Origin of the sequence: Streptomyces albus subsp. albus (assembly GCF_000725885.1) — a bacterium.
In the GTDB taxonomy this organism is placed as follows: domain Bacteria; phylum Actinomycetota; class Actinomycetes; order Streptomycetales; family Streptomycetaceae; genus Streptomyces; species Streptomyces albus.
The window spans coordinates 1-115,343 of record NZ_JODR01000015.1; the positions used below are offsets into that span (position 1 = coordinate 1).

Here is a 115,343-nt window from a genome sequence, read left to right on the forward strand (position 1 = left end):
GGGCTGGGGCGGCCGGCCGGGGGGCGGCGGCGGGAGGGGACGTGCGCGGTCGCCGGGTGCGGGCACGGTCGAGCGCCCGGTGGGCTCCGTCTCCGCTTCCTCGGTGGTCTCCCGGGGCTGGGGCATCGGTGGTGTGGACTCGTCTTCCGGGGTCGGCTCCGCTTCCGGCGCGGCGTCCGCCTCCCCGCCCGTGGCGACGGGCGCACCGGCGGCGGGGCCCGAGGCGGAGGCCGTTCGGGGTGCTGCCGGTCCGGGCCGTTCCGTGCCGGTGGCGTCGTCGGCACCGGTGGCGGGCGGGGTGGCGGGACGTGGGGGGACGCTCGGTCGCGGAGGGACGGCGGGGCGGGGCGGGGTGGCCGGGCGGGCGGGCACGGCCGGCCGCCGGGCCGTTGCGCGCGCTGCCGCCGGCGGTGTGCCGGGGGCCTCGTCCGCGGGGCGGTCGGGGCGCGGCGGCGTGGCGGTTCCGGGGGGATCGGCGGGTGGCTCGGGTATGGGGGCGCGGTCGGCGTCGATGCTCATGTGCCTCCCCCTTCGTGCGCTGCCGGCCCACGCCAACGCCGCGCGGGTCGGGCACATCGTCGGTGTTCGCGGTGAACCGGCGCCGGCCGCCGCCCCGTCAGGGCGTTGCGGCGTCACTCTACGGTGCCGACGGGGAGGGACGGCAACCCGCCCGCACCAGGGTGACAACCCTGCCGAAGTGGGCGAACGCGCCTTCGTGGGGCCGGGATCGCCGGGTGGTGGGGCTGTGCCTGGCGGCGCCGCTCTGGCAAGCTGCGAGGGTGTTCGATACCTTCGCCGATCTCGCCGCCGACCGCGCCCGGTACGACCGCGCCACCGCGCACCTGGACGCGCCGCTCGCCCTGGTCGATCTGGACGCGTTCGACGCCAACGCGGCCGATCTCGTGCGGCGTGCCGGCGGGAAGCCGCTGCGGGTGGCCTCCAAGTCGGTGCGCTGCCGCGCCCTGTTGGAGCGGGTGCTGGCCATGGACGGGTTCAGCGGCGTGATGAGCTACACCCTCGCCGAGTCGCTGTGGCTGGCCCGCTCCGGCATTCCGGACGTCCTGCTGGCGTACCCGTCGGCCGACCGCGCCGGGTACGCGGAGCTGGCGGGTGACGCCAAGCTGGCCGGCGCCGTGACGGTGATGGTGGACGACCCTGCGCAGCTCGCGCTGATCGACGCGTCCCGGGAGGGCGGGCGGGAGGAGATCCGCGTCTGTCTGGAACTGGACACCTCGCTGCGGCTGTTGGGCGGCCGGGTCCGCATCGGGGCGCGCCGTTCCCCGCTGCACTCCCCCGCCGATCTGGCAGAGCTGGCCCGTCTGGTGCAGCGCCGCCCCGGATTCCGGCTGGTGGGTGTGATGGCGTACGAGGCGCATGTGGCGGGTGTGGGTGATGCGGTGCCCGGTGCGGCGCTGCGCTCGCGCGCGGTACGGCTGATGCAGGCGGCGGCCCGGCGGGAGCTGGCCGCCCGCCGGGCGGCGGCGGTGCGGGCCGTGCGCTCGGTCGCACCGGAGCTGGAGTTCGTCAACGGCGGCGGCACCGGCAGCGTCCAGCACACCGCGGCCGAGGAGGCGGTCACCGAGGTCGCCGCCGGGTCGGGGCTGTACGTGCCGCGCCTGTTCGACAACTACACGTCGTTCACCGGCCGTCCGGCGGCGCTGTTCGCCATGCCGGTGGTGCGCCGGCCGGGCGTGGGCGTGGTGACGGTGCTGGGCGGCGGCTACCCGGCGTCCGGGGTGGCCGGCCCGGACCGGCTGCCGCAGCCGTATCTCCCCACGGGGTTGCGCTACGCGCCGCAGGAGGGCCCGGGCGAGGTGCAGACGCCGCTGCTGGGCCAGCCCGCCGACGATCTGCTGATCGGGGACAAGGTGTGGTTCCGGCACGCCAAATCGGGTGAGCTGTGCGAGCGGTTCGACACCCTGCACCTGGTGGCGGGCGACCGCGTCGTGGACGCGGTGCCCACCTACCGGGGCGAGGGCATGACGTTCCTGTGAGGGCCCGGCCCTCACACGGACTTGTGGTCGCCGCTCTCCCGGCCCGGTGCCGTGACGACGATGCCGTCGCGCAGCCGGTCGAGGTCGGTGGTGGGAGGGGCGTCGTCGGCGACGTCCACGCTGCTGAAGAGGGTGAGCAGTTGCCGCTGGTCGTGCGGTGAGCGGAAGACGACCGTCTCCACATGGGCGTCGGGCCCGCTCTTGTTCTCTATGCGCCAGCGGACGCGGTACCCGGGCCCGCCCGCGATCGTCACGTCGCCGGACGCGGTCACCTCGTGCCGGACGATGCCGCCGTAGGACGAGGCGGGGTAGGCGCGTTCGGCGTTGCGGACGGCGAGCAGCTGTGCGATGCGGCGCGGCTCCTGGCCCCGCCAGCCCTTGTCGAGCGGCTGGACGGACGCACCGCCGCGGACGCATTCCGGCCGTTCGGTGACGGGACAGTCGTAGGTGACCTCGCTGTGGACGGAGGCGGCGCCGTCGCCGCCCCGCTCCCAGGCTCCGGGCACGGGCAGGCCGATGCCCAGGGACGGATCCTGGGCCACGTCGCCGGGCGGCGCGGCGGATTCGGACCCGCGGGGTGCCGGGCGGGTGGGCCGGGCGTCCGTGCCGGTGGCGCCGTCGGCACCGCGCAGGACCAGGACGCCGCCCACCGCGAGGGCGGCGGCCAGCACGGCGGCGCCGACCCCGGCGGCCACCAGCGGCCCGCGCCGGACCCTGCCCGGCATGACGGGGGCACCCGGCAGTCCGGCCGCCGCGACGGGGGTGCCCGCGGCCGGGCGGGTGTGGCCCGTCCAGCTGTGGCCGTCCCACCAGCGTTCGTGCGGCGGGGCGCCCGGGGCGGGACCGGGGTCGGGGTACCAGCCGGGAGGAGTCGTCGTGCTCACGACGGCACCCTATGGCAACAGATGTGCGAAGCGCCGGGGCGCCCCGGTTCCGGCCCCCTCGGGTGGCCGGGCGCGCCCGGACGGAACCGGCGGGGCTCCGCCGACCGGCTCGGCCTCGGCAACACCACCGGTCGGCGGTGCCGAGGGGCGTCTGTGGCCGGGACCGCCCGGTGCGGAGGCCGGCTACCTCTCCTGCGGGGCGATCGGCATGGGCGTGCCCCCCGTCGGGGCGGGTGATTCGCTGCTGTCCGGGAGGGACGGTGAGGGCGGCGCGTCCGCCGGTCCCGGCGCGTCGTCGCGGGACAGGAAGTGCGGCAGCACGAGCACGACGGTCGCCAGCACTGCGGCCAGGGCGACCACCAGGGCCTTGCGCAGCCCGGGGCGCATGCCCGTGCGTTTCCCGACCGGCAGGGGAGGTGGCGGCCCGAGTCCGGTGACCTGGCCGGCCCGGGCGCGGAGTGCGGCACGAAGGCGATCCTCGACGGCTGTCACGGTGTCTGCTCCAGTTTTCTGGCCAGCGCGGCAAGCGCCCGGCTCGCTGTGGACTTCACCGCACCACGGGACAGCCCCAGCGTGGCAGCGATGTCCGCTTCCGACATGTTCGACCAGTATCTGAGGACGAGGACCTCCCGCTGTCGCACGGTGAGCAGCCTCAGCGCCCTCAGTACTTCCTGGTGCTCCTCCTTGAGGAAGACCTCTTCTTCCGGCGGCGGCGCGGGGAGGACGCGCGGGGGTATGTACGCGCGCATCGTGCGGCGCCTGCGCAGCACGGACCGGGAGGCGTTGACGACGCTGCGCCGTACGTAGGCCTCGGGGTCGGCGATGCTGTCCAGGCCGCTGCCGTGGCGGCGGTAGAGGGCGGCGAACGCCTCCTGGACGACGTCCTCGGCTGTGGGGACGTCGTCGACGAGGAGCACCGCCAGGCGCACCAGGTCGAGCCTGCGGTGGTGGTACAGCATGACGATGTCGTCCGAGGCCGCGTCGAGAGGCCGGGCCCCGGGTGCGGATCTGCTGCGGCCCTGGGAGACGCGGGACAGCAGCCACCACCATCCGCCGTGGACGAAGGCGCCCCGGCCGGCGGCGGCGCCGACGGTCAGCACCCGGCCCCCACGTGGCCGGAGGGACGCGCCGGTTGCGCCGCGCGCGTGGTACCCGCCCCGATTCCGGGGGCGGGGAGGCTTCCTCCGGCGGGCGGCGGACGTGCGGCGGGACGAGGCCGTGGCGCGCTGTCCCGCGGATCATTTCTGGCATCGGGGCAAACCTGTCGGACGGATTGTGCGGTTCAGGGCTTTCAAGGATGTGCCCTCTCGTGGGGAAAGACGTGCGGGGGCGCCGCAGGTTGCGGGTGTGCCGGGTGCAACCCCGGGCGGAGCCGCACGTCTGTCAGGGCATGCGGGGGAAACACAGCCCGACCTGTGCCGCGGACGCCCTGCCCCGCGAGGTGTCCGCGCACGCGTGAGATCCGAGGAAGACCGTGAGAAAACCACCAGTGGTCGCCGTGGCGGCGTTGGCGTGTCTGGGCGTGGTGACGGGCTGTTCCGGCCCGGCCACCGGGTCGGGCGGCGATACGGCGTCACACGCGGCGTCCCCTTCCGCCCGGGCGGAAGGCGGGGCCACCAGCCGGGCTCCGGCGCCGCCGGACCACGAGCCGGTCCGGTACACACCGAGCTGGACCGACCGGACGGTCCGCACGGCCCGCGGCCACCTCGTCAACACCTGCGTGCCCAAGGCGCTGCGGAACAGGGCGACGACGCTCACGACCAGCGACAAGGTCCATCTGTCCGCCCTCGTCCTGGGGAGCGGGCCGAACGGGGTGCTCCTCGACCACGAGCAGGGGTACAACATCTGCTCGTTCATCGACATCGGGAAGAAGCTGGCGGCCGAGGGCTATCACGTCGTGATCCCCGAGTACCGCAACCACGGCGCCTCGCAGAAGAGCGCGGACAACGAACACATCGACCGGGACGCCCGAGCGGGACTGGCGGAACTGCGGCGCGTGGGCGCCGAACGCGTCTTCGTCGGCGGCGCCTCGTGCGGCGGCACCACCGCCGCCGTCGCCGGCGCCGACACCCCGCTGCCCGTGACGGGTCTGCTGATGATGTCCTCCCCGGCCCGGTGCGGCGGCGTCGATGCCGTGGCGGCCGTGCGGAAGATCAAGGCCCCGACCCTGGTGGTCGCCTCCCCCGGTGACATGAACGGCAACATCGAGAAGGACGCCCGCGAGGTGTACGCGGCGTCCGTCGCGAAGAACAAGAAGCTGGTGATCGACCCCAGCGGTTACCACGGCACGGACATGATCCGGCGCGGCGGTGCCTCCGGGGTGAAGCTGCGCAGCCGGGTGGTGAAGTTCGTCGCCGCCTCCTTCTCCCGGCCTCGCTGACCCTGCGTGCCCGTCCCTCCCCTCGCGCCCCGATCGCGGCGCACCACCTTCCACCGGAGAACATCGTGAAACAGCGTCCGCATGCCCCGGCCCCTTCGAGACCTCTCCGTTTCCGGACCTGCGTGTCCGCACTCGTCCTGGTGGCCGCCACGGTCGGCAGCACGGGGGCCGCGGACGCCGGCCCGGCGACGGTGTCCGGCACCCCGTCCCGCACGGCCGCCCAGCCCACCGCGTCGGTCACCTACGACCTGGGGGACGCGGCCTACCGCCTTCCGGGGACCGGCGAACCGGTCGAACTGGCGGGCTCGGTGCGCTACCCGGCCGACCTGGGCCGTGGCCGTCACCCTCTGGTCGTCCTGATGCACGGATGGCACGAGACCTGCGCCGACCCCCGGGCGGAAGCAGCACGCACGGCTGCGGAGAAGGCGGACGACACGGACGCCTACGAAGCGGCGAGCAAGAAGCTGTTCAGCTGGCCGTGCGCGGCAAAGACCCCCGCACTGCCCAGCTTCCGGGGGTACGACTACCTGAGCCGGCGCCTGGCGAGCCGGGGATTCGTGGTGGTGTCCCTCAGCGCCAACGGCATCAACGCGTCCCCGGTGACGGGCGACGACGGCGCGGCTGTCCGGGCCGGTCTCATCAACCGGCACCTGCGGATGTGGGAGCGGCTCGACCGCACCGGCTCGGGGCCGCTGGCCGGAGCGTTCAAACGGGCGTCGACCGGCAAGCGGGCGAAGGTGCCCTTCGCCCGCCACCTCGACATGCGGAACGTCGGCCTCGTCGGGCATTCGCGGGCCGGAGCCGGGGTCACCTGGGAGGCGGCCGACAGCCACCGCGGTCAGTGGCCCGGCGGGGTCCGCATCAGGGCGGCCGTGGCGGTGGCGCCCGCCTACAACGTGATGACCGAGAACATGGCCGACTACGCGGTGACCCGCATCCCCCTGGCCGTTCTGCGCGGTACCTGTGACGGGCAGGTCGGCACCGAGGCCCTGTCCTTCCCGGCCGAGGCCACGTCCGGCAAGCGGAAGAACCTCCACCGGGTCCGGATCCCCGGGGCGAACCACAACTTCTTCAACACGCAGTGGTCCCCCCGCAGCGGTCAGGTCGCCGCGTTCGACGACGCGGTGAAGGTCCGCAAGAAGCCGGGCTGGTGCACCGACCGCGAGGACGCGCCTGCCGCGCGGCAGCTGACCGAGGCGCAGCAGCACCGCGTCGCCGTCACCACCATCGACGGGTTCCTGCGCCGCGCCCTGCTGAAGGACACTGCCGACAGCGCCAAGGCCGGTCGCGCCGCCAGCCGCCACTGAACCGGGCACCCGCCGGCTGCCGGGGGCTGGGAAGAGCGCGGTCCCCACGCCCCCTGCCGGCGGGCGGACCGGGCCGTGAACCCGACCGACCCGCCGCCCACCGTGGGCGGCGGGTCCGTCATGTCGTCGGGCCCGCGATCCGCGAGGAACGTTTCAGGCCCGGGCCCCGTAGGCGGTGTCCTGCTGGTCGGGGATCACCGAACCGTCGTTGCGGCGGACCGGGCCGTGCGAACCGTCGGGCTCGGTGAAGCCCTCACTGGCGCACGGGTACGGGTCCGTCTTGCGCGGCAGCGGCTCGATGAACATGGGGTTGACCGCCCAGCGTCCGTCGGCGTCGTCGTAGCCGCGGCACATGATCTCCGGCTTGTTGCGGTTGAGTACGAGGTGGGTGCCCGTGGCGTCGCCGACGAACGTCACATCGGTGTCGGCGTCGCCGCCGCCGATCGCGATGCGGTGCCGCCAGTCCTGCCGCTGCCAGGCACGCGGGCCGTCGATGCCGAAGATCCGCTCGTTGACGGCGCAGCGCTTGCCCTCGATGTAGGGGATGTCCTCACCCATGGTGATGCCGGTGCCGCCGCAGCCCACGGTGTAGGGGGTGATCCGGCCGTGCTCGACGACGCTGCGGATGGCGATGGTGTGCTTGCGGTCGATGCCGACGCCGCGGGACCACTCCTCGGTCACCGGCTCGGAGCCGGCCGAGACGATGTAGACGTCGAAGCCGGCCTTCTGCAACGTGGAGACCAGGTCCTTCTGCTGGGCGTAGTAGCGGCTGTAACCCGGCACGGTGTGGGTGCCGACCCGCTGCTTGCTGCCGATGGGAGCGGCCAGCGCCTCGTCGCGGGCGGCGCGGGCGTAGGAGCGCAGCTCGGCCACCGTGTGGCCCGCGAACAGCTGCGGCACCCAGGCGTACTCCGGGACGGTGCGCCGGTGGTTCCACGAGCCGGCGAACGCCTTCTCGCCGCTCATCGTCTCGGCTTCGCCGCGCACCTGGAGGATCTCGTCGGCGCAGGCCTCGTTGGTGGAGGTGGGCAGCGGGTGGCCGACGGGCACGTCGGTGCCGCACGCCTCGGTGAGGGCGCGGTCGGCGGCGGGGGTGAGCCACTTGCTGGTGGCGGCCCAGGACTTCGGCCGGAGGATCTTGTCGTGCTTGAGCGCCCAGGCGATGGTGGCGTCGGTCGAGTCGTTCTTGACGATCGTGTTGTCCCAGTCGAAGGCGGCGACCGGCCGGTGCTTGCCGCCCCGCCAGTGCGGGGAGCACGTGCCGCGCTCGTCGATGGTGCGCTGGAGCTTGGCGCGGTTGTCGCCGTGCCAGGGCAGCTTCGTGGACAGCTGCGGACAGTGGCGGTCCCCGCCGTGGTGGCCGTGGGCCTGGGCGGGGACCGGGGCGAGGCCGGCCGCGAGGGCCGCGGCCATGGTGAGGCCGGTCAGGACGGATCTGCTGCGCATGGGGCGCCCCTCCTGGGTTGTCGACGTTGACCATGTGCACGCTACATCGAAGGGGGCGGTCCGCCGCGGCGGCCCCGCCCCCTCCCCTCGCGGCGCCCTCTCACAGCGGGGTGACGTAGGCCCCCGCGATGCCGCCGTCCACCAGGAACTCGGCGGCGTTGACGAACGAGGCGTCGTCGCTCGCCAGGAAGGCCACCGCCGAGGCGATCTCCTCCGGTTCGGCGAACCGTCCCACGGGCACGTGCACCAGCCGGCGCTGGGCGCGTTCGGGGTCCTTGGCGAACAGTTCCTTGAGCAGGGGCGTGTTCACCGGGCCGGGGCACAGCGCGTTCACCCGGATGCCCTCGCGTGCGAACTGGACGCCCAGTTCGCGGGACATGGCCAGTACGCCGCCCTTGGAGGCGGTGTAGCTGATCTGGGAGGTGGCGGCGCCCATGACGGCCACGAACGAAGCGGTGTTGATGATGGAGCCGCGCCGCTGGGCGCGCATGTAGGGCAGGGCGGCCTTGCAGCACAGGTAGACGGAGGTGAGGTTCACCTGCTGGACGCGCTGCCACGCCTCCAGCCCGGTCTCCAGGATGGAGTCGTCGTCGGGCGGGGAGATGCCGGCGTTGTTGAAGGCGATGTCGACGGAGCCGTAGGTCTCGTGCGCCTGCCGGAAGAGGGCTTCGACCTGGTCGGGGTCGGTGACGTCCGCCCGCACGAACAGGCCGCCGGTCTCCTGGGCCGCGGCCTGACCGCGTGCGGTGTCGATGTCGGCGCACACGACGTGGGCGCCCTCCGAGGCGAGCCGGCGCGCACTGGCCAGCCCGATGCCGCTGCCCGCGCCGGTGACGACGGCCGTCCGCCCGACGAGGCGGCGGCACACGGTGGTCCGGTCGGTCTCGCTCACTGGTCTGCCTCCGTGCCGGGTTCGGTGCTGATGAAGACGTTCTTGGTCTCGGTGAACGCGGCCAGCGCGTCCGGTCCGAGTTCACGGCCGAGGCCGGACTGTTTGTAGCCCCCGAAGGGGGTGTGGTAGCGGACGCTGCTGTGCGAGTTCACCGACAGGTTGCCGGCGGCGACGCCGCGGGCGACCCGCAGTGCGCGGGCGCCGTCGCGGGTCCACACGGATCCGGACAGGCCGTACTCGGTGTCGTTGGCGAGCGCGACGGCCTCGTCCTCGTCCTCGAAGGGGAGGACGACGGCGACGGGGCCGAAGATCTCCTCGACGGCGGTCCGCTCCCCCGGGGTGCCGGCCAGCACCGTGGCCGGGTACCAGTAGCCGGGGCCGTCGGGGACGCTGCCGCGGATGAGGGCGGGCGCGTCCTCGGGGACGTAGCCGCGCACCCGTTCGAGCTGGCGGGCGGAGACGAGCGGTCCCATGTCGGTGGTGCTGTCGGCAGGGTTGCCGACCCGCACGGCCCGCACGGCCGGTTCGAGGAGTTCCAGGAACCGGTCGTGGACCTCGCGCTGGACGAGGATGCGGCTGCGGGCGCAGCAGTCCTGGCCGGTGTTGTCGAGGAAGGAGCCGGGCGCGGCGGCTGCCGCCGCCTCCAGGTCGGCGTCGGCGAAGACGATGTTGGGGCTCTTGCCGCCGAGTTCGAGGGTCACCCGTTTCACGAAGGCCGCGCACCGGGCCATGATGCGCTTCCCGACGGCGGTGGAGCCGGTGAAGACGACCTTGGCGACGCGGGGGTGCTCGACCAGCGCGGTGCCGGTGACCGGGCCCTCGCCGGGCAGCACTTGGAAGAGCCCTTCGGGCAGTCCGGCCTCCAGCGCGAGTTCGGCCAGCCGCAGCGCGGTCAGCGGGGTGGCCTCGGCGGGTTTGAGCAGGACGGCGTTGCCCGCGGCGAGGGCGGGCGCGGTGCCCCAGGCGGCGATGGGCATGGGGAAGTTCCACGGGGCGATGACGGCGACGACGCCCAGCGGTTCGGCGAAGGTGATGTCGACACCGCCGGCGACGGGGATCTGCGTCCCGGTCAGCCTCTCGACGCCGCCGGCCGCGTAGTCGAGGAGGTCGCGGACGTTGCCCGCCTCCCAGCAGGCGTTGCCGAGCGGGTGCCCGGCCTCGCGCACCTCCAGGACGGCCAGTTCCTCGATGTGGCCGTCGACGGCGGACGCGAAGCGGCGCAGGAGCCGGGCGCGGTCGGCGGGGGCGAGCGCGGCCCAGGCTTTCTGGGCGGCGACCGCACGGGTGACGGCGGCGTCCACCTCCTGCGGAGTGGTGACGGGGACGGTGGTGATCAGTTCCTCCGTCGCCGGGTTGACGATCCTCAGTTCGTCCGCCGGTGGCCCGGAGGGTTCGGCGTGGTCGTGCTGCACTGCGTCTGTCCTCACATGCGTTCGAAGGAGCGGTAGCGCTCCCAGTCGGTCACGGCGGTGTCGAAGGCCCGCTGTTCGACGCGGGCCATGTTGAGGTAGTGGTCGACGACCTCGCTGCCGAAGGCGTCGCGGGCCAGGGTGCTGGCGCCCCACAGGCCGGCGGCCTCGCGGAGGGTGGCGGGGACGTGCGGGGCGTCGCCGTCGTAGGCGTTGCCGGTGCAGGGCGGGGGCAGTTCCAGGGCGTTGTCGATGCCGTGCAGCCCGGCCGCGATCATGCCGGCGACGGCCAGGTACGGGTTGACGTCGCCGCCGGGGACGCGGTTCTCCAGCCGGTGTCCGGGGCCGTGGCCGACGACGCGGAGCGCGCAGGTGCGGTTGTCGGGTCCCCAGGCGACCGCGGTGGGGGCGAAGGAGCCGGGCACGAACCGTTTGTAGGAGTTGATGTTCGGCGCGTACAGCAGGGTGAACTCGCGCAGGGCGGCGAGCTGCCCGGCCAGGAAGTGCCGCATCAGGGGGGACATGCCGTACTCCCCCGTCCCGTCGGCGAGGACCGGCTCGCCCGCCTGGTCCCGCAGCGAGAGGTGGATGTGGCAGGAGTTGCCCTCGCGTTCGTCGTACTTGGCCATGAAGGTGAGGGCCCGGCCCTCCTGGGCGGCGATCTCCTTGGCGCCGGTCTTGTAGACGACGTGCTGGTCGCAGGTGGTGAGGGCGTCGGCGTAGCGGAAGGCGATCTCGTGCTGGCCCAGGTTGCACTCGCCCTTGGCGGACTCGACGGTCAGTCCGGCGGCGGCCATCTCGTTCCGTATCCGGCGCAGCAGCGGCTCGACGCGTCCGGTGCCGAGGATGGAGTAGTCGACGTTGTACTGGTTGGCGGGGGTGAGCCCGCGGTAGCCGCTGTCCCAGGCGTGTTCGTAGGTGTCCTGGAAGACCATGAACTCCAGCTCGGTGCCCGCGTACGCCTGCCAGCCGCGCTCGGCGAGCCGGTCGAGCTGGCGTTTGAGGATCTGCCGGGGCGAGGCGACCACCGGGGAGCCGTCGTGCCAGGCGAGGTCGGCGATCAGCAGCGCGGTGCCGGGGTTCCAGGGGACGCGCCGCAAGGTGGCGGTGTCGCCGTGCATGGCGAAGTCCCCGTACCCGCGCTCCCAGGAGGCCATGGCGTAGCCGTCCACGGTGTTGACGTCCACATCGACGGCGAGGAGGTAGTTGCAGCCCTCACTGCCGGCGTCGAGGACGTGGTCGAGGAAGAACGGTGCCGCGAACCGCTTGCCCGTCAGACGGCCCTGCATGTCGGTGAAGGCCAGGACGACGGTGTCGAGCTCGCCGGAGCCGACGAGCCCTCTCAGTTCGTCCACGGTCAGGGGTGGTGTGCGGTCTGCCACGGGTGGGCCTCCTGCTCCTGGGACGGTGCGTCCGCGGAAGCCATAAGGTAGTCACGGAAACCATTGAAACGGAAGAGGGTTCCATGCGTTCCACACCCGAGGACGACAGGCTGTCCACGGTGCTGCGCACGGTGCGCGCGGGCAACGGCTTCGAGGAGGCGCTGGAGCAGATCCTCCAGATCGTGCGGCTCGGCCTGGTCGCCGAGGGCGAACGGCTGCCGGCCGAACGAGAGCTGGCCGAGCGGCTGGGCATCAGCCGCGTCACCCTCCGCGAGGTGCTGAAGGTGCTGGCCGAGGAGGGCGTGGTGGAGAGCAGACGCGGCCGGTACGGCGGCACGTTCGTCCTTGCGCAGCCGCCCGCCGGCGGCACGGCGGGGGCCGCACGCGCCCGGGCCGGCGTGCCGGCCCCCGACCTGGAGGACACCCTCACCTTCCGCGAGGTCCTGGAGGCCGGCGCCGCCGAACTGTGCGCGGCCCGCGGCCTGTCCGAGGACGAGGCGGCGCGGCTGCGGGAGGCGCTGGACGCCACCCGCGACGCGGCGCTGGGCGACTACCGCAGACACGACACGCTCTTCCACCTGACCCTGGTGGAGCTGGCCGGCTCCCCGTCGCTGACCGCGCAGTACGCCGCCGTCCGGGCCCGGCTCAACGAACTGCTGGGGCGCATCCCGCTGCTGGTGCGGAACCTGGAGCACGCACAGCAGCAGCACACGGCCCTGGTGGCCGCCGTCGTGGAGGGCGACGGGGAGGGCGCCCGTGCCATCGCGCGCGAACACTGCGCGGGCACCGCCGCCCTGCTGCGCGGGTTCCTCACTTGATCCCGGGCCCCCACCTGGCCGCGAGGCCCCACCCGACCGCGGGGGCGCGGCACCGTACTGCGGGCATGCGACACCCGGCCGCGGGAGCGCGGCACCCGACCGGCGAGGGCGCGGCACCGTACCGCGCACCTGGGGCACCGTCGCGCACCCCGGGGGGAGGCGCGCGCGACCGGCTCGTTGCCGCACAGGGGTTGCGCCGGACCGCCCCGCACCACAAAGGTATGCCCGCACACCAATGGCTGACGGCGGGAGTGTGGCAGATGACCGAACAGTCCCAGTCCGCGGGCTCCCCCGCGCCCGAGGGCACCCCGGCACACGGGGACACGGCACGCGGAGACACGGCACGCGGGAACACGGCACGTCCCGATCCGGACGCGGCATACCTGGAACGCCGCACCCTGCGACGGGGCAGCGCCGGACCGCTGCTGCTGACCGGACTCGGCGTCGCCTACGTCGTCTCCGGCGACTACTCCGGCTGGAACGCGGGCCTGGCCGAGGGCGGCGTCGGCGGACTGGCCGTCGCCGCCGTCCTGATGGGCCTGATGTACACGTGCATGGTCTTCGCGCTGGCCGAACTCTCCGCCATCCTGCCCACCGCGGGCGGCGGCTACGGATTCGCCCGCCGCGCCCTCGGCCCCTGGGGCGGCTTCCTGACCGGCACCGCCATCCTCATCGAGTACGTCCTCGCCCCGGCCGCCATCGTCTGCTTCATCGGCGACTACGTCGCCTCGCTCGGGCTGTTCGGGCTGGAGTCCGGCTGGCCCGTCTACCTGGTGTGCTTCGCCCTGTTCATCGGCGTCCACCTGTGGGGTGTGGGCGAGGCGCTGCGCTTCTCCCTCGTCGTGACGACCATCGCCGTCGCCGCGCTGCTGGTCTTCGTCGCCGGCGCCCTCAGCGACTTCCACACCAGCGGGCTGACCGACATCCCCCCGGACCACGACGCGGCGGGCGCGAGCCCCTGGCTGCCGTTCGGAGTGCTGGGGATCTGGGCCGCGTTCCCGTTCGGCATGTGGTTCTTCCTCGGCGTCGAGGGCGTCCCGCTGGCCGCCGAGGAGACCCGCGACCCGGCACGCACCCTGCCCAGGGCGATGGCCGGCTCCATGGGCATCCTGCTGCTGCTCGCCGTGCTGACCTTCGTCTCCGCCACCGGCGCCCGCGGTGCCGCCGCCATCCAGGACGTCGGCAACCCGCTGGTGGAAGCCCTCCAGCCGGGCGGTGAGGCCACCACCCTCTCCCGCATCGTCAACTACGCGGGCCTGGCGGGGCTGGTCGCCTCCTTCTTCTCCCTCATCTTCGCCGGCTCCCGGCAGCTGTTCGCCCTCTCCCGCGCCGGCTACCTGCCCCGCTTCCTCTCCCTCACCAGCCGCCGCAAGACCCCCTACCTGGGCCTGCTGCTGCCCGGCGCCGTCGGCTTCGCACTGGCCGCCGGGAGCGGCGACGGCGCCACCATGCTGAACATCGCGGTCTTCGGCGCCACCATCTCCTACGCCCTGATGTCCCTCTCCCACATCGTGCTGCGCAGGCGGGAACCGGGGCTGGAGCGCCCCTATCGCACCCCCGGCGGAGTGCTGACCTCCTCGGTCGCCTTCGTCCTGGCCCTCGCAGCCCTCGTCGCCACCTTCCTGGTGGACGTCCGGGCCGCACTGATAGCCCTCGCCGTCTACGCGGCGGCCCTCGCCTACTTCGCCCTCTACTCCCGCCACCGGCTGGTGGCGGCGGCCCCGGAGGAGGAGTTCGCCGCGCTGGCGAAGGCGGAGGAGGACCTGCGCGACTGAGCCGGCCGAGCGGGCCGGGGAGGCGCCTCGTGTCCGCCGCCCCTCCGGGACCGCTTCCGTGACGCCGCTTCCCCGGGCCGCACGGCAGGTCCGCCCCCGCCCGCGCGCCCGTCCGGTCGGCACCACACAGCCGACCGTCCGATCGCCGGACGGCACGGCCGAGCAGCGACCATCCGCCCACCGGTCCCCGCCCGACCGCCGACCGCCCAACCCGTCCGTCGGACCGCCGGACCACCGCCATCAGCCCCGGCCGGCCGCTGTCCAACGCCCGACCGGTGACCAGCCCGACCGACCGACTACTCCCCGCCCGACCCCCGAACCACCGCCCCGACCAGCCATCCCCCACCCACCCTCACCCCCACCGCACCACCGGCGCCGTTTCCACCGGGGCGGCGCCGCGGGAACAGAACGAGGCACCTGTGAACAACGCACCACTCGTCGGCATCACCACCTACCTGGAACCCTCGGCCCGCTGGGGGGACTGGCACCTGCCCGCGGCCCTGCTCCCCGCCGCCTACCACCGCATGGTCCAGCGGGCGGGCGCCCGTGCCGTCCTCCTGCCCCCGGACGAGGACCCCGAGGCGGCGGCCGGCCTCGTCGGGTGCCTCGACGCGCTGGTCACCGCGGGCGGGCCGGACATCGGCCCCGAGCGCTACGGCGCGGCACGCGACCCGCGCACGGGCCCGGCGTACCCGGAACGGGACACCTGGGAGCTGGCCCTCACCCGGCAGGCCCTGCACCGGCGGGTGCCGCTGCTCGCCGTCTGCCGGGGGATGCAGCTCCTCAACGTCGCGCTGGGCGGCACCCTCGTCCAGCATCTGCCCGCCACCGAAGCCCACCGCGGGGCCACGGGCGTCTTCGGCACCCACGAGGTGTGCCCCGTCCCGGGGACCCTGCTGGCGAAGGTGCTGGACGACGAGGAGACGGTCACGGTGCCCACCTACCACCACCAGGCGGTGGACGTGCTCGGCGAGGGCCTGGTGGCCTCCGCCCACGCGGCCGACGGCACCGTGGAGGCCCTGGAGCTGCCCGACTCCCCCGGCTTCGTCCTCGGCGTCCAGTGGCACCCGGAGGCGGGTGAGGACCTCCGCCTGATGAAGGCCCTGGTGGACGCGGCGGCGGCGCGCTCCCTCAGCGCGTGAGGGCCAGCAGCTGACGGGCGGGCCCGGCCGGCCGTGCCCCGCGCGGCCACACGGCGCGCAGGGCGCGGCTCAGTCCCCGGCCGGTGACGGCGACCTCGACGAGCCGCCGCGCCGCCAGCTCCTCCCCCACCGCCAGTTCGCTGAGCACCGCGGGCCCGGCCCCGCTGACGGCGGCGGCCTTGACGGCGGTGGTGGAGGCCAGCTCCAGCAGCGGGGGCGCCAGACCGCCGTGTGCGGCGAGGGCGGCGTCCAGCACCTGCCGGGTGCCGGAGCCGGGTTCGCGCAGCACCAGCCGGGTGCGGGCGAGTTCGTCCGGCTCCACGGGGGTGCGGCGCCGGGTCCAGGGGTGGCCGGGTGCGGCGACGACCAGCAGCCGGTCGTGGGCGATGACCGTGCCGTCCAGCCCGTCGGGCACGCCCAGCCCTTCCACGAAGCCGAGGTCGGCCTCGCCGTCGAGCAGCATCCGTGCGACGGCGGCGCTGTTGCCGGCCCGCAGCGAGACGGCCGTGTCGGGCCGCTCGGTGCGCAGGGCGATCAGCCAGCCGGGCAGCAGGTATTCGGCGATGGTCATGCTGGCGGCGACGGTGAGCCGCGAGTCCCGCCGGTCGCGGAGTGCGGTGACGCCCGCGTCGAAGGCGTCGGCGGCCTCCACGATGCGCCGCGCCCAGTCGGTGACGAGCGCACCGGCGGAGGTCAGCCGCGAGCCGCGCGGGGAGCGCTCCAGCAGGGTGACGCCCAGCATCCGTTCCATGCCGCGGATGCGTCCGCTGGCGGCGGGCTGGCTGACGCCGGTCTCGCGGGCGGCGCGGCCCAGGCTGCCCAGGCGTGCGACGGCCAGCAGCAGTTCCAGTGCGCCCAGGTCCGGCACGCGGTGCGCCAGTCCGGCGGCGGGGTGCTGCTGGGTCCGGGACGGGGGTGGCCGGTCCGCTTCGCTCATAGGCTCAGGTTATGCCCTCATAGGGTCATGATCCCTGGTCATGGGCCCGGTCCGGGAGGAGCGTGGGGGCATGACCGCTTCCGCTTCCCTCGTTCCGGACGATCCCCGAGCAGCCCGGGCCCGGCCCGCCGCCCTGGCGGGCCCCGGCCGGCTGCGCGCTCTCGGCCCCAATTGGTACGCGTCGGTGATGGGCACCGCCATCGTCGCCGGCGCCGGTGCGGCGCTGCCCGCCCGGCCGCCCCGCCCGGTCCTGGAGGCCGTGTGGACGCTGGCGGCGGTGATACTGGTGGTGCTGCTGGCGGCCCGGGCCGGGCACTGGCTGCGCCACCGCGACCAGGCACGGGCCCATCTGGACGATCCGGCGGTCGTGCCCTTCTACGGCTGTCTGTCCATGGCCCTGCTGGCGGTCGGCGGTACGGCGCTGTCCCTGCGGGTGCCGGCCGCCGTCGGGATCGACACGGTGCTGTGGGCGGCCGGCACGGCGGTGGGGCTGGTGGCCACCGTCGCCGTCCCGTACCTGATGATCACCCGGCACACGCTGGGGCCGGACAGTGCCGGCCCGGTGTGGCTGCTGCCGGTGGTGGCCCCGATGGTGTCGGCCGCGCTCGGCCCGCCGCTGGCCGGGCACCTGCCGGCGGGCGGCGCCCGGCTGACGATGCTGCTGGGCTGTTTCGCGCTGTTCGGGATGAGCCTGCTGGCGACGCTGCTGATCCTGCCGCTGGTCTTCTCCCGCCTCGTCCACCACGGGCCGCTGCCGGTGCCGATGACGCCGCTGATGTGTCTGGTGCTGGGCCCGCTGGGGCAGTCCGTGACCGCCCTGGGCAACCTCGCCGACGCCGCGCCGGGCACCTTCGGTGCCGCCTCCGTGCTGTACGGGGTGCCGGTGATCGGGTTCGCGCTGCTGTGGTTCGCGCTGTCGGCCGCCCTGGTGGTGCGGGCCGTCCGGCACGGCATGGGGTTCTCGATGACGTGGTGGGCCTTCACCTTCCCGGTGGGCACGTGTGTGACGGGCGCCGCCGCGCTGGCCCGGCACACCGACGTGGCGGCGTTCGGCTGGCTGGCGACGGGCCTGTACGCCGTGCTGGTGGCCGCCTGGCTGGCCGCCGCCGTGCGCACCGCGGGCGGGCTGTTCAGCGGAGTGCTGCTGCCAGCGCCTCGCCGATGACGTGCGGCGCCTCCACCAGGGAGGGGCCGTACCAGGTCAGGTGCCGTCCGCTGACGAGGGCGGCGGGTGTGCCGGGGAACGCCTCGGGCCCGTCGTCCGCCGCGAACGGGTACGGCTCGTCGGGCAGCACCACCACATCGGCCAGGCCGGGCGCAGCCAGCCGGTCTGCGGGTATCCGCGGATAGCGTTCGGTGTGCGCGGCGTGGACGTTGCGCACCCCGAGGGCGGCCAGCAGGTCACCCGCGAAGGTGTCCCGGCCCAGCACCATCCAGGGCCTGCGCCAGACGGGTACGACGGCGCGCACGTCCCGGCCGGCGTGGCGGCGCCGGGCCCGCCGCCAGGCTTCCTCGGCCTCGTCGAGCCAGTCGGGGCGGCGCAGTCCGCAGCCTTCCGTCAGCACCCGGCCGAGTTCGGCGAAGCCCTGACCGAGGGAACGGACCTCGGTCACCATCACCCGCAGCCCGGCGGCCCGCAGGGCGTCCAGGTCTTCGGGCCGGTTCTCCTCCTCGTTGGCGAGGACGAGATCGGGGGCGAGCCGGATCACGGCGGCGACGTCGGGGTTCTTGGTGCCGCGCACCCTGGTGACGTCGAGGCCGGGCGGGTGGCTGCACCAGTCGGTGGCGCCGGTCAGCAGACCGGGTGCGGTGACGGCCACCGCCTCGGTGAGGGAGGGCACCAGGGACACGACGGACCGGCATGTCATGACCGCACCTTAGCGGGGTGCGCCACCCGGGTGGCATGCCGCCGCAGAGGCGGCAGTCCGGGACGTCTGTAGCGTTATGTACCGTTTCGGGGGCGGTGGAAACGGTACCCCTCCCTGCATGGTCAGCATCGGTTACTTTCTCTCCTGCGAGGAGTACGGCCCCCAGGAACTCGTCCGCCAGGCCCGGATGGCCGAGGAGGCCGGCTTCCGGCGCCTGTGGATCTCCGACCACTTCCACCCGTGGACCGACGCCCAGGGGCACAGCCCCTTCGTCTGGTCCGTCATCGGAGCGCTCTCCCAGGCCACCTCACTGCCGGTCGGCACCGCCGTCACCTGCCCCACCTTCCGGATGCACCCGCTGGTCGTCGCCCACGCCGCGGCCACCGCCGCCGTGCAGCTCGACGGCCGGTTCACACTCGGCGTGGGCAGCGGCGAAGCCCTCAACGAACATGTGCTCGGCCAGCGCTGGCCGCCGCCGGGCGAGCGGCTGGAGATGCTGGAGGAGGCCGTCCAGCTCATCCGGCGGCTGCACACCGGCAAGCGCACCACCCACCGCGGCACCTACTACCGGGTGGACGACGCGCGCCTCTACACCGTGCCCGAACAGCCGGTGCCGGTCTCGGTGTCCGCGTTCGGCCCCAAGGCCGTCGCGCTCGCCGCCCGCATCGGCGACGCCTTCTGCACCGCCTCGCCCAGCGCCGAACTGGTCAGCCGCTACCGCGAGGCGGGCGGCGGCGACCGGACGGTGCAGGGCGGCATGAAGGTGTGCTGGGCGCCCACCGAGGAGGAGGGGCTGGAGAAGGCGCACTGGCTGTGGGCCACCGAACTGCTGCCGGGCCAGCTGAACGCCACGCTGACCCGGCAGAAGGACTTCGCCGCCGCGGCGTCCCTGATCCCCAGGGAGGCGGTCGGCGAACAGATCGTCTGCGGGCCCGACGCCGAACGGCACCGCGCCCGCCTGCGCCAGTACGCCGACGCCGGCTTCGACGAGGTGTACGTCCATCAGATCGGCGGCCGGCAGGAGGAGTTCTTCCGCGTCTACCAGGACGAGATCCTCCCCTCCTTCCACTCCTGAGCCGCCGCCTCCCGGGGCGCCGGGGGCCGGCCTTCCTCACCTGGGGCGCTTCCCCGTGGTCAGGACGCACAGCGGCCCCGCCCCCACGCTCTCGCGCGGGGACGGGGCCGCTGTGCTCGGGCTGCTCAGAGGGCGGCGGCGCCGGTCACTTGACCGGGGCCAGCTTGTCCTCCATGCCCGGGTGCGAGTCGAGCCACTTGCGGGCGGACTCCTTCTCCTTGCCCTTGCCGCCGTTCTGGATCGCGGCTTCCAGGGAGCCGAGGTCCTTCTCGGACATCTTGAAGTTCTTCAGCCAGCCGTACAGCTCGGGGAAGTCCTTCGCGAAGTCCTTCTTGGCGGCGACGTGGATGCGGTCGCCCTTGCCCCAGGCACCCTTGGGGTCCTTGAGCTTCTTCATCGGGTACTTGCTGTAGACCCAGTGCGGCGACCACGTGGTGGCCACGATCGGCTCCTTCTTCTTCACCGCACCGTCCACGGCCGAGAGCATGGACGAGGTGCTGGAGGAGACGACCTTGTACTCCTTGTCCAGCCCGTAGTCCTTGAGCACCTGCTTGAGGATCTTCATCTCGCCGGCGCTGGACTCGATGCCGGTGATCTTCCCGCCGAACAGGTCGCTCTTGCCCTTGAGGTCCTTGAGCGAGTCGACGCCCTTGACGTAGGACGGCACGGACAGCTCCAGCGACGTGGGGCCGTACCAGGCCGAGACGTCGGTGAGTCTGTCCTTGTACTTGCTCCAGTACTGCTCGTGGGTGGTCGGCAGCCAGGCGTCCGTCTGGAAGTCGACCTTGCCCTGGGCCATGGCCGTGTAGAGCGGGCCCGGGTCCAGCTGCTTGACGTTGGGCTTGTACCCGCGGTCCTCCAGGATGTTCTGCCACAGGTAGGTCGTCGCGATGGCCTCGTCCCAGGGGAAGTAGCCCATGTTGACGGCCTTGCCCGCCTCCTTGCCCTGCTTCTTCTCGCCGCCGGGCACCGGAGCCATCTTGTCGAGCATGCCGGGGTTGGCCTTCAGCCAGTCCTTGACGGCCTGCTGCTCCTGGCCCTTGGGCGCGCCCTGGATCTTGTCCTCCAGCGACGTGAGCTGCTGCTCCGACAGGTGGAAGTTGCTCAGCCAGCTGGCGACCACCGGGTTGTCGTCGGAGAAGCCCTTGCGCGCCACCGAGTAGAGGTTCTCGCCCTTGCCGAACGAGCCCTTCGGGTCCTTCAGCTTGGTCAGGTCGTACGCGTTGTACGCCCAGTGCGGCGACCAGAGCGTGACGACGACCGGCTCCTTCTTCTGGATGGAGCGCTTGAGCTCGGAGAGCATCGAGGAGGTGCTGGAGGAGACGACCTTGTACTCGCCCTCCAGGCCGTAGTCCTTGAGGACCTTCTCCTTGAGGATCTTCATCTCACCGGCGCTCGACTCGATGCCGATGATCTTGCCGTGGAACTTCTTGCCCTGCCCCTTGAGGTCCTCAAGGGAGTGGATGCCCTTGACGTAGGAGGGGACGGTCAGCTCCAGCGACGTGGGACCGTACCAGGCGCCCAGCTTCTCCATCTTGGAGCCGTACTTGTCCCAGTACTGCTGGTGCGTGGTGGGCAGCCAGGCGTCGGTCTGGAAGTCGGTCTCGCCCTGCGCGAGGGAGGTGTAGAGCGGGCCGGCGTCCAGCTGCTTCAGGTCGGGCTTGAAGCCGCGCTGCTCCAGCACCTCCTTCCACAGGTAGGAGGTGGCGATGCCCTCGTCCCACGGGATGTAGCCCATCTTGAGCTGCTTGCCCTTGCCGACGTTCGTACCGCCGGCCGCCTCGGTCTTCGAGCCGGAGCCGGCGATGTTCATACCGCCCGCGACCAGCGCCAGGACGACGACGCCGCACAGCGCGACGGCGGTGCCCGGCTTGTAGCGGGCGAAGCGCATCCGGCCCATCATCGCGGTGGCCTTGGCCGCGGCCCGGCGGCCGAGCGGCGAGACCCGCTGGTTGAGGGCACCGGTCATCCGGTCCAGGTACATGGCCAGGATGACGACGGCGATACCGGACTCGACGCCCAGGCCGATCTGGACCTGGGTGACGGCGGCGTACACCCGCTCGCCCAGCCCCGGGGCACCGGCCATACCGGCGATGACCACCATGGACAGCGCCAGCATGATGACCTGGTTGATACCGGCCATGATCGTCGGCAGCGCCAGCGGGAACTGCACCCGGGTGAGGGTGTGCTTGGGCGAGGTGCCGAACGCCTCGGCGGCCTCCACCAGCTCGCCGTCCACCTGGCGGATGCCCAGCTCGGTCATCCGGACGCCGGGCGGCATCGAGAAGATGATCGTCGCCAGCAGACCGGGGGTCGTGCCGACGGAGAAGAACATGACGCCGGGGATCAGGTAGACGAAGGCCGGCATCGTCTGCATGACGTCGAGCACCGGGCGCACCGCGGCGCTGACGGCCTTCTTGCGCGCCGCCCAGATACCCGTGGGCACCGCGATCACGATGGTGATCACGGCCGCGGCCACGACCAGCGACAGCGTCTGCATCGCCTCGTCCCACAACTGGAACGTGTCGATCAGCGCGAAGCCGACGAAGGCGATGACACCGGCGGCCAGGCCGCGCAGCCAGAACGCGATGACGGCGAAGATACCCGCCAGCAGCAGCGGCTCGCCGCCGCTCAGGACCGCGTTGATCCCGTCGTACAGTCCGGTCAGGACGGTGTTGATGAAGTCGAAGAGCCAGCCGAGGTGCTGCTGCAGCCAGTCGACGGCGTCCTCGACCCAGTTACCGGGGTGGAACTCAGGCACGTGCGGTCACCCCGGCGTCCTTGCCGTTCGCGGCGGCGGCGCTCGCGGCGGCGTCGTCCACCTGGGGCTCCTCGGCCAGCGCGGCCAGCAGCCGCTCGCGGTCGATGACCCCCACGGGCGCACCCGACTCGTCCGTGACGATCATCGCGTCCTCGCTGGTGGAGAACGGCGTGAACAGCTCGGCGATGGGCGTCTCGGCGGTGACGGTCGGCGCCTTGCCCAGCCCGCGGCCCTGCGCGGCGGCAGCCTCGGCCTTGGCGTCGTCCATGATCGAGCCCGCGGTCAGCACGCGGGAGCGGTCGACGTCCTGGATGAAGGAGGCCACGTAGTCGGTGGCCGGGCGCACCAGGATGTCCTCGGCGGTGCCGATCTGGACGATCCGGCCGTCGCGCATCACGGCGATGCGGTCGCCCAGGCGCATGGCCTCGTTCAGGTCGTGGGTGATGAAGACGATCGTCTTCTTCAGTGTCTTCTGGAGCTCCAGCAGCTGGTCCTGCATGTCGCGTCGGATCAGCGGGTCCAGGGCGCTGAACGACTCGTCCATCAGGAGCAGGTCGGCGTCGGTGGCCAGGGCGCGGGCCAGCCCGACGCGCTGCTGCATACCGCCGGACAGCTCGTCGGGCCAGGACTTCTCCCAGCCCTTGAGTCCGGCCAGCTCCAGCGCCTCGGTGGCACGCCGCTCGCGCTCCTCACGCGCGACGCCCTGCACCTCGAGGCCGTAGGCGGCATTCTCCAGCACGCTGCGGTGGGGGAAGAGCGCGAAGTGCTGGAACACCATGCTGATCTTGTGGGCGCGGACCTCGCGCAGCTCCCGGGGACGGAGCGCCGTCAGGTCCTCGCCGTCGAAGAGCACCCGTCCCGAGGTGGGTTCGAGGAGGCCGTTGAGCATCCGCAGCAGCGTGGACTTGCCGGAGCCGGACAGCCCCATGACCACGAATATCTGGCCCTCTTCGACCTCGAAGGAGGCATCGATGACCGCTGCGGTGGTGCCCTGTGCCCGCAGCTCGTCACGGTCCGCACCGGCCTCCAGTCGGGCTACTGCCGCTTCCGCTCTCCTCCCGAACACTTTGTACAGGTGTTCGGCTCTCAGCCTGGACACATTCACCTTCTTGCTTCGACAACAGTTACCGGCATTCCCCCACGCTTCGGTTTGAGCGGTGTGTAAATCGCTGCAAACGGTGCATACCGGAAAGATGCACCCTACACGAAGGCTTTGCCAGGGTGCTCCTGCTCAAAGTTTTCGATTCCAAACCGGCCGTGACGCGCTTCATACCGGCACAAACGGACGCATCGCTTCCGCAGGCGTCACCGCCGCCCACGGCCGCCACGCGCTGTCGGTCCCGTACGGCATCATCGGCCCGTGACCATCACCACAGCGAACACAGCAAACCCGACCGGCGGCGCCGACGGCCCCCGGCTGATGCTCCTGGACACCGCCTCCCTCTACTTCCGGGCCTACTTCGGCGTGCCCGAGAGCGTCCGCGCCCCCGACGGCACCCCCGTCAACGCGGTGCGCGGCCTGCTCGACTTCATCGCCCGGCTGGTCCAGGACCACCGCCCCGACGCCCTGGTGGCCTGCATGGACGCCGACTGGCGCCCCCAGTGGCGGGTCGAGCTGATCCCCTCCTACAAGGCGCACCGCGTCGCCGAGGAGGTCGCCGAGGGGCCCGACCAGGAGGAGACGCCCGACACCCTCGGCCCGCAGGTCCCGGTGATCGAGCAGGTACTCGACGCGCTCGGCGTGGCCCGGCTGGGCGCGGCCGGCTACGAGGCGGACGACGTGATCGGCACGCTCGCCACCCGGTCCGCCGGTCCCGTGGACATCGTCACCGGGGACCGCGACCTGTTCCAGCTCATCGACGACACCCGCGGTGTCCGGGTGCTCTACCCGGTCAAGGGCGTCGGCAGTCTGGACGTGTACGACGGCGCGGCCCTGCGCGCCAAGTACGGGGTGGACGGCGCCGGCTACGCCGACCTGGCCGTGCTGCGCGGCGACCCCAGCGACGGCCTTCCCGGTGTGCGGGGCATCGGGGAGAAGACGGCGGCCAAGCTGCTGGACCAGTACGGCGATCTGGACGGCATCCGCGCCGCCGCCGCGGACCCGGTCTCCCGGCTGACCCCCGCGCAGCGCACCAAGTTCAAGGAGGCCACGGCCTATCTCGAGGTGGCACCGAAGGTGGTGCGGGTCGCCCGGGACGTGCCCCTCCCGGACACCGACCTCACCCTGCCCCGCACCCCGCGGGATCCGGAGGGGCTGGAACAACTGGCCGAACGCTGGGGGCTGGGCGGCTCACTGCGGCGGCTGGTCACCACCCTGGCCCGATGATCTTCGCCGCCCCGGGCCTGGTAACTTAGGCATACCTAAGTTACGGTGCAGACACATCCCGCCCCACGTCCAGGGAGGCCCCGTGCCCGACCGCCCGGCCCGTCCGGCCCGCAAGAAGCCGCAGCTCCACCACGCACGTGTGGTGCGCACCGAACAGCTCACCCCGCACATGGTGCGGATCGTCCTCGGTGGCGGCTCCCTGGCCGGCTTCACCGCCGGTGAACACACCGACCACTACGTCAAACTGCTGTTCCCGGCCCCGGGCGTGGTCTACCCGGAGCCGTTCGACATCGAGCGGATCCGCGCCGAGTTCCCCCGCGACCAGTGGCCGTCCATGCGCACCTACACCGTCCGCGCCTGGGACCCGGCCGCCCGGGAGCTGACCATCGACTTCGTCGTCCACGGCGACGAGGGACTGGCCGGTCCCTGGGCCCGGGACGCGGCCGTCGGGGACGAGGTCCGGTTCCTGGGGCCCGGCGGCGCCTACTCCCCCAGCCCCGACGCGGACTGGCATCTGCTGGCCGGCGACGAGAGCGCACTGCCCGCCATCGCCGCCTCCCTCGCCCGCGTACCGGCCGGGGCGCCGGTACGGGCCTTCATCGAGGTGGCCGGCCCCGAGGAGGAGCAGGAGCTGGCCGCACCGGCCGGCGCCGAGGTGGTCTGGCTGCACCGCGGCGACGCCCCCGTGGGCGAGCGGCTGGTCGCCGCCGTCCGCGGCCTGGAGTTCCCGCCCGGGCGGGTGCACGCCTTCGTCCACGGCGAGGCCCACTTCGTCAAGGAGCTCCGCGGCCACCTGCGCCTCGAGCGGGGCATCACACGCGAGCAGCTCTCCATCTCCGGCTACTGGCGGCTCGGCGCAGACGAGGACGGCTGGCAGGCCTCGAAGCGCGAGTGGAACGCCCAGGTGGAGGCCGAACAGGAGAACCAGCCGGCGGTGGCCTAGCCCTCCAGCGGGGCCGGGCAGTTCCGTGGCCCCGTCACCGGGTTGCACCGTACGGCGCCCCGGGTGCCGGGCAGTTGGGCGACGTAGTCGGAGCCGTACCGCGCCGCCATGCCCGGTACGGGGAAGTCGGTGCTGACCATCTGGGCACCCGAGGACAGCGCGTCCCGCAGCATGCTGGTGTCCCCGCTGCGTGCCTGGTCCAGCGGAACGTCGGCGCGGTCCGCACGAAGTACCCGCGCCGCACCAGGTCCCGGATGACCGCCCTGTTCGCCCCCGTGGGGTCGTTGACCTTCATGAACGCCGCATCGGGCCGCCCCGGCTCGGAGTCGGTGAACAGCACCCGCCCCTGGAGGCTCTCGCGCCCGCCCGCGCGGTACGCGTCCTGGATGTCACGCGCGTCGTTGTCCATGAAGAACATCACCTGTCCGCGGGTGGCGCGCACCGTGGGCCACCCGCGCCGCAGCACGGACTGCTCCAGCGTCCGGGCGCCCCGCCGCACGTCGTCGGGGGTGACCATCTCCCGTTCCCCGAAGACCGCACGGATCTCCTCGTCCAGCGCGTCGAGCAGCGCGGTGTCCCAGGGCGGGCTCTTGGCACCGCCCTGCTCCTCCAGCCGGGGATCGGTCCGCTTGAGCTCCAGCAGGACGGGGACGGCGACGTGCCCGGGCCGGCGGTCGGACCATTCCTTGATCTGCCGCAGACAGCCGCGCAGCGTCGTGCACGACGAGCGGTAGTCGAAGTCGGCCCAGTGCAGCACCTTGAACCCGGGCCTGCGCAGCTCCGGGTCGGTGAGCGGCGGCAGCCCGGCCCGCTCGCGCAGCAGCGGGCCGGCGTACAGCCCGCCGTCGGGATCGGGGAAGACGTCCAGTTCGACACCCCGTACGCGCTGCTGCTCGAACTGTACGGGCAGCGAGGCGTGGCTGTAGAGCAGCGTCTGCCAGTTGGGGTCGTACCGGGACATCAGCTGCTGCTCGGCCGGCGAGGTGGTTTCGCGGTGATAGCTGTTGTGCGTGGCCATGGCCTGAACCTGGGTGAGCCGCAGACCGCCCGCCGGGTCCGCCCCGGGGCCGCCACGGGCACCGTGCGCCTCCCCGCTCCCCGGCCCGGCGGTGGCGGCCGGTGCGGCCGTCGCCACGAGGGCGACGACGGCGGTCACGGCGCAGGCCCAGCGGCGCAGCCGTACCGGCTTTCTGGGGATCGCGGGAGTTCTCGTACGCACAGGGCCCCCTGTCGGGTGAGGTACGGGCGGGACGGGCGATCACACGAGACGCTGCCGGGCCCGTGGGACGGCACGGTGCCCGGCAGTCGACGCACGCTTGAACATCCCGCCGCCGCACGCCTCCGTCAACACCGCCGCCCGGCCATACCGCCCCAGCGGGCAGCGGAAGGCCCCGTCCCCTCGCCGGACGGATCCCGTTTGCGGAGAGGGTGGGGCCGAACGTGCCGACGGCCCGGGCCGTGGCCGTCAGCCGACGCTGGAGTACGCCACGACCCCGCGCAGCATCCCGTCGATGGCCTTCCGCGCGTTCCTGGCCACCGTGCCGGAGCCGGGTGCCGCAGCCGCCAGCTGGCCGAGGACGTCGATGACCTGCTTGCACCAGCGCACGAAGTCACCGGCGGGCATGTCCGCCTCGCGCAGCACCTCATCCAGACCGTGGCCGTCCGCCCAGCGGTACGCGGCCCAGGCGAAGCCCAGATCGGGCTCGCGCTGGCCCACCCCCTCGGCCGCGGTGATGCGGTGGTCCTCCTCCAGGGCGTCGAGCCGGCCCCAGATGCGCACCATCTCGCCGAGCGCGGCACGCGCCCGGCCGCCGGGCATCTTCGGCGGCAGCGCGTCGTCCCCGCTGCGCGACTCGTACACCAGCGCGGAGACACAGGCGGCCAGCTCCTGGGGCGGCAGCCCCTCCCACACGCCCTCACGCAGACACTCGGAGGCCAGCAGGTCCAGCTCGCCGTAGAGCCGGGCCAGCACCCGGCCGTCATCGGTGACGTGGTCGTCCCGTAGATAGCCGAGCTCCGTGAGCACGGCACAGACCCGGTCGAAGGTGCGGGCGATGGTGTTGGTCCGCCCGGCGATACGCCGCTCCAGCTGACGGGTGTCCCGCTTGAGCCGGTGGTAGCGCTCGGCCCACCGGGCGTGGTCCTCCCGCTCGTCGCAGCCGTGGCACGGGTGCTGGCGGATGGCCTTGCGCAGCCGCTCGATCTCGGGGTCGTCGGCCGCCGCCGACCGCTGCCTGCGGTGCCGCTCGGGCACGTAGTGGCCCGCCTTGCTGCGCAGTGCGGAGGCCAGGTCCCGGCGGGACTGGGGGCTGCGCGCGTTGAACGACTTGGGGATGCGCATCCGCTCCAGCGGTTCGACCGGCACCGGGAAGTCGATCGGTCCCAGCCGTTTGACCTGCCGCTGCGCGGTCAGCACCAGCGGACGCGGCCCCTCGTTGCCGGCGCCGCCGTCGTAGCCCCTGCGGTGCGCGGCGCCCCGGCCGCCGGCCACGCCCGGGTCCAGCACCAGTGCCAGCCCGGCGAACTTGCCGGTCGGCACATGGATGATGTCGCCCGGCTTGAGCCTCTCCAGCGCCGCGGCTGCCTGGGCACGCCGCTGGCTGGCGCCCTGCTTGGCCAGCTCCGTCTCCCGGTCCTTGAGCTGCCGGCGCAGCCCCGCGTACTCCTCGAAGTCCCCCAGATGGCAGGTCATGGAGGCGTGGTAGCCGGCCAGCCCCTCCTCGTTCTTCTGCACCTGCCGGGAGATGCCGACCACCGAACGGTCGGCCTGGAACTGCGCGAACGACGTCTCCAAAAGCTCGCGGGAGCGGTGCCGGCCGAACTGGGAGACGAGATTGACCGCCATGTTGTACGACGGTTTGAAGGACGACCGCAGCGGATACGTGCGGGCACCGGCCAGCCCGGCCAGCGCCCCCGGGTCCATTCCGCGCTGCCACAGCACCACGGCGTGGCCCTCGATGTCGATGCCACGCCGCCCCGCGCGCCCCGTCAGCTGCGTGTACTCGCCCGGGGTGATGTCGGCGTGCTGCTCGCCGTTCCACTTGACCAGCTTCTCCAGCACCACGGAGCGGGCCGGCATGTTGATGCCCAGCGCCAGCGTCTCGGTGGCGAAGACGGCCTTGACCAGTCCGCGGACGAACAGCTCCTCGACCACTTCCTTGAAGGTCGGCAGCATGCCCGCGTGGTGCGCGGCGATGCCCCGCTCCAGGCCCTCCAGCCACTCGAAGTAGCCCAGGACGTGCAGATCCTTGTCGGGGATGTCGCGGGTGCGCTCCTCCACGATCTCGCGGACCTTGGCGCGGGCGGCGTTGTCGTTGAGCCGCAGCCCGGAGTAGAGGCACTGCTGGACGGCCGCCTCGCAGCCGGCCCGGCTGAAGATGAAGGTGATGGCGGGGAGCAGCCCCTCCGCGTCGAGCCGGTCGATCACCTCGGGCCGGCTCGGGGTCCAGATCCGGGCGCGCTGCCGGCGCTCCCGCTCCCGGTCGGCCTCCCGCTGCGGCCGGGACCGCCGCCGGTCGCGGGGGAGCCGGCTGTTCTCCATCCGGGCCATCCGCACCAGGTCGGGGTTGACCTCGCGCTTGTCCCCGGACTCCTCGAACAGGTCGTACATGCGCCGGCCGGCCAGCACGTGCTGCCACAGCGGCACCGGACGGTGCTCGGAGACGATCACCTCGGTGTCGCCGCGCACCGCGTCCAGCCAGTCACCGAACTCCTCCGCGTTGGAGACGGTGGCCGACAGCGAGACGAGGGTGACCGAGGCCGGGAGGTGGATGATCACCTCTTCCCAGACGGCGCCGCGGAAGCGGTCCGAGAGGTAGTGGACCTCGTCCATGACGACGTAGCCGAGCCCCAGCAGCGATTTGGAGCCCGCGTAGAGCATGTTCCGCAGCACCTCGGTGGTCATCACGACCACCGGCGCCTCGGAATTGACGCTGTTGTCGCCGGTCAGCAGTCCGACGTTGGCGGAGCCGTAGCGCTTGGCCAGGTCGTTGTACTTCTGATTCGAGAGCGCCTTGATCGGCGTGGTGTAGAAGCACTTGCGGCCCTGCTCCAGGGCCAGGTGGACGGCGAACTCGCCCACGATGGTCTTGCCTGAGCCGGTCGGCGCCGCGACCAGCACTCCCTTTCCTGCTTCGAGGGCTTGGCACGCCTCGATCTGGAAGGCGTCCAGATCGAAGTCGTACATGTCACGGAAGGGGGCCAGAGCGGTGGCCTGCTCCTCGGCGCGCCTGCGGGCCGCCGCGTACCGCTCCGCGGGGGACAGATCCTCGGTCATCGTGAGTACGAGCCTACCGGTCGCCCCTGACACCGCTCACGATCTTTACCGGCCGATGGGGCAGAACCCGTGGTCAACGGCGTACGGTCAGCCGGTGGGCGGGACGGCGCCGGCCGTGCCGGGCCCGTCCGTCAGCAGGCGCACCGCCTCCGGGACGGCCCGTACCGTCAGCGGCAGGGGCCCGAGCGGCTCGCCGTCGGCATAGCCGGTCACGCCGGGCGCGTCAAGTGTCACACTCCGTACCCGGTGGGTGGTGACGGCCGGATGCCCCAGGTGGGTGCCCTTGTAGACCCGGGGGAAGACCCGCAGCAGCTCACGGCGGGAGCACTCCCCCACCACGGTGACGTCGAGCAGCCCGTCGTCCAGGGCCGCCCGGGCGCAGATCCGCATGCCGCCGCCGTAGGAGGGCCCGTTGCCGACGGCGACGAGAGTGGCGGCGACCTCGAACGGCTCCCCCGCGTCCAGCGTGATCGTGTACGGGACGGTGCGCAGCGCGGCCAGTTCGACGAGCAGGGCGAGGTCGTACTTGAGACGTCCGGTGGGCCGGCGCATCCGGTTGCCGCGATCGTTGACCCGCGAGTCGAAACCGGAGGCCAGCACGGAACCGAACCAGCGCTCCCCCACCCGGCCCAGATCGAGCGCCCGCTGGTGTCCGGCCTTGAGCGCCTCGGCCACCAGCCGCCCGGCCGCGCCCGGGTCGCGTACGGGAAGCCCGGTGGCGCGGGCGAAGTCGTTGCCGGTGCCGACGGCGACCACACCGAGCGGTACGGGCGTCCCGGCGACGGCCTGGAGGGCGAGCGAGACCATGCCGTCCCCGCCCACGGCTATCAGCGCCCCGGTACCGCCCCGCACCGCGTGCCGGGCACGGGAGAGGGCGTCGTCCGCGTCGGCTCCGACCACGGTGCGCACGGTGAACCCCGCGTCCCGGAGTGCGCGGGCCGCCGGCTGGGCCGCCGCGGCGCCCCGGCCCCGGCCGGCCGCGGGGTTGACGAAAAGGGTGATCTCGCTGGTCACAGGCGGACGATAGCCGCTCAGGTGACGTCGTCGTAACCGTTCCGGTTGGCGGAACCGCCCTCGTCGGTGCCGTTCCCGGCGCCCGGCTCGGTCACCGACCGCGGCCCGGGCAGCGACTCGGAGGCGCCGACGGTCTCCGGGGTGTGGTCGAGCGGTGCGGCCTCGTCGTCGTCCAGGCCCGCGTACGGATTGGCACGGCCGCGCCGGCGGTCGTTGAACAGGCAGATGGCGACCGCACCGAAGTACAGCAGCACGATGGGCGCCGCCAGCGCGCACATCGTCAGCGGGTCACCGGTGGGGGTGGCGACGGCGGCGAAGACGGTGATGCCGACGACCATCCCGCGCCACCAGCCCAGCAGCCGCTTCCCGGTGAGGATGCCGCCGAAGTTCAGCAGGACCAGCAGCAGCGGAAGCTCGAAGGCCAGCCCGAAGACGATCACCAGGCGGGTGACGATGTCCAGGAAGTCGTCGAGCGGGATGAGGTTGCCCGCGCCCTCGGGGCTGAAGTCCAGCAGGGTCTTGGCGGCCTTGGGCAGCAGCACGTACGCCAGGCAGGCACCGGCCAGGAACAGCGGCACGCCGGCGGCGACGAAGGAGCGCGCGTACCGCTTCTCGTGCTTGTGCAGGCCGGGCGCGAGGAAGCCCCACAGCTGGTAGAGCCACACCGGGGAGGCGATGACGACGCCCGTGGTCAGCGCCACCTTCAGCATGATGGTGAACGGCGCGATCAGGCCGTTGATGGTGATCTCGGCGCAGGTCTCGCCTTCCTTGGCGGCCTCGCCGAAGCCCTTGGTGCAGCCCACCGACTCCCGCACGGGGTGCATCAGGAAGTCGGCGATCTGCTTGTAGTAGATCATCGCCACGACGGTGACGACGAGGACCGCCAGCACCGACTTCATGAGGCGGTTGCGCAACTCCCGCAGATGGTCCGCGAGAGGCATCCGCCCCTCGGGGTCCTTCCGCTGTTTACCCTGCTTACGGGCGGACTTGAGCACCCCTCGTCCTCAGTCTCGAAGTGTCGGATACGGCAGGCGCGGCCCGCGCACGGCCACGGCCGGGCGACGGGCGGCGGACACGGTCGGCGTGTGCCGGACCGCTCAGCTCTGCTTGGGCTGGTCGGCCGGCTCGGAGACGGGACGGGAAGAGGTCACGTCACCGGGGGCGGCCTGGATCGTCTTCGCCGCCGACTGGGCCGTGCCGTTCCGGTCCGGGTCGCCGTCGGAACCGCTCTCCTTCTTCATCTGCTTGGCCTCGCTCTTGAGGATGCGGGCCGACTTACCGAGCGAACGGGCCATGTCCGGGAGCTTCTTGGCGCCGAACAGCAGCAGGATGACTAGGAGGATCAGTACGATCTCCATGGGCCGCAGATTGCCGATCATGTGCCACTACCTTCTCGCCGGGGGCGTGTCCTTGCCTGCCCTTCATCGGACTGGCTGCACCGTGCTGACGTGCCGGGATCGATCGTAACCCTGCGGAGTGAACACCGGGCAATCCCTGTGCATCCGCACGATTGCGCGCTCGGCATCCACCGACACGGCATCTGGCAGCCTACCGCTCCCCCGTCCATGACTGGAGACCGCCCGTACGTCGGCTATGTCTCGTTCGGCCCTTGCGTTCCGCCCTGCCCGTGGAGACGGCCGGAGCGGGCGGCCAGCGGCTGCGCCGCGCGCTCCAGGTTCTGGGCGGCCCGGGTGATCCGCTCCGAGCTGTCACCCACCGCCCGGGAGAACCGGCGCACCTCCAGCCCCACGCGGACGGCGAGCACCCCGAGCACGGCGATGCCGCAGAAGGCGACCGCCAGGAAGAACATCGGCCACAGCATGCACGCCAGCTTAGGCCGTCCCCGCACCCCCGGCGGACCACGCCGCCACCCCGGCACCGCTCCCCGGCCGGGGCGGCCCGGCACGGGCACCCGCACCCGACCGCCGCCCCTCCCGGCCCCTCTCCAGCGGCCCGGGCCACGGCCACGCCGGGCCGCGGCCTGACCGGGGCGCCGGGATACGACCGGAATCAGCCGGAGAAAGACCGGCAGGACAGACAGCGGAGAGCACCGGAGGGACCAACGGCCGGCCGCGGCCCGGTCAGCGAAGCACCACCGGCTCACCCCCAGAGGTACGGATCAGGACCCGGCGACGGAACAGCCCAGGGCCCGGTCAGCGAAGCAGCACCCACCAGCCCGAGGCCCGAACCCGGAAGCGGCCCCGCACCGACAGAGGCCGGTTTCGGCGTCGCCACCGCATCAGCCCGGGGCGGGTTCCGGCGCCGGCTCCGCATCACCCCGGTACCGGTCTCGGCGCCGGCTCCGCATCACCCCGGTACCGGTTCCAGCGTCGGCCCCGCAGCACCCCGGGGGTCAATACCGGGGCCGGTACCGAAGTCGCCACCACATCACCCGCCGTCCGAAGCCGGAGTCGGCACCGCACATCAACCCGCCGTCCCAATCCCGAAGCGGCCCCGCATCAACCCGGGGTCGGTTCCGGGGTCGGGGCCGTGGCCGGCTCGTAGGCGGCCAGGGCGCTGCGGGCCGCTTCCCGGGCGCTCTCGGCCAGGTCGGCCGGGGAGGTGATACGGCCGTCCGGGCCCAGTCGGAGCGCCAGCCGGCGGAGGGAGGCCGGGTCCGGGGTGCGCAGGGTGATCCGCAGACCGCCGTCGGGCAGCTCCTCGGCGCTGTCGTGCGGGTAGTACTCGGCGACCCAGCGCCCACCAGGGCCGACCTCGATGACGACCTGCGGATCGGTCGCCGCGGGCTGCACGAGCCCCGCACTCAGGTCGCGGGGCTCTATCGGCGGAGGGTCGGAGCGCTCGTCCAGCAGTCTGATCTCGGCCACCCGGTCGAGCCGGAAGGTGCGCCGCGCCTCGGAGAGCCGGCACCAGGCCTCGACGTAGGTGTGGCCGACGGCGAACAGCCGGATCGGGTCGACCTCGCGCTCGGTCAGCTCGTCGCGGGCCGGCGAGTAGTACCGGATCCAGAGTCTGCGGCGCTCGGCGATGGCCCGGTCGACGTCGGCGAAGACGCCGCCCTCGGACTCGAAGGTGACCGAGAGCCGGGAGCTGGCGCCGGCGCTCTCTCCGGCGGCGGTCTCCAGCTTGGCGGTGGCCCGCTGGAGCGCGTCCCGGTCGCTCTCGCGCAGGCCGGGCAGGGTGGCCACGGCGCGGGCGGCGACCAGCAGTGCGGTCGCCTCGTCTGCGGCCAGCCGCAGCGGCTGGGCGGTGTCGGCGCCGAGGGCCTCGGCGTTGCGCCACCAGATGCGCTCGCCGTCGGTGTCGATCTCCAGCAGATCGCCGCCGCGGAAGCTGGTGCCGCACATGGGCAGCACGTTCAGATCGGAGATCAGCTCGTCCTCGCTGATCCCGAAGGCACGTGCGACCTCCGCCACACGGGCGCCCGGCCGGTCCTTGAGGTAGGTGACCAGCGAGAGCATCCGTCGGGTCTGGTCGATCGCGTTGACGGCCATGCGGTGCTCCTCCCCTCTAGCCCTCGGCCACGGCACGCAGCCGGTCGATCACGTCGGCGCGCAGCTCGGCGGGCTCCAGCACCACGACATCGGGGCCGAACTCGACCAGCCAGGCGTCGAGTCCGTGCCCGTACGGGATCTCCAACTCGTCCCACCCGTCACCGAGTTCCCGGGTGTGCAGGGCGCGGGCGCGCAGCGGGTAGCCGGCGCCGGCCCGCAGCCGGATGCGGGCGGTGCCGGTGGCCCCCTCCCCGGCCCAGCGTTCCACGGTCTCGCGCACCGTCACCTGATCGGGTACGGGCGCGGTGAAGGCGGCGGCCCGGGAGCGGACCGGACCGGTGATCCGGGACAGCCGGAAGACCCGCTCGGCCTGCCGCTCCCGGTCCCAGCCGGCCAGGTACCAGTGTCCGCGCCAGCACTCCAGGGTCCAGGGCTCGACCTGGCGGCGCTCGGAGTGGGCCGCGTTGGACTTGCGGTAGTCGAAGACGACGGGCCGGCGGTCGCGGCAGGCCAGCATGAGCGGCTCGAACGCGGCCTCGCGGGCCGGGATGTGCGGCTCCAGCGTGCTCAGCTGGCGTTCCCCGCCCTGTTCGGGTACGGCGACGCCGGGCATGCCGCCGGCGGCGTGCAGCTTCTGGAGGGCGCCGCTGGCGGCGGCGGCGAGCCGGGCCTGCTGCCAGACGCGGGCGGCCAGACCGAGCGCGGTGGCCTCGGCGGCGTCCAGGGTGATGGGCGGCAGGCGGTTGCTGTCGCGGCGGGCGACGTAGGCGGTCTCCCCGTCGAGGTTCTCGACGGTGTCGATGACCAGGCCGAGTTCCCGCAGGTCGTCCTTGTCCCGCTCGAACATGCGGCTGAAGGACTCCTCGGAGCCGGTGGCGGCCTCCCCGGGGCCGGAGGCCGTGCCCGAGCCGAAGGCTTCGACGTACGCCTCGATGGAGGCGCGCAGCTCCCGTTTGGTGAGCGGGCGGCGGGCCCCCAGCAGGCACAGCGCGAGATTCATCAGCCGCTCGGCCTTGGCGATCGCCATGGGTTCCCTCGTGCCCTCTCTCCTGCTGTTCCGGTCCCCGACCGTACCGCCGACGCGGCGGGGGACAAAGCCGGGAGCCCCGCCGGCTGCGGGGCTCCCGGCCCGTGTGGTAGCGGCGTCGCTCAGACGGCGACGAGATCGCAGACGAAGATCAGCGTCTCGCCCGGCTGGATACGGCCGCCGCCGGCGCCGCGGTCGCCGTAGGCCAGGTGCGCGGGGATGGTCAGCCGGCGCCGGCCGCCGACCTTCATGCCCTGGACGCCCTTGTCCCAGCCCTCGATGACCTGGCCTGCCCCGAGCTGGAACTGGAGCGGCTTGCCGCGGTTCCAGCTGGCGTCGAACTCCTCACCCGTGGAGAAGGAGACGCCCACGTAGTGGACGGAGACGTTGTCGCCGGCCTTGGCCTCGGGGCCGTCCCCCTCCCACAGGTCCTGGATCTCCAGGTCGGCGGGCGGCTCGCCCTCGGGGAAGTCGACCTCGGGCTTGTCGATGCTCACGAATCTTGCTCCTACGAACGAATCTGCGGGACAACCGCGCCAGTCTCGCACGGGCGCGGTCCGGTCACGGTGGGCGGCCGGACCGCGCCGCGCGGGGTCACTTCACCTCGAGGATGTCCACGGAGAAGACGACGCCGTCCTTGAACTGCTTGCGCTGTTCCTTGGGGAACTCGCTCTGCGGCACCGAGACCACCACGCGGCTGCCCGCCGTGGCGCCCTTGAGGCCCTTGGCCCAGCCGGGGATCTGCGCGACGGGGATCTCCTGCGGCGCACCGCCCTGCGCCCAGGTGTCGTCCAGCTGCTTGGCGCCGTTCCAGGACTTGGCGGTGAAGTGGGCCGAGATGGTGCTGCCGGCGTCCACCGCCTTCTTGCCGTTGCCCTTGATCACCGTCTCGCTGATCAGCTCGTCGGGGGCCTCGTTCTTGCCCTTGGGCATCTCGACGGACGGCGCCTTGCCCTTCTCGACCTTGGTGCTGACCTTCGGCAGCTGCGGGTTCTGCGGCTCGTCCACCGGCTTGCCGTCGATCTTGGTGGGGGCGATCTTCTCCAGGTCGACCACGAAGACCAGGGTGGAGTTGCCGGGGATGGACGGCGGCTGGCCCTTCTCGCCGTACCCCTTGTCGGGCGGTGCGACGATCTCGACACGGCTGCCGATCTTCTTGCCGACCAGCGCCTCGTCCCAGCCCTTGATGACCTTGCCGGTGCCGATCTGGAAGGTGGCGGGGGCCTTCCGCTTCCAACTGCTGTCGAATTCCTTGCCGTTCCACAGCTGGCCCACGTAGTGCGCGCTGACCGCGTCGCCCTTGTGGATCTTCTCGCCCTTGCCCGCCTTGAGGACCTTGGCCTGCAGTTCGGACGGCGGGTCGCCCTCACCCTTGTCGATCTTGGGCTTCTTGCCCCAGGCCCCGCTGACGGCCGGGGGCTTGGCGTCGGACGAACCGTCGTCGCCGCACGCCGCCGCGGAGACGGCGATCAGCGGAACGGTCAGCAGCGCGGCGACGCGGCGCGCGTGCTTCCTCGGCAGGGTCCGGGAGGCTCGGGAGATTCGGGGGTGCGAGCCCCCGGGAAAATGCAACATGTGTCCCACTCGCGGGTTCAGGGGTGATCGTACGGAGCACACAGCCTACGACCCGGCAACGAGACGGCCGCCGCCCACGACACGGCGGCGGCCCTCCGGCGGTCAACGCGGGGCTGACGGGCGGCCGGGAGCCGCCCCGGCCACGCCGTCGCGCCGCACCCCGAGTGAGGCGTCCGTCACATTCCCGCGATGAGTTTCTCCACCCGCTCGTCCACGGACCGGAACGGGTCCTTGCACAGCACGGTGCGCTGCGCCTGGTCGTTCAGCTTCAGGTGCACCCAGTCCACCGTGAAGTCGCGGCGCTGTTCCTGTGCGCGGCGGATGAAGTCGCCGCGCAGCCTGGCCCGCGTCGTCTGCGGGGGCACGGACTTGCCCTCGAAGATCTTGACGTCGTTGCACACCCGGGCCGCCCGGCCGCTGCGCTCCAGCAGGTAGTAGAGGCCGCGGCGGCGGTGGATGTCGTGGTAGGCGAGGTCTATCTGCGCGATCCTCGGGTGCGACATCGTGATGTTGTTCTTGGCCCGGTACCGCTCGATGAGCTGGTACTTCATCACCCAGTCGATCTCGGTGTTGATCTTGTCGAGCTCCTGGTTGCGGACGGCCTCCAGGGCCCTCCCCCACAGCTCCAGCACCTGCTCGACCCGGCCGGTGCGGATGCCGCGCCGGTCGCAGAAGTCCAGTGCCTTGTCGAAGTACTCCTGCTGGACCTCCAGCGCGGAGGCCTCCCGGCCGCTGGCCAGCCGGACCTTCCGCTGGCCGGTGATGTCGTGGCTGACCTCGCGGATGGCCCGGATCGGGTTCTCCAGCGTCAGGTCCCGCATCACCGTGCCGGCCTCGATCATGCGGAGCACCAGATCGGTCGCGCCGACCTTGAGCAGCATCGTCGTCTCCGACATGTTCGAGTCGCCGACGATGACGTGCAGCCGGCGGTAGCGCTCGGCGTCCGCGTGGGGCTCGTCACGGGTGTTGATGATGGGCCGCGAGCGGGTCGTCGCGGAGCTGACGCCCTCCCAGATGTGCTCGGCACGCTGGCTGACGCAGAAGACGGCGCCCCGCGGGGTCTGGAGCACCTTGCCGGCGCCGCACACCAGCTGCCGGGTGACCAGGAAGGGGATGAGGACGTCGGCCAGCCGGGAGAACTCTCCGTGCCGGGCGACCAGATAGTTCTCGTGGCAGCCGTAGGAGTTGCCCGCCGAGTCGGTGTTGTTCTTGAAGAGGTACACGTCGCCGGCGATGCCCTCCTCGTGCAGCCGGCGCTCGGCGTCGACCAGCAGGCCCTCCAGGATGCGCTCGCCGGACTTGTCGTGGGTGACCAGCTCGGTCACGCTGTCGCACTCGGGGGTGGCGTACTCCGGGTGCGAGCCCACGTCCAGATAGAGGCGCGCGCCGTTCCGCAGAAACACGTTGCTGCTGCGGCCCCATGACACAACTCGGCGGAAGAGGTACCGCGCCACCTCGTCGGGGGACAGCCGCCGCTGGCCCCGGAACGTACATGTGACGCCGTACTCGTTCTCCAGCCCGAAGATTCGGCGGTCCATGACTGAACAGTACGCCTACACGAAGGATCTGAAACCGCCTTACGCACCCCCGTTCTGCTCGGTTTGCGCACATGGGGGCCCGGTCACCGGGCCCGGCCCGGCCGCCGGCGCGCCCGCCACCACCCCGGTCCGGGCCCGTGCCGCATCCCGCAGTACGGGCCACGCCGCCAGCATCACCAGGAGCGCGGCCACCCCGCCCGCGCCGGCCACGGCGAACCCGGCGCCGGTGCCGCCGCGCTCGATGACGGTGCCCACCGCCGCCGTACCGGCCGCGGCACCCACCCCGAAGGTGGTCACCAGCCAGGAGAAGGCCTCCGTCACGGTGCCGGCCGGCGCGTGCCGGTCCACCACCACGAAGGCGCAGGCCAGCGAGGGCGCCAGGAACAGCCCTGACAGCCCGCCGAAGGCGACCATCACCGGCACCCCCGGGACCAGGGCCAGCGGCAGGTTGCCGGCCGCGAAGAGGGCCACCAGCGTCAGCAGCCGCCGCTCGTGGCTGCCGGGCCATGAGCGCGCCCCGTAGACGACGCCGCCCACCAGCGCACCGGCGCCCTGGGCGGCCAGCAGATAGGTGGAGACCAGTTTGTCGCCGTGGTCGTCGGCGTAGGAGACGGCGGCCAGCGCGAAGGTGCCCAGCGCGAGCCCGACGAAGAAGAACGCGGCCAGCAGCACCTTCAGCCCGGCGGAGCGCAGGGCGCCCAGCCAGTGCGGTGTCCGCGGCGCCGACCGCCAGTTGCGGGACGGCGGCGAGACGACCACGGACAGCGCCCCCAGCACCCCGAGCGCGTTGACGACCAGCAGCGCCGCCGCCTCGCTCCATCCGGCGACCAGCAGCGTCACCAGCAGCGGCCCGGCGGCGAACATCACCTCCTGGGCGACCGCGTCCAGCGCGTAGGCGGAATGCACCTGTTCCTCGCGTTTGAGGACGCTGGGCCACAGCGCCCGCAGCCCGCCTTCCAGGGGCGGGGTGAACAGGCCGAAGACCAGTACGCAGCCGTAGGCGAGCGGCAGCGGGTCGATGCCCGTGAGGGCGAGGGTGGCGGCCCCCAGCGCGGAGACGACCGAGGCGGGCAGCATCACCCTCGGCTGCCCGTACAGGTCGACGAGGCGGCCCAGCATCGGCTGGCCGACGGCCGTGGCCAGGCCGTAGACCGCCGAGAGGGCTCCGGCCAGTGTCATGCTGCCGCCGGCCGCGCGGATGAACAGCGCGATGGCGATCGGCCCCGTGGCGTTGGGGAGTCTGCCCAGCAGTGTCCCGGCCAGCAGCCGCACCGCGTGTCTGGCCCGCAGCAGTTCGGCGTACCCGGTCGCCATCCGCCCCACCCCCAGCGTCGGTTTTACGTATAACGACGGCGTCATACGTACCATGCGCAGCGAGCCGGGGTGAAGGAGTTTCCGTGCCGGAGAAGAACGCAGCGGGCCACCGGGGTCCGGGCCGCACGCCCACCGGGCACGACGTGGCCGGCGCCGCGGGGGTCTCGCAGGCGACCGTCTCCCTCGTCCTGGGCGGCAAGTGGGAGGGCCGGGTCTCGCCGCGCACCGCGGAGACCGTACGTGCCGCGGCCCGCGCCCTGGGCTACCGCCCCAATCTGGCCGCCCGCACCCTGCGGATGGGCCGCACCCGCACGGCGCTGCTCGTCGTCCCGGCGCTCACGGGGGAGTTCTTCGCCGCCGTCCACCAGGGCGCCGTCGAGGTCGCCACCACGCACGACTTCGGCGTCGTGCTCTACCCCTCGCCCGAGGGCGTCGAGCGGGCTCCCGACCCCTTCGCCTCCGCCCGCACCGCCCTCGACGGCGTCATCGCCTCCTCCATGGCACCCGAGGCGCTCGCCACACTGCGCGGCGCGGGGCTGCCGCTGGTGATGCTCGACAGCGACGAGGGGGCCTGCGACGCGGTCGTCGGTGTGGACGTCGCCGACGGAATGCGGCAGGTGACTGCGCATCTGCTGGCGGCCGGGCACCGGCACGTCGCCCATCTGGCCGCCGAGGTGGACTCCTGGACCTTCGCCGTCCGGGAGAGCGCCCTGCGCGAGGCGCTGCGGGCCCAGGGCGGTGCCGTGGTCCGCACCGGACGCGCGCCGCTCAGTGTGCGGGGCGGCCTGGCGGCGGCCACCCGCCTGCTCACCGCCGAGGGGGACGGCCCCGCACCGACCGCGCTGGTGTGCGACAGCGATCTGCTGGCCGCCGGGGCGCTGAAGGCCGCACGACGGCTGGGGCTGCGCGTGCCGGAGGAGTTGTCGGTGACCGGCTTCGACGATCTGATGCTGGCCACCGCCGTGGAACCGGAGCTGACGACGGTCCGGCTGCCCGCCGAACGGGTGGGCGCCGCGGGCATGCGGGCGCTGCTCGCCGTGCTGGAGGGCGAGCGGGTCGAAACCGCGCGGCTGCCCGTCCACCTGGTGGCACGCGGCTCGACGGGGCCGTGCCCGACCACCCGCTAGTCACTCCGCTCGTCCTCGGACGCCGGGCGGGCCGGCTGCCGGCCCGCCCGGCGTCCGAGGACGCAGGTCACTCCTTCGAGGAGTCCTCGCCCTCCTCGGGCGCCGCCGTCTCCTCCAGGAGCCGGGCCACCTGGGCGGCGGGGACCCGCTTGAACTTGCGCCGCTGGGGCCGCTCCCGGTCCAGTACGGCGACCTCCAGCTGCTCGGCCGTCAGCGTCCGCTCGCTGCCGTTGCTGTCCCGGCTCAGCGCCTCGGCACCCAGCTTCAGGGCCTCGCCCAGCGACATTCCCTCCCGGTGCCGCTGGTCCATGTAGGTGCCGATCTGGTCCGAGTTGCCGCCGACCGCGACCGAGCCGTGCTCGTCCACGATGGAGCCGTCGTGCGGCAGCCGGTAGATCTGGTCCTCCTCGGGGGCGGCGCCCACCTCGGCGACGATCAGCTCCACCTCGTACGGCTTCTCCGCGTTGGAGGAGAAGATGGTGCCCAGCGTCTGGGCGTACACATTGGCGAGGCCCCGCGCGGTGACGTCCTCACGGTCGTAGGTGTAGCCGCGCAGGTCCGCGTAGCGCACACCGCCGATCCGCAGGTTCTCGAACTCGTTGTACTTGCCGACCGCGGCGAAGGCGATGCGGTCGTAGATCTCGCTGACCTTGTGGAGTGCCCGAGAGGGGTTCTCGGCGACGAAGACGATGCCGTCCGCGTACTGCAACACGACCACGCTGCGCCCGCGCGCGATGCCCTTGCGGGCGTACTCGGCGCGGTCGGCCATTGCCTGCTGGGGCGACACATAGAACGGCGTCGACACCGGCTGTCCGTCCCTTCCTGTCTAGGGGGTGTTGTGGCTAGGAAACCGGGGCCTGCGGGCCGTTCGGCAGTTGCAGACGGCCCTCGTGCACCCGCTGGACCAGCCCGGAGAGCTCCTCCTCGGCGAGCCTGCGGTAGCCGTCCTCGGTGATGGCCACGACCATCGGGTAGATACGGCGGACCATGTCGGGGCCGCCGGTGGCCGAGTCGTCGTCGGCCGCGTCGTAGAGCGCCTGGAGGACGACCGTGGCGGCCTGCTCCTCGGTCATGTCGTCCCGGTAGAGCTTCTTGAGCGAGCCGCGGGCGAAGACCGAGCCGGAGCCGACCCCCGCGAAGCCCTGCTCCTCCGAGCGACCGCCGGTCACGTCGTAGGAGAAGATGCGGCCCTTGCGCCGGTCCAGGTCGTAGCCCGCGAAGAGCGGGACCACCGCGAGGCCCTGCATGGCCATGCCCAGGTTGCCGCGGATCATCGTGGACAGCCGGTTGGCCTTGCCCTCCAGGGAGAGGGTCGAGCCCTCCACCTTCTCGAAGTGCTCCAGCTCCAGCTGGAAGAGCTTGACCATCTCCACGGCGATGCCCGCCGTCCCGGCGATGCCCACGGCGGAGTGCTCGTCCGCCGGGAAGACCTTCTCCAGGTCGCGCTGCGCGATGACGTTGCCCATCGTCGCCCTGCGGTCACCGGCGATCACCACACCGCCGGCGAACGTCACGGCCACGATGGTCGTCCCGTGCGGCGCCTGGACGGGGCCCTCGACGGGCGGCAGCGGCCGGCTGCCCGGAAGCTGCTCCGGGGCGTGGGTGGACAGGAAATCCATGAAGGACGACGACCCCGGCGTCAGGAAAGCAGCAGGTAGACGCCCGGTACTACGAGTTTCGGCTTCCACACGTTTCCTTCCGGGTAGGCGGCGGCACGTCCCTCGACGACCGCCCGGTCCTTGAACTGCCCCAGTACGGCGTCGTGACTGGAGTACGGTACGCCCCGGACCCTACCCGCCCCATGATCGATGACCACATACGACCGCGTGCCCGGCCGGGGCCGGGCGGGGCGGGCCGAGGCCGGACGGAACGCCGGGAAGCGCGTGTCCGCCGCTCCCCGGCGTCCGTCACCGCTTCGGTTTCCCCTCGCTCAGGGGCGAGGACTCACTCTCCGCCCTTCTGGACGAAGGAACGCACGAAGTCCTCGGCGTTCTCCTCCAGGACGTCGTCGATCTCGTCGAGCACCGAGTCCACGTCGTCCGAGAGCGCCTCGTGGCGCTCCTTGAGGTCCTCCGAGACCTGCGCGTCCTGCGTCTGCTCCTCGGCCTCCTCGGTGTGGCGGGTGGACTTCTGCTGTCCGCCGCCGGTGTCCTTGGTCGCCATATCCCTCACCCCGCTCGGTTCGGTGGTGTACGCGGAACGTACAAGATCAGACCCTACAAGCCGGGACTGACTTCGGCCCCCTGGTTGCTGCAAGCCAAGGAACCACCCCGATGATTCCCGTCCCGGAGACCGAATAGCCGCACTTCAGTGACCCGAAAGCACCTTGACCAGCTCTTCCGCCGTACGGCAGCGGTCCAGCAGATCCTTCACGTGTTCCCGGGTACCCCGCAGCGGCTCCAGCGTGGGTACCCGCTGCAGGGAGTCACGACCGGGCAGGTCGAAGATGACCGAGTCCCAGGAGGCCGCCGCCACGTCGTCGGCGTACTGCTCCAGGCACCGCCCGCGGAAGTAGGCACGGGTGTCCTCCGGGGGCTTGAAGGCGGCCTCCTTGACCTCCTCCTCGGTCAGCAGCCGCTGCATCTTGCCCCGCGAGACCAGCCGGTTGTACAGCCCCTTGTCGGGCCGTACGTCCGCGTACTGGAGGTCCACCAGATGGAGCCGGGGGGCGTCCCAGTCGAGCTGGTCACGGCGGCGGTAGCCCTCCATCAGCTCCCGCTTGGCGACCCAGTCCAGCTCCCCGGACAGGCTCATCGGGTCGCGCTCCAGTCTGCCGAGCACGTCCTCCCAACGGGCCAGCACGTCCGTGGTCTGGTCGTCCGCGTCGCCGCCCCAGCGCTCCTCGACGTATTTGCGGGCCAGCTCGTAGAACTCCATCTGGAGCTGCACCGCGGTGAGCTTCCGGCCGTTACGCAAGGTGATCAGCCGGCCGAGGGACGGGTCGTGGGAGACCTGGTGCAGGGTGCGCACCGGCTGGTCCACGGCCAGGTCGACGGCGATGAACCCGTCCTCGATCATGGCCAGCACCAGCGAGGTGGTGCCCAGCTTGAGGTAGGTGGACACCTCCGAGAGGTTGGCGTCCCCGATGATCACGTGCAGCCGGCGGTACTTCTCCGCGTCGGCGTGCGGCTCGTCCCGGGTGTTGATGATGGGCCGCTTGAGGGTGGTCTCCAGACCCACCTCCACCTCGAAGTAGTCGGCCCGCTGGCTGAGCTGGAAGCCGTGCTCGCTGCCGTCCTGGCCCAGCCCCACCCGGCCGGCGCCGCACACCACCTGCCGGGAGACGAAGAACGGCGTCAGGTGCCGCACGATGTCCGAGAAGGGGGTCTCCCGCTTCATCAGGTAGTTCTCGTGCGTCCCGTAGGAGGCGCCCTTGTTGTCGGTGTTGTTCTTGTAAAGGTGGATGGGGCTGGTGCCGGGCACCTCGGCCGCCCGTTCGGCGGCCTCGGCCATGATCCGCTCGCCGGCCTTGTCCCACAGCACGGCGTCCCGCGGGTTGGTGACCTCGGGCGCGCTGTACTCCGGGTGGGCGTGGTCCACGTAGAGCCGGGCCCCGTTGGTGAGGATGACGTTGGCCAGGCCGATGTCCTCGTCGGTCAGCTGGCTGGCGTCGGCCGCCTCCCGGGCCAGGTCGAAGCCGCGGGCGTCCCGCAGCGGGTTCTCCTCCTCGAAGTCCCAGCGGGCGCGCCGCGCCCGGTGCATCGCCGCCGCGTAGGCGTTGACGACCTGGGACGAGGTGAGCATGGCATTGGCGTTGGGGTGCCCGGGCACGGAGATGCCGTACTCGGTCTCGATGCCCATTACGCGCCGTACGGTCATGCTTCCCTCCTTGCCTGACGGCGGTCCGCCGGTGGACAGCCGTTCAAGTCCCGCTGCGCGTCCTTCCCGCGTGCGGCCCCCTCCCGCCACGGCGGCGCGGCGGTGAGCACGAGCCTATGCCGCGCGGGGCCCGCGCGGGCAGCACACGGGCGGACTTCCTTGGCGCTCCAAAGACGGTCCGGCTGCGGGTGGCTTCGACGGCCACCCGCAGCCGGACTGGTCCTCGTTACAGGTACTGACCGGTGTTGGCGACGGTGTCGATGGAGCGCCCGGTGTCCGCCCCCTGCTTGCCGGTGACCAGGGTGCGGATGTAGACGATGCGCTCGCCCTTCTTGCCGGAGATGCGGGCCCAGTCGTCCGGGTTGGTGGTGTTGGGCAGGTCCTCGTTCTCCTTGAACTCGTCCACGCAGGCGGCGAGCAGGTGCGAGACGCGCAGCCCCTTCTGGTTGTGGTCGAGGTACGCCTTGATGGCCATCTTCTTGGCCCGGCCGACGATGTTCTCGATCATCGCCCCCGAGTTGAAGTCCTTGAAGTACAGGACCTCCTTGTCACCGTTGGCGTAGGTGACCTCCAGGAAGCGGTTCTCGTCGGACTCCGCGTACATCTGCTCCACGACCGACTGGATCATCGCGTCGCAGGCCGCCTCGACGTTGCCGCCGTGCTCGGCGATGTCGTCCGGGTGGAGCGGCAGGTTCGGGGTGAGGTACTTGGAGAAGATGTCCTTGGCGGCCTCGGCGTCCGGGCGCTCGATCTTGATCTTCACATCGAGGCGTCCGGGGCGCAGGATCGCGGGGTCGATCATGTCCTCGCGGTTCGAGGCGCCGATGACGATGACGTTCTCCAGGCCCTCCACACCGTCGATCTCGGAGAGCAGCTGCGGGACGATGGTGTTCTCCACGTCCGAGCTGACGCCCGAGCCACGGGTGCGGAAGAGGGAGTCCATCTCGTCGAAGAAGACGATGACGGGCGTGCCCTCGCTGGCCTTCTCACGGGCCCGCTGGAAGACCAGGCGGATGTGCCGCTCGGTCTCGCCGACGTACTTGTTGAGCAGCTCGGGGCCCTTGATGTTGAGGAAGTAGCTCTTGCCCTGCGGCTTTCCGGTGACCTCCGCGACCTTCTTGGCCAGCGAGTTGGCGACCGCCTTGGCGATCAGCGTCTTGCCGCAGCCGGGCGGGCCGTAGAGCAGCACACCCTTGGGCGGGCGCAGTTGGTGCTCGCGGAAGAGGTCCGGGTAGAGGTAGGGCAGCTCCACCGCGTCCCTGATCTGCTCGATCTGTCCGCCGAGGCCGCCGATCTTGGTGTAGTCGATGTCCGGGACCTCTTCGAGGACCAGCTCCTCGACCTCGCTCTTGGGCACCACCTCGAAGACGTAGCCGGAGCGGCTGTCCAGCAGCAGGGCGTCCCCGGCCCGCAGGGTGACGTCCAGCAGCGGCTCGGCGAGCCGTACGACGCGCTCCTCGTCGGTGTGGCCGACGACGAGTGCCCGCTCTCCGTCGTCGAGGACTTCCTTGAGGGTGACGATGTCACCCGCGCGCTCGAACTCCATGGCCTCGACCACGTTGAGCGCCTCGTTGAGCATGACCTCCTGGCCGCGCCGGAGGCCCTTGAGGTCCACGTTCGGGCTGACGTTCACCCGGAGCTTGCGGCCCCCGGTGAAGATGTCGGCCGTCTCGTCGTCGTTGGCCTGCAGGAAGACGCCGAAGCCCGAGGGCGGCTGGGCGAGCCGGTCGACCTCTTCCTTGAGGGCGACGATCTGGTCGCGCGCCTCGCGGAGCGTGTTCGAGAGCCGCTCGTTCTGGGCGGACACGCCGGCCAGGTTGGTCTGCAGCTCGACGATCCGCTCCTCGAGAATACGAGTGTGCCGCGGAGAGTCGGCGAGCTTGCGGCGCAGGACGGCGATTTCCTGCTCAAGGTAGGCGATCTGGCCGGTCGGGTCGTCGGCCCGACCGGGCCGGATGCCGCGGTTGGTGTCGTCGTCGTGGGCTGCCACGGTCCTCACCTCCTCCAGGGGGAGCTGGACGCTTCGACCCTACCTGGGCCGGTGCGGGTTGAAACCCCTAGATCACAAAGACGGTCGGGGTGTGTCCGATCTTCACCCTTGCGCACTCCCTCTGGACTGGGGATACCCAGCCACCACCATCTGAAAGCGACCGGTTGTGGTGCCGAGACGTTCAACACCCTTCAAGTGCGGCCCTGTTTCGGCCCGAGCCGTCTTCGAGCCGGTCACCCGGCCGGGGCCGGCGCCACCGCCCTCAGACGCTGAGACCGCCGCCCGCGACGGGGGCGGCACGCAGGACGAACTTCCCGTCGCGCCACTCCCACTTGACCTTGCGCTGCCGGTCCGGGCAGCAGCGCGGCACCTCGGACGACGAGTAGCCGAGGAGGGTCGCCGAGACGGTCGTGCCGCGGACGGCGAGGTCCTTGACCGTCATGCCCTCCTTCGCCGACACCAGCGTCCCGGCGATCCGGGGGCGGTCGGCGCCGGCCGGCCGGGACAGCACGAACACGGCGCTGGGCGGGGTGCCGCCGTGTGCGGCACAGCGGACGGCGGCCACGGTCTCCGGCGTGCCGTCGCCGTCGAAGTCGGCGCTCGCCTTGTCGAGTACGTCGATGCCGGACGCGTGCGGGCCGCACTCCAGCGGGTAGTGGGCCCGGGCCGGGTCGGGGGCCGCGCCGGTGGTGCGCGGCGGGGCGGTGGTGGCGGTGGCGGGCTGGAGGAGCGCCGTGGCGCCGAGCACGGCGGCGAGGGCGGCGGCGGTGGCGAGCCAGTGGACGGTGCGGGTGCGGGTGTGCGGCAGTTCCGTCACGCCGGGTGACTCCTGTGCGGACGAGGGCGGGTGCGACGAGGGGCGACACGGGGTCGATGAGGAGATCTTCGCATCGTGCCACAGGTCACATCGGCGCGGAACATCCGGGTCCCGCACCGCGTACGGGGCCGCCAACGCCGCTGCCCCGCGCCCGGGTTCGGTCCGGGCGCGGGGCAGCGGCGTGTCGTCTTCGCAGGGCGGCCGGCGGGCCGGCGCCGTCAGGAGGCCCGGCCTCCGGACTGGCTGCCGGGGCCGGTGTAGTCCTCGCCGTAGGCGCCCTTGGCGGGCCGGCGGCGGCGCAGCGGGGGCTCGACGCCCTCGGCGAGACGGCGGGCGGTCAGCAGGAAGCCGGTGTGCCCGATCATGCGGTGGTCGGGGCGGACGGCGAGGCCCTCGATGTGCCAGTTGCGGACCATCGTCTCCCACGCCTGCGGCTCGTTGAACGTCCCGAACTCGCGGATCGACTCGACCATGCGGGCCATCTGTGTGGTGGTGGCGACGTAGGCGCACAGGATGCCGCCGGGCACCAGCGCCTTGGAGACGGCCTCCAGGCACTCCCAGGGGGCGAGCATGTCGAGGATGACGCGGTCGACCTCGGTGTCGGACAGATTGTCCTGGAGGTCGCCGACGGTCAGGGTCCAGGCCGGGTGGGGACCGCCGAAGTAGCGCTCGACGTTCTGCTGGGCGATCTCGGCGAAGTCGGCACGGCGCTCGTAGGAGTGCAGCATGCCCTGGTCGCCGATGGCGCGGAGCAGGAAGGTGCTCAGCGAGCCGGAGCCGACGCCGGCCTCGACGACGCGGGCGCCGGGGAAGATGTCGGCCATCGCGAGGACCTGGCCGGCGTCCTTGGGATAGACGACCGCGGCTCCCCGTGGCATGGACAGGACGTAGTCGGGGAGCAGTGGACGCAGCGCGAGGTAGGCGACGTTCCCGGTGGTACGGACGACACTCCCCTCGGGCGCACCGATCAGCTCGTCGTGGGGGAAGGCTCCCTTGTGGGTGTGGAAGCTCTTCCCCTCTTCGAGGGTGATCGTGTAGTGGCGGCCCTTGGGGTCGGTGAGCTGGACCTGGTCCCCGACCTTGAAGGGCCCGCGACGGCGGGCGGCACCGGTCGGTTCGGACATACGGACAGCCTAGCCGGTCCGCGCGGAGCGGCCACGCCGAGGGCTCATCCGCCCACCCGGTGCCGGTCGCCGTCCGGCCGTTTCGACATGGCCGCGACGAACGCGCGCTCCACGTCGGCGGTGGACAGCACTCCGTAGATCTCGCCGGTCTCCTCCACCACCAGGTACTCGGTCGCCGGGGTGGCCCGCAGCCACTCCAGCAGGTCCTCGCCCGACAGCTCGGCCGGCACCCGCATGCCCTCCTTGAGGTCCTGGGCGAGGGTGCTGACGGCGACCCAGGGGCGGCGGTGCTCGGGCACCGAGGCGATGGCGGTCTCCCGGACGAGGGAGAGCGGGTCGCCCCTGCCGTCCACCACCACCAGGGCCCGGGCGCCGGCCGCGTTGGCCCGGCGCAGCGCCTCGGACAGCGGGGTGTCGGTCTCCACGGGGACGGCACGGCGGGTGAGGGTGCGGGCCCGCAGTTCGGGCAGCCGCTCGCGCAGCCGCGCCATCCGCAGGCTGTTGCCGGCGCCGGTCCAGATGATGGCGGCCAGGATCGCGGCCAGCAGCGCGTCGGTGAGGGAGTCCATGCCGCTGACGCCGCCGCGGGCCAGGCCACCGGCGTGGGTGGCCAGCGGGAGGCCGATCAGCACGGCGATGGCCAGCGCGCGCCCCACCCACGCGGCGGCGACGGTGCCGGTCATCGGCTTGCCGCTGATCTTCCAGACGACGGCGCGGAGCATCCGTCCGCCGTCCAGCGGCAGGCCGGGCAGCAGGTTGAAGGCGGCGACCAGGAGGTTGGAGAACATCAGCCCGGCCAGCAGCACGCCGGGCACGGTCCCGGGCTCCACCACGCGCATCGCGGCGTAGAAGACACCGGCCAGGAGGAGGGAGAAGAGCGGGCCGACGAAGGCCAGGACGAATTCGCGGCCGGGCGTCTCGGACTCCTTCTCGATCTCCGAGACACCGCCGAAAAACTGGAGCTGGATGCGGCGCACGGGCAGCTTGAAGCGGAGGGCGGCGACCGTGTGGGCCAGCTCGTGGACGAGGACGGAGGCGTAGAAGGCGACGGCGAAGAACAGCGCGATCAGGTAGCGCAGTGCACCCAGGTGGGGCAGGACGCGGTCGAGCTGGCCGCCGAAGACCCAGGTGATCAGGATGGCGACGAGGAACCAGGAGGGGGCCACGTACACGGGTACGCCGAAGGGGCGGCCCATCAGGATGCCGCCGCCCGGCGGGCTGGGGCGCCGGGGTGTGCCGGGGGCCGGCTTGCGGGAGTCCGGCGTACCGGGGCCCTGCCCCTCGTCGCCGGAGCCGCCGGTCCGCGGCTTCCCGTCGTTGTCCTCGTCCGCCACGGGTTCCCCTCTGCTGCTTCCCTCTGGCCCGCCGCCGTCCCGCCGGTACCGGTGGGGCGCGGGTCTGCCGTCGATGGTAAGTGTCCGCTGTCAGTCGTGGGCCGTAGGGTCTTCTCCCATGAGAACCAGCGCGGCCACACCGCCGACCTCGCTGTCGCCCTCCCGGGCAGCGGATTTCATGCAGTGTCCGCTGCTCTACCGCTTCCGGGTGATCGACAAACTGCCGGAGAAACCCTCCGCAGCCGCTACCCGCGGCACGGTGGTGCATGCGGTATTGGAAAGACTGTTCGACACCCCGGCGGCGGAACGCAGCCCGGGCCGGGCCCGGGCCATGGTGGCCGGTGAATGGGAGCGGCTGCTGGCCAAGCGCCCCGAGCTGGCGCAGCTCTTCGCCGCCGAGGCCGGCCGGCCCGAAGAGGGCTCCGCCGACGGGGCCGCCCCGTCCGCCGGCGCGGGCGGTGAGGGCGGCGCGGACGGCGAGGGCGCCGGGGCCCCGGTGGACACCGCGCGGCTGGCGCAGTGGCTGGCCGAGGCCGAGGCGCTGGTCGAGCGGTGGTTCACGCTGGAGGACCCGACGCGGCTGGAGCCGGCGGAACGCGAGCTGTTCGTCGAGGCCCGGCTGGAGTCGGGGCTGCGGCTGCGCGGGATCATCGACCGGGTGGATGTCGCACCGACGGGTGAGGTGCGGATCGTCGACTACAAGACGGGCAAGGCGCCGCGCCCCGAGTACGCGGACGGCCCGCTCTTCCAGATGAAGTTCTACGCACTGGTGCTGTGGCGGCTGCGCGGCGTGGTGCCGAGGCGGCTCCAGCTGGTGTTCCTGGGCAGCGGCGACGTGCTGACCTACGACCCGGACGAGGGCGATCTGCGGGCCACCGAGCGCAAGCTGCTGGCGCTGTGGGACGCGATCAGCCGGGCGACCGAGACGGGTGACTGGCGGCCGAAGCCCGGCAAGCTGTGCGACTGGTGCGACCACCAGTCGCGCTGTCCGGAGTTCGGGGGTACTCCCCCGCCGTACCCGCTGATGATCCAGCCGCGGCTGCCCGAGCCGAGGCCGGTGTCAGGGGCACCGGACCCGGTCGGGGGTGACTGAGCGAGAATGGGCCGGACCGCTGCCGTCCCCGCCCGAAGGAGTTCCCGTGGCTGTCCGCGTTCTGCTGGTGGACGACCAGCCGCTGTTGCGCACCGGCTTCCGCATGATCCTGGAGGCCGAGCAGGACATCGCGGTGGTCGGCGAGGCCGGTGACGGGCTCCAGGCGCTCGACCAGGTGCGGGCGCTCCAGCCGGACGTGGTGCTGATGGACATCCGGATGCCCCGGATGGACGGCGTGGAGGCCACCCGCCGGATCACCGGTCCCGCCAAGGACGGCCCCGCCAAGGTGCTGGTGCTGACCACCTTCGACTTGGACGAGTACGTGGTGGAGGCGCTGCGGGCCGGGGCGAGCGGCTTCCTGCTCAAGGACGCGCCCGCCGCCGAGCTGGTGCAGGCCATCAGGGTGGTGGCGGCCGGCGAGGCGATGCTGGCGCCGAGCATCACCCGGCGGCTGCTGGACAAGTACGCGGGCAAGCTGCCTTCGGGCGAGGAGCCGGTGCCGGACACGCTGCACCAGCTCACCGAGCGCGAGGTGGAGGTCCTCAAGCTGGTGGCGCGGGGGCTGTCGAACGCGGAGATCGCCGCGGATCTGTTCGTGAGCGAGACGACGGTCAAGACCCACGTCGGCCACGTCCTCACGAAGCTGGGGCTGCGCGACCGGGTGCAGGCGGCGGTGTACGCGTACGAGAGCGGACTGGTGCGGCCGGGCACGACGTGACGTGCGCCCCGCCACCGGATCGCTCCGGGCGGCGGTGCTCCGGCCGGCCGATGGCCCCCGGGGCCCGGGCCGGAGCCCGGAGCGCCTGCGGATGATGCGCTGAGAGGGCCCCCACCGGGCGCGGTGGGGGCCCTCTTCTTCACGCTTTCGGGGATCAGCCGTCGTGGCCGCGGCCCAGCTCCCACAGCTGGAGGACCGAGGAGGAGTTGAGGGCCCATTCGACGCCGGTGATGTCGTCGCGGGCGGCCAGGTACTGCTTGCCCTGCCACAGGGGCAGCACGGGTACCTCGTCGGCGACGATGTCCTGGGCGCGGCCGAAGCTGTCGGCGGTGGCGGAGCGCTCGGTCTGCCGGCGGGTCTGCGGGATGATCGTGTCGCGGATGCGCCGGTTGGTGTAGGTGGAGCCGAGGAAGTTGTCCTCCTCGAAGAAGGGCGCGATGAAGTTGTCCGCGTCCGGGAAGTCGGCGTACCAGCCGTAGCCCCACACCGCGTACCGGCCGCCGGTGGCCGCGGGACGGAACGCGTCCCACTTGACGCCCTTGACGCGCACGTCGAACAGTCCGCTGCGGTTGAGCTGCCGCTTCAGGAGGGCGAACTCCTCGGCCGTGGCGTCCCCGTAGTGGTCGGTGGTGTAGGTGAGGGTGAGCTTGACCGGCTTGTCGATGCCGGCGGCGCGCAGAATGCTTTCGGCGCGCTTGGGGTCGGGCTCGCCGTACTTGTTGAAGAACGAGTTGCGGTGGGCGGTCAGTCCGGCCGGCACGAGACTGTAGAGCGGCTCGGCGCTGCGGTCGTAGGCGTCCCGCACGATCTCCTTGCGGTCGACGAGCTGCGCCATGGCCTGGCGGACGGCCTTCTTCGCCGTGGGGCCCTTCTTGGTGTCGAAGGCGAGGTAGCGGATCTCCTGGCCGGGCTGTTCGACCAGTTCGATGCCCTCGTCCTGGCCCGCGTCGAGCCGGGAGACCTGACCGGGGGAGATCGTCCGCCCCATGACGTCGATCTTGTCGTCCTCGAGCGCCTTCTCCATCGCCCGGGAGGTGTCGAAGAAGCGCAGCTCGATCTTGTCGTTGTGCGGTGTCAGGCCGCCCTTGTAGTGCGGGTTGCGGGTGAGGGTGGCCGACTCGGCGTCGATGCCGCCGAGGGCGTAGGGGCCGGAGCCGACGAGCTGTGAGCCGGTGGTGAGGGAGTCGGCCGGATAGGTCTCGCTGTCGACGACGGCGGCGGCCGGGGTGGTGAGCTTGTACGGGAAGGTCGCGTCCGGCTTCTTGAGGTGGAAGGCGATCTCGCGCTTGCCCAGCGCCTCGACGCGGTCCAGGTTGCCGAAGAGCACGGCCGGGCCGCCCTTGTGGTTGATGCGCTTGACCCGCTGGAGGGAGAAGGCGACGTCCTTCGCGTCGAGGGCGTGCCCGTTGGAGAAGGTCAGGTCCTTGCGGAGGGTGCAGCGGTACTGCTCGTTGCGGGTGTCGGTGAAGCCGCACCGGTCGGCGGCCTCCGGCACGGGGGTGGTGCCGGTGCGGGGGGAGCGCAGCAGCGTCTGGAAGGTGTTGCGCATGACGCTCCAGGCGGCGACGTCGTAGGCGGCGGCCGGATCGAACGGCGCCGGTGCGCGCTTGCTGACCGTGAAGTGGTCCGTCGTACCGACGACGATCGGGTCGCCGCCGGCGCTTGAGCCCTGCTGCGTTCCGCAGGCGGCGAGCGTGGGGGCGAGCAGCCCGGCGAGCACGGGCAGCACCACGGTTTTACGGTTCATACGACGATCTCCTCGCCCGGCCGAGGGTGTGTTGCAGGGGGGGAATGGCCGGTGCTCAGACATTAATCGCCTGTGCGTACACCTCTTGAAGCGTAGGTGCTCGCAGTGCTTTCACAGACCGCACCCAGAGCATTTCTGTCCGCTATCCGGACGCCGGAACGTATTCCGCGTCGCTCCATCAATACGGACACATGGGAAGGACATTTTCCCCGCCAGTCACACCCGCACCACGCCTTCGGAGAGCCGCGACGGGGCCCCGCGTGAGGAACGTCACTGATTTTCCCCACGGCACCGGACATGCGTATTCGGCATTCCGCCGGGGCCCCCGAAAAGCATTTCGACAACGCGGCCGACAACCGGCGCGGAGGGTTCAGCGCGCCACCATGATCAAAGAGCGCAGCAATTCGAGATCGACTTCTTCGAGCGAACTGACAATCGTGCGGCCGGACTTGGCCTCGATCGGCGAAACGGACGGCACGGCCACCACCTGGCACCCGGCGGCCTCCGCGGCGGCCACGCCCGTCGCGGTGTCCTCCACCACCGCGCAGCGCGCCGGATCGGCCTTCAGCCGGCGTGCCGCCGTCAGATACGGGTCCGGGTGCGGCTTGGTGCGGGCCAGCTCGTCACCGGCGATCGTGCAGGCGAAGTTCTCCGGCCCGATCCAGGCCAGCATGCGGTCCACCACCGCACGGTGGGAGGCCGACACCAGCGCCGCGGGGATACGGTGCGCGGCCAGCTCCGCCAGGAGTCTGCGGGCCCCCGGCATCAACGGCACCCCCCGCTCCAGCCGCTCGACGAACTTGGCGTTCAGCAGCACGCTCAGCTCTTCCAGCGCGATGTCACAGGCCGTGGCCTCGATGAGGAACCCGGCGCTGCGTGACATGGGGCCGCCGACCACGACCTGCCGCCACTCGTCGCGCAGCTGGTGGCCGAGCTCTGCGAAGACCTCGACCTCCGCGTCCCACCAGAAGTCCTCCGTGTCGACCAGGGTGCCGTCCATGTCGAGCAGGACGGCCTGGAGCGCGGGCTCCTCGCCCGTGAGAGTGGTGACGGCGGGGGATGAGTGGACCATCCGCGAACACCTCCAAAGGGACGACGAGGCCGGTCGTGCCCCTCCCCGGGCGGGAAGGGGACGACCGGCCTCCACCGGACCGATCAGTGTACGACGTGCGCGCTCACCGGGCGTTGAAGTACTTGGCCTCGGGGTGGTGCAGGACGATCGCGTCGGTCGACTGTTCGGGGTGGAGCTGGAACTCCTCGGACAGCTCGACACCGATCCGCTCCGGCCGCAGCAGCTCGGCGATCTTGGCCCGGTCCTCCAGGTCGGGGCACGCCCCGTAGCCCAGGGAGAAGCGGGCACCCCGGTACTTCAGGTCGAACATGCCCTGCATCTCGCCGGGGTCCTCGCCGGAGAAGCCCAGCTCGCCGCGGACCCGGGCGTGCCAGTACTCGGCCAGGGCCTCCGCGAGCTGGACGGACAGACCGTGCAGCTCCAGGTAGTCGCGGTAGGCGTCACCGGCGAACAGCTCGGCGGTCTTCTCCCCGATCCTGGAGCCGACCGTCACGACCTGGAGGCCCACCACGTCCGTCTCGCCCGACTCCTCGGGGCGGAAGAAGTCGGCCAGGCACAGCCGCCGCCCGCGCCGCTGGCGGGGGAAGGTGAAGCGGGTGCGCTCGTTGCCCTGCTCGTCCAGCAGGATCAGGTCGTCGCCCTTGGAGTAGCACGGGAAGTAGCCGTAGACGACGGCCGCCTCCAGCAGGTTCTCCGTCTGGAGCCGCTCCAGCCAGCCGCGCAGCCGCGGCCGGCCCTCGGTCTCCACCAGCTCCTCGTAGGAGGGCCCGCCGCCCTTGCGGGACTCCTTGAGCCCCCACTGGCCCTTGAAGAGTGCGCCCTCGTCGATCCAGGAGGCGTAGTCCTGCTGGGCGATGCCCTTGACGACCCTGGTGCCCCAGAACGGCGGGGTGGGAACGGGGTTGTCGACGGCCACGTCGGAGCGGATGGAGCCGTCGTTGACCTCCGGCTCGGGGATGTCCACGGTCCGCCTGGTGACGCGGCGCTGCCGCAGTTCGGGCAGTTTGGCCCCGGGCACCCCGCGCTTGACGTCCATGATGGCGTCCATGAGGCTCAGCCCCTCGAACGCGTCCTTGGCGTAGCGGACCTCGCCCTCGTAGATCTCGTGCAGGTCCTGCTCGACGTAGGCGCGGGTGAGCGCGGCGCCGCCCAGGATGACCGGGAAGTCCGCGGCCATCTTGCGCTGGTTGAGCTCCTCCAGGTTTTCCTTCATGATCACCGTGGATTTCACCAGCAGCCCGGACATGCCGATGACGTCCGCCTTGTGCTCGGCGGCGGCCTCCAGGATGGCGCCGACCGGCTGCTTGATGCCCAGGTTGACGACCTGGTAGCCATTGTTGGACAGGATGATGTCCACCAGGTTCTTGCCGATGTCGTGGACGTCGCCGCGCACCGTGGCCAGCACAATGGTGCCCTTGCCCTCGACCCCCTCGGCCTTCTCCATGTGCGGCTCCAGATAGGCCACCGCGGCCTTCATGACCTCCGCCGACTGGAGGACGAAGGGCAGCTGCATCTGCCCGGAGCCGAACAGCTCGCCGACCACCTTCATGCCCGCGAGCAGGGTGTCGTTGACGATGTCGAGGGCGGGCCGCTCCTCCAGCGCCGCGTCCAGGTCGGCCTCCAGACCGTTGCGCTCGCCGTCGATGATGCGCCGCTGGAGCCGCTCCTCCAGCGGGAGCGCGGCCAGCTCCTCGGCCTTGCCGGCCTTCATCGACTTGGCCGTGGCCCCCTCGAACAGCTCCATCAGCTTCTGGAGCGGGTCGTAGCCCTCGCGGCGCCGGTCGTAGATCAGGTCACGCGCCACGGTGACCTGCTCCTCGTCGAAGCGGGAGATCGGCAGGATCTTGCTGGCGTGCACGATCGCGGAGTCCAGGCCCGCCTTGACGCACTCGTCGAGGAAGACGGAGTTCAGCACGATGCGCGCGGCCGGGTTGAGGCCGAAGGAGATGTTCGACAGGCCCAGCACCGTCTGCACATCGGGGTGCCGCTTCTTCAGCTCGCGGATCGCCTCGATGGTGTTGAGTCCGTCCTTGCGGGACTCCTCCTGGCCGGTGCAGATGGTGAAGGTGAGGACGTCGATGAGGATGTCCGACTCGTGGATGCCCCAGTTGCCCGTCAGATCGGCGATGAGGCGTTCGGCGATGGCGACCTTCTGCTCCGCCGTGCGGGCCTGGCCCTCCTCGTCGATGGTCAGCGCGATCAGCGCGGCGCCGTGCTCGGCGGCCAGCGCGGTGACCTTCGCGAACCGCGACTCGGGGCCGTCGCCGTCCTCGTAGTTGACGGAGTTGATGACCGCCCGGCCGCCCAGCTTCTCCAGTCCGGCGCGGATGACGTCGATCTCGGTGGAGTCCAGCACGATGGGCAGCGTGGAGGCGGTCGCCAGCCGGCCGGCCAGCTCCGTCATGTCGGCGACGCCGTCCCGGCCCACGTAGTCGACGCACAGGTCGAGCATGTGGGCGCCCTCGCGGATCTGCTCCCGGGCCATCTCGACGCAGTCGTCCCAGCGGCCGTCCAGCATGGCCTCGCGGAACTTCTTCGACCCGTTGGCGTTGGTGCGCTCGCCGATGGCCAGGTACGAGGTGTCCTGGCGGAAGGGCACCGCCTGGTAGAGGGAGGCCGCCGCCGGCTCCGGCTGCGGCCTGCGCTCGGTGCGCTCCATGCCGCGCACCCGCGCCACCAGCTGCCGCAGGTGCTCGGGCGTCGTACCGCAGCAGCCGCCCACCAGGGAGAGGCCGTAGTCGCGGACGAAGGTGTCGTGCGCGTCGGCCAGCTCCTCGGGGGTGAGCGGGTAGGTGGCACCGTCCTTGCCGAGCACCGGCAGTCCGGCGTTGGGCATGCAGGAGAGCGGGACACGGGCGTGCTGCGCCAGATAGCGCAGGTGTTCGCTCATCTCGGCGGGGCCGGTGGCGCAGTTCAGCCCGATCATGTCGATGCCCAGCGGCTCCAGCGCGGTCAGCGCCGCGCCGATCTCGGAGCCGAGCAGCATGGTGCCGGTCGTCTCCACGGTGACCGAGCACAGCAGCGGCAGGTCCACACCGGCCGCCTCCATGGCACGGCGGGCGCCGATGACGGCCGCCTTGGTCTGGAGCAGGTCCTGGGTCGTCTCCACCAGCAGCGCGTCGGCGCCGCCGGCGATCATGCCCTCGGCGTTGCGCTGGTAGGCGTCCCGCAGGGTGGTGTAGGGGGCGTGCCCGAGGGTCGGCAGCTTGGTGCCGGGGCCCATGGAGCCGAGCACCCAGCGCATCCGGCCGTCCCTGCCCTCGAACTCCTCGGCGACCTCGCGGGCGATGGCCACGCCCTTCTCGGACAGCTCGAAGATGCGGTCGGTGATCTCGTACTCGCCCAGCGCCGCGTGGTTGGCGCCGAAGGTGTTGGTCTCCACGCAGTCCACGCCGGCGTCGAAGTACGCCTCGTGGACGGCGCGGATGATGTCGGGACGGGTCACGTTCAGGATCTCGTTGCAGCCTTCGAGCTGCTGGAAATCCTCCAGCGTCGGGTCCTGGGCCTGGATCATCGTCCCCATCGCTCCGTCGGCGACGACCACCCGCGAGGCCAGTGCCTGGCGGAGGGAGTCGGCCCGGGTGGGGAGAGAGGATGCGGACGTGCTGCTCGGCGACGAGGCCATGGAAGAGGCTCCCTGGGTTGCGACGGCTGTCGGCTTTGCGCGCCGTTGCGGCAGCGCACCCGGTCAGCGTAGCGGGCGGACGCAAGAGTGCAGGCCGACATTCCGACCAGCGGACACAGAACCGCTGGACCCCGGCTCGATCCCGACTACCACCGCGTCGACATCAAGCGATACCGTTCGGCATTGTCGAATCGGATATCGGACGGCAGGTCAGGGAGGACCGATGGCCCGGACCATCCAGTCGCTGGAGCGCGCGGCGGCCGTACTGCGGCTGCTGGCGGGCGGTGAGCGGCGGCTCGGGCTCTCCGAGATCGCCTCCGCGCTCGACCTGGCCAAAGGCACCGCACACGGACTGATCCGCACCCTCCAGCAGGAGGGCTTCGTCGAACAGGACCCGGCCACCGGCCGCTACCAGCTGGGGGCCGAACTGCTCCGGCTGGGCAACAGCTATCTGGACGTCCACGAACTGCGGGCCCGCGCCCTGGTGTGGACCGACGATCTGGCCCGCTCCAGCGGCGAGAGCGTCTATCTGGGTGTTCTGCACCAGCAGGGCGTGCTGATCGTCCACCACGTCTTCCGCCCGGACGACAGCCGCCAGGTGCTGGAGGTCGGCGCGATGCAGCCGCTGCACAGCACCGCGCTGGGCAAGGTGCTGGCGGCCTACGACCCGGTGGCGCTCAGCGAGGCGCTGGAGGGCGAACGGCAGGCCTTCACGGAGCGCACGGTGACCGGCGAGGCGGAGTTCGAGGCGGCGCTGGAGGTGGTCCGCTCACGCGGCTGGGCGGCGGACGTGGAGGAGACCTGGGACGGCCTGGCCTCGGTGGCGGCGCCCATCTTCGACCGGCGCCGGATGCCGGTGGGCGCGGTCGGTGTCACCGGGGCGGTGGAACGGGTCTGCGAGGGCGACGAACTGCGGCCTCTGCTGGTGGCCGCGGTGCGGGACACCGCGCGGGCGGTCTCCCGGGACCTGGGCGCCCGCCGGTTCTGAGGGGTCCGGGTGCGGTCCGGGTGCGGCGGCCGGCGCCGGCGGTGACCGTCCGGAGGCGGCCGGGCACCCTGGGCCGTCCCGACATGCCGGACGGCTGCGCGGGTCGCAGGATGGCTCTCAAGAGTGATCCGTCACACCCCCTTGACGTGGTCTTCATGAAGGAGAAAGGTTGCCGTTCAGCGGTCGACATTGTCGAACACCGGACGCTCAGCCGACCGGATCGGCCGACCGACCCGCTTATCCAATCTGGACAAAAGGACAAAGGAGTCGCGGGTGTCCAGCTCCGACATCTTCGCGAGTGAGGTCACCGGCACCATGGTGCTGATCCTCCTCGGTGGCGGCGTGTGCGCCGCCGTCAATCTGAAGCGCTCCAAGGCGTTCGAGGCCGGTTGGGTGGCCGTCGCCTTCGGCTGGGGCTTCGCGGTTCTCACGGGCGCCTACATCGCCCAGCCCTCCGGCGCGCACCTCAACCCGGCCGTCACCCTGGCGCTCGCGATCAAGGGCGACATCAGCTGGGGCGACGTACCGGTCTACATGGGCAGCGAGCTGCTGGGCGCCATGCTCGGCGCCGTCCTGGTGTGGCTGGCCTACTACAGCCAGTTCCAGGTCACGCTCCGCGACCCCGAGGCGGCCGAGATGAAGAACGCGAACCCGGGCCCCGTGCACGGCGTCTTCTTCACCTCCCCCGAGGTGCGCCACCCCTTCCTGAACTTCCTCACCGAGGTCATCGCCACCTTCGTCCTCATCTTCGCGATCCTCACCCAGGGCCTGAGCGCCAACGGCAAGGGGCTGAGCACACTGGGCGCCCTGATCACCGCGCTGGTCGTCGTCGGTATCGGTCTCTCCCTGGGCGGCCCTACCGGCTACGCGATCAACCCGGTCCGTGACCTGGGCCCCCGCATCGTGCACGCCCTGCTGCCGCTGCCCAACAAGGGCGGCAGCGACTGGGCCTACGCCTGGGTTCCCGTGGTGGGTCCGCTGGCCGGCGCCGCCATCGCCGCCGGCCTGTACAACCTCGCCTGGGGATAGCGGGTGCGCCAGAGCACCGAGAGGCAGACCGAACCCACGACGCATCGGAGCAGACACAGCATGAGCGACACCCACGAGACCCACGCCTCCGCGCACGGCGGCGGCCCGTTCATCGCGGCCATCGACCAGGGCACCACCTCCAGCCGCTGCATCGTCTTCGACAAGGACGGCCGCATCGTCGCGGTCGACCAGAAGGAGCACGAGCAGATACTCCCCAAGCCGGGCTGGGTGGAGCACGACGCGGCGGAGATCTGGACCAACGTCCAGCAGGTCGTCAAGGGCGCCATGGAGAAGGCCGGGATCACCAAGGACGACGTCCTGGCGCTCGGCATCACCAACCAGCGCGAGACGACCGTGCTGTGGGAGAAGGCGACCGGCAGGCCGGTGCACAACGCCATCGTCTGGCAGGACACCCGCACCGACGGGCTCTGCCGGGAGCTGGGCCGCAACGTGGGGCAGGACCGCTTCCGCCGCGAGACGGGGCTGCCGCTGGCCTCCTACTTCGCCGGGCCGAAGATCCGCTGGCTGCTGGACAACGTCGAGGGGCTGCGGGAGCGCGCCGAGAAGGGCGAGATCCTCTTCGGCACCATGGACTCCTGGGTCATCTGGAACCTCACCGGCGGCCCGGACGGCGGCAGGCACGTCACCGACGTCACCAACGCCTCGCGCACCCTGCTGATGAACCTGCACACCATGGACTGGGACGAGAAGATCTGCGCGTCCATCGGGGTGCCCATGGCGGTGCTGCCCGAGATCCGCTCGTCCGCCGAGGTGTACGGCGAGGCCACCGGGGACCTGGCCGGGCTGCCCGTGGCCTCCGCGCTGGGCGACCAGCAGGCGGCGCTGTTCGGCCAGACCTGCTTCGACCAGGGTGAGGCCAAGTCGACCTACGGCACCGGCACCTTCCTGCTGATGAACACCGGCCACCAGCCGGTCAACTCCTACAACGGGCTGCTGACCACCGTCGGCTACCGCATCGGCGACCAGGAGCCGGTCTTCGCGCTGGAGGGCTCCATCGCCGTCACCGGTTCGCTGGTGCAGTGGATGCGCGACCAGATGGGGCTGATCAACAGCGCCGCCGAGATCGAGACGCTGGCCAGCTCGGTGGAGGACAACGGCGGCGCCTACTTCGTGCCGGCCTTCTCCGGACTGTTCGCCCCGTACTGGCGTTCGGACGCGCGTGGCGTCATCGCGGGTCTGACCCGCTATGTGACCAAGGCGCACCTGGCCCGCGCCGTCCTGGAGGCGACCGCCTGGCAGACGCGGGAGATCGTCGACGCCATGCAGAAGGACTCCGGCGTCGAGCTGTCCGCGCTGAAGGTGGACGGCGGCATGACCGCCAACAACCTGCTGATGCAGACCATCTCGGACGTCCTGGACGCACCGGTCGTCCGCCCGATGGTGGCCGAGACGACCTGTCTCGGCGCGGCGTACGCGGCCGGACTGGCCGTCGGCTTCTGGTCGGACACCGACGAGCTGCGGGCCAACTGGAAGCGCGCCGCCGAATGGACCCCCCGCATGGACGCCGACACGCGTGAGCGGGAATACCGGAACTGGCTCAAGGCCGTGGAACGGACCAAGGGCTGGATCGAAGAGGAGAGCTGAGAGCGATGAACACCCTGCAGAGCGTCCCCACCCTCGGGACGCACCCGACTGCCGGCAGCAACCCTGGCCGTGCAGAGACCAGAGGGCTGCTCGCGAACGCGACGTACGACCTGCTGGTCATAGGCGGCGGCATCCTGGGGACCTCGGTCGCCTGGCATGCGGCGCAGTCGGGACTGCGGGTGGCCATGGTGGACGCCGGCGACTTCGCCGGCGCCACCTCCTCCGCGTCCTCGAAGCTGGTGCACGGCGGGCTGCGGTACCTGCAGACCGGCGCGGTCAAGCTGGTCGCGGAGAACCACCACGAGCGGCGGGTGCTGGCCAAGGACGTGGCACCGCACCTGGTCAACCCGCTCACCTTCTACCTGCCCGTCTACAAGGGCGGCCCGCACGGCGCGGCCAAGCTGGGCGCCGGCGTCTTCGCCTACTCGGCGCTGTCCGCCTTCGGTGACGGCGTCGGCCGGGTCATCTCCCCGGCGAAGGCCGCCGCCGACAACCCGGCGCTGCGCACCGACAACCTGCGGGCCGTCGCCGTCTACGGCGACCACCAGATGAACGACTCGCGGATGGCCGTGATGACCGTCCGCGCCGCCGTCGAGTCCGGCGCCGTCGTCCTCAACCACGCCGAGGTCACCGGGCTGCGCTTCACCCGCGGCCGGGTCACCGGCGCCGAGCTGAAGGACCGGCTGGACGGCACCGAGTTCGGCGTCAACGCCCGTCTGGTGCTCAACGCGACCGGCCCCTGGGTGGACCACCTGCGCAAGATGGAGGACAGCGGTGCGGCGCCCTCCATCCGCCTGTCCAAGGGCGCCCACCTGGTGCTCAAGCGCAAGTCGCCGTGGCGGGCCGCGATGGCCACGCCCATCGACAAGTACCGCATCACCTTCGCCCTCCCGTGGGAGGACCAGCTGCTGCTGGGCACCACCGACGAGGAGTACACCGGCGACCCCGCGGACGTGCGGGCCACCGAGTCCGACATCCAGCAGATCCTGGACGAGGCCGCGTTCTCGGTGCGCGACGCCGACCTGGACCGCGATCTGATGACCTACGCCTTCGCTGGGCTGCGGGTGCTGCCGGGCGGGCCCGGCGGCGTGGAGTCCGCCAAGCGCGAGACGGTCGTCTCCGAGGGCCGGGGCGGCATGCTGTCGGTGGCCGGCGGCAAGTGGACCACCTACCGCCACATCGGCCGTACGGTGATGAACAAGCTGGAGAAGCTGCCCGGCGGCACGCTCACCGAGGACAGCGTGCCGGTCAAGGAGCTGGTGCGGCGCACCCCGCTGCCCGGCATCTCGAACCCGAACGCGGTGGCGCACCGGCTGCTGGTGGACCGCGAGCCCGGCGTACGGATGGACCCGCTGACCGCCCGTCAGCTGGCCACCCACTACGGCTCGCTGTCCTTCGACATCGCCCGCCTGGTCAACGAGGACCCCGCGCTCGGCGAGCGGATCCACCCCGACGGCCCCGAGATCTGGGCCCAGGTCGTCTACGCCCGTGACCACGAGTGGGCCGAGACGGTCGACGACGTCGCCCGTCGCCGCACCACCCTCACGATCCGCGGCCTGGACACCGACGAGGTCCGCGCCCGCATCGAGGAGATGCTGGCCCAGCGGCGCGGCTGAGACAGCGCCCGCCGGCGGTGAGCCGGACCGAGGGGCGTGCACCGCACGGCGGGGCACGCCCCTTCGGCGTTCCCGGGCCACCCGGCGGCGGACCGCACCGGGCCGGTCCTCCCCGGCGGCGCGCCCGTCGCCCCCCCGGGAGGACCGCGCACCAGTTCGGCAATTCGGTAACGAAGCACCCTCCGCTCCCCCGCCGCGCCCCGCCGGATGGCACCGTCGCCCGCATGCACGCCGAAGCGGGGATGAAGCCGGAGCGAGCCGGGGAACCCGGTGCCGGGACCGGACAGGAGCCACCTCTTCCGGCCCCGCCCGAGGAGGGCCGCACGGGCCGGCGCCGCGGGCCGCGGCTGCCGGGCCGGACCCGGATGCGGCGCGCCCTCGTGCTGACCGCCCTCGCCCTGGCGGTGCTCGTCCTGCTGCCGGTGGCGGGCGCCGCCACGGCACTGCGGCTCGCGTACGCGGGAGACCCGTCCGCCGAGGCCCGCACCCGGGGGCGGGACGCGCTGTGGCTGGGACACGCCTGGGTGGACGGCCGGCGCGACGCGGCGGACCTGCGCGCCCTCAAGCGGCGGATGGCGGGCACCGGCATCCGCGACCTGTACGTCCACACCGGACCGCTGGAGCACGACGGCTCACTGCCCGCCGCACGCTTCCCCCGCGCGCACTGGCTGCTGCGCGCGGTCGAACGGGAGCTGCCCGGTGTACGGGTGCAGGCGTGGCTGGGCGACAGGCTGGTCCGTCAGGAGGGCCGGCGCGACGGGCTGCGGCTGGCCGACCCGGCGGCGCGGAAGCGGATCGTGGCCAGTGCCCGGCGGGTGCTCGCGGCCGGCTTCGACGGCGTGCACCTCGATCTGGAGCCGCTGCCCTCGGACGACGGCGCCTATCTGCGGCTGCTGGACCGGCTGCGCCCGGCCGTCCACGCCCGGGACGGGGTGCTGTCCGTCGCGGCGCACCAGATCGACCCCCTGCCCGGGCTGCACCACGTGGGCGAGACCACCACCGGGGAGGGCAAGTGGTGGTCCCAGCGGTACTTCGGCCGGGTCGCACGGCGCGTGGACCAGATCGCGCTGATGTCCTACGACACCTGGCTGCCGCTCCAGAGCCTGTACGGCGGCTATGTGGCCCACCAGACGCGGCTGGCCCTCCAGGTCGCGCCGAAGGATGTGGACCTGCTGATGGGGCTGCCGTTCTTCCACACCGACGACCTCGGGCACCATGCCGGGGCCGAGACCGTCGCCGCGGCGGTCCGCGGGGTGCGGCTGGGGCTGGGCCGCGAGGACCCCGGCCGCCGGCGGTTCGGCGTCGCCGCATATGTCGATTTCGCTGCGACGGCCCGGGACTGGGCGGACTACCGGAGCGGCTGGTGCCGTCCTCGGGAGTCATAATGAACGCGAGACATCGGATGTCTTTGGGGAGGCAGCGTGGCGGTCACCGATGAGGCGATCGAGAAGATCAAGGGGATGATCGTCTCGGGGGCGCTGCGCCCCGGCGACCGGCTGCCGAAGGAGAGCGAGCTGGCCGCCGGGCTGGGACTGTCGCGCAACTCCCTGCGCGAGGCGGTGCGGGCCCTCGCCCTCATCCGCGTCCTGGACGTGCGCCAGGGCGACGGCACCTATGTGACCAGCCTCGACCCGCGGCTGCTGCTGGAGGCCATGAGCTTCGTCGTGGACTTCCACCGCGACGACACGGTGCTGGAGTTCCTCGCGGTCCGCCGCATCCTGGAGCCCGCCGCCACCGGGCTGGCCTGTCCGCTGATCGCCGAGGAGGAGCTGGACGCGCTGGCGGCGCAGCTCGACGCCCTGGGAGACGAGCCGTCCGTGGAGGAACTGGTCGCCGCCGACCTGGAGTTCCACCGGCGGATCGTGGCCGCCTCGGGCAACGGCGTCCTGTGCTCCCTGCTCGACGGCCTGTCCGGGCCCACCACCCGGGCGCGCGTCTGGCGCGGACTCACCCAGCAGGACGCCGTGAGCCGCACCCTGCACGAGCACCGTCAGATCCTGGGCGCCCTGCGCGCACGGGACGCGGAGGCCGCCCGTTCCTGGGCCACGGTGCACATCGCCAGCGTCGAGCAGTGGCTGCGCTCGACCCTGTGAGGCCCCGCCGGCACCGGCCGGTGCGGCGCCCGATGCCTGCGCGGGGCTCCTGACCTGCGCGCGGCAGGGGCGCCGGCACGGCGGTCACGGTCGGTCGGCGGTCGCTGTCGGTCGGGGGTCGCGGCGGTACGGCGGTCGCGGTCAGTACGGGGCCGCGACCGGCCGCGGTCAGCGTGCGGCGTGACCCGTGCCGCCCGGCGCGGCGTCCCCGGGTCCCGGACGTTCGCCGGGAGCGGCGTCGGCGTCGGCGTCGGCAGCGGCGTCGTCGGCCTCCGCCACGGCGTCCCGTACGCGTTCCGCCTCGTCCTCGCCCAGCTCCGAACCGGCCGCCAGGTGGGGGCTGCCGAAGGAGGGGGAGCTGAAGCCCGGGGAGAACAGCCCGGGTCCGTCGTCCGTGCCCGGCGTCTCGGCGGCACGGTCCCCCTCGTGCGCCGGGTCGTGGTCGGGGGCCGGTGAAGCGGTGGGTTCGTGTGCCACGGAACGCTCCCGGGGGTTCGGTCGGTTCGAACGGGTGCGCCCCACCCTAGGCGATGCGGGACGCGCGCTCACGCCCGTTGCGGGGCGGCCACCCCGTAGACGCGGGCGGCGTTGCCGCCGAAGACCGCGGCGCGTTCGGCAGGAGCGAGATGGGCGGTGGCCTCCTCCGCGAGCGCGGCGACCTCGTCGTAGTAGGCGGCCAGGGTGCACACCGGCCAGTCGGACCCGTACAGCACCCGGTCGGGGCCGAAGGTCTCCAGCACGTGACGGGCGTAGGGCAAAAGCTGCTGTTTCGTCCAGCCGCCCCAGTCGGCCTCGGTGACCAGACCGGACAGCTTGCACGAGACGTTGGGCAGCGCGGCGAGGCGGCGCAGCCCGGTGGCCCACGGCTCCCACTCCCCCGCCGCCACCGGGGGTTTGGCCGCGTGGTCGAGCACGAAGGAGAGTTCGGGCAGCGCCTCGGCGGTCGCCACGGCGGCGGGCAACTCCCGCGGGGTGACGAGCAGGTCGTAGACGAGCCCGGCACGGGCGACCGCGGCCAGTCCGCGTCTGACGTCGGGGCGGCACAGCCACGCGGGGTCCGCCTCGTCCTGCACCTGGTGCCGGACGCCGGCGAGCCCGGCGGGGAGCGCGGGACCGCCGGGTGCCGTCAGATCGGCCCAGCCCACGACCGCGGCGATGTGCCGCGAACTCTCCTTGACGGCGAGCAGTTCCGCCGTCTCCCCCGTGGAGTGGCACGCCTGGACGACGACGGTGGCGGTGATGTCGTGGGCGGCCAGGTGCGGGAGGAGGTCCCGCTCGGTCCAGGTGCGGCGGATCGGTGCCGCCCAGGCGCCGTTCATCCAGGGCAGGGAGCGCCGGGAGAGGTCCCACAGGTGATGGTGGGCGTCGATGCGGATCATGACGGGCCAATCCTCTCGGCGGGCGGCGTGGGCACGGGCAGGTCGTCGTCCAGCAGCCCCTCGGCGACCAGGTCCCGCCACAGCTGTGCGGGGATGTCCTGCCGGGCGAGCCGGGCGTTCTCCAGCACCTCGTCGGGCGCGGCGGCGCCGACCACGGCGGCGGTGACGGCCGGGTGCCCGAAGGGGAAGCGCAGCGCCGCCGCCCGCAGCGGTACGCCGTGCCGGGCGCAGACGGCGGCGGTCCGCCGGGCGCGCTCGACGAGGTGGGCGGGGGCGGGACGGTAGTCGTAACTGGCCCGGGGGCCGGGGTCGGCCAGCAGTCCGGAGTTGTAGACGCCGCCGACGAGCACCTCGGTGCCGCGCCGCGCGCACACCGGCAGCAGGTCGTCGAAGGCGGAGCGGTCCAGCAGGGTCCACCGCCCGGCGCACAGCACCACATCCACGTCGTACTCGGCCACCAGACGGGCGAGATGGTCGCTGTGGTTCATGCCGAAGCCGATCCGGCCCACCACCTTCTGGTCGCGCAGTTCGGCCAGCGCCGCGTACCCGGTGGCCCGCACCTGCGGGAGGTGGTGCTCGACGTCGTGCAGGAAGGCGATCTCGACGTGGTCGGTGCCCAGCCGGGCCAGCGAGTCCTCCAGGGTGCGGTGGATGCCGTCACGGCTGAAGTCCCACACCCGGGCGCGCGGCGGCGTGTCCACGAAGCCCTCACCGGGGGCGGATTCGCCCGGGGCGAGGGGGCGCAGCCTGCGGCCGGCCTTGGTGGAGAGGGAGTAGGTGTGGCGCGGCACTCCGGCGAGGGCCCGCCCCAGCCGCTCCTCGGAGAGCCCCACGCCGTAGTGCGGGGCGGTGTCGAAGTGGTGGCATCCCGACTCCAGCGCGGCCTGCACCACTGCGTGCGCCCGCTCCTCGGACATCGCCGTGCCCAGGTTGCCGAGCTGGGCACAGCCGAGGCCGAGCAGGGGAAGCCGCCGCGGTGCGGGCCGTTGCGCCGCCGTCACCGGGGCTCCGGGCGCAGACGCAGGCCCTGCATGCCCCCGTCCACGGCCAGGGCGGTGCCGGTGACGGCGCCGGCGCGGGGGTCGGCCAGGTGGGCGACGGCCTCGGCGACCTCCTCGGGCCAAACGAGCCGCCCGGTCGGCTGCCGGGCCTCCAGCGCCGCCCGTTCGGCGGCGGGGTCCTGGGCACGGTCCAGCAGGCGGCCCACCCACGGGGTGTCCACGGTCCCGGGGTTGACGCAGTTGACGCGTATGCCCTCGCGTACGTGGTCGGCGGCCATGGCCAGGGTGAGGGAGTACAGGGCGCCCTTGCTCGCGGAGTACAGGGCGCGCTGCGGCAGTCCGGCGGTGGCCGCGATGGAGCAGGTGTGGGTGAGGGAGGCGGCGCCGGGCCGGCCGGCCGCGGCCCTCCGCAGGTGGGGCAGCGCCGCCCGGTCGGTCCGTACGACGCCGAGCAGGTTGACGTCGAGGACGTGCCGCCACTCCTCGTCGTCGTTGTCCTCCACGGTGCCGGTGGCGCCGATGCCCGCGTTGGCGACGACCACCTGGAGTCCGCCGAGTTCGGCCGCCGCCCGCTCGACGGCCGCCCGTACGGCGCCCTCGTCGGTGACGTCGGCCTCCAGCGCGAGGGTGCCCTCGGGGGCGCCGCCCGGGTCCCGGTCGAGCACGGCGACGCGGGCCCCGCGCGCGGTCAGCAGCGCGGCGACGGCGGCACCGATGCCGGAGCCGCCGCCGGTGACGAGCGCCGGCACGCCCTCGAAGGCGCCTGCGGGCTGCGGGGATCGGCTCATCGGGGTCCCTCCTGTCCGGACTGCGGGTGGAGCGGGTGCGCGTCGTGCCCGGGGCGGTCGCGCCACACCGGCCCGTCCGGGTAGCGGTGGGCGGCCAGCGAGTGGTCGTGCATCCGGGCGGAGAAGCCGGGTGCGGTGGGGGCCCGGTAGTGGCCGTCCCGGACGACGGCGGGGTCGGCGAAGTGCTCGTGGAGGTGGTCGACGTACTCGATGACGCGGCCCTCACGGGTGCCGGAGACGGCGACGAAGTCGAACATGGCCAGGTGCTGCACGAGTTCGCACAGGCCCACGCCGCCCGCGTGCGGGCACACCGGCACCCCGAACTTGGCGGCGAGCAGCAGGATGGCCAGGTTCTCGTTGACCCCGGCGACGCGCGTGGCGTCGATCTGCACCACGTCGACCGCCTCCGCCTGGAGGAGCTGCTTGAAGACGATGCGGTTGGCGGCGTGTTCGCCGGTGGCGACGGGCACGGGCTGGCGGGCGCGTACATGGGCGTGGCCGAGGATGTCGTCGGGGCTGGTGGGCTCCTCGATCCAGTACGGGTCGAACGCGGCGAGCTCCCGCATCCAGCGCACCGCCTCCTCGCGCTCCCAGCGCTGGTTGGCGTCCAGGGCGATCCGCACCTGCGGGCCGACGGCCTCGCGCACCAGCCGCAGACGGTGGAGGTCCTGGCCGAGGTCGGCGCCGACCTTCAGTTTGATCTGGGTGAAGCCGTCGGCGACGGCCCGGCGGGCGAGGGCGACCAGTTTCTCGTCGGAGTAGCCCAGCCAGCCGGGCGAGGTGGTGTAGGCGGGGTAGCCGGTCTCGCGGAGTGCGGCTGCACGGCGCTCACGGCCGGGCTCGGCGGCGCGCAGCAGGCCGAGGGCCTCCTGCGGGGTGAGCGCGTCGGTCAGATGCCGGAAGTCGACGAGTGCGACCAGTTCCTCGGGGCTGAGCGAGGCCAGGTACGCCCACAGGGGCTGTCCGGCGCGTTTGGCCGCCAGGTCCCAGGCAGCGTTGACGACGGCCCCGGCCGCCATGTGCGCGACCCCCTTCTCGGGGCCGAGCCAGCGCAGTTGCGAGTCGTGGGTGAGCCGGCGGTGGAGCCCTCCCAGGTCCGAGGTGACCGCGTCGAGCGGGCAGCCCGCCAGGTAGGGGCGCAGGGCCCGGATCGCGGCGACGACGACATCGTTGCCGCGGCCGATGGTGAAGCAGAAGCCGTGGCCCTCGTGCCCGTCGGGGGCGTCGGTGCGCAGGACCACGTAGGCGGCGGAGTAGTCGGGGTCGGGGTTCATGGCGTCCGAACCGTCGCTGTGCTCAGAGGTCGGGAAGCGGACGTCGTACACGTCGACCTCGGTGAGGCGATACATCGGACCTCTGCTCATAGGTCCGATGTATAGCCCTCGCGCCGGTACTCCGTCCAGGGGCGTGCGCCGGCGATTCGAGGGGGCGCGGGGGCTGCGGTCCCGCCACCGTCACGCCGTAGGCTGGGGCTCGCACGAAAGAGCGCTGGCAGCGGCAGTGGCGGCGGCCGGCGACAGCAGGCAGAACGGCAGTAGGACGCAAGGTAAGGAGGCGCTGGGTGATCGAGCTGGAGGGGGTTCCCGAGCTGGTCGACCCAGTCATGGTGGCCGCGTTCGAGGGCTGGAACGACGCTGGGGACGCCGCCTCCACCGCGGTCGCACACCTGGAGCGGGAGTGGAAGGGCGAGGTGTTCGCCGCACTCGACGCGGAGGACTACTACGACTTCCAGGTCAACCGCCCGCAGGTCTTCATGGAGGACGGGGCGCGCAAGGTCACCTGGCCCACCACCCGGCTCTCCGTCGTCCGCGTGGAGGACGCCGACGGCAAGGGCAAACGCCGCGATCTCGTACTGGTCCGCGGGATCGAGCCCAGCATGCGGTGGCGCACCTTCTGCAACGAGATCCTCGGCTTCGCCCACGAGCTGGGTGTCGAACTCGTCGTGGTGATGGGCGCGCTGCTCGGCGACACCCCGCACACCCGCCCGGTCCCGGTCACCGCCGTGACCTCCGACGCGGACCTGGCCCGCACCATGGATCTGGAGGAGACCCGGTACGAGGGCCCGACCGGCATCGTCGGCATCCTCCAGGAGGCGTGCACCCACGCGGGCGTGCCCGCCGCCAGCCTGTGGGCGGCCGTACCGCACTACGTCTCGCAGCCGCCCAACCCCAAGGCGACGCTCGCCCTCCTCAACCGGCTGGAGGACCTGCTGGGCGTGCGCATCCCGATGGGCGAGCTGCCCGAGGACGCCCGGGCCTGGCAGCTGGGCGTCGACCAGCTCGCCGCGGAGGACAGCGAGGTCGCCGAGTACGTGCAGTCACTCGAAGAGGCCCGCGACACGGCCGAGCTGCCGGAGGCCTCGGGCGAGGCCATCGCCAAGGAGTTCGAACGCTATCTGCGCCGCCGGGACGGCGGTTCCACCCCCGGCGCGCCGCCCTACCACCGGGACTCCGGCCAGCAGCCGCCGCCTCCCAAGCCCGGCGCCGAGCCGCCGAAGCCGGACGACACCCAGGAGGGCGACGACTGACGGGCCCGCCCGGCCCCTCGGCCCGTCGCGGCCCTCCCCCGCGCGGCTCCCGCCCGCGGCTGCGGGCCCCGCACGCGGCGGACGGGCCAGCCATGGGGACCGGCCCCGCGCGACGGACCGGCCCTCCGCACGACGGGCCGGGCCCCGCGCACGCCCGACCTCCCGGGGAGCGCATACGACGAACCGGCGGTGCCGTCCTCATCGGCACCGCCGGTCCTGTCACCGGGCGTCACTCACCGTCCCGGCGTACGGAATCCCCGTCCCGGCACACGCGGATCACCGCCGCGCACGGAAGCCGCCGCCCCCGGGTGTGAGGGCGGCGGGTGGGACACGTGCTTACAGGGCGACCCCGAGCAGGGCGTCCACCGTGCGGGAGATCAGCCCCGGCGCCCCTTCGTCGCTGCCGCCGCGCGTCGCCTGCTCCTCGGCCCAGGCGTCCACCGCAGCCAGCGCCGCGGGGGCGTCCAGGTCGTCGGCGAGGGCGGCCCTGACCGCTTCGAGCACGGGCTCCGCCGGCGGGCCGTCCGGCCGCGAGACGGCGCTGCGCCAGCGCGCGAGCCGGTCCTCGGCCGCCTCCAGAACGGCGTCGGTGTACTCCCAGTCGGAGCGGTAGTGGTGGGCCAGCAGCGCGAGCCGGACGGCGGCGGGATCGACGCCGTCCCTGCGCAGCTGGGAGACGAAGACGAGGTTCCCCTTGGACTTGGACATCTTCTCGCCGTCCAGCGCCACCATGCCGGCGTGCACGTAGGTGCGGGCGAAGGGGTGCTCGCCGGTGAGCGCCTGCGCGTGCGAGGCCCCCATCTCGTGGTGCGGGAAGACGAGGTCGGAGCCGCCGCCCTGGACGTCGAAGCCCATGCCCAGGTGCTCCAGGGCGATGGCGACGCACTCGATGTGCCAGCCGGGACGGCCGGGGCCGAGGGAGCCGCCGTCCCAGTGCGGCTCGCCCTCGCGGGCCGCCGTCCACAGCATCGGGTCGAGGGGGTTCTTCTTCCCCGGCCGTTCGGGGTCGCCGCCGCGTTCGGCGGACAGCAGCCGCATCGTCTCGGTGTCGTAGCCCGACACCTCGCCGAAGTGCGGGTCGGCCTCGACGGAGAAGTAGATGTCGCCGTCGAGTTCGTAGGCGGCGCCGGCGTCGCGCAGCCGCTCGACCAGGGGCACGATCTTCGGGATGGACTCGACGGCACCGATGTAGTGCTTCGGCGGCAGCATCCGAAGAGCCGTCATGTCCTCACGGAAGAGGGCGGTTTCCCGTTCGGCGAGGGCCGTCCAGTCCTCCCCCGTGGCGACGGCCCGCTCCAGCAGCGGGTCGTCGACGTCGGTGACGTTCTGTATGTAGTGAACCTGCCGCTTGGTGTCGAGCCACACGCGCTGGACGAGGTCGAACGCGTTGTAGGTCGCCGCGTGTCCCAGATGGGTGGCGTCGTAGGGCGTGATGCCACACACATAGATACGGGCGACAGGACCGGGGGTGAGGGTCACCCGTCCCCCGGTCGCGGTGTCGTGGATGTCGAGGTCGCGGCCCTGTCCGGGCAGGACGGGGACCTCGGTAGCGGGCCAGGCATGCATGTCTTGAGCCTAACCCGGACTGGTGTTCCGTATCCGGCCGGATGCACGCCGCTTGTGCTCGGCCGGTGCCGGGCACCGGCCGCGAAGGGGTCAGACCGGGGGCCAGGGAATGGCGGGCCACTCTCCGCCGGGCAGGGGATGCCGGCCGGAGCTGAGCAGGGCCTCCACCCGTTTGCGGGCGGCCTCCACCTCGGCGCCGGTCAGCAGCTGTCCCAGCCGTTCGGCCAGCGGGGCGCCCTCGGCGAGCTGCGCGGAGAGGGAGCGCAGCGCCGTGAGTGCCTCCTGGGTCAGCTCCTCGCCGGCCCAGCCCCACAGCAGGGTGCGCAGCTTGTCGTCCACGTGGAAGGTCACGCCGTGGTCGATGGCGTACAGCCTGCCGTCCGGACGGGGCAGCAGATGACCGCCCTTGCGGTCACCGTTGTTGATCACCGCGTCGAGGACGGCGAGCCGCCGCAGCCGGGAGTCGTCGGCGTGCACCAGCAGCGCCGTCCGGCCGCCGCCGACGTCCGCGAACCCGACGGCCTTCCAGCCCTCGCCCGGCTCCTCGCCCTCGAACAGCGCCAGCAGCGGCGCGGGCTCCTCCCGGCCGCTCTCCCCCGCGCCGGGCTCCCGGCTCTCCCCGGTGTCCTCCGCGCCACCGGGTCCGGGCCCGTCTTCGCGCGCGTCGTCACCGCCGTCGGGGTCGGCGGGATCGTCAGGGTCGTCGGCGTCCGGCGGCTCCCCCACCCAGGCCTGGCACATGCCCTCCCCGTAGGGACCGTCCCGCAGCACGGTGGCGGGTATCAGCTCCCAGCCGGCGGCGCGGCACACCTCGTAGGCGGCGACCTCCCGCCGGGCCAGATTGCCGTCGGGGAAGTCCCACATGGGCCGCTCCCCCGCCACGGGCTTGTAGACACAGGGCAGGCTCGTGCCCTCGTGCTCGACCGTGGCGAACAGCACGGCGTTGGAGGCGTCCGTGATCCGGCCGCGGACCGTCAGCGTGCCCCGCGTCAGCAGGTCACGGGTGGCATCGGCGGCCGGGTCCGGCGCGCGGGGGGTCATACCGTTCATTCGCCCCGGCGGTATCCGTTCTGGCGGGGGCACACGTGCCCCTCGGGGTCGAGCGGCAGGCTGCACAGCGGGCACGGGGGACGGCCGGCGTTGACCACCTCCATGGCGCGCTTGGCGAAGGCCCGCGCCATGGTGCCGCTGATGCGCACCCGGAGCATCGGGGGGCCGTTCTCGTCGTCCTGGAGCAGCCGCTCCTCGGCGTCGGCGAGGTCCTCGTCCTCGCCGGGCTCCAGCTCGACGATGGCCTGTGCCTCGACGATCATGCGCTCGCCCTCGCCGTCCCAGGCCAGGGCCATGGTGCCGACCCGGAACTCCTCCTCGACGGGGGACTCCAGCGGCGCGGTGTCGTCGACCTCGGTGGGAGCGACGGCCGGCACGGGCGCGCTGCCGCCGGAGCGGCGCACCACCTCGTCCAGCAGCTCGTCGATCCGCTCGGCGAGCGCCTCGACCTGTGCCTTCTCCAGGGCCACGCTGGTGGTGCGGCCTCCCCCACTGGCCTGGAGGTAGAAGGTGCGGCGGCCAGGCAGCCCGACGGTGCCGGCGACGAACCGGTCCGGCGGGTCGTACAGAAATACCTGACGGGACACGTTCTGCTCCGTTGGGTCGACGGTTACGTGGCTTCGGACACCCGCACCTTACTGTGCGTGCCGATCATCGTGCTCAGGCGCTTCCCCCCACCGTCGCGTTGCCGGGCTCCCCCTTTTCAGTGTCGCCCTCCTGGCCCGAGCGTTCCGGCGGCGCGAGGGAGTCCAGCTCGCCGGTGTCGCCGAGCCGCAGCACGAAGGGCCGCAGCGGCGTGTATCTGATGGCCGTGGCCGAGCAGGGACCGACCGATATGCGCTGGAAGAGGTCGAGGTGCATCCCGAGCGCGTCCGCGACGATCGACTTGATGATGTCACCGTGCGAGCACATCAGGTAGACGGCGTCGGAGCCGTGCTCGGCCTCGATCCGGGCGTTCCAGTCGCGGACGGCCTCGACGGCGCGCGCCTGCATGCCGCGCATCGACTCGCCCCCGGGGAAGGCCGCCGCGGAGGGGTGCGACTGGACGGCGGTCATCAGCGGTTCGTCGTTGAGCTCGGCCAGCTTGCGGCCCGACCAGTCGCCGTAGTCGCACTCGGTGATGCGCTCCTCGGTGTGCAGCGGCAGTCCGGGACGGGCCGAGACCAGCGGTGCCAGGGTCTCCTGGCAGCGGCGCAGCGGGCTGCTGACGGCGGCGGCCAGCGGGAGGGCGGCCAGGCGCCGCGGCAGCCCGGCTGCCTGCCGCAGGCCCTGCTCGTCCAGGGCGACCCCGGGCGTACGGCCCGCCAGCAGTCCGTCCGAGTTCGCGGTCGATCTGCCGTGGCGTACGAGAATCAGCGTGGGCATGCCGCAACCCTAAGCGAGGTGCCCCACGGGCCGCCCGCGTGCGGTCCCGCACCCAGCCGCCCCTCCGGTTGTGCGGGAGCCGGTGCGCGGGACAATGCGAGAAGTGATCGTCGATTGCGCGCTCTACCGGCACGGGCACCGTGCGGAGCGTCCGCAGGACTTCCCGGCCGCGCTGCGACGCGCCCGCGCCGCCGGTGACGCCTTCTTGTGGATCGGCCTGTACGAGCCGACGGCGGACGAGTTCGACCGGGTGACCCGGGATTTCGGCCTGCACCCGCTGGCCGTGGAGGACTCCTTGCACGCCCACCAGCGGCCGAAGCTGGAGGTGTACCCGGGCTCGCTGTTCCTGGTGCTCAAACCGGTCGCGTACGACGAGGACCGCCAGGAGCTGAGCACGGGCGAACTGATGGTGTTCGTGGGCGACGCATTCGTGCTGACGGTGCGGCACGGCGAGGCCAACCCGCTCGGCTCGGTGCGCAGGCGCCTGGAGGAGGACCCGGACGTACTGCGGCACGGGCCCACGGCGGTGATGTACGCGGTCGGCGACGCCGTCGTCGATCACTACCTCGCGGTCGCCGCCGCGCTCCACGCGGACCTGGACGAACTGGAAGCCGCCGTGTTCGCCAGGGAGAGCCGGCTGGGGCGCGGCACGGCGGGCCGTATCTACGACTTCAAACGCCGCGCCCTGGAGTTCCGCCGGGCGACGGTGCCGCTGACGGATCCGGTCACCCGGCTGACCGGTGCGGGGCTGCCCTTCGTGCACCGGGACTCGCGGCTGTTCTTCCGCGACGTGGCCGACCACCTCTCGCGGGTGAACGAGCAGGTCGAGTCCATCGACCGGCTGCTGTCGGACATCCTGTCGGCCTATCTGGCGCAGATGGGGGTGCGGCAGAACGACGACATGCGGAAGATCTCCGCGTGGGCGGCGATGTTCGCGGTGCCGACCGCGGTCGCGGGGGTGTACGGCATGAACTTCGACCACATGCCGGAGCTGCACTGGGCATGGGGCTATCCGGCGACGCTGCTGCTGATGGTGACGGTCTGCGTGGTGCTCTTCCGCGTCTTCAAGCGGCGCGACTGGTTCTGACCGTCCCGGGCTGCCGTGCCGCCCCGCCGGACCGGGAGCGCGGCACGGCGGCGCGGGACGTCAGGCGAACTCGGGGGCCGGTCCGGCTTTGCCCGTGCCCAGCGCGTCGCGCTGCTCGGGCATCCGCAGCCGGACCAGCCGGCGCCAGCCGCCCAGCCGCTCGAAGACGTACCGGCCGTGGATGCCCAGCGCGACGAGACCGAAGGCGGCCCGGGACCAGCCGAGGATCCGCGCCATCTGTCCCATCACGGCCAGGCTGACGTCCCGGTAGACCTTGATCTCGGCCAGCGCGCTCTCCCGCAGCAGTGCGCGGATGGTGCGGCCGTGCCCGGCCCCGGCCAGGCGCAGCAGTTCCTCGTGGCAGTAGGCGAGGTGGGCGTCCTCGTCCCGGGAGATCATCTTGACCGCGCGGCCGATCTCGGGGTGGTCGCCCGCCACCTTCTTCAGCAGGGCCATCTCCTCGGCGGCCCGCTGCTCGGTGACCCTGCTGTGGGCCAGATAGGCGAGCACGTCCCGCTCGGTCAGCTGTTCGTCGCGGCGCAGCTTCTCGTGGGCCAGGCCGATGCCCAGCCCCTCCAGAATCATCGTGTAGTCGGTGTCCTCGGGGATCCGGACCGCTTCCAGACCCCGTTTGTTCAGCAGGGCCATGAAGAGGCGGCCGTGCTTGTCCTCGTCGGCGCCGTGCCGGGCGATCTTGGGCGCGAGGTCGCGCTGGCTGTCGGGGACGAGGGCGGCGATCCGGCCGTTCTCCCACCCGCCCTGCGCCTCACCGCTGGCGGCGATGGAACAGAAGAGCCGATAGGACTCGTCGTTGTCGAGGATTTCCCGGAACAGACTCCTGGCCGAGAGCTTCACTGCCACCTCCGTGCACGAGAACCCACAAAGCACGACATCCGCAATCAACGAGTCAAATGCCGCAGGTCCCACCTGGCAACAGTGCCCCGTCCGATCTCCGCCGAACGTAGGAGCCGAAGCTGGCCACCGGCGTAACCCTGCCGGCCGAAGGCCTTCGGGGAGCCCGACCGCGTAACCGCGCCGCCCGGGCCGCGTTGTGCCCCGTGACGGCCGTGGCGGGGAAGACCCCCGAGCCCCCACCACGGCCGTGAACACGTTCCGCGCGGGGCGCCGGCAGCCTCCCGCCCCGCGCGCGGATCAGTCCGCGAGCCCCGCCCGCTCCAGCGCCTCGACACCGGCCCGCAGGCTGGTGAGCCGCTCCTCCAGCGTGAACCCGGCCGGAGCCAGCGACAGGGTGGTCACCCCGGCGTCCGCGTAGGCGCGCATCCGGTCGGCGATGCGCTCGACGGGCCCGATCAGCGTGGTGGAGTCGATCAGCTCGCGCGGCACGGCCGCCGCCGCGCCCTCCTTGTCGCCCGCCAGGTACTTCTCCTGGATCTCGGCGGCTTCCTTCTCGTAGCCCATCCGCTGGGCCAGCTTGTTGTAGAAGTTCTGCTTGCGGCTGCCCATGCCGCCGACGTAGAGCGCGGTGTAGGGCCGGAAGAGGCCGGCAAGCGCGTCGAGGTCGTCGCCGACGGCCATCGGGACGGTCGGGCACACATCGAAGCCGTCCATCGTCAGGCCGGCGGCCTCACGTCCGGACCGCAGGTGCCCCAGGGTGGTCTCCTCGGCGTGCTCGGGCGAGAAGAAGACCAGCAGCACCCCGTCGGCGATCTCACCGGTCTGCTGGAGGTTCTTGGGGCCGATGGCCGCGATGTAGAGCGGAATCCGCTCCCGCTCGGGATGCACGGTCAGCTTGATCGGCTTGCCGGGGCCGCCCGGCAGCGGCAGCGTCCAGTGGGTGCCCTCGTAGGTCAGCCGTTCCCGGGACATGGCCTTGCGGACGATCTCGACGTACTCGCGGGTGCGGGCCAGCGGCTTGTCGAACTTCACCCCGTACCAGCCCTCGGACACCTGCGGGCCCGAGACGCCGAGGCCGAGCCGGAACCGGCCGCCGGAGAGCGAGTCGAGCGTGGCCGCCGTCATGGCCGTCATGGCCGGGGTGCGGGCGGGGATCTGGAAGATCCCGGAGGCCACGTCGATGCGCTCGGTCTGGGCCGCCACCCAGGCCAGCACGGTCGCGGCGTCCGAGCCGTACGCCTCGGCCGCCCAGCACACGGCGTACCCGAGCCGGTCGGCCTCCCGCGCGACGGTGAGGTTGTCGGCATCCATCCCGGCACCCCAGTAGCCGAGGTTGATGCCCAGTCGCATCCCCATCCCGCACCCACTCCCTACTGATCAGTAATGTCCCTGACCCCTCGGACTCTAGCGCCCGCCACAACTACGCTCAACGCCCATGGAGCTAAGGCACCTCGGCCGCACTGGCCTGCGCGTATCCCGGATCGGACTGGGCACCCTCAGTTGGGCGCGGGGCGGCGACGAGCGATCAGCCGGCGGCTTCGGGCAGCGGACCGGCACCCCCCGCGAATCCCACGACCAGCACTTCCAGAACGCCGCCGACCAGCTCAGGACGTTCTGGGAGGCCGGCGGCACGCTCGTGGACACGGCCGACGTGTACGGCGACGGCGAGGCCGAATACCTGCTGGGACGCATGCTGCACGACCTGGTGCCGCGCCGGGACCTGGTGATCGCCACCAAATCGGGCAGCGTCCCCGACCCCGACCGCCGCTTCGACTGCTCACGCGGCCATCTGCTCGCCGCACTGGACGCCTCGCTGGAACGGCTCGGCACCGACCACGTCGACCTGTGGCAGGTCCACGCCTGGGACCCGTACACGCCCCTGGAGGAGACCCTCCAGGCCCTCGATGCCGCCGTCGACAGCGGACGCGCCCGCTACGCGGGGGTCGCCGACTACTCCGGCTGGCAGCTGGCCAAAGCCGGCACCTGGCAGCTGGCCGCACCCGGCGTGCGGCACCGGCTGGCCAGTACGCAGATGGAGTACTCGCTGCTCCAGCGCGGCGTCGAACGGGAGGTGCTGCCCGCCGCCCGCGACCTGGGCATCGGACTGCTGCCCTCCTCACCGCTGGGCCGGGGCGTGCTCACCGGCAAGTACCGGCAGCCCGGCCCCCCGCCGGCCGGCTCCCGCGGCGCCTCCGAACGGCTCGCGCCGTTCGTCGAGCCCTACCTGGACGAGACCGCCGGCCGGGTCGTGGACGCCGTCGCCATAGCGGCCGACGGGCTCGCACTGCCCCCGCTCCAGGTGGCCCTCGCCTGGGTGCGCGACCGCCCGGGCGTCGTCGCGCCCATCGTCGGAGCACGGACGTCGCAGCAGCTCACGGAAGCGCTGTCAGTGGAGGGTCTTAGTCTTCCTGAGGAAATCCGCGCGGCGCTGGACGACGTCTCGGCACCCGTGCACCGCTACCCCGACCAGGACTGGAGCGAGCTGTGAGCAACGACAGGACAGCCGAACTCCTCGCGGCCGTCCGCGCGGTGGAGAGCGGCGAACGCTCCGCCGACTCCTTCTTCACCGAGCCCGCGCCGCCCGCCCGCCGGCCCCGGCCCGCCGACCGCGAGGCGGCACCGCAGCGCACCGCCGCCCCCGCCCCGGCGGGGGCCGCCCCCGGCCCGGGGCGCGGCGGCCCCGTGACGGTGCCGGAAGAGCTGCGGGCCCTGCTCGTCGAAGGCGGCGCACCCGAGACCCTCGGCCGGCCGGTGACCGAGACCCTCGGGGAGGGCGCGGCCGGCCTGCTGCGGGACGACCCCTGGCAACTGCTCGCCGTACCCGGGGTGCGCCCCGAACAGGCCGACGGCTTCGCTCGGGCCCTGCTCGGCGACGAGGCGGGCCCCGGCGACCCGCGCCGCACCGTCGCCCTCGTCGTCCACCTGCTGGAGCGGGCCGCGCTGCGGGGCGACACCGTCGCCGAGCCGGCCGCGCTGGCCGAGGGACTGGCCCGGCACAGCGTGCCCGACCCCGACGACGCCGTGCGCGAGGCCGTGGACGCCGGCGCCGTGCTCGCCTTCGAGGACACGCTGGACGCCGGACCGGCCACCGCCGGCGCCGCCCGGCCGGAGACGGAAGAGCCCGACGAGGAGACCGAACGCCCCGTGCGGGTCCTGTTCGGGCTGGACCGGTACGCACTCGCCGAGGAGAGCCTCGCCGACGGGCTGGCCCGGCTTCTGACCACCTTCGACCCGTCGGCCGGCCCCGAGGAGTTCGCCGCCGCGGCCCCCGCGGCGCCCTCGCCCTCCGCCGGGGAACTCATCCGGGCCGCGGCCGGCAGCGGGCTGGTCACCCACGCCGGCGGCGAGGCCGCCCGCGCCGAGGTCGCCGCTCTCGTCACCGCCGCCCGCGCCGCCGGACTGCGGGCCTGGGCGCTCACCCACACCGACGACGGCCGGGAGCGGATGGCCCGGCTCACCGAGGCCGCCACCACCGATCCCGACGACACTCCCCAGGCGGAGAGCGCCCCGGACGGGGAGGAGCAGTCCGGGCCGGACACCCCGTGCGCCACGGTCGCGGACGTCCTGGCGGGCGCGGCCGGCCCCGGCCGCGACGCCGAGGGGACGCTCGCCGTCGACCTGCTCGCCGTCTGCGACGCGCCCCAGCTCGACGCCGAGGCGGCAGCCGCCCTGGTGGAATCCCTCCCGGACGGAGCCCGGCTGGTGCTCAGCGGCGACCCCGGCGTGCTCGGCGCGGCGGGCCCCGGCCAGGTCTTCGGCGACCTCGTCGCGGCCCGCTGCTGCCCGCACGTCGTCTCCCGTACGCCGGACCCGGGCCCGGTCGGCGAGCTGGTCTCCGGCATCGGCGTCGGCGAGCTCAACCAGGTCGAGGCGCCGGCCAAGGAAGTCGTCATCGTCCCGGTGACCGACGCGCGGGAAGCCGTGCACCGCACGGTGCAGCTCGTCGCCGACTCGGTGCCCCGCGCCCTCGGCATCCCCGCCGAGGAGACCCAGGTCATCACCGTGGGACACGGCGGCTCGGCCGGCACCCGGGCGCTGAACGCCGCCCTCAAGGAACGCCTCAACCCCGGCCCCGGCCGGTTCGCGGGCTTCGACCCGGGCGACCGCGTCGCCCACTCCCCCGCCCCCGGCCGCACCAGCGTCGGCACGGTCGCCTCCGCCGACGAGACGGGGCTGCACCTGTCCTGCGCGGACCGCCGGATCACCGTGCCGCCGGACCGGGTGCCCGAGACGGTGCGGCACGGCTGGGCGGTGACCGCCCACCAGGCGGCCGGGCTGCGCTGGAACGCCGCCGTCGTGGTGCTGCCGGGCGACGCCACCGCGGCCCTCACCCGGCAGTGGGTCTACACCGCCTTCGGCCGGGCCGCACACCATCTGTCCGTCGTCCACGGCGCGGGCGACGCCCTGCCCCGCGCGGTCGCCGAGTCCCCGGGCCGGGCACGCGTCACCCGCCTGCGCACCCTGCTGACCGAGTCCACCCGCGCCGCGGCCCCGGCCCCCGACACCCCGGAGGCCCCGACTCCCTGAGAGGGCGGCGGACGGCCGGGAGCGCCTGTTTTCGGCTGGAAGAGACCTCCGGGACGCGGCGGAGAAGGACGAAGACGAGAACGAGAGGGAGAACGAGGACGAGGAGCGCGCGGCGCCACGGCACGCGGGCCCGGCCGTTCCGGCACGGGCCGGGCGGCGTCCGGGCCCGCTCCCGGATCTGTGCCCGACTGGCACGGTCCGGGGGCGGCCGGGGTTTGCGGTCCCGCGCCCACAGCCGGGCGACGCCCGTCCGCCGGACCGACGGGGACGACACCGTATGCCGGGCTGACAGAAGCTGGTGGCGCATGCCGGGCCGGCACGGGCCGTCGGCGCCCACCAGGCCGACGTGAGCGGCACCACCCGCCCGGCCAGGCCGACAGTGAGGGCGGGCACCGCCCGGGAGGCGCGACCGGCACCGGGACGGCGTGAACAGCCCTCGGACGGCCTGAGCTGCCCGGGACGGCGTGACCGGCGCCGCACTCACGGGGCACGGAAAAAGGGGCGCGGACGGCCGAGAGGCGGGGACGGAGGCGGAAAGCCGCGCCCGGCCCCTGCCCGTCCGGAACGGGCAGGGGCCGGGCGGGTGGCGGTTCAGCGGCGGGGGGTACCCGGCGGGGGGCCGTCCTCCGCTTCGTCCTCGTCCGGGTAGTCGCCGTACTCGGTGTACTCGGCGTCCGGCTCCTCGTCGGGTTCGCCGGGCCCGGCACCGGCCTCGACGACGAGATCCTCCTCGTCCTCGTCGAAGACGGAGCTGACGTCGAAGCGGCAGATCACCCGCTCCGGGTCGGCCTGGTCGAAGGGCGCGGACAGCCACTCGCCCGGTTCGGCGGGTTCTTCGGCGGCGGTGACCCACAGCGTGGAGTCGCCCTCCTCCAGTCCGAACTCCCGGTGGCGGGTGGCGATCTCGTCGGGCTCGTACTCCCCGAAGAGCACCCCCAGCGCGGCGTGCACGCTGCCGCCGGCCGAGGTGCCCTCGACCCGGCTGTCCTCCGCCGACTCCGGGTCCAGTTCCGTGACGCGTTCGGCCTGGGCCAGCAGCCGGGGCGGTTCGGCGATGGTGTAGTCCCGTCGGATGAGGACGCTCAGCGCGCTGGGCGTCTCGGGGCCCGCGTAGGCGGGCAGGGTGTCACCACCGGGGATCTCGAAGGGCGTCACCTCGTCGTAGACCTCGTACAACAGTTCGTCATAGCTCTCTCCGGCGGCGGCGAGCTCGTCGAACGCGGCGTAGACGGCGGAGTCGAGCGCGGCGGCGTCCGGCTCCCCGGTGGTCTCGCCGCGCTCACCCGCACGGCGCTCGACGGCCTCCAGGTGCCGGTCCAGCGCGGCTTTGACCGCCTCGACAGCGGCGCGTACGTCGGCAGCGGTGGGCTGCGCAGCATCAGACATAGTGCAGACGCTATCCGCACAGAGGCTCCCGGCGCACAATGGAGGGGATGCCGGAATACGAGTTTCGCGATGTGTACGTGCCGCGCGGGGTCTCCCGCAAGGCCGCGACCCAACTACTGACCGACCACGCCGAGTACGGGCACTGGGAGCTGGCCCGCATGCGGCTGTATCCCGACGGGAGCCGCCGGGTGCGGTTGCGTCGCCGCATCATCCGTCAACTGCGCCCGACATGGTGAGAGCCGTGAGATCCGGAACGTTCCGGACCTGAGAGAGCGGGCCCCGGTCATCGGGACCCGCTCCCTGTTCCTGCTCGGGTGTCGCCTCCTGGGGCATCACCCGTTGTCACCCTCGGGCGTCACCCGCGCCCCTCGGCAACCGTTGTCTCCCTCATCAGGTGCGGCCTGTCCTTCTCCGGCGTCGCCTGCGCGCGGCAGGCCCGTTTCGCCGCATCCGGATGCCGTGTCTCCCCGCGTCGGGATCAGACGCTGCCCGTGCGCTCCGGCGCCGTCCGCCGGGTGTCAGCGGCGCGCGGCGACGCGGGAGCGCCGGTAGAGGACGTAGCCCCCGGCGAGCATCCCCACGCTGACCGGCACGGCCACCCCGAGCTGGGAGGCGGAACCGGTGTGTGCCAGCTCACCGGTGCCGGCCGGGTCCGTATGGGCCGGGGCGGCTTCGGTGTGCGAGGCGGTACGGACCTCGGTGGAGCCGTCGGGCCGGTCCGGCGTACCGGGCTCGCCGGGCTCACCCGGCTTGTCGGGCACCTCCGGGCTCCCCGGCTTCTCCGGCTTCCCCGGATTGCCCGGGTTCTCGGGGTTGCCCGGCTTCTCGGGTTCGCCAGGGTTACCCGGCTTCTCTGGCTCACCAGGGTTACCCGGCTTCTCCGGCTCACCAGGCTTCCCCGGCTTCTCCGGCGCGGGAGCGGACGGGTTGCCGCAGTCGTTGCCGTGGGCGGGGTTGAGCACCCCGACGACGTCCACCGAGTTGCCGCAGACGTTCACCGGGACGTCGACGGGCACCTGGACATCGTTGCCGGACACGACACCGGGCGAGCCGTGGGAGGAACCGTCGGCGTGCGCACCGCTGCCGCCGTGTCCGCCGCCCGTGGCCTGGTCGCCGCGACCGCCCTGCGGGGAGTGCCCGGTCTGGCCCCCGTGCTGTCCGGGCCTGTCGTGCTGGGCGCCGGATCCGCCGGCCGGCGCGCCGGTCGAACACCCGTTGCCGGACGCCGGGTTGAGCAGCCCCAGAACGCTCACGGTGTTGCCGCAGATGTTGACCGTGACGTTCACCGGCGCCTGGAACGTGTTGCCGGAAATCACTCCCGGCGAGTGCCCGCTGCTGCCCTGAGCGCCCGAGTCCGCGAGCGCCGTCCCCCCTGACAGCGCGAGGAGGCCGCCCGTGGCGGCCATGGTGATCAGGCCCTTTCTGGTGCCCTGTCGCATGGTGTTGGAATCCCCTGCCTAGTGGTGGCTGTATGTGAACCGCACAGGGGGAGGCGCGCCGCGCGCGCCGTCCCGCCCCCTCCAGACCCGAGGGCCCCGGAGCGCGTGGCGCGCGCTCCGGGGCCGCTCAGATCTGCTGCTCACCGAGCGAGTCGGGTGAGGCTTCGCGTCACTTGTTGACGCAGGTGTTGCCGAAGGCCGGGTTCAGCAGCCCGATCACGGAGATGGTGTTGCCGCAGGCGTTCACCGGCACGTGGACCGGGACCTGGACGACGTTGCCGGAAACGACACCGGGGGAGTTGAGGGCGGCCCCCTGCGCACCGGAGTCGGCGACGGCCATACCCGCACCAGCCAGTACCAGACCGCTGGTGGCAGCCGCGGCGGCGATGACCTTCTTGATCATTATTCCTCCTAGTTGGAAACACGGTCCCAGCCGGGGACCGCACCTCCTGTAACGAGGATGGAGCAATGAGGCTACGAACTGACTAGATCATTCACCCGTCCCGGTCATCGCCGCACACCTGAGCGAATACCGGCACCACCCAGCCCCCCACCAGGGGGAAAAGCAGCGTCGGACCTCCCTCACGCCTGGCTCAGGAACCGGTCAAGCACCCGGACCCCGAACTGGAGTCCGTCCACCGGGACCCGCTCGTCCACCCCGTGGAACATGCCTGCGAAGTCCAGCTCCGGCGGCAGCTTCAGCGGCGCGAAGCCGAAGCAGCGGATGCCCAGATCGTCGAAGGACTTGGCGTCGGTACCGCCGGAGAGCATGTACGGAACCGCGCGGGCGATGGGGTCCTCGGCACGCAGCGAGGACTGCATGGCCTCCACCAGCGCCCCGTCGAACGTCGTCTCCAGCGCCTTGTCGGCATGGACGTCCTCGCGCTTGACGCGGGGGCCGAGCAGCCGGTCGAGGTCGGCGAGGAACTCCTCCTCGTGGCCCGGCAGGAACCGGCCGTCCACGTGCGCGGTCGCCTGCCCGGGGATCACGTTGACCTTGTAGCCGGCGCCGAGCTGCGTGGGCGCCGCCGTGTTCTGCAGGGTGGCACCGATGATCTTCGCGATGCCGCCGAGCCGGGCGAGGGTCTCCTCCATGTCCTCCGGGTCGAGCTCGATGCCGAGCGCGTCGGACAGCTCGTCCAGGAAGGAGCGGACCGTCTTGGTCACCCGGACCGGGAACTTGTGGCGGCCCAGGCGCGCCACGGCCTCGCACAGCTCCGTGATCGCGTTGTCGTTGTTGGTCATGGAACCGTGCCCGGCCGTGCCGTCCACGGTCAGCTTCATCCAGTGCATGCCCTTCTGGGCCGTCTCGACCAGATACAGCCGCAGCTGCTCGTTGACCGTGAAGGAGAAGCCGCCGACCTCGCCGATGGCCTCGGTGACCCCCTCGAAGAGATCGGCGTGGTTGTCCACCAGGTGCCGTGCCCCGTAGACGCCGCCGGCCTCCTCGTCGGCGAGGAAGGCCAGCACGATGTCCCGCGGCGGCTTGCGGCCCGTACGCATCCGGTCGCGCACGACGGCGAGGGTCATGGCGTCCATGTCCTTCATGTCGACGGCGCCCCGGCCCCACACGCAGCCGTCGGCGATCTCGCCGGAGAACGGGTGGTGCCTCCAGTCGTCGGCGTTGGCCGGCACGACATCGGTGTGCCCGTGGATGAGCAGGGCCGGACGGGAGGGGTCCTCCCCCGCGATCCGGGCCACGGTCGAGGCCCGGCCCGGCCGCGACTCGATGATCTGCGGTTCCAGGCCGACCTCGGCCAGCTTCTCGGCGACGTACTCGGCCGCCTTCCGCTCACCGGGACCCTCGTTGTTGCCGTAGTTGCTGGTGTCGATCCGGATCAGATCACGGCACAGCTCGACGACCTCGCTCTCGGCGGTCGCTGCACTCGCGGTCGCGGCGCTCTCGGCACTCACGCTGCCTCCTCTTCTCGCAGGTGGACCCCCATCCTCCCGCCCGTGCCGCGGCACCCCAAGAGCCGGGTGATCGCAGTCCCGAACGGGTGCTAAGGTTTAACCCGTCGCCAGGGCCTCCCACCGGCCCGCGCGGCTCACCCGGTCGGGGTGGCGGAATGGCAGACGCGCTAGCTTGAGGTGCTAGTGCCCTTTACAGGGCGTGGGGGTTCAAGTCCCCCTCCCGACACGACCCATTTCCCCAACGAGTGCGGGTCGAGGTTCGCCTCGACCCGCACTGTTGCTTTCCCAGGGTCATAGGTCAGCTGGAGTCCCAGCGCTGCGTAGAGTTCGGCCTTGAGCTGCGGCTTAGCCCCTCGCAGGGCCGTCCGCAGATCGTCGACGGACGAGACCAGTCCGCGAACCTCCTCCTCCGACAGACGCGGGGTTGCCTTCCGGGCCGACAGGCAGGCCATCGCTTCGGCCTTCTCAGCCCGGGCTGCCGCCATCCATGAAGCGACCGTGGGGCCTCCGCGCCGGCTTCGAGAGCTTCGCGGTAGCGCACGAGGTTCCGATCGCATTCCGCGCTGGGGGCACTGGTGGAGTGGTGGGGGCCGAGGGTGTCGGCCGCAGGTGTATCGAGCGGGTGCCGGCCGCGGTCCGGAGGTAGCTCTTCCGGTATGCCTGGGTCGGCTTCCGCAACTCCACGTGTGGCGGTGAGCCACCGACCTGGTCGCCGAGCGCGGCTACGCAACTTCACCGTGGGTGACGTCGCGGCTCGCGCGGGCGTGGCCGACACGAGCATCTGCCGCAGCTGGGGCAACCTCGAAGCGCTGGCCCAGGAAGTGGCGGTCACCCGGCTGACCGAGCAGGCACCGGCCCCGGCACCGGAAACCTCGAAGGCGACCTGCGCAGCTACGCGGCCCGCGATGTCAGCGGACCCGACGGCCCTGCGGTGCTGAGCCTGGCCGTCGCGCTCTGCACGGCGGGCCCGGACGGCGAGCGGGCCCGCGACGACTTCCTCGCCGAACGCACCCCCGTCCCGCACCGGCACCCGCCGCCCCGGTCGGCGCCGTTCCCACGTGCGTGAAACCTGCGGATCAGGAGTGGAGGGCCTCGTTCGGGGCGCGGACCTGGTTGGCCAGGCTGCGTTCGCTGATGCGGGCGGAGGGGAAGAGGAGGTCGAAGCCGTGGACCGCGCCGGGGACCTGGACGAGTTCGGTGGTGACACCGGCGGCGGACAGGAGCGCCACGTAGTTCCGGTCCTCGTCGCGGAGCGGGTCGATCTCCGCCACGGGAGATGTAGGCGGGCGGCAGTCCGCTCAGTCGGTGGCGCGGATGGGGGAGGCGTAAGGGTCGGGTCAGGTGTCCTTCGCGTAGTACTGCCGAGCGAGTTCCATGGAAATAGCGCACTCGGTGGGTGCGGTGATACGTGGCGGGGCAGCCGGTCGGGGCGCTTCTGGGACCTGGCCCGAGCCCGCAGTCTGCGCACACGCACAGGCTCGGGCGCCGGGCCTCCAGCGATCGAATCGGGACGTCACCGCACATCCAACCGCCGCGACCCCAACCCGGCGAACCTGTGCGGTCACAACACTAGAGGCGAATGTCCTCGGCCCAGGCAGGCAGGTGTGGCTTGCCCACCTCGCGGAGCACCTCCAGTCTTTCCCGGAACCGCGATATGTCCGGTGCTGCCCAGCGGAACCACTGGGTGGTGCTGGGCCAAGCGGCGTCCGCGATCGCTGTCTCTCCCTCGGTGACCAGCCAGACCGGCGGATCGGACTGTCCAAGATCCGCGCCGTCGATCAGGTGGTACTCGTACGCCTGGTGCTCCACCAGAACGAGAGCAGAAGCGGGATCACCGATGCCGTGGCTCGGCAACGTGTCAAGCGTCGCGAGCGCGTTCGCCTTCATGGCGGAGGTCATCGCCCGCACGCCGAAACCGCTGCCCGTCAGCCACAGTCCGGAAAACTTGCCGACAAGGCGCAGGACTTCGCGCACTGCCGACGGTGCGCCGGACACCCCTTGGGCGGCCAGCGCCGTGTCGATTTCCGCGTCCGTCGCGCCCACCACCGACTCCCGGCGCAATCCGCCCGCGATCACGGCTTCAAACACCGTTCGGATACCCCTGATCGCCTCAGACGACGTGCTGTCCATGGCCCCAGGCTACGCAGGAGGGGACGTCAAGAGGCGGACGGCTCGATCTCCCCCGCGAAGACGATGACCTGGTCGATGAGGCTCCGTCGCAGATGGACCACGTCCGTTCCCGCCAGACGGGGACCTCCGTCCGGCGTGGTGAAGACCCACTGGTACCGGGCCCACTCGTCAGGCATGTCCACCGCCGAGCAGCGCACCATCGTGCCGGTCCCCGCCGGGTGGCACCGGATGTCCAGTACGAACCGCTCGACCGCCGCGATTCCTTCGCTGCGCCCCAACGGCCCCCAGAAGACCACGTCCGAGGTCAGAGCCTGGGAGAGCAGAGCAGTCACATAGACGTCGTCCGAGGCGTTGAACGCGGAGATGAACGTGTCGATCGCGGAGCGTGCAATCTCTTCCTGCATGCCCCAGTAATACCAGCCGTTTCGCGTGCGCTCGTCCCACGAGCCGCCTTCCGATCACGGTGAACAGTCCCGGTCACAGCACTGGGCCGCGTTTGAGGCGTGTTCGACGATGACGAGTGTGCCTCGGCTGCCGGGGCGCACGGCATGCTCCACGCCTGCCTCGACGATGTACATCTCCCCCGCGCGTACGTCGACCTCGGTGCCGTCGGCCACCAGCCGCAGTGTGCCGTCCACGACCAGCGGTGTTTCCGGGCTCGGCCGCCGCTGGGGACGCGAATTGAACCGTTGCTTCCGGCCCGGCTCCCTCCGCGGCGTGGGCGGCCGGTCAGGTTCATCCACGGACAACCGGTGCGGCACTTGAGGGCGATCGCGTTCCGCGACGTGGAAGGGCGTGCGCAACCGGCCGCACAAGTGGGCGACTGCCGACACGTGGGAGAAGGTGTTCGCCGCGCTGTTGGCCCAGGCCCAGCGGGTGCCGGAGGTGAAGGTCCCACCACACGCATGCCGAAGCGGGAGGGAGGACCCAAAACGGCAGAGGGGAACCCCCCGGTCGCCGAAATGACGGCCGCTGGATGCGGGCTCCCCCGAGCTGACGGCCGAGGCCCGCAGTGGCGCGTGCGGGCTGCGCTGCTGCCTGAGCGAAGCCGGCAGCCGACGCGCGGGAGGTGGGCCGTCGCCCTCGTCACCTGTCTTCGGAGCGGGAGAGGAGGTTTGCGAGTACGCGCTGGGCGACGGAACGGATCGGTTTCCTGGTGGTACCCCACACCTGCACCGATCCGGTGCCGGGACCCGTGGCGATGGTCACCGATTCGCCACCGCCCCGCCGGCCGCCACTGGTCCGGAAGCCGCGTATCGGTTCGGCGGCGTCCTTTTTCCCGACCCAGCTGTTGCTGCGCTCCGTGCGGTCGAGGGCGACCATCAGGCGGTAGCGGCCGTTGGGCCCCGAGTTCCAGCCGCACATGCTGAAGTCCTCGTTCTTCGGCCCGTTCGGCCCCTCGGGGAACTCACCACCCTGCACAACGCCGTAGCCGGCCAGCTCCGTCCTGGTCAGGAGATCGGCACAGGACACACCCGAAATGTCAAGGCTCTTCCCGTCGGACGACGACGAGCAGGAAGCCACCACGCAGGCGGCGGCGAGCCAAACTGCCGCTCTGGAGGCGGCTTTGAGACGGAACACAGGGGCAGCTTGCCATGTCCGTCCCGGCTGACGCACAGGTGCGGACCGCACCGGGAGGTGCAGACAGGACCTGCCGGCTGCTGCCGGCTCGGATCTCCACTGACCAATCGGCTCCCGGCCGTGTCACTGCGCGTGGTCAGCGTCCAGGGCTCGTGGTCACCGCACGCGGCGCCGAGAAGCCGCACACCAAAGAGCCGGAGATTGTCGCCGGTCCGGCCTCCTGCGCGGGTGGGGTCCGAGGTGGACCAGCGCCAGTCGGCCGGACGCCTGACGGGGGAACCCCGGCACGTAGTCAGATGGGAGTGCCGTATGACGTGGTCCGTCCGGTGTGCCAAGGTCCGTGACCCGTGACGCGGGTGATGTCGACCGTGATCAAGCAGTGCGGATTCTTCTCGTCCAGCGCGAACCCGTGGGTGCCCGTGTACTTGAAGTAGAGCGCGTCCATGAACCGGTCGCCGTGCTCGGGGTGGTCGTCGATGGTTGCGACGCCCTCGATCAGCAGGTGACGGATGAGACCGTTCTCGCCCTTCACGGTGTCCTGGATGGAGAGCGTGCATCGTGGGTCATGGCGGAGGTTCTTGGCCTTGACACGCCACCGTGGTGTACCGAACTGGATCTGCCCCGCATCGGTGACGTCCAGCCAGATGAGTGCGACGTGCGGACGGCCATTGGGCCGCGTCGTCACCAAGTGCGCAGGGGGACGTGACTCGATGAGCGCACGTGCTTCCGGATGAAGGTCGAAAGACATTCACGGTTCCTATCCGAGCGGTGCTGATCCACAAGCCTGTGCGAGTATCCCACCCGCCTTGTTCGTCGCGCGAGGACAGCACTGTTGAGCAGCTCACCCGTCACCCAAGGCGCCATCTCGTCTGGATCGCCGGTCTGTTGGTCGTGGTGGCGACCATGAAGCGGCTGGTGCCGGGTGCATCGGGGGGAACCGTCCCAGCAGCGGTGCGCGAGCGGCCTTCGCGATCACAGGGCGGTGGTCGGCGTCGAGTCGACATGACGATCGGGAGGGCTGGGCTCGCAACCGCAGACCGATGTCCACGGCCAGTTCACAATCCCCCACGTACGACCAGTTGTTGATGTCACCCCCGGTCACGGCCCGGGCTCGACGTCTGACCCGACCGGTCCCGCGCGTCGGTGTCCCGGGCCGGAGCCGTACTCACCAACCGCGGGGTGCTGCTGGTCAAACCGGCCTACAAGGCCGGGTGGAACCGGCCCGGGGGTGACCAGAGGACTCCGTTATGGCTTCACATACCCAGCCGCTCACCAGGCTGGGGGAGCTGACCTTCCAGGCCGACGACGAGACGCTCGCCCTGGAAGTACGCGCTCTTGTCGATCCGGCTGCCACGCTGCGTCTCAACGGAAAGCAGTCTGACGTGGCGGGCTGTCTCCGGCACGTGTCGGAGCTGCGTTCCGCTATGGACGAGGGAACGATCACTGTGCTCGATGAGGCCAGCGACGGGGCGACAGGCACCATGGCGACACGGGTCGCGGTGCGGATGACCAGGAAGGACGGATCCGTTGTGCAGGGCGAATCACATCTCATCGGCCGACTCGGCGACGATGGCCGAATAACGAAGATGGTCGAGACCGGTCGGCTGCTCACGCCGGAGGACGATCCGGTCGAGGAGAGCTGAACATCATGTTCGACAGATGAGCAGGGCACGATCGAGTCCCGGCGGCAACGGCTGAACCCGGGACACGGACCACGCTTTCCCCCACCCACCTGTGTACGACGGCGGTATGCGCCCCTGCGTAATCCGCCTCCACCGACGGGGGCACCGCGCCCGCGCACACACCGCACGAGCCAGCCGTCAACGCCACCGGCCTCTACAGTGCATCAGCCGAGTGACACCTGCGGCGCTGTAACGAGTGCTTGCCGCGCGATCTGACCTGCTCCGTCCGGGAGTACTCGTCACGACGCCCCGCAGCCGGACAACATGCCCGCGGCCGGCACGGTCACCGGGCGTCCGCACCGGACGCTGGTGCGTTCGCGCTTCACGGTCGTGCCGGCTCCAGGAGTTCGCCGAGCACGTCGTCGAGCATCGCCGCATCCTGGGCGGCCCTGCCCAGCGCCACTCCGTCCCATGGGGCCAGCCGGCGCAGGGAGGAGTAGGTGCCCGCTGTGACGGCGCCGCCGTAGAGCAGGGTCGGGTTCACATGGTCGGGCGTCTCCTGCTGGAGGGCTGACAGTACCGCGGCGGCCTGGTGGGGCTCGGCGGTCTGTGCGGAGCCGATCGCCCACGCCGGTTCGTAGAGCACGACGGCCGCCGCTCCGGCAGGCAGGTCCCGCAGCGCGGTGGACGCCTGGCGACGGACCTGAGTCACGGTCTCGGTGCGACCGGCACGTTCTTGCTCACCGACGCAGATCACCGGCGTCAGCCCGGCCGCCGAGGCCGCCCGGGCCTTGCGGGCGACAAGTCGGTCGTCCTCGGCGAACAGGCGGCGCCGTTCGGCGTGCCCGACCATGACGTGGGTGCAGCCGATCTCGGCGAGCAGGCCGGCTGAGACCTCCCCGGTGACGGCTCCGGCCTCGCACCACACGTTCTGGGCTCCGGTGGTGAGGCCGGTTTTCCCGAAGCGCCGTACGCCGAGAGGCAGAAGCGGGTACGGCAGGCAGACGCAGAAGCGCAGCCGCCCCAAGGAATCCGCCCTGGGCAGGAGGACGTCGTCGATCCAGTTCTCGGTCTGTCGCAGTCCGAGGTTCATCTTGGTGCTGGTCAAGGAAACCGGTGTCGTCATGGCGGTACCGTGCCTATTCGAGGTTGGTATGGGCGGCGAGCATGTCGCGGGGATCGACCTCATACATCCACTGGTAGGCGAGGACGAGCGAGTCGAAGAACAGCAGAGCGCCCTGCTCGAACAGAGTGCCCACGAATTGGGTCGAGCGGTCGGGCTCGTGGTCCTGGCTGTACTCGGCAAGGTGGACCACCAGGTCCGCCCTCCGGGCCAGACAGGAATCGGTGTTCGCCGTCACCAGCGCGATCCGGGCGCCTGCTCTCGCAGCGTTCTCCGTCATCGCCATGACTGTGGGCGTCTCCCCTGAACCGCTGCACACCAGCAGCAGGTCGTCCGGGCCGATGGCGGGCGTGGTGGCGTCTCCGGCGACGTGAGCGCGCAGTCCCAGATGCGTCAGACGCATCGCGAAGCCCTCCGCGGAGAGTTTGGAGCGGCCGGCTCCCACGACGAAAATCCTCGCTGCGTCACGGAACGCGGTGACGAAGGCGGCGGATGCCTCGTCGTCGACCCGGGAAAGCAAGGCATCGAGTTCGCGGATGATGATGCGCCGGGCCGAGGGGTAGGGGCCGTCGACACCCACAGCCGCCTCGGCCGGGGGCACGACGGTTTCGGGAGGCTTCTGTTGGTCGACCATGTGAAGTCAGTCCCATTCGGAGCGGTGAGAAGTGTCCAGCAAGATGGCGACGGATGAGCGGCAGGGAAACGAATTGCCGGTGCAGCACTTCTTCGCCGGGCCCGGGTGACGCCGGGCGGCAGAGAGTGAATGCGGTTGACCGGCCGGTCGGGGGCCGCTTGTTCGCGCGCGGATCGGGTTTCCGTCATCGCCTCCGCCGCTCATACGTTGCTGTCTACCCTTGCTTCGGGGCTGCTCGTACTTGTGGAAGCGCGGGCGTACGTGAACGCGTTGAACGATGTTCCTGCCGATGTCCGGGACGGGGCATGCATGAGTGCAGGAACGGCCTGCTGGCGTCGTCTCTCGTTGCTCGGATTCCTCCGCCGCTTCGGGGCGCCGGAAGGAGCCTCAGGGCCCACCGCTGGTCGACCGGGCGGGGCCGGACCGCGTCACCCATCGTCTGGCGCCGCCTGCCGAGGCCCCGGTATCGCAGAGGACGGCTTTCACCGAAAGCCGTGTTCAAGTGTGCGGATTTCAACGCGTTCACGCCCCGGGGAAGGGGTTCGGCTTCCGCCGGTGGCGTGCGTCCGGTCTCCTCGGGAGCAGCTGCCGCCTTCCGAGTGCGGCATGTCCATTCGCTGCGGTCCGGGGTGCGGTCTTCCCACACCTGCCGGACCGCTGAATGATGTCCGTATGGACTCTCCGTGTCTTCACGAACAGCAAGCTGATCTCCTCATGGGCAGCGGAACGTGAAACCGGACAGTGGATAGGCTGAGTGCGCCGACCTGAGACGGAAATCGTCGAACAGCAAGGCAAGAAAAGGGCAAGAAGGAGAAGAGGCGAGTCAATCATGAACACGGAACGTCAATCCGCAGTCCGTCTGATCGACGAAGCTCTGGGTTTCCTGTTCCCGGCGGCGCTGCGCGCTGCAGCCGTCGTACGGGTGGCCGACCACATGGCGGACGGCGAGCGAAGTGTCGAGCGGCTCGCCGAGGCGTGTGGTGCTGATGCCCGTAACCTCGGGCGGATCCTGCGGCTGCTGGCCACTCGCGGCGTGGTCGAGGAGACCGGTGAGGGACGCTTCCGTCTGACCGCCACCGGCCAGGCTTTACGCTCGGACGTCCCGCATTCCGCCCATGCCGCGATTCTGATGCTGACCGACGCCACCATGTGGCGCCCCGCCGGGGAGATGCACCGCTGCCTGGCCGACGGCGGCTCCGCTTTCAGTGGCATCTTCGGGACGACGTTCTTCGACCACTTCGCGCAGGACGCGGAGACGGCCGCCGTGTTCCACGTGGGCATGGCCGCCATGTCGGAGCACGAGAACCAGCCTGTCGCCGAAGCCTATGATTTCCCGCCCGTCGGCACTGTTGTGGACGTCGGCGGCGGCCATGGCGGCCTCCTCCTGGAGGTACTGCGCCGGCAGGCCAACCTGAACGGCGTGCTCTACGACCAGGGCCACGTCCTCGCCGGCCATCGGCTCGGTGACCATGACGACGTCACCGGCCGGTGGACAGTGGCCGAAGGGGACTTCTTCTCCTCGGTTCCGCGGGGCGACATCTACCTGCTCAAGCGCATCCTTCATGACTGGGACGACGAGCAGTCCGCGACGATCCTCCGCAACTGCGAGCGGGCCATGGCTCCCGGCGGTCGCATCCTCGTCATCGACGCCGTCGTGCCACCGGGGGACCTGCCCCACCAGTCCAAGACGCTGGATCTGATGATGATGGCCTCCCTCGGAGGACGGGAACGTACCCGGCGTGACTTCGTCCAGCTCTTCGACGAGGCCGGACTGCGCCTGGAGAAGATCGTTCCGACATCGACCGTACTGTCCGTCGTCGAGGCGGTGAGCGTCTCCGACTCATAGGCACCCGATGCGGGTTGCCGGCTTCCGGAGGCTGTTCGCCGTGGGCCTGCCGCGGCAGCGGGCCCGGGCCCGCACAGGGCGGCTTCGGCCCGGCCTGTCGATCGCGGATCGCCGCTCGCGTGGTTCACCGCACGGTCTGGTCGAACTCGTCCTGGTCGAGGGCGGGGTGGGGCAGCGGGGTGGGACGGTCCCTGTCGTGGCGCAGGCCGTCCAGGATGAGGGTGAGGTAGCGCTTCCACAGCTCGGGCGTGACGCTCCGGCTCTGCTGCATGACGACCCCGAGCATGCGCTGGAAGAGCGGGAAGTCGGTCGGCTCGATGTCCCCACGCAGTTGGCCGGACTGCCGGGCGCGGGCGATGACGGCGCTGACTGCCGGAGTGAGGCGCTCCCGGGCGGCGGCTGCCCGCTCCTGGGCGTGCGTTCCCTCCAGCAGGAACGCCCTCAGCCCGCGGTCCTCGGCGAGGTCCTGGCCGGTGGCGAAGAAGAGCTGCACCAGCCCCTCCCAGGGGTCTTCGTGGGCAAGCGCCTGTTCCGCCAGCCCGATCAGGCGCTGCAGGGCGCTTTCGAAGACGGCGTCGATCAGTTCCTCGCGGTTGGCGAAGCGGCGGTAGGCCGTGCCGACACCGACGCCCGCATGACGGGCGATGTCGTCGAGGGTGACATCCAGTCCCCGGCTGGCGAAGACCTCCTGGGCAGCCGCGATGATGCGCCGCCTGTTGCGTTCCGCGTCCGCCCGCAGGGGGCGTGCCGGGGAGTTCTCGGGGCGTGCGGCGGAGGCGGTCGGGCGGCTCATGGCTTCCACTTTACCCACGGAAGTGGAGATACCTTCTCCACTTCGATGCTACGGTGACCCGCAAGTGGAGAGATCTTCTCCACTTGCTGCCCGCGCACGCAGGGGCGGCCCCGGTGTCCGCAGGAGCCCGCACCCCCTGGGGCTCCGCCCGAGAGGAAAGAGACAAGACCGCCATGAACGCACCCCGCGCCTTGATCGTCGGAATGGGTATCGGCGGCCTGGCCGCCGCGATGCGCCTGCGCGAGATCGGCTGGGAGCCCGTCCTCGTCGAACGCTCCGCGAACAGGCGTCCCCCCGGATACTTCGTCGGCCTTTTCGAGACCGGCCGCGCCACCGCACAGCGGATGGGTGTACTCGATGCCATCGGCGACCGGACCGACGTCGGCAGCATCACCTACGACATCGACCGCTCGGGGCGGCGCCGTCCCGGCATGGGGTACGGCGACCTGCCCGGCGGTCCGCGCATGCTCCTGCGCGGGGACATCGAGGCCGCCCTCCACGACGCCGTCGCGCCCCGCACCGAGATCCGGTACGGCACCACACCGATATCCCTCGACGAAGACCCCGGCGGCGTGGACGTCACGCTGCGTACCACCGCGGGCGACGAGGTCACCGAGACCACGGAACGCTTCGGCCTCGTGGTGGGCGCCGACGGCCTGCGCTCCACCGTGCGCCGCCTGGCGTTCGGCCCGGACGCGCGGTTCATGCGACCGCTCGGCCACATCATCGGCGCCACGATCCTCAAGGAACCGGTGCCCGGCCACCGGCCGCAGGACGGCGTCGTCCTGGCCGAACCGGGCCGCTCCGTATGGACCTTCCCCTTCTCCGACCACCGGCCCGGGCTGCTGTTCAACTACCGCACCGACGACGAGGACGCCCAGTTCCGCCGCCCGCCCGTCGAGTCACTGCGCCGCGCCTTCGGGCCCGAACCGGCCGGGCCCGTCCTGGAACACCTCCTCGGGCAGTTCGAGCAGGCCGACGACTACCTCTTCAACTCCGTCCACCAGGTGGAGATGCCGGCCTGGCACACCGACCGCGTCGTCCTGCTCGGCGACTCCGCCTGGTGCATGACCCTCTACTCCGGCATGGGCGCCTCCACCGCCCTGGCCGGCGCGGATCTGCTCGGCACGCTGTTGCAGCGCAACGGCGGGAACATCACCCGGGCGCTGCGCGAATGGGACCAGCGGCTGCGCCCGTTCATCGCCCTCCAGCAGCGCAATGGCCGCACGCAGGGCCTGACGATGTTCGTGCCGCAGCGCCGCCGGGACAAGGCCGTGCGGACCTTCACCCAGACGCTGCTGCGCCATCCGTTCGGCAGGCGCGTGATGAAGCCCCTGGTCACCCGGCGGTTCAAGGAGAAGTCCGTGGACATCGCCGCGGTCTGACGCCGCACGCGCCCGCCCCGCGCCCCGCCCTTGCCGCCTCCGGCCGGCCTCTTCCGGGCTCGGACGGCGGGTCCCGGCAGTAGCCCCGATGGCCACGGCCCACGTCGATTCCACCCGACGCTGATCAACTCCGACGATGCCGCCCGCGACGTGCCACACCCGGCCCGTCGGCCGACGTCACGGCTGCGGTACGCCCGGCCGGCGGCACGGCGCCGGTACGTCCGGGCCGACGGCACGGCGCGCCGGTACGTCCGGCCGACCGCGACGGGCGTTGTTACGAAGTACGGACACAAACCCGTGAACAAGACGTGCCGGGGCGCCATCTCACCGGTTGCAGCACACAAGAAGTGCGGCCGGCGCCCCCGGAAGGACGGGAGGCGCCGCATTCCGAGACCTACCGGGGGGACCCGCATCATGAACGCTCGCCGTACTCGTCGTACCGTCCGCTCCGCCGGCCTGGTGGCCGTCGCCGTCGCCGCGGCGCTCTCGCTGACCGCCTGCCAGGGCGGGGACAGGGACGCCGCCCTGGAGAAGAAGGACTCCGCCTCCGCCGCCGCTTCGTCCACCGGGAACGGTGAGGCGAAGAGCGACGCCGTCCGGACCGAGGCGGGCAAGGCCCAGGCCGGCGGGTCGTCCGCCTCGGCCACCTCCTCGAAGAAGGGGTCCCCGGACCGCACCCAGAAGCTGGCCGACGGCAGCACGGCCGAGATCTACAAGCTCGGCGAGCAGCACTACCGCGCCAAGATCGTCAACAGCGGTTCGGTCCTGGCCACGCTGGAGACGAAGGGGCACGACGCCGGGCTCGACGCCAACGACATGTTCGTCGTGCTGACGCTGGGCGGCGAGGTCCACTCCTGGATGGGCGGCGGACAGCAGGGTCCGGGCACCTTCAAGCTCGCGGGCGGCTGGACGGCCAAGGTCAAGAAGCTCGGTGAGCTGCGGTACCGGGCTCAGATCATCGGCAACGAAGGGGTGGCCGCCACGCTGGAGACGAACGGGCACGACGCCGGGCTCGACGCCAACGGCTCGTACATCGTGCTCAGCGCCGGCGGCGTGATCAGCGCCCACGTCTGAGCCCCTGCCGGGCTACGGCGGTGGGGCAGCCCAGTGGACGGCTCCACCGCCGCGGCGACCCGCCTGTCAAACGGCCTTCGGAGCACAACTGCTCGGCTTCCGGCCGGGGACGGGCGCGCTGCGCTCGACACCCCGGCCGTCGCCATGGCCGCCCGCCGTTCCGGCCTCGGCCCGGGGTACGGCCGGGGCACCGAGGCGGCCGGACCCCGGCCGCCGGGCACCTTACGGGCAAGCCTCGACGCACCGGACCAGGCGTGTCCCGCCAGGTCCGGCTCGCGTGACCAGCGTTGCGGCGACGGGTGCGTACCGACGCGGCCGGCCGGTGTCGCAGCGGCTCCGGGCGGTGGGGTGTCCGCGGTCGCCACCATCCCGCCGCCCGGTCGTTGCCTATGATGTGAATTTCTCGCATCAGGTGCCCGCGGGCACCGTTCTGCGTCTGCACGACGTGCACAAGGCGTACGGCCGGCGCCCGGTGCTGCGCGGGGTGAGCCTCGATGTGCCGTCGGGCTGTCTGCTGGGCATCGTCGGGGCGAACGGCGCCGGCAAGAGCACTCTTCTGCGGATCCTGGTGGGCCAGGCGGCGGCCGACAGCGGGACGGTCCGGTGCCGGGGGCGGATCGGGTACTGCCCGCAGGAGACGGTGCTGCACCCGGCCTTGACCGTCCGGGAGCACGTCCGGTTCTTCCAGGCCGCCTACCGGCTCGACGACTGCCGGCGCGTGTGGCAACTGCTGGAGTAGTTACGGTTCGACGAGAGTCCCCGCAGCCGTCTGCACACGCTCAGCGGCGGGACACGGCAGAAGCTGAACCTGGCGCTGGGGCTGATGCACGACCCCGAAGTGCTGTTGCTGGACGAGCCCTACCAGGGCTTCGACTGGGAGACCTACCTCCGTTTCTGGGACATCGCCAGAAGCCTGTGCGAGCGCGGCCGGGCCGTCGTGGTGGTCTCCCATCTGGCCCATGACCGGGAGCGGCTGGATGTGCTGCACCGGCTCCGGAACGGTGTCCTGGAGGTCGAGCACGGCGCTGGGGCGGGGGGCGGCGCATGAGGTGGTGGGTGCGGTGTCTCGGGACGGCGGTGCGCCACGCGGCGCTCGAACAGGCGCGGAACCGCCTGGCGTTGGTTCTGGTGCTCTTCTTCATCCCGCTGTGGCTGAATCTCGCCTACTGGGTGCTGCCCGGCGATCCGGTGCGGTTCTTCCTGCGCGCGGCCGGCCGGCCGGTGAGTCTGGACGCGAACACGGTGACGCAGCTGTCGGGGGCGCTGCACTCCCTCGCGCTGATCGTCGGGTTCATGATGTTCCTCGCCACCAGCCGGTCCGGCGGGTTCGACCACCGTCTGGTGCTCGCCGGGTATCCGCGGCTGTGCCTGCTGCTGGCCCGCAGCGGCGTGCTGCTGGTCACGGCGGCGCTGACGGCCGGGTACGCCACGGCGTGGGTATGTGCCTTCTACCTGCCGGAGCGTCTCGACGTCATGGCCGGTGCGTTCATGGTGGGGGCTTTGACGTACGGAGGTGTGGGAATCCTCCTGGCGGCGATGCTGCGCAGCGAACTCGCGGGGATGTTCGTCGTCATCATGGTCAGCCTGATCGACCTGACCTTGCAGAACCCTGTCGCCAACCCTTCCGCGGACAGCCCCTTGTTGCGGTGGCTGCCCGCGTACGGCGCGGTGCAGGGGGCCGTCTCCGCCGTCGGACTCGGCGCCGTCCCCTGGCGTCAGCTCCTGCTGGGGCTGTGCTGGTCGGCCGGGCTGACCGCGGCCGGAGTGGTGGCCTTCACCGCGCGGACGAGCCGACGCGCCTCCGTGCGGGCGCTGCTGGGCCGCCGCGCCACCGGGCCCGCCCTCCGCATGGTGACGCTGCGCCTGCTGCATCCGGTGCGCGCACGCGTCTACCGGCAGGCCGGCGTCCACGACGTGGTGGTCGTCAAGGGGTACGAGATCTGCCGTCGCCTGGTGCGCCGTTCGGGCCCCGTCGAAGCCGCCGTCCCCCAGCTCTTCCCCGCCCGCCTGCGGCCGGTGCTGTGGGCCGTGTACGGGTACGGACGGCACCTCGACGGCCTCTCCGACACGCGGCGGCTCGGCCGGCGGGACAGGTACGAGCGCGTCAGCCGGTTCGGTGAACTCCTGGAGGCCGATCTGCGGCGGGGCCACAGCGAGGACCCGCTGCGGGCGGCCGTCGTGCACGCCCTGTGGACGTGGGACCTGCCCGGCGACGGGATGGCGGCGACCGACAGGGTCTACCGTCAGGACGCCGAGGGCACGAGCGCCCTCGCCACCTGGGAAGACTGGTCGGCCTACTGGCGCGCGCTCACCTTTCCGTTCGGCGTCAGGCGCCTGTTGAACCTGTTCACCGCGCCCGGCCTGGCCTTCGTGCCCGCCGACGCCGAGGCACTGCGCGCCTGGACCGACGCGTTCAACCTCCTGGACACGCTGCGCGATCTGCGGGAGGACGCGGCGGAAGGCTTCGTGAAGCTCCCGTCCGCCGTGCTCGACGAGTACGGCGTCAGCGCCGGGGATCTGGCACGGGGGCAGGCGGGAGGCCGGTTCGCGGACATGGTCCACGCGATGACCGCCCGGGCCCGGCAGTGGCTGGAGCAGGCCGCGACCGCCGGTGCCCAGCACCCGCCGCTGGCCGCCGCCCTGCGGACCGTCGTCGAGCTGCATCTGCTCGAACTCGACCGCATCGACCGCAACCCCCGCGCGCTGCTGAAAGGGCCCTCCAGGGCCGACCCGGTCCGTTTCCACTGCACGCTGGCGCGTGGCCGCTTCCGCGTCGCGCGAGCCTGGCGCCGCCATGCCCGGAGCGCACCGCACCTGCCGCCCACCGTCACGCTGCCGCAGCCCGCCGCGGACAGCCCCGCCGCGCCGGACACCCGGCCCTTGCTCCCGCCCGTGCCGCACGCCGGTGGTGCCCGGCCGCCCCGGCTGCCGGCTCACCTGCGCCCGCGGCATGTGGCGATCATCATGGACGGCAACGGGCGCTGGGCCGTCCGCCGGGGTCTGCCGCGCACGGCAGGGCACGACGCCGGCCAGCGTGCCGTGCGGGAGACCGTGTACGGGGCCTTGGAGATCGGGCTGCCCTGTCTGAGCCTGTACTCCCTCTCCACGGAGAACCGCGAGCGTCCCGCCGCCGAGATCGCAGCGATCCTGCGCCTCTTCCAGGACGGCCTCGACACGGAGACCGAGGAGGTGTGGCGGCGCGACGTCCGGCTGCGCTGGTCCGGTGTCCCCGACGGGCTGCCACCCGATCTGGTGCGCTCACTGCGCCGCACCGAACACCTCACCCGCGACCGCACGGGTCTGACGCTCAACATGTGTGTCAACTACGGCGGGCGCGACGAGATCGCCCATGCCGCCCGCGCCCTCGCGCGCCAGGTGGCGGACGGGGCCCTCTCCCCCGACGCGATCACTCCGCGCCATGTGGCCGCCCAGCTGCACCTGCCCGACCTGCCGGACGTGGATCTGCTCATCCGCACCAGCGGCGAACAGCGCACCTCCAACTTCCTGCCGTGGCAGTCGACCTACGCCGAACTCGTCTTCCTCGACACCCTGTGGCCTGATGTCGACCGTACCCATCTGTGGCAGGCCGTCGCCGCCTACGCCCGGCGCGACCGTCGTTTCGGAACCACCCGCTCCACACCGGGCACGCCGGGCGAACATCCTTTCCAGGGGTGACTTTTCGCGTACGGCGCAGGCCCGTCGGTATGCCTGTATGAGAAAAGACCCGCTCCGGGCAGATCCGGCCCGCCTTCTCGTCGAGGAGCCCCGCCATCATGAAGCCCGCCCGCACCCTCCAGTGGTCCGCCCTCACCGTCGCCGCGGCTGCCGCCGTCCTCGGCGCCTCGTCCCCCGCCGTGACCGCTTCACCTCAGGCTCAGCCCCGTCCCCCGCAGCAGGCCGTGGACGGCTCCTCGCTCCCGGCCACGGCCGCCAGCGCGCAGGCGGCCCCGGTGCCGCCCGCGTGCCAGGAGATGATCTTCAAGACGAAGGAGAAGTTCCCCACGACCCGCTACACGGTTCCCGACGAGCCGTGGAACGCCCTGCTGGGCGCCATGGGCAATCTGACCCCGGCCGAGCAGGCCGAGCTGACCGAGACCGCCTGCGCGGCGTGGAACCGCTGGGCCGCCGCCAACGGCCCCACCGTCGCGACCGATCTGGACAACCGCTACCGCAACGCCGCCCCGCCGGCGTGCAACAAGTTCACCGTCTCCACCCTCGGGGCGATCAAGAAGTACGCCCCCGGTGTCCCCGCCGCGACCCGGCGTCTGGAGAAGGTCGTCAAGAAGGTCTGGACCGAAGCCATGACCAAGTTGTCCACCTCCGCCCCCGACGCGGCCTGCCGCACCGCCTACAGCGCGGCCAAGACCGGCTGGTAGGGGCCGGACCGGCGACCGGGCGCCGCCCGGGGCGCGGAACCGGCGGCCGAGCGCGACCCCGGGGCACGGAACCGGCGGCCGAACGGCACCCGGGGCACGGAACCGGCGGCCGAACGGCACCCGGGGCGCGGGCTGCCGGTCCGGGGCTTCCCGTGGGTGCGGCGCGGTCCGCCCCCCCCGGGGTGCCGCTGTCAGCCGGGCAGGGCTCGCGAAGGGCCCTGCGGCGGCTCCGGGGCGTCGCGTCCGGCAGGCTCGGCGCCGTGCTCGCGGACCGCGATGCGGGCGAGCTTGGTCAGCATCATGCCGTTGCGCAGCTTGACGAAGTAGTCCACGGGGAAGCCGTGCATCCGGGTGCCGGGGCCCAGCAGGGGATGCCAGTCGAGGACGAAGAGGGTGTTCTCGCCCCAGGGGATCAGGTTCATGGCGATGCGGGCCGCACCGAAGGGGTCCGCCTTGGCCTCCAGTTCGAGGCGGCGCCGCGGCTCGCAGATGCGGACGACGCAGGTGTCGTCGATCGTCAGCGGGCCGGTGCCGAGGCGGACCTCCAGCCGTGCCCCCACCTCCGGCCAGTGGGCGTCCGCGGCCAGGATGCGCTGGGTTCCCGTCACCCACTCGCCGTAGCGGTGCCCGTCGGACAGCAGGCTCCACACCTCGGACGGCGAGCTGAGAATGAGGCGGCGGTTACGTGCCACGCCGACCACGCTCCTTCCACCGGAGGCCGGGAAGTTCCCGCGGGCTGGGGCCCGGGCCGGCCGGAGCGGCCGGCTCCCCGACTGCCCGGGTGCTCTTCGACGCTAGCCGCGCGGCACGCGACCGGCACCGGCACCCCGCGCGCGTACGGGACGCGCGGCGGCGGCGGACCGGCCGCTGACCGGCCCTGCCGTCCTCCCGGCCGCGACGGTGTCCGGCTCACCCGGCCAGGTGAGGGGCGGGGGCCGTCGCCGCTCAGGCCGGCTCCCGGTCGCCGCTCAGGCCGGCCGCCGTCGTAGTGAGGTGCCGGGCCAGGAGCGCGGCGGCGGTGTCGGCGTCGCGGGCCAGTGCCGCCTCCTCCAGGCGGCGGTGCTCCTCCGCGCCGTCCCGGCCGGGGTTGCGGTGCGCCGACCAGCGGCGGGCCAGTTCGCTCGCCGTCCACATCCGGTCGAAGGTCTCCAGCAGGACGGGGTTGCCGCAGCCCTCCAGCAGGGCGCGGTGGAAGATCCGGTGGGCCTCGGCCCAGGCGTGGCTGTAGTGCGTGTCCTCTTCCGCGGTGTACGGCGGGGTGCGGACCAGGCGGTGGTGGGCGGCGCGTACGCGGGCTTCCCAGTCGAGGTCGCCGCGCTCGACGGACATGCGCAGTACGGCCGGTTCGACGGTGCGCCGGGCCTCGGCGATCTCCTGCCAGCGCCGGTGGCACACGGCCGGGACGGCGAAGCCGCGGTTGGGCAGCCGGTCGGCCAGGCCGTCACCGACCACCCGCACCAGTGCCTCGCGCACCACGGCCAGGCTGACGCCGTGTTCCTTCGCCAGGTCCTGCGGTTTGAGGGCCTCACCGGGGGCGTGCTTTCCGCTCATGATCGCGTCCCGGAGGCGGGCGTAGACCTGCTCGGACAGCATCTGCTTGACGGGGGTGCTGGTCGAGTGGGCCGTCTGTGTCATGGGGCCAGCATAGACAACCGGCCAGATAATCGATTATTACTGCTAATGTCGATCGCGCCGCGCCTCGCCGTCTCCCGACGTCCGGGAGGAAACGACGTGGAAGAAGCGCGGCGCACTCCTTCCGAAAGAGCAGGCACTCATGCACCTGGACCACGTTCCCGCCCCCGCCGCCCCGGACGACGGGGCAGTGGCTTTGGACGCCGTCCGTGAGGTGAGCGACGCGGTCAGCGCGGCTCATCTGTTCATCTACCTCGTCCCCGAGAGCGCTGAGGAGGCGGCCCGGCTCGGTGTCACCGAACAGGGACGGTCCTACCTGGCCTTCCGCTCGGCCGCGATGGGCGCGGTCCCGTGGCAGGTGACATCGGCGGCCTTCTACAACTTCAGCCCCCGGGCGGTGCGGGAAATGGCGGGCGTGTGGGACGCCGCATCGCCCGAACGCTGGCAGGACGCCCGCTTCACGGCCGCCGGGCGCGCGATGCGACGTGTCGGGGTCTCCCTCACCGACGACCAGATCGCCGAGGCCCGGTCGCTCATCGATCCGGTCGTGGCGGGCGCCGACTACGCCGGAAAGGTGCTGGCCGCCGCCAACGCCTCCGTCCCGCTGCCGTCCGATCCCCTCGTCGCGCTGTGGCAGCAGATCACGGTGGTACGCGAGTGGCGCGGCGACGCGCACCTCGTCGTGCTCGCCGACAACCGTCTCGGACCGTGCGACTGCCTCGTCCTGCACACCGCCACGGGGCAACTGCCCGTCGGGCTCATCCGGGCGACCCGTCAGTGGAACGACGAGGAGTGGAACGCGGCGACGGCCCGTCTCGTCGCCCGCGGCTGGCTCGACGAGACCGGCGCGCTGACCGAGGCCGGCCGCGCGGCACGCGAGCGCATCGAGCGGGAGACCGACGCCCACTGCGCCGCGCTGTGGGCGCCGCTCGGCGAGACGGGCACCCGCCGTCTCGCCTTCCTCATCGCGCCGGTCAACGAAGCGTTCGCGGCTGCGGGCACGTTCCAGGCCGTCAGCCGGGCTTCCTAGCCCTCCCCCGGCCGGCACCGGTGTGCCCCGGCTGATGCGGAGCGCCGGATTCCCCTGCGGCTTAAGGTGGCACCCGAGGAGCGATCCCGGGACGCCGGCCGGTGCCTGCCCCGGCGCGCCGGGGCTGTCACGGAACGCAGGGGTGAGGACGTGTGATCGGGACCGCTTTCCGTACCGACGACGTGCCGGTGGCCGACCGGTTCGACTACTGGCGCGAACTCGTCGGCCGCACCCGTGCGAGCGAGATGAGCAGCGCCCACGCGGCCGATTTCCGGGCGGAGTTGTGGCTCATGGAGCTGGGGCCGGTGACGGTGTGGCCGACCTCGGTGCTGCCCACGCGCTACCGGCTGAGCCCCCGCATGGCGCGCCGGACGGACTCCGGGTCGTACCACTTGACGCTGCTGCTCGACGGAGGACTGGCCCTCGAACTCGGCGGACGCACGGACACCTTCGGCCCGCACGACCTGCACATGGTCGACGACTCGCAGCCCTTCGACCTCCGGCCCGCAGACGACGGCGCAGCCCGTGCCGTCAAAGGCGTGGGCGTCGACTTCCCCAAGGCCCTGCTGCCGCTGCCGCCGCACCGGGTACGGACCGTGCTGGGACGCGGGCTGTCGGGGCGCGAGGGTGCGGGCGCCCTGCTCAGCGGCTTCCTCACCGGTCTGGAGCAGCAGGCCGCCGTCCTCCAGCCGCGGGACGCGCCCCGGCTGGGGACGGTGGTGCTGGAGCTGGTCGCCGCCTGGCTGGCGCAGGCGCTGGACGCCGAGGAGGCGTTGCCGCCCGAGACACGGCAACAGGCCCTGCTGCGGCGGATCACGGCGTTCATCCGCCAGAACCTGCACGATCCCGAACTCACACCGGGGACGGTCGCCGCCGCGCACCACATTTCGGTCAGTCATCTGCACCGTCTCTTCGAGCAGCAGCCACACGGGTACACGGTCGCCGCGTGGATCCGCAGACAGCGCCTGGAGCACGCGCGGCACGATCTGGCGGACCCGGCACTGCGCACCACCCCGCTGCACGCCGTCGCCGCCCGCTGGGGCATCACCCGGGGCAGCGACTTCAGCCGCGCCTTCCGGGCGGCCTACGGGCTCTCCCCCAGGGAGTACCGGGCGCGGGCGCTGCTGGAGCGGCAGCGGACGGGGCCCGCGACCGTCCGCTAGTGCCGCATCCGGCCATCTCGCGCCGGGTGCTCTGTGACGATGACGTCATGGACGAGGACGTCATCCCCATTCTGCGCGTCGAGGACGCAGCGGCGGCGGTCGCCTGGTACGAGCGGCTGGGCTTCGCCAAGCAGTGGGAACACCGCTTCGAGCCGGGGCTTCCGGCGTTCGTCGAAGTCGCCCGGGACGGGGTGCGGCTGTTCCTGTCCGAGCACGAGGGCGACGCCCGTCCCGGCACGCTGGTCTACCTCCGCGTCCGTGAGGTCGAGGCCGTCGCTTCGGAGTTCGGCGTGCGGGCCGAGGAGGCCCCGTGGGCGCGTGAGATCGAGCTGCGCGACCCTGACGGCAACCGGCTGCGGATCGGCACGCCGACGGAATGACACCCGCCGGCAGCGCGCGGCGACCGGTGGTGCACCGGCGGCGGACGCGGACGAAAGCTGCTGTCCGCGCGGGCTGACCACCGGCTGCCGGCCGTCGCCGACAGTGCCGCCGTTGCCTGCTGCTGCACCGAGTTGCGACGCGACGGCAAGAAACCGGAGACGGATCGACAACACCGCCGCGCCTCCTCCCGGCACTCTTGAGCGCACACACCGCCAGGGCGCGCGTTCGCTGACGAGCCCGGCCGCGCAGGGGACGGCCGGGCTCGCGACGCGATGCGCGGTTCCTCCGGCGCGAGGGAGGCGCACGGCGCCCCCAGGGCCACGGCGCAGCCCGCCGCGCCCCGTTGGCACGCTCCTCGCGCCTCAGCGGGGCGGCCCACCCGGCGGCCGGAGCCCGGCCGCTCCCCCTCCTCCGGTCCGGGCCAGGTTCCAGGCGTAGGAGCGGCGGCTGCGGAGGGTGTCGGGATGGTCAGGCCCAAGGACGCGGGCCCGGTCGGCTGCCACCCGTCCCATCAACTCCGCCGCCCGCTCGTGGTGTCCGGCCAGGCCGAGGTTCCACGCATGGCCGTGGCGGCTGTCCAGGGTGTCCGGGTCGTCCGGCCCCAGTGCCCGGACCCGGCCGGCGGCCACGCTCTCCATCAGGGCGGCGGCCTCCTCGTGCCGCCCGGCCTGGCCGAGGACCCAGGCGCGGCTGTGCCGGCTGTTGAGCGTGTCGGGATGGTCGGGGCCCAGGACGCGGGCCCGGTCGGCGGCCACCCGCTCCAGCAACTCCTCGGCCAGGGCGTACTGTCCGGCCTGGCCGAGGTTCCACGCGTGGCCGTGCCGGCTGTTGAGCGTGTCGGGATGGTCGAGGCCCAGGACACGGGCCTGGTCGGCGGCGAGCTGCTCCATGATCCGGGCGGCGGCCGGCGGGCCGATGGTCCGGGTCGTCTGCTCCGCCTCGGTCATACGGCGGGTCAGCTCCCGCGTGTCCGGCCCGGCCGGCGCGGTGGTGGCCTCCGGGCCGCCTGGCTGCCGGGCGCCCGAGTCCGGGACCGCGTGGTGCGGCAGCAGCAGCGTGATCGCCCTCGGCCACGGAGTCGACGCGGGCCACTGCTCGGGAGGGCTCCAGGACGCGGCGATGCGGTGCAGGATGTGGGCGGGGCCGGGCCGGTCCGCCGGGTCTTTGGCGAGACAGTCGGCGACCAGATCGCGTACCGCGTGGGGGACGGCGTCCAGGCGGGGTTCCGCGTGGAGGATGCGGTGCATCAGGGCCAGCGGCGGACCCTCGCCGAACGGGCCGTGTCCGGTGGCCGCGTAGGCCAGTACGGCACCGAGCGAGAAGACGTCCCCCGCGGGCGTCTGTTCGCCCGAGTCGATCTGTTCGGGCGCCATGAAGCCCGGGGTGCCCATGACCACGCCGGTGGTCGTCAGTACGGTGCCGTCCAGGGCGCGGGCGATCCCGAAGTCGATGAGCCGCGGCCCGTCGGCCGCCAGCAGCACATTGGACGGCTTGACGTCCCGGTGCAGCACCTTGGCGGCGTGGATGTCCTGGAGCGCCTCGGCCAGCCCGGCGGCCAGCGGCCACAGGGAGGGCGTCGGCAGCGGCCCGGCCTTGGCGACCGCCTCCGCGAGATCGGGCCCCGGCACGTACAGCGTCGCCAGCCAGGGCGGGTCCGCCTCCGCGTCGGCGCCGACGATCGGCGCGGTGAAGGCGCCGCTGACGGCGCGGACGGCCGCGGCCTCGTGCCCGAACCGCCGCCGGAACCCGGACTGGCGGGCCAGGTGCGGGTGGACGACCTTCACGGCCACCGCACGGCCGGAGGGCGAACGGCCCAGGTACACCCGGCCCATTCCGCCCTCGCCCAGCCTGCCGCGCAGCGTGTATGCGCCGATCTGCCGCGGATCGTCCGCGGCCAGTGCCTCCATAGCGCCTCCCCCCGAGGCAGGAGCATCGTTCTCGCGGGCGGTGAGCCGCACCGGGGCCCACCCGTGTCCTGCCGGCGAGCAACCTAGCCCACATGCCCGGCGAAGGACAGCGGACGGCCGCCGGCGGTGGCGGCACGGCAGGTGGCGGCACGGCAGGTGGCGGCCCGCCCGGTGGGCCGTGACAGCTGGCGAACCGTGACCGTGGTGGACCGTGACGTCCGGGGACACGGCAGCCCGGGCGGGTTCCGCGTCGGGCACCCGGAGCACAGGGCTCGTCCGCCCGGCGCACCTGCCCCGGCGTGCGCCGGTTCCCTCACGGCCGGGTCTCGCCCTGAACGTGCGCTTCTCGACGGCGCACGCAGGAGTGCCCGCCATCCCCCGGCCGCTGCCCCCGGCGGGCCGCCCCGGCGAGCATCGGTCTCCGCGCCCCCGGCACCCGGCACGGACCGGCCTGTGCGGCTGCGCGGGCCGCGCCACGGTGACTGGCGCAGCACCCTGGGGCAGAAACGGTTTGTCACCCGGCACCGGCCGCCTCTAGGGTGAGGCCACTTCACGAAGACGTTCTCCTGGAATCACGCCGCAGAGCGGGAGCGTCCCACCTCTTCGAGGTGCGAAGGGGCGGCAGTCGTTTTGTCGACCCTTCATTTCGGAGGTCCTGCTCATGAACGTCGGTGTCGGCCTGCCCGTCTCCGACCCGGCTGCCCTGCTCACCTGGGCCCGGCGTGCGGACGACGGCCCCTTCGGCACGCTCGGCCTGCTCGACCGGCTCGTCTACGACAACCCGGAGCCCCTCGTCGCCCTCTCCGTGCTCGCGGGCGCGACCTCACGCGTCAACGTCCAGACCGAGGTACTGCTCGCCCCGCTGCGCGACACCGCCCTCCTGGCCAAACAGGCCGCAACGCTGGACCGGATGACCGGCGGCCGGCTGGTCCTCGGCATCGGGATCGGCGGTCGCGACGACGACCACCGGGCGGCGGGCATCGACACGCGCACGCGGGGCCGGCGCCTCGACGGACAGATGGCGGTGCTGCGCCGACTGTGGTCGGGCGAACCGTACGGCGACGGTGTCGGCCCGGTCGGCCCCGCGCCCAGCCGGCCCGGCGGACCCGAAGTGCTCTTCGGCGGCTTCCGGCCCGCCGCCCTCGAACGTGTCGCACGCTGGGGCGACGGTTTCCTCGCCGCGGCACCGCTCCCCTGGGCCGGCGGCCTGTTCGAGACCGTCCGCGCCTTCTGGCGGGACCACGGCCGCCGGGGCACGCCCCGCCTCGTCGCCCAGGTCAACGTCGCGCTCGGCCCGCAGCACGTGATCGACGAGGCACGGGCCGCCATGCACGCCTACTACGCCTTCACCGGCACGCCCGAGCGAATGGTGGCGGGCCTGCTGACCGAGCCCGCCCGGATCCGCGAGGCGATCACCGGTTTCGCCGACCTGGGCGCCGACGAGGTCATGCTCTACTGCCACGGCCGCGATCCGCACCAAGTGGACCGCCTCGCCGACCTGTTGTGACGGCCCACACCATGCAGGCCCCGGCCCCGGCCCCGGTCCCGGCGGCCGGGGCCGGCCGGCCCTCGGGGTCGGGACGCGCCGGTACGGGCGGGAGCGGGAGGCTGCACAGCAGCGTTCCGCAGGCAGCGGGTCGGAATGGACCGCACCCTCGGGGCCGGGAGCCGGCACGGTCAGGGAAGCGCTCCCGTCCCGCCGGGGTCCGGGCACGACGCCGGAGCGGGCGCGCCCGGTCCCGTGCGGCAACTGCCGGGCACGCTTCGGCCAACGGAGCACCAAGGGTCTCGGAAGTCCTCTCGAAGAGGCGGAAGTTCGCAAGCGTCGAGCACGCCCCGGAACGTACGGTACCGGTTGCGGGCGGGCGCCGCGCAGGGCGCCGGCATCCGGACCGAACGCGCGTGCGGCCCGTCCGGCGCGCGGGCGTCCTCCCACGACGGGCACGGAACGGGCCGGGCACGCCGCGAGCTGCGAGAACGTGGAGGTTTCAGCGTACGGCCAACGCGACGGGCGCCCTCCCGGAGCCCCCGGAACGCGGGCTGCCTTGTTAGCTGTTGATCGTTTCTGGTTATGCTGCGTCAGCCTCGGCATGACGGAGTCTCACTGAGTTCCCCGGTCGCGTCTTGTCCTGCTGCGGGTCCCGGTACCCCGGGACGAGCTCGTACGGAGGGCCGGAGGTGTACTCGTTGCTCCCCACATCGCCTCTTTACTCAGTCTGTCGAACCGATTTGAGGACGCTGATGATGCGCACGGGATCGTCACCCGGAGGTCAACGGTCGGCCCCGCTGTGGACGTGGTGGCTGCCCACCCTTGTCATGGCCGCCGCCACGGTCGTCGCGGCCGTCCAGGTACCCGGGGGCGCACGGGGTGCGGTCATCTGGTGCGGGGTCGTCGCAACCGTCGCGGTGGCGCTCATGGCGAGCGAGGTGACCCGGCGGAGCCGGGCGCTGGCGGCGTTGCGGATCCAGTACGCGGAGCAGCAGGACATGCTCCAGCGGCATCTGCGCCAGCAGGAGGCCGCCACGGTGCAGTTGGCCAAGGAGCGGCTGCCGGAGGCCGTGGAGCGGCTGCGCAGGGGCGAGTTCGCCGAGAACGTGGTGCGTTCCCTGGCGTCGGCCGGCCCTGAATCGGGGCTGTCCGCCGAGTTCGCCGCGGCCCACCACGAGCTGCTGCGGTCCGTGGTGGAGGCGGTGCGGGCCGAGGAGGCCCTGCGTGACTCCGCGCAGCGCGGTGTCGTCAACATCGCCCGCCGTGTCCAGGCCATCGTCCACCGGCAGGCCACCGACCTGCGGGAGATGGAGGAGCGGCACGGCAAGAGCGGCGAGTTCTTCGCCGACCTGCTGCGCCTGGACCACAGCAACGCCCTCATCAGCCGGCTCGCAGACACCATCGCGGTGCTGGGCGGCGCCCGGCCCGGACGGCAGTGGAGCCAGCCCGTTCCGATATACAGCGTGCTGCGCGGCGCGATGTCCCGGATCGCCGACTACCAGCGGGTGTCGCTGCATTCGGTGGCGGAGGTGGCCATCGTGGGCCGCGCCGTCGAGCCGCTGATCCACGCGCTGGCCGAGCTGCTGGACAACGCCACCTCCTACTCGCCGCCGCAGGCCAAGGTGCACTTGACGGCGGGTGAGGTGCACGCGGGCATCGCCATCGAGATCGAGGACGGCGGTTTCGGGCTCAGCGAGGAGGCGCGGGCGCGCGCCGAGCAGATGCTGGAGACCGCCCGTGAGGGCATCGACCTGAACGACCTCGGCGAGGCCCCGCGCCTCGGCCTTACCGTGGTGGGACGTCTGGCGCAGGAGTACGACTTCCAGGTGTCGCTGGCGCCGTCCGCGTACGGGGGCGTGCGCGCCGTCCTCGTCGTCCCGCACGATCTGGTCACGACAGCGCCCGCGACCGGGCGCGCCCACGGCATCGGTGCCGCCTCCGGGCAGCGCCCCTCGGACCGGTCCGCCTCGTCCGCGCCGTCGGCCAGGAAGCACACGCCGTCGACCGCCGCGCTCAAGGAGCCAGAGCCGATGGACGAGGAGATCCCGCAGGTCACCGAGCGGACGGCCAGCGGGCTGCCGCAGCGCCGCAGTCGCCGCGGCCGGTCCGGTGCCCGCCCGCTGAGTACCGCATCGGCCCGTCAGGCGGATGCGGACGAGGAAGACGCCGCAAGCACGACGGCGGAGAAGCCGGCGCCGGGTATGTGGATGGGCGCCTTCCAGGAAGGTCTGTCCGGCAAGCGCTCGGCATCAGCTGCCGCCCAGGGACACAGCGACAAGTCGTCGAATGAAGGTGAGTAAGCGATGGTTCGGCAGCCCGACATGGACTGGATGCTTAAGGACTTGGCGGAGAGCATCCCGCAGACTCGCCACGTCGTCCTTCTGTCGTCGGACGGTCTGTGCATGGCGCAGTGTCCCGTGGAGAACGACACCTCGGACCGGCTGGCGGCGATCGGAGCCGGGCTCCAGAGCCTGGCCTCGGCGGCTGCCGAGGAGTTCCCGCACAGTGACGGCCGGATGCGGATGGTCGTCATCGAGGTGGACGGCGGTTTCCTGCACCTGATGGCGGCGGGAGAGGGCGCCCACCTGGTGGTGCTGGTCGACGAGGGCGTAGACATGGGCCTGGTGGGGCAGCAGATGCGGGACCTCGTCACCCGTATCGGCGCCCACCTCACCAGCCCGCCGCGTGGCGACCGGCTGGCGCGATGACGCCGGACGAGGAATGGGACGAGGGCAGTCCGGAGCGGTTGTACGTCCTGACGGGGGGACGCAGCGGCTCCGAGGATGCCGGTCTCGATCTGGTCACGTTGATCGTGACCCGCAGTGCGCCGCAGATCGGCATGCAGCCGGAGCACGAGTCGATCCTGCGGCTGTGCGAGGCCCCACTGTCCGTCGTGGAGATCTCGGCGCACCTGAAACTCCCGGTGAGCATCGTGACCGTGCTGCTCGCGGATCTCTTGGCCGAAGAACACGTGGAAGCCAGGGCACCCGCCCCGGCACTTCCCGACATCGACATCATTAAGGCGGTGATCCATGGCCTCCAGAACCTCTGACACGGTGGTGGGGCCTCGGAGCGAGGACGCTCTGCCGTCGTCGGCAACCTCCGCGGTCAAGATCGTCATTGTGGGCGGCTTCGGCGTCGGCAAGACGACACTGGTCCATTCGGTGAGCGAGATCCGCCCGCTGACGACCGAGGAGACGATGACGCAGGCCAGTGCCGGCGTCGACGATCTGGCCGGCGTCGAGCGCAAGCGGATGACGACCGTGGCCATGGACTTCGGCCGCATCAGCATCGACGACGAACTGGTCCTCTACGTCTTCGGCACCCCCGGGCAGCAGCGTTTCTGGTTCCTGTGGAACGGGCTGTTCGAGGGCGCGCTGGGTGCGGTGGTGCTCGTGGACACCCGGCGGCTGGAGGCCAGCTTCGACGTCCTGGGCAGGCTGGAGGAGTCGCAGACCCCCTTCGTGGTGGCCGTCAACGCGTTCGACGAGGCGCCGTCGTACTCCGACGAGGAGTTGCGCGAGGCGCTGGATCTGACCGCCGAAGTGCCGCTGCTGATGTGCGACGCCCGGAGCCGCGAGTCCAGCAAGGACGTGCTGCTCGCCCTGATGCGGTACCTGTATTCCCTCGCCACGACCACGGGGGCGAAGTGACCCCGAGTCCTGGCGCCCCCGCCCGCGCTTCACGGGAGCCGTGAGCGCTGCCGGCGGGGGCGGGGGTACCCGTCAGGTCACCGGCGCCACCGGACGCGGTCCGGTGGCGCCGGTGCCGCTGCGCGGCGGCCGTTCGTGCCCGGCGTTCCGTGCCGGGCCGCACGATGGCCGGACCGGCACCTGGGCCGGGCCATGGCGGACACCGGTCCGGACGGGCTGCGCCACCGATTGCCGGGCCGGCGGCCGGCGGCGTCGGCGCGGGAAACCGCGCCGGCCCACGGCGCTGACGTCCCGTCGGCCGGTGGCGCTGTCCGCCGCGTTCGCTCCGCCGCGCAGGCCGGGCGGCAGGCGGACGGCGTGCGGGGCTGCTCGGCCGACCGGTCGAGCAGCCGCTGCCGCCGGTTGGCCGGGCTGTGTCCGTCCACTCAGCCGCCGGGGCGCGGACGGTGCCGTGGGGCCGGTGCCGGGTCCGTCGGCGGGCTCGGTGCGCGGCTTGGGGCGGACGGCGGTGAAGCGCCCGGCTGCGGGCCGCCCGTAAGGTGCGCCGAGGGGGCGGTTGTCGGAGTTGCCGCGTTTCCTCGTGGCTTTCGGCGACTTGACCCCCCGAGGCCGTCGTGGGGGATCGATCCCGGTATCGCGCGGGATCGCAGCCCCCTCCGTGAGGAATATGCCAAGCCGTTGTCACCGGGACCCTTGTGACGCGAATAGCCTCCTGATGCAGTGGATACATATGACCAGGAGAAGGTCACATCGCGTCACCCGGTCCCTGCCGCTCACCGACCCGCCCCACCGGGCGGGTCGCGGCATGGAGACACGGCGTCGCGACCGGAACACCGGCACGTCGCCGCCCGGCCTTCTCAGGTGAACGGCCGCGCAAGCGACGTGGCCGCAGGACGACTGAGGTGATCGACAGTGGAGCACGGGGTCTTGGTCCCGCCCGTCTATTCTCCGATTCCCCCCGCGATACATCCCCGGCACGAACACTTCGACCGGCGTACCGCGGCCTGGGCGCAGGAGTTCGGTATCGGTTCGAACGCGCTGCGCGAGAAGCTGATCGGCCACGAGATCGGCACCTTCGCCGCCCGTATCCTCCCGGACGGAGACGAGGAAGTCATCGCGCTCCTCGCGGACTTCGTCCTGTGGCTCTTCGGCGTCGACGACGGCCACTGTGAGGAGGGCGAACTCGGCACCGACCCCAAGGAACTGGTCCCCGAGCTCTCCCGGCTGCTGCGCATAGCCCAGAACCCGCAAGTCCCCATGCTCACCGACGACCCGCTGGCCGCCGGACTGCGGGATCTGCGCCGC

The 115,343-nt window shown here is 72.3% G+C and carries 100 protein-coding genes, 1 tRNA gene and 4 pseudogenes (1 of these 105 running past the window's edge); 42 read left to right on the forward strand and 63 right to left on the reverse strand.

The window, feature by feature from the left end; all coding sequences use genetic code 11:
- A pseudogene (locus IO40_RS38260) lies at positions 1–519 on the reverse strand (hypothetical protein); the annotation flags it as partial.
- A 260-nt stretch (positions 520–779) separates the two neighbouring features.
- On the opposite strand from IO40_RS38260, the gene IO40_RS0117495 reads away from it, so the two are divergent.
- Positions 780–1,994: an amino acid deaminase/aldolase gene (locus IO40_RS0117495; protein WP_030409738.1), complete on the forward strand. Its 1,215-nt coding sequence runs from the start codon at positions 780–782 to the stop codon at positions 1,992–1,994.
- An 11-nt stretch (positions 1,995–2,005) separates the two neighbouring features.
- On the opposite strand, the gene IO40_RS33705 is transcribed toward IO40_RS0117495, so the two are convergent.
- The 3 genes from IO40_RS33705 to IO40_RS0117510 form a co-directional block, all read right to left on the reverse strand.
- Positions 2,006–2,878, reverse strand: a complete 873-nt coding sequence (locus tag IO40_RS33705) for a DUF2510 domain-containing protein (protein ID WP_016467814.1) — start codon at positions 2,876–2,878, stop codon at positions 2,006–2,008.
- Positions 2,879–3,061: 183 nt separating this feature from the next.
- Complete coding sequence (locus IO40_RS0117505; RefSeq protein ID WP_016467815.1) at positions 3,062–3,370, reverse strand: hypothetical protein; 309 nt, start codon at positions 3,368–3,370, stop codon at positions 3,062–3,064.
- A complete protein-coding gene (locus tag IO40_RS0117510) occupies positions 3,367–3,978 on the reverse strand; it encodes a SigE family RNA polymerase sigma factor (protein WP_016467816.1) in 612 nt (203 codons plus the stop codon). The genes IO40_RS0117505 and IO40_RS0117510 overlap by 4 nt, the downstream gene beginning before the upstream one ends.
- Positions 3,979–4,352: 374 nt before the next feature.
- Between IO40_RS0117510 and IO40_RS0117515 the strand changes: the two genes are divergently transcribed.
- Both IO40_RS0117515 and IO40_RS0117520 read left to right on the forward strand, forming a co-directional pair.
- On the forward strand, positions 4,353–5,258 hold the full coding sequence (locus IO40_RS0117515; protein WP_016467817.1) for an alpha/beta hydrolase: 906 nt from the start codon (positions 4,353–4,355) through the stop codon (positions 5,256–5,258).
- Between the two features lie 122 nt (positions 5,259–5,380).
- Complete coding sequence (locus tag IO40_RS0117520; protein ID WP_033229031.1) at positions 5,381–6,565, forward strand: alpha/beta hydrolase; 1,185 nt, start codon at positions 5,381–5,383, stop codon at positions 6,563–6,565.
- Positions 6,566–6,718: 153 nt separating this feature from the next.
- On the opposite strand, the gene IO40_RS0117525 is transcribed toward IO40_RS0117520, so the two are convergent.
- The 4 genes from IO40_RS0117525 to IO40_RS0117540 form a co-directional block, all read right to left on the reverse strand.
- Positions 6,719–8,011, reverse strand: coding sequence for an HAD family hydrolase (locus tag IO40_RS0117525; RefSeq protein ID WP_016467819.1), 1,293 nt, complete (start codon positions 8,009–8,011; stop codon positions 6,719–6,721).
- A gap of 100 nt (positions 8,012–8,111) precedes the next feature.
- Positions 8,112–8,903 carry a 3-oxoacyl-ACP reductase gene (locus IO40_RS0117530; protein ID WP_016467820.1) on the reverse strand — a complete coding sequence of 264 codons (792 nt, stop codon included), beginning with the start codon at positions 8,901–8,903 and terminating at the stop codon, positions 8,112–8,114.
- Positions 8,900–10,315, reverse strand: a complete 1,416-nt coding sequence (locus IO40_RS0117535; protein ID WP_016467821.1) for an aldehyde dehydrogenase family protein — start codon at positions 10,313–10,315, stop codon at positions 8,900–8,902. Before IO40_RS0117535 ends, IO40_RS0117530 begins: the two co-directional genes overlap by 4 nt.
- Before the next feature lie 11 nt (positions 10,316–10,326).
- Positions 10,327–11,694: a glutamine synthetase family protein gene (locus IO40_RS0117540; protein WP_031175718.1), complete on the reverse strand. Its 1,368-nt coding sequence runs from the start codon at positions 11,692–11,694 to the stop codon at positions 10,327–10,329.
- Positions 11,695–11,777: 83 nt separating this feature from the next.
- Here IO40_RS0117540 and IO40_RS0117545 point away from each other — a divergent pair, with 83 nt between their 5' ends.
- From IO40_RS0117545 to IO40_RS0117555, 3 genes are all read left to right on the forward strand, one after another.
- A complete protein-coding gene (locus IO40_RS0117545) occupies positions 11,778–12,512 on the forward strand; it encodes a FadR/GntR family transcriptional regulator (protein WP_016467823.1) in 735 nt (244 codons plus the stop codon).
- A 260-nt stretch (positions 12,513–12,772) separates the two neighbouring features.
- A complete protein-coding gene (gene eat, locus IO40_RS0117550) occupies positions 12,773–14,287 on the forward strand; it encodes an ethanolamine permease (protein WP_031175719.1) in 1,515 nt (504 codons plus the stop codon).
- Between the two features lie 419 nt (positions 14,288–14,706).
- Positions 14,707–15,429 (forward strand): gamma-glutamyl-gamma-aminobutyrate hydrolase family protein, encoded by a 723-nt coding sequence (locus IO40_RS0117555; RefSeq protein ID WP_031030244.1) that lies wholly within the window; start codon positions 14,707–14,709, stop codon positions 15,427–15,429.
- Here IO40_RS0117555 and IO40_RS0117560 read toward each other — a convergent pair.
- Entirely contained in the window at positions 15,419–16,366 is a 948-nt protein-coding gene (locus tag IO40_RS0117560; RefSeq protein ID WP_016467826.1) for a LysR family transcriptional regulator, read from the reverse strand. The genes IO40_RS0117555 and IO40_RS0117560 overlap by 11 nt on opposite strands.
- 70 nt (positions 16,367–16,436) lie before the next feature.
- Between IO40_RS0117560 and IO40_RS0117565 the strand changes: the two genes are divergently transcribed.
- A complete protein-coding gene (locus IO40_RS0117565; protein ID WP_016467827.1) occupies positions 16,437–17,531 on the forward strand; it encodes a TDT family transporter in 1,095 nt (364 codons plus the stop codon).
- Here the strand turns inward: IO40_RS0117565 and IO40_RS0117570 are convergent.
- Complete coding sequence (locus tag IO40_RS0117570; protein ID WP_016467828.1) at positions 17,497–18,234, reverse strand: helical backbone metal receptor; 738 nt, start codon at positions 18,232–18,234, stop codon at positions 17,497–17,499. The genes IO40_RS0117565 and IO40_RS0117570 overlap by 35 nt on opposite strands.
- Positions 18,235–18,352: 118 nt before the next feature.
- Between IO40_RS0117570 and IO40_RS0117575 the strand changes: the two genes are divergently transcribed.
- The gene (locus IO40_RS0117575; protein ID WP_031175720.1) at positions 18,353–19,309 is read left to right on the forward strand and encodes a TIGR03557 family F420-dependent LLM class oxidoreductase; all 957 of its coding nucleotides are present in this window, start codon (positions 18,353–18,355) and stop codon (positions 19,307–19,309) included.
- Between the two features lie 145 nt (positions 19,310–19,454).
- On the opposite strand, the gene IO40_RS0117580 is transcribed toward IO40_RS0117575, so the two are convergent.
- Positions 19,455–22,070, reverse strand: a complete 2,616-nt coding sequence (locus IO40_RS0117580; RefSeq protein ID WP_016467830.1) for an ABC transporter permease/substrate binding protein — start codon at positions 22,068–22,070, stop codon at positions 19,455–19,457.
- Positions 22,063–23,169, reverse strand: coding sequence for a quaternary amine ABC transporter ATP-binding protein (locus IO40_RS0117585; RefSeq protein ID WP_030408259.1), 1,107 nt, complete (start codon positions 23,167–23,169; stop codon positions 22,063–22,065). Before IO40_RS0117585 ends, IO40_RS0117580 begins: the two co-directional genes overlap by 8 nt.
- Before the next feature lie 321 nt (positions 23,170–23,490).
- Between IO40_RS0117585 and IO40_RS0117590 the strand changes: the two genes are divergently transcribed.
- A complete protein-coding gene (locus tag IO40_RS0117590; protein ID WP_031175721.1) occupies positions 23,491–24,396 on the forward strand; it encodes a 5'-3' exonuclease in 906 nt (301 codons plus the stop codon).
- A gap of 82 nt (positions 24,397–24,478) precedes the next feature.
- Positions 24,479–25,339, forward strand: coding sequence for a siderophore-interacting protein (locus tag IO40_RS0117595; RefSeq protein WP_016467833.1), 861 nt, complete (start codon positions 24,479–24,481; stop codon positions 25,337–25,339).
- Here IO40_RS0117595 and IO40_RS33710 read toward each other — a convergent pair.
- From IO40_RS33710 to IO40_RS0117655, 12 genes and pseudogenes are all read right to left on the reverse strand, one after another.
- Positions 25,336–26,357 (reverse strand): annotated as a pseudogene (locus tag IO40_RS33710) (phosphatidylinositol-specific phospholipase C1-like protein). The gene IO40_RS0117595 and the pseudogene IO40_RS33710 sit on opposite strands and share 4 nt — an antisense overlap.
- Positions 26,358–26,804: 447 nt before the next feature.
- Positions 26,805–29,615 carry a DEAD/DEAH box helicase gene (locus IO40_RS0117605; protein ID WP_030408262.1) on the reverse strand — a complete coding sequence of 937 codons (2,811 nt, stop codon included), beginning with the start codon at positions 29,613–29,615 and terminating at the stop codon, positions 26,805–26,807.
- A gap of 87 nt (positions 29,616–29,702) precedes the next feature.
- The gene (locus tag IO40_RS0117610; protein WP_016467836.1) at positions 29,703–30,629 is read right to left on the reverse strand and encodes a diacylglycerol kinase; all 927 of its coding nucleotides are present in this window, start codon (positions 30,627–30,629) and stop codon (positions 29,703–29,705) included.
- 17 nt (positions 30,630–30,646) lie between these two features.
- On the reverse strand, positions 30,647–31,570 hold the full coding sequence (tatC, locus tag IO40_RS0117615; protein WP_164439374.1) for a twin-arginine translocase subunit TatC: 924 nt from the start codon (positions 31,568–31,570) through the stop codon (positions 30,647–30,649).
- A gap of 156 nt (positions 31,571–31,726) precedes the next feature.
- Positions 31,727–32,008, reverse strand: coding sequence for a Sec-independent protein translocase subunit TatA (tatA, locus tag IO40_RS0117620; protein ID WP_016467838.1), 282 nt, complete (start codon positions 32,006–32,008; stop codon positions 31,727–31,729).
- Positions 32,009–32,220: 212 nt separating this feature from the next.
- Positions 32,221–32,451: a hypothetical protein gene (locus IO40_RS0117625; protein WP_030408264.1), complete on the reverse strand. Its 231-nt coding sequence runs from the start codon at positions 32,449–32,451 to the stop codon at positions 32,221–32,223.
- Between the two features lie 637 nt (positions 32,452–33,088).
- Complete coding sequence (locus tag IO40_RS0117630; RefSeq protein ID WP_030408265.1) at positions 33,089–34,084, reverse strand: helix-turn-helix transcriptional regulator; 996 nt, start codon at positions 34,082–34,084, stop codon at positions 33,089–33,091.
- Between the two features lie 16 nt (positions 34,085–34,100).
- Positions 34,101–35,111, reverse strand: a complete 1,011-nt coding sequence (locus IO40_RS0117635; protein WP_016467841.1) for a helix-turn-helix transcriptional regulator — start codon at positions 35,109–35,111, stop codon at positions 34,101–34,103.
- A gap of 122 nt (positions 35,112–35,233) precedes the next feature.
- Positions 35,234–35,608: an FKBP-type peptidyl-prolyl cis-trans isomerase gene (locus IO40_RS0117640; RefSeq protein WP_016467842.1), complete on the reverse strand. Its 375-nt coding sequence runs from the start codon at positions 35,606–35,608 to the stop codon at positions 35,234–35,236.
- 97 nt (positions 35,609–35,705) lie between these two features.
- Positions 35,706–36,686 (reverse strand): FKBP-type peptidyl-prolyl cis-trans isomerase, encoded by a 981-nt coding sequence (locus IO40_RS0117645; protein ID WP_016467843.1) that lies wholly within the window; start codon positions 36,684–36,686, stop codon positions 35,706–35,708.
- Positions 36,687–36,862: 176 nt separating this feature from the next.
- Positions 36,863–38,224: a Pup--protein ligase gene (gene pafA, locus IO40_RS0117650; protein ID WP_016467844.1), complete on the reverse strand. Its 1,362-nt coding sequence runs from the start codon at positions 38,222–38,224 to the stop codon at positions 36,863–36,865.
- 39 nt (positions 38,225–38,263) lie between these two features.
- Positions 38,264–39,538: an MFS transporter gene (locus tag IO40_RS0117655; protein ID WP_031175722.1), complete on the reverse strand. Its 1,275-nt coding sequence runs from the start codon at positions 39,536–39,538 to the stop codon at positions 38,264–38,266.
- A gap of 83 nt (positions 39,539–39,621) precedes the next feature.
- Here IO40_RS0117655 and IO40_RS0117660 point away from each other — a divergent pair, with 83 nt between their 5' ends.
- Positions 39,622–40,665 (forward strand): LacI family DNA-binding transcriptional regulator, encoded by a 1,044-nt coding sequence (locus IO40_RS0117660; protein ID WP_016467846.1) that lies wholly within the window; start codon positions 39,622–39,624, stop codon positions 40,663–40,665.
- A gap of 67 nt (positions 40,666–40,732) precedes the next feature.
- Here IO40_RS0117660 and prcA read toward each other — a convergent pair whose 3' ends face one another.
- From prcA to IO40_RS0117700, 9 genes are all read right to left on the reverse strand, one after another.
- Positions 40,733–41,470, reverse strand: coding sequence for a proteasome subunit alpha (gene prcA, locus IO40_RS0117665; protein WP_016467847.1), 738 nt, complete (start codon positions 41,468–41,470; stop codon positions 40,733–40,735).
- 37 nt (positions 41,471–41,507) lie between these two features.
- Entirely contained in the window at positions 41,508–42,353 is an 846-nt protein-coding gene (gene prcB, locus IO40_RS0117670) for a proteasome subunit beta (protein WP_030408268.1), read from the reverse strand.
- On the reverse strand, positions 42,305–42,481 hold the full coding sequence (locus tag IO40_RS37995) for a hypothetical protein (protein WP_167344772.1): 177 nt from the start codon (positions 42,479–42,481) through the stop codon (positions 42,305–42,307). Before IO40_RS37995 ends, prcB begins: the two co-directional genes overlap by 49 nt.
- A gap of 128 nt (positions 42,482–42,609) precedes the next feature.
- Positions 42,610–42,828 carry a ubiquitin-like protein Pup gene (locus IO40_RS0117675; protein ID WP_016467849.1) on the reverse strand — a complete coding sequence of 73 codons (219 nt, stop codon included), beginning with the start codon at positions 42,826–42,828 and terminating at the stop codon, positions 42,610–42,612.
- Between the two features lie 144 nt (positions 42,829–42,972).
- Complete coding sequence (dop, locus tag IO40_RS0117680) at positions 42,973–44,484, reverse strand: depupylase/deamidase Dop (protein ID WP_016467850.1); 1,512 nt, start codon at positions 44,482–44,484, stop codon at positions 42,973–42,975.
- Between the two features lie 226 nt (positions 44,485–44,710).
- Positions 44,711–46,474: a proteasome ATPase gene (gene arc, locus IO40_RS0117685; protein WP_016467851.1), complete on the reverse strand. Its 1,764-nt coding sequence runs from the start codon at positions 46,472–46,474 to the stop codon at positions 44,711–44,713.
- 262 nt (positions 46,475–46,736) lie between these two features.
- On the reverse strand, positions 46,737–47,291 hold the full coding sequence (locus IO40_RS0117690; protein WP_016467852.1) for a hypothetical protein: 555 nt from the start codon (positions 47,289–47,291) through the stop codon (positions 46,737–46,739).
- Between the two features lie 218 nt (positions 47,292–47,509).
- The gene (locus tag IO40_RS0117695; RefSeq protein ID WP_016467853.1) at positions 47,510–48,415 is read right to left on the reverse strand and encodes a tRNA (adenine-N1)-methyltransferase; all 906 of its coding nucleotides are present in this window, start codon (positions 48,413–48,415) and stop codon (positions 47,510–47,512) included.
- A gap of 44 nt (positions 48,416–48,459) precedes the next feature.
- Positions 48,460–49,749 (reverse strand): site-2 protease family protein, encoded by a 1,290-nt coding sequence (locus tag IO40_RS0117700; protein WP_016467854.1) that lies wholly within the window; start codon positions 49,747–49,749, stop codon positions 48,460–48,462.
- A gap of 118 nt (positions 49,750–49,867) precedes the next feature.
- Between IO40_RS0117700 and IO40_RS0117705 the strand changes: the two genes are divergently transcribed.
- Positions 49,868–50,842, forward strand: a complete 975-nt coding sequence (locus tag IO40_RS0117705) for a RecB family exonuclease (protein ID WP_016467855.1) — start codon at positions 49,868–49,870, stop codon at positions 50,840–50,842.
- Positions 50,843–50,888: 46 nt separating this feature from the next.
- The gene (locus IO40_RS0117710) at positions 50,889–51,560 is read left to right on the forward strand and encodes a response regulator (protein WP_016467856.1); all 672 of its coding nucleotides are present in this window, start codon (positions 50,889–50,891) and stop codon (positions 51,558–51,560) included.
- Between the two features lie 154 nt (positions 51,561–51,714).
- On the opposite strand, the gene IO40_RS0117715 is transcribed toward IO40_RS0117710, so the two are convergent.
- The 3 genes from IO40_RS0117715 to metH form a co-directional block, all read right to left on the reverse strand.
- Positions 51,715–53,307, reverse strand: a complete 1,593-nt coding sequence (locus IO40_RS0117715; RefSeq protein ID WP_016467857.1) for an ABC transporter substrate-binding protein — start codon at positions 53,305–53,307, stop codon at positions 51,715–51,717.
- A gap of 370 nt (positions 53,308–53,677) precedes the next feature.
- Positions 53,678–54,379: an HAD family hydrolase gene (locus tag IO40_RS0117720; protein WP_016467858.1), complete on the reverse strand. Its 702-nt coding sequence runs from the start codon at positions 54,377–54,379 to the stop codon at positions 53,678–53,680.
- A gap of 103 nt (positions 54,380–54,482) precedes the next feature.
- Positions 54,483–58,004, reverse strand: coding sequence for a methionine synthase (metH, locus tag IO40_RS0117725; protein WP_016467859.1), 3,522 nt, complete (start codon positions 58,002–58,004; stop codon positions 54,483–54,485).
- A 223-nt stretch (positions 58,005–58,227) separates the two neighbouring features.
- Here metH and IO40_RS0117730 point away from each other — a divergent pair, with 223 nt between their 5' ends.
- From IO40_RS0117730 to IO40_RS0117755, 6 genes are all read left to right on the forward strand, one after another.
- Positions 58,228–58,992: an IclR family transcriptional regulator gene (locus IO40_RS0117730; protein WP_016467860.1), complete on the forward strand. Its 765-nt coding sequence runs from the start codon at positions 58,228–58,230 to the stop codon at positions 58,990–58,992.
- 273 nt (positions 58,993–59,265) lie between these two features.
- Positions 59,266–60,021 carry an MIP/aquaporin family protein gene (locus IO40_RS0117735; protein ID WP_016467861.1) on the forward strand — a complete coding sequence of 252 codons (756 nt, stop codon included), beginning with the start codon at positions 59,266–59,268 and terminating at the stop codon, positions 60,019–60,021.
- 60 nt (positions 60,022–60,081) lie between these two features.
- A complete protein-coding gene (gene glpK, locus IO40_RS0117740; RefSeq protein WP_016467862.1) occupies positions 60,082–61,626 on the forward strand; it encodes a glycerol kinase GlpK in 1,545 nt (514 codons plus the stop codon).
- Between the two features lie 5 nt (positions 61,627–61,631).
- A complete protein-coding gene (locus IO40_RS0117745; RefSeq protein ID WP_030408273.1) occupies positions 61,632–63,242 on the forward strand; it encodes a glycerol-3-phosphate dehydrogenase/oxidase in 1,611 nt (536 codons plus the stop codon).
- A gap of 224 nt (positions 63,243–63,466) precedes the next feature.
- Entirely contained in the window at positions 63,467–64,627 is a 1,161-nt protein-coding gene (locus tag IO40_RS0117750) for a glycoside hydrolase family 18 protein (protein ID WP_016467864.1), read from the forward strand.
- Between the two features lie 36 nt (positions 64,628–64,663).
- Positions 64,664–65,335 (forward strand): FadR/GntR family transcriptional regulator, encoded by a 672-nt coding sequence (locus tag IO40_RS0117755; RefSeq protein WP_016467865.1) that lies wholly within the window; start codon positions 64,664–64,666, stop codon positions 65,333–65,335.
- A gap of 168 nt (positions 65,336–65,503) precedes the next feature.
- On the opposite strand, the gene IO40_RS0117760 is transcribed toward IO40_RS0117755, so the two are convergent.
- The 5 genes from IO40_RS0117760 to IO40_RS0117780 form a co-directional block, all read right to left on the reverse strand.
- Positions 65,504–65,812: a hypothetical protein gene (locus IO40_RS0117760; RefSeq protein WP_016467866.1), complete on the reverse strand. Its 309-nt coding sequence runs from the start codon at positions 65,810–65,812 to the stop codon at positions 65,504–65,506.
- A 68-nt stretch (positions 65,813–65,880) separates the two neighbouring features.
- The gene (locus IO40_RS0117765; RefSeq protein ID WP_016467867.1) at positions 65,881–66,714 is read right to left on the reverse strand and encodes an amidohydrolase family protein; all 834 of its coding nucleotides are present in this window, start codon (positions 66,712–66,714) and stop codon (positions 65,881–65,883) included.
- A complete protein-coding gene (locus tag IO40_RS0117770) occupies positions 66,711–67,715 on the reverse strand; it encodes an aldo/keto reductase (protein WP_016467868.1) in 1,005 nt (334 codons plus the stop codon). Before IO40_RS0117770 ends, IO40_RS0117765 begins: the two co-directional genes overlap by 4 nt.
- Positions 67,712–68,503, reverse strand: a complete 792-nt coding sequence (locus IO40_RS0117775; RefSeq protein WP_016467869.1) for an SDR family NAD(P)-dependent oxidoreductase — start codon at positions 68,501–68,503, stop codon at positions 67,712–67,714. Before IO40_RS0117775 ends, IO40_RS0117770 begins: the two co-directional genes overlap by 4 nt.
- A complete protein-coding gene (locus IO40_RS0117780; protein ID WP_234029740.1) occupies positions 68,500–69,867 on the reverse strand; it encodes an enolase C-terminal domain-like protein in 1,368 nt (455 codons plus the stop codon). The genes IO40_RS0117775 and IO40_RS0117780 overlap by 4 nt, the downstream gene beginning before the upstream one ends.
- 197 nt (positions 69,868–70,064) lie before the next feature.
- Here IO40_RS0117780 and IO40_RS0117785 point away from each other — a divergent pair, with 197 nt between their 5' ends.
- On the forward strand, positions 70,065–71,030 hold the full coding sequence (locus IO40_RS0117785; protein ID WP_016467871.1) for a PAC2 family protein: 966 nt from the start codon (positions 70,065–70,067) through the stop codon (positions 71,028–71,030).
- 336 nt (positions 71,031–71,366) lie between these two features.
- Here IO40_RS0117785 and mshC read toward each other — a convergent pair whose 3' ends face one another.
- The 4 genes from mshC to IO40_RS0117805 all read right to left on the reverse strand — a co-directional run bounded on the left by mshC (position 71,367) and on the right by IO40_RS0117805 (position 75,011).
- Positions 71,367–72,596 carry a cysteine--1-D-myo-inosityl 2-amino-2-deoxy-alpha-D-glucopyranoside ligase gene (gene mshC / locus IO40_RS0117790; protein WP_016467872.1) on the reverse strand — a complete coding sequence of 410 codons (1,230 nt, stop codon included), beginning with the start codon at positions 72,594–72,596 and terminating at the stop codon, positions 71,367–71,369.
- A 90-nt stretch (positions 72,597–72,686) separates the two neighbouring features.
- The gene (locus IO40_RS0117795; RefSeq protein ID WP_033229043.1) at positions 72,687–73,637 is read right to left on the reverse strand and encodes an SCO1664 family protein; all 951 of its coding nucleotides are present in this window, start codon (positions 73,635–73,637) and stop codon (positions 72,687–72,689) included.
- Between the two features lie 5 nt (positions 73,638–73,642).
- The gene (locus tag IO40_RS0117800) at positions 73,643–74,233 is read right to left on the reverse strand and encodes a DUF3090 domain-containing protein (RefSeq protein ID WP_016467874.1); all 591 of its coding nucleotides are present in this window, start codon (positions 74,231–74,233) and stop codon (positions 73,643–73,645) included.
- Positions 74,234–74,306: 73 nt separating this feature from the next.
- On the reverse strand, positions 74,307–75,011 hold the full coding sequence (locus IO40_RS0117805; RefSeq protein WP_016467875.1) for a histidine phosphatase family protein: 705 nt from the start codon (positions 75,009–75,011) through the stop codon (positions 74,307–74,309).
- Between the two features lie 94 nt (positions 75,012–75,105).
- On the opposite strand from IO40_RS0117805, the gene corA reads away from it, so the two are divergent.
- Positions 75,106–76,098, forward strand: coding sequence for a magnesium/cobalt transporter CorA (gene corA, locus IO40_RS0117810; RefSeq protein ID WP_016467876.1), 993 nt, complete (start codon positions 75,106–75,108; stop codon positions 76,096–76,098).
- Positions 76,099–76,158: 60 nt separating this feature from the next.
- Here the strand turns inward: corA and IO40_RS0117815 are convergent, their stop codons facing one another.
- Together IO40_RS0117815 and IO40_RS0117820 are read right to left on the reverse strand one after the other, a co-directional pair.
- Complete coding sequence (locus tag IO40_RS0117815; RefSeq protein ID WP_016467877.1) at positions 76,159–76,953, reverse strand: hypothetical protein; 795 nt, start codon at positions 76,951–76,953, stop codon at positions 76,159–76,161.
- Positions 76,954–77,250: 297 nt separating this feature from the next.
- Positions 77,251–78,303, reverse strand: a complete 1,053-nt coding sequence (locus tag IO40_RS0117820; RefSeq protein WP_031030287.1) for an LLM class F420-dependent oxidoreductase — start codon at positions 78,301–78,303, stop codon at positions 77,251–77,253.
- Between the two features lie 85 nt (positions 78,304–78,388).
- On the opposite strand from IO40_RS0117820, the gene IO40_RS0117825 reads away from it, so the two are divergent.
- Positions 78,389–79,441: an aldo/keto reductase gene (locus IO40_RS0117825; RefSeq protein ID WP_016467879.1), complete on the forward strand. Its 1,053-nt coding sequence runs from the start codon at positions 78,389–78,391 to the stop codon at positions 79,439–79,441.
- Positions 79,438–81,480, forward strand: a complete 2,043-nt coding sequence (locus IO40_RS0117830; protein ID WP_016467880.1) for a helix-hairpin-helix domain-containing protein — start codon at positions 79,438–79,440, stop codon at positions 81,478–81,480. The genes IO40_RS0117825 and IO40_RS0117830 overlap by 4 nt, the downstream gene beginning before the upstream one ends.
- Positions 81,481–82,071: 591 nt before the next feature.
- Here IO40_RS0117830 and IO40_RS0117835 read toward each other — a convergent pair.
- On the reverse strand, positions 82,072–82,866 hold the full coding sequence (locus IO40_RS0117835) for a hypothetical protein (RefSeq protein ID WP_016467881.1): 795 nt from the start codon (positions 82,864–82,866) through the stop codon (positions 82,072–82,074).
- A gap of 47 nt (positions 82,867–82,913) precedes the next feature.
- Between IO40_RS0117835 and IO40_RS0117840 the strand changes: the two genes are divergently transcribed.
- The gene (locus IO40_RS0117840; RefSeq protein ID WP_030408284.1) at positions 82,914–83,102 is read left to right on the forward strand and encodes a DUF5703 family protein; all 189 of its coding nucleotides are present in this window, start codon (positions 82,914–82,916) and stop codon (positions 83,100–83,102) included.
- A 282-nt stretch (positions 83,103–83,384) separates the two neighbouring features.
- On the opposite strand, the gene IO40_RS0117845 is transcribed toward IO40_RS0117840, so the two are convergent.
- The 3 genes from IO40_RS0117845 to IO40_RS0117855 form a co-directional block, all read right to left on the reverse strand.
- Positions 83,385–84,305 (reverse strand): chaplin, encoded by a 921-nt coding sequence (locus IO40_RS0117845; RefSeq protein ID WP_031175724.1) that lies wholly within the window; start codon positions 84,303–84,305, stop codon positions 83,385–83,387.
- Between the two features lie 169 nt (positions 84,306–84,474).
- Positions 84,475–84,708, reverse strand: a complete 234-nt coding sequence (chpH, locus tag IO40_RS0117850; RefSeq protein WP_016467884.1) for a chaplin ChpH — start codon at positions 84,706–84,708, stop codon at positions 84,475–84,477.
- A gap of 179 nt (positions 84,709–84,887) precedes the next feature.
- Complete coding sequence (locus IO40_RS0117855) at positions 84,888–86,219, reverse strand: M20/M25/M40 family metallo-hydrolase (protein WP_031175725.1); 1,332 nt, start codon at positions 86,217–86,219, stop codon at positions 84,888–84,890.
- A 141-nt stretch (positions 86,220–86,360) separates the two neighbouring features.
- Here IO40_RS0117855 and IO40_RS0117860 point away from each other — a divergent pair.
- Both IO40_RS0117860 and IO40_RS33715 read left to right on the forward strand, forming a co-directional pair.
- A tRNA-Leu gene (locus IO40_RS0117860) sits at positions 86,361–86,445 on the forward strand.
- 479 nt (positions 86,446–86,924) lie between these two features.
- Positions 86,925–87,231, forward strand: a pseudogene (locus IO40_RS33715) (helix-turn-helix domain-containing protein); the annotation flags it as partial.
- 64 nt (positions 87,232–87,295) lie between these two features.
- Here the strand turns inward: IO40_RS33715 and IO40_RS0117870 are convergent.
- The 6 genes from IO40_RS0117870 to IO40_RS34880 form a co-directional block, all read right to left on the reverse strand.
- Positions 87,296–87,490, reverse strand: a complete 195-nt coding sequence (locus IO40_RS0117870) for an alpha/beta hydrolase (protein ID WP_031175726.1) — start codon at positions 87,488–87,490, stop codon at positions 87,296–87,298.
- Between the two features lie 298 nt (positions 87,491–87,788).
- Positions 87,789–88,349 carry a hypothetical protein gene (locus IO40_RS0117875; protein WP_016467888.1) on the reverse strand — a complete coding sequence of 187 codons (561 nt, stop codon included), beginning with the start codon at positions 88,347–88,349 and terminating at the stop codon, positions 87,789–87,791.
- Positions 88,350–88,375: 26 nt separating this feature from the next.
- Entirely contained in the window at positions 88,376–88,753 is a 378-nt protein-coding gene (locus tag IO40_RS0117880; RefSeq protein WP_016467889.1) for a hypothetical protein, read from the reverse strand.
- Between the two features lie 54 nt (positions 88,754–88,807).
- Positions 88,808–89,182 (reverse strand): cupin domain-containing protein, encoded by a 375-nt coding sequence (locus tag IO40_RS39820; RefSeq protein ID WP_406926738.1) that lies wholly within the window; start codon positions 89,180–89,182, stop codon positions 88,808–88,810.
- Between the two features lie 253 nt (positions 89,183–89,435).
- On the reverse strand, positions 89,436–89,822 hold the full coding sequence (locus IO40_RS0117890) for a hypothetical protein (RefSeq protein ID WP_031030306.1): 387 nt from the start codon (positions 89,820–89,822) through the stop codon (positions 89,436–89,438).
- Positions 89,823–90,222: 400 nt separating this feature from the next.
- On the reverse strand, positions 90,223–90,678 hold the full coding sequence (locus IO40_RS34880) for a PPOX class F420-dependent oxidoreductase (protein WP_016467892.1): 456 nt from the start codon (positions 90,676–90,678) through the stop codon (positions 90,223–90,225).
- Positions 90,679–91,177: 499 nt separating this feature from the next.
- On the opposite strand from IO40_RS34880, the gene IO40_RS0117900 reads away from it, so the two are divergent.
- Positions 91,178–91,573, forward strand: a complete 396-nt coding sequence (locus tag IO40_RS0117900; protein ID WP_016467893.1) for a hypothetical protein — start codon at positions 91,178–91,180, stop codon at positions 91,571–91,573.
- Between the two features lie 361 nt (positions 91,574–91,934).
- Here the strand turns inward: IO40_RS0117900 and IO40_RS0117905 are convergent, their stop codons facing one another.
- Positions 91,935–92,678: a triose-phosphate isomerase gene (locus tag IO40_RS0117905; protein WP_016467894.1), complete on the reverse strand. Its 744-nt coding sequence runs from the start codon at positions 92,676–92,678 to the stop codon at positions 91,935–91,937.
- Between the two features lie 13 nt (positions 92,679–92,691).
- Complete coding sequence (gene hxlB, locus IO40_RS0117910; RefSeq protein ID WP_016467895.1) at positions 92,692–93,309, reverse strand: 6-phospho-3-hexuloisomerase; 618 nt, start codon at positions 93,307–93,309, stop codon at positions 92,692–92,694.
- An 829-nt stretch (positions 93,310–94,138) separates the two neighbouring features.
- On the opposite strand from hxlB, the gene IO40_RS0117915 reads away from it, so the two are divergent.
- Entirely contained in the window at positions 94,139–95,155 is a 1,017-nt protein-coding gene (locus tag IO40_RS0117915) for a methyltransferase (protein WP_031175731.1), read from the forward strand.
- Positions 95,156–95,279: 124 nt separating this feature from the next.
- Here IO40_RS0117915 and IO40_RS0117920 read toward each other — a convergent pair whose 3' ends face one another.
- Entirely contained in the window at positions 95,280–95,948 is a 669-nt protein-coding gene (locus IO40_RS0117920; RefSeq protein WP_030407994.1) for a TetR/AcrR family transcriptional regulator, read from the reverse strand.
- Between the two features lie 173 nt (positions 95,949–96,121).
- Between IO40_RS0117920 and IO40_RS0117925 the strand changes: the two genes are divergently transcribed.
- From IO40_RS0117925 to IO40_RS33735, 5 genes and pseudogenes are all read left to right on the forward strand, one after another.
- The gene (locus IO40_RS0117925; RefSeq protein ID WP_031175732.1) at positions 96,122–97,333 is read left to right on the forward strand and encodes an FAD-dependent monooxygenase; all 1,212 of its coding nucleotides are present in this window, start codon (positions 96,122–96,124) and stop codon (positions 97,331–97,333) included.
- A gap of 414 nt (positions 97,334–97,747) precedes the next feature.
- Positions 97,748–98,407: a hypothetical protein gene (locus IO40_RS0117930; protein WP_031175733.1), complete on the forward strand. Its 660-nt coding sequence runs from the start codon at positions 97,748–97,750 to the stop codon at positions 98,405–98,407.
- A gap of 394 nt (positions 98,408–98,801) precedes the next feature.
- Positions 98,802–99,455: pseudogene (locus IO40_RS33730) on the forward strand (ABC transporter ATP-binding protein).
- Entirely contained in the window at positions 99,452–102,082 is a 2,631-nt protein-coding gene (gene uppS, locus IO40_RS0117940) for a polyprenyl diphosphate synthase (RefSeq protein ID WP_031175734.1), read from the forward strand. Before IO40_RS33730 ends, uppS begins: the two are co-directional and overlap by 4 nt.
- Before the next feature lie 98 nt (positions 102,083–102,180).
- Positions 102,181–102,783 carry a hypothetical protein gene (locus tag IO40_RS33735; RefSeq protein WP_016467902.1) on the forward strand — a complete coding sequence of 201 codons (603 nt, stop codon included), beginning with the start codon at positions 102,181–102,183 and terminating at the stop codon, positions 102,781–102,783.
- Between the two features lie 191 nt (positions 102,784–102,974).
- Here IO40_RS33735 and IO40_RS0117950 read toward each other — a convergent pair whose 3' ends face one another.
- Together IO40_RS0117950 and IO40_RS0117955 are read right to left on the reverse strand one after the other, a co-directional pair.
- A complete protein-coding gene (locus IO40_RS0117950) occupies positions 102,975–103,475 on the reverse strand; it encodes an SRPBCC family protein (protein ID WP_016467903.1) in 501 nt (166 codons plus the stop codon).
- A gap of 253 nt (positions 103,476–103,728) precedes the next feature.
- Positions 103,729–104,418 (reverse strand): GntR family transcriptional regulator, encoded by a 690-nt coding sequence (locus IO40_RS0117955; protein WP_016467904.1) that lies wholly within the window; start codon positions 104,416–104,418, stop codon positions 103,729–103,731.
- Positions 104,419–104,557: 139 nt separating this feature from the next.
- On the opposite strand from IO40_RS0117955, the gene IO40_RS0117960 reads away from it, so the two are divergent.
- From IO40_RS0117960 to IO40_RS0117970, 3 genes are all read left to right on the forward strand, one after another.
- Positions 104,558–105,445: an SCO6745 family protein gene (locus IO40_RS0117960; protein ID WP_016467905.1), complete on the forward strand. Its 888-nt coding sequence runs from the start codon at positions 104,558–104,560 to the stop codon at positions 105,443–105,445.
- Positions 105,446–105,597: 152 nt separating this feature from the next.
- Positions 105,598–106,608, forward strand: coding sequence for a helix-turn-helix domain-containing protein (locus tag IO40_RS0117965; RefSeq protein ID WP_016467906.1), 1,011 nt, complete (start codon positions 105,598–105,600; stop codon positions 106,606–106,608).
- A gap of 47 nt (positions 106,609–106,655) precedes the next feature.
- The gene (locus IO40_RS0117970) at positions 106,656–106,988 is read left to right on the forward strand and encodes a glyoxalase superfamily protein (RefSeq protein ID WP_030408002.1); all 333 of its coding nucleotides are present in this window, start codon (positions 106,656–106,658) and stop codon (positions 106,986–106,988) included.
- Positions 106,989–107,351: 363 nt separating this feature from the next.
- On the opposite strand, the gene IO40_RS0117975 is transcribed toward IO40_RS0117970, so the two are convergent.
- A complete protein-coding gene (locus IO40_RS0117975) occupies positions 107,352–108,896 on the reverse strand; it encodes a serine/threonine-protein kinase (protein WP_031175735.1) in 1,545 nt (514 codons plus the stop codon).
- 661 nt (positions 108,897–109,557) lie between these two features.
- Here IO40_RS0117975 and IO40_RS0117980 point away from each other — a divergent pair.
- The 6 genes from IO40_RS0117980 to IO40_RS0118005 all read left to right on the forward strand — a co-directional run.
- Positions 109,558–110,403 (forward strand): LLM class flavin-dependent oxidoreductase, encoded by an 846-nt coding sequence (locus tag IO40_RS0117980; protein WP_031175736.1) that lies wholly within the window; start codon positions 109,558–109,560, stop codon positions 110,401–110,403.
- 734 nt (positions 110,404–111,137) lie between these two features.
- Positions 111,138–112,685: a sensor histidine kinase gene (locus IO40_RS0117985; protein ID WP_016467910.1), complete on the forward strand. Its 1,548-nt coding sequence runs from the start codon at positions 111,138–111,140 to the stop codon at positions 112,683–112,685.
- Between the two features lie 3 nt (positions 112,686–112,688).
- Positions 112,689–113,093: a roadblock/LC7 domain-containing protein gene (locus IO40_RS0117990; protein ID WP_016467911.1), complete on the forward strand. Its 405-nt coding sequence runs from the start codon at positions 112,689–112,691 to the stop codon at positions 113,091–113,093.
- Entirely contained in the window at positions 113,090–113,437 is a 348-nt protein-coding gene (locus IO40_RS0117995; RefSeq protein WP_016467912.1) for a DUF742 domain-containing protein, read from the forward strand. Before IO40_RS0117990 ends, IO40_RS0117995 begins: the two co-directional genes overlap by 4 nt.
- Positions 113,418–114,038: a GTP-binding protein gene (locus tag IO40_RS0118000; protein ID WP_016467913.1), complete on the forward strand. Its 621-nt coding sequence runs from the start codon at positions 113,418–113,420 to the stop codon at positions 114,036–114,038. Before IO40_RS0117995 ends, IO40_RS0118000 begins: the two co-directional genes overlap by 20 nt.
- Positions 114,039–114,950: 912 nt before the next feature.
- Positions 114,951–115,343, forward strand: partial view of a selina-4(15),7(11)-diene synthase gene (locus IO40_RS0118005; RefSeq protein ID WP_031175737.1) — the beginning only. 780 nt of this gene lie beyond the right edge of the window; the window shows 393 of its 1,173 coding nt (coding positions 1–393); its start codon is at positions 114,951–114,953; its stop codon lies beyond the right edge, outside the window.

Coding starts and splice junctions, on each gene's coding strand:
- IO40_RS0117525 (WP_016467819.1), bottom strand. CDS start 8,011: ATGCGCAGCAGATCCGTCCTGACCGGCCTCACCATGGCCGCGGCCCTC.
- IO40_RS0117545 (WP_016467823.1), top strand. CDS start 11,778: ATGCGTTCCACACCCGAGGACGACAGGCTGTCCACGGTGCTGCGCACG.
- eat (WP_031175719.1), top strand. CDS start 12,773: ATGACCGAACAGTCCCAGTCCGCGGGCTCCCCCGCGCCCGAGGGCACC.
- IO40_RS0117560 (WP_016467826.1), bottom strand. CDS start 16,366: ATGAGCGAAGCGGACCGGCCACCCCCGTCCCGGACCCAGCAGCACCCC.
- IO40_RS0117565 (WP_016467827.1), top strand. CDS start 16,437: ATGACCGCTTCCGCTTCCCTCGTTCCGGACGATCCCCGAGCAGCCCGG.
- IO40_RS0117570 (WP_016467828.1), bottom strand. CDS start 18,234: ATGACATGCCGGTCCGTCGTGTCCCTGGTGCCCTCCCTCACCGAGGCG.
- IO40_RS0117575 (WP_031175720.1), top strand. CDS start 18,353: ATGGTCAGCATCGGTTACTTTCTCTCCTGCGAGGAGTACGGCCCCCAG.
- IO40_RS0117590 (WP_031175721.1), top strand. CDS start 23,491: ATGCTCCTGGACACCGCCTCCCTCTACTTCCGGGCCTACTTCGGCGTG.
- IO40_RS0117605 (WP_030408262.1), bottom strand. CDS start 29,615: ATGACCGAGGATCTGTCCCCCGCGGAGCGGTACGCGGCGGCCCGCAGG.
- tatC (WP_164439374.1), bottom strand. CDS start 31,570: ATGCCTCTCGCGGACCATCTGCGGGAGTTGCGCAACCGCCTCATGAAG.
- tatA (WP_016467838.1), bottom strand. CDS start 32,008: ATGATCGGCAATCTGCGGCCCATGGAGATCGTACTGATCCTCCTAGTC.
- IO40_RS0117625 (WP_030408264.1), bottom strand. CDS start 32,451: ATGCTGTGGCCGATGTTCTTCCTGGCGGTCGCCTTCTGCGGCATCGCC.
- IO40_RS0117630 (WP_030408265.1), bottom strand. CDS start 34,084: ATGGCCGTCAACGCGATCGACCAGACCCGACGGATGCTCTCGCTGGTC.
- IO40_RS0117635 (WP_016467841.1), bottom strand. CDS start 35,111: ATGGCGATCGCCAAGGCCGAGCGGCTGATGAATCTCGCGCTGTGCCTG.
- IO40_RS0117645 (WP_016467843.1), bottom strand. CDS start 36,686: ATGTTGCATTTTCCCGGGGGCTCGCACCCCCGAATCTCCCGAGCCTCC.
- pafA (WP_016467844.1), bottom strand. CDS start 38,224: ATGGACCGCCGAATCTTCGGGCTGGAGAACGAGTACGGCGTCACATGT.
- IO40_RS0117655 (WP_031175722.1), bottom strand. CDS start 39,538: ATGGCGACCGGGTACGCCGAACTGCTGCGGGCCAGACACGCGGTGCGG.
- IO40_RS0117675 (WP_016467849.1), bottom strand. CDS start 42,828: ATGGCGACCAAGGACACCGGCGGCGGACAGCAGAAGTCCACCCGCCAC.
- dop (WP_016467850.1), bottom strand. CDS start 44,484: ATGACCGTACGGCGCGTAATGGGCATCGAGACCGAGTACGGCATCTCC.
- IO40_RS0117695 (WP_016467853.1), bottom strand. CDS start 48,415: ATGTCCGAACCGACCGGTGCCGCCCGCCGTCGCGGGCCCTTCAAGGTC.
- IO40_RS0117705 (WP_016467855.1), top strand. CDS start 49,868: ATGAGAACCAGCGCGGCCACACCGCCGACCTCGCTGTCGCCCTCCCGG.
- IO40_RS0117715 (WP_016467857.1), bottom strand. CDS start 53,307: ATGAACCGTAAAACCGTGGTGCTGCCCGTGCTCGCCGGGCTGCTCGCC.
- IO40_RS0117720 (WP_016467858.1), bottom strand. CDS start 54,379: ATGGTCCACTCATCCCCCGCCGTCACCACTCTCACGGGCGAGGAGCCC.
- metH (WP_016467859.1), bottom strand. CDS start 58,004: ATGGCCTCGTCGCCGAGCAGCACGTCCGCATCCTCTCTCCCCACCCGG.
- IO40_RS0117730 (WP_016467860.1), top strand. CDS start 58,228: ATGGCCCGGACCATCCAGTCGCTGGAGCGCGCGGCGGCCGTACTGCGG.
- glpK (WP_016467862.1), top strand. CDS start 60,082: ATGAGCGACACCCACGAGACCCACGCCTCCGCGCACGGCGGCGGCCCG.
- IO40_RS0117745 (WP_030408273.1), top strand. CDS start 61,632: ATGAACACCCTGCAGAGCGTCCCCACCCTCGGGACGCACCCGACTGCC.
- IO40_RS0117750 (WP_016467864.1), top strand. CDS start 63,467: ATGCACGCCGAAGCGGGGATGAAGCCGGAGCGAGCCGGGGAACCCGGT.
- IO40_RS0117765 (WP_016467867.1), bottom strand. CDS start 66,714: ATGATCCGCATCGACGCCCACCATCACCTGTGGGACCTCTCCCGGCGC.
- IO40_RS0117775 (WP_016467869.1), bottom strand. CDS start 68,503: ATGAGCCGATCCCCGCAGCCCGCAGGCGCCTTCGAGGGCGTGCCGGCG.
- IO40_RS0117780 (WP_234029740.1), bottom strand. CDS start 69,867: ATGAGCAGAGGTCCGATGTATCGCCTCACCGAGGTCGACGTGTACGAC.
- mshC (WP_016467872.1), bottom strand. CDS start 72,596: ATGCATGCCTGGCCCGCTACCGAGGTCCCCGTCCTGCCCGGACAGGGC.
- IO40_RS0117795 (WP_033229043.1), bottom strand. CDS start 73,637: ATGACCCCCCGCGCGCCGGACCCGGCCGCCGATGCCACCCGTGACCTG.
- IO40_RS0117805 (WP_016467875.1), bottom strand. CDS start 75,011: ATGCCCACGCTGATTCTCGTACGCCACGGCAGATCGACCGCGAACTCG.
- corA (WP_016467876.1), top strand. CDS start 75,106: ATGCGAGAAGTGATCGTCGATTGCGCGCTCTACCGGCACGGGCACCGT.
- IO40_RS0117820 (WP_031030287.1), bottom strand. CDS start 78,303: ATGCGACTGGGCATCAACCTCGGCTACTGGGGTGCCGGGATGGATGCC.
- IO40_RS0117825 (WP_016467879.1), top strand. CDS start 78,389: ATGGAGCTAAGGCACCTCGGCCGCACTGGCCTGCGCGTATCCCGGATC.
- IO40_RS0117835 (WP_016467881.1), bottom strand. CDS start 82,866: ATGTCTGATGCTGCGCAGCCCACCGCTGCCGACGTACGCGCCGCTGTC.
- IO40_RS0117840 (WP_030408284.1), top strand. CDS start 82,914: ATGCCGGAATACGAGTTTCGCGATGTGTACGTGCCGCGCGGGGTCTCC.
- IO40_RS0117845 (WP_031175724.1), bottom strand. CDS start 84,305: ATGCGACAGGGCACCAGAAAGGGCCTGATCACCATGGCCGCCACGGGC.
- chpH (WP_016467884.1), bottom strand. CDS start 84,708: ATGATCAAGAAGGTCATCGCCGCCGCGGCTGCCACCAGCGGTCTGGTA.
- IO40_RS0117875 (WP_016467888.1), bottom strand. CDS start 88,349: ATGGACAGCACGTCGTCTGAGGCGATCAGGGGTATCCGAACGGTGTTT.
- IO40_RS0117880 (WP_016467889.1), bottom strand. CDS start 88,753: ATGCAGGAAGAGATTGCACGCTCCGCGATCGACACGTTCATCTCCGCG.
- IO40_RS34880 (WP_016467892.1), bottom strand. CDS start 90,678: ATGTCTTTCGACCTTCATCCGGAAGCACGTGCGCTCATCGAGTCACGT.
- IO40_RS0117900 (WP_016467893.1), top strand. CDS start 91,178: ATGGCTTCACATACCCAGCCGCTCACCAGGCTGGGGGAGCTGACCTTC.
- IO40_RS0117905 (WP_016467894.1), bottom strand. CDS start 92,678: ATGACGACACCGGTTTCCTTGACCAGCACCAAGATGAACCTCGGACTG.
- hxlB (WP_016467895.1), bottom strand. CDS start 93,309: ATGGTCGACCAACAGAAGCCTCCCGAAACCGTCGTGCCCCCGGCCGAG.
- IO40_RS0117915 (WP_031175731.1), top strand. CDS start 94,139: ATGAACACGGAACGTCAATCCGCAGTCCGTCTGATCGACGAAGCTCTG.
- IO40_RS0117920 (WP_030407994.1), bottom strand. CDS start 95,948: ATGAGCCGCCCGACCGCCTCCGCCGCACGCCCCGAGAACTCCCCGGCA.
- IO40_RS0117925 (WP_031175732.1), top strand. CDS start 96,122: ATGAACGCACCCCGCGCCTTGATCGTCGGAATGGGTATCGGCGGCCTG.
- IO40_RS0117930 (WP_031175733.1), top strand. CDS start 97,748: ATGAACGCTCGCCGTACTCGTCGTACCGTCCGCTCCGCCGGCCTGGTG.
- uppS (WP_031175734.1), top strand. CDS start 99,452: ATGAGGTGGTGGGTGCGGTGTCTCGGGACGGCGGTGCGCCACGCGGCG.
- IO40_RS33735 (WP_016467902.1), top strand. CDS start 102,181: ATGAAGCCCGCCCGCACCCTCCAGTGGTCCGCCCTCACCGTCGCCGCG.
- IO40_RS0117955 (WP_016467904.1), bottom strand. CDS start 104,418: ATGACACAGACGGCCCACTCGACCAGCACCCCCGTCAAGCAGATGCTG.
- IO40_RS0117960 (WP_016467905.1), top strand. CDS start 104,558: ATGCACCTGGACCACGTTCCCGCCCCCGCCGCCCCGGACGACGGGGCA.
- IO40_RS0117970 (WP_030408002.1), top strand. CDS start 106,656: ATGGACGAGGACGTCATCCCCATTCTGCGCGTCGAGGACGCAGCGGCG.
- IO40_RS0117975 (WP_031175735.1), bottom strand. CDS start 108,896: ATGGAGGCACTGGCCGCGGACGATCCGCGGCAGATCGGCGCATACACG.
- IO40_RS0117980 (WP_031175736.1), top strand. CDS start 109,558: ATGAACGTCGGTGTCGGCCTGCCCGTCTCCGACCCGGCTGCCCTGCTC.
- IO40_RS0117985 (WP_016467910.1), top strand. CDS start 111,138: ATGATGCGCACGGGATCGTCACCCGGAGGTCAACGGTCGGCCCCGCTG.
- IO40_RS0117990 (WP_016467911.1), top strand. CDS start 112,689: ATGGTTCGGCAGCCCGACATGGACTGGATGCTTAAGGACTTGGCGGAG.
- IO40_RS0117995 (WP_016467912.1), top strand. CDS start 113,090: ATGACGCCGGACGAGGAATGGGACGAGGGCAGTCCGGAGCGGTTGTAC.
- IO40_RS0118000 (WP_016467913.1), top strand. CDS start 113,418: ATGGCCTCCAGAACCTCTGACACGGTGGTGGGGCCTCGGAGCGAGGAC.